This window comes from Chryseobacterium rhizosphaerae, from assembly GCF_003385455.1.
GTDB classification, from domain to species: Bacteria; Bacteroidota; Bacteroidia; order Flavobacteriales; family Weeksellaceae; genus Chryseobacterium; species Chryseobacterium rhizosphaerae.
This window is the reverse complement of the sequence record NZ_QNUF01000018.1, coordinates 1-99156: the sequence shown is the minus strand read 5'-3', so window position 1 is coordinate 99156 and position 99156 is coordinate 1. Positions and strand designations below refer to the sequence as shown.

The following is a 99156-nucleotide window of genomic DNA, read 5'->3' as shown; positions in this document are numbered from 1 at the left end:
ACGCAGGATTTTCAGCAGCTTATTTGTGTATGAGAACTATCCGGTACCTAAGGGAGGTGAGGGTAATGAGTTGGGATTTGTATTCATGGACTCTGTAGAGAAGCTTGATTATCCATTGGGAATTATGGCTTCGGAACAGGGAGATAGTGTAACCGTCAAGATCAATTATGAAGGCGTTCTTTTTGAAGAACAAACGATACAGCAGTTGATTGAAGGAATGGAAACTCTTTTAGATCAGATCCTGAAAAATAAGAAAATCACAACAGATAAGCTTTATTATGTTTCTGATAATCAGCTAAAACTCATCCAGTCCTGGAATGTGGTAGAATCTGTAGTTTCAGATAAAACCCTTTCTGATTTATTTGAATCTCAGGCATCAAGAACTCCTGAAGCGATTGCGTTGGTTTATGGAGATGTTAGATTAAGCTACAAAGAGCTTAATGAGCGTTCAAACCGCCTGGCAAATTATCTGATAAAAACATATGCCCTTGAACCGGATGATTTAGTTCCACTATGTCTGGAGCGTTCAGAACACATGCTGATTGCTATTTTAGGAGTATTAAAATCCGGGGCAGCTTATGTTCCTATGGATCCCTCTTATCCTTCAGACAGAATAGAACACATTCTTAAAGATACAGGCAGTAAAATAGTTATTGCTGAAGAAAGCACTATAGAAAAAGTGACAGGTTCAGTAACAACTATTTCTATAAACGATTCTGTTTTCCAAACGATTCTGGAATTACAGGAAGTCTCAAATCCTGTTACGGAAGTTCAATCAGATAATCTGGCCTATGTTATTTATACCAGTGGAACCACGGGACTGCCTAAAGGAGTGATGGTGGAACATAAGAATGTAGTCAACGTTGTTTCTCAGGTAAGAGAGGCTTATGGTTTCAGTGAAGGAGAGAAAATAACTGCTTATACGTCATACGTTTTTGACGTATCCGTATCCGAGTTTTTCAACAGTTTACTGTATGGAAACGAACTTCACCTGTTGGATGAAGAAACGAAGAAGGATGCCGATGCTATCAGCAGATACTTAGTTTCTAATGAAATTGCTTATACCTATTTACCACCGGTGATGCTTTCTGTTCTTCCGCGTGTGTCTTACCCATTCCTTAAAGGTTTGTTGTATGCAGGAGAGCCTTGTGATTATGAAACAGGAAAATACTGGTCAGAAGAGAAAGTGTTGTACAACCTTTACGGCCCTACCGAAGCAACGATCTATGCCACTTACAAACAGGTAGAACATGGAGATGTTCATTTGATTGGCCGTCCGGTAGGGAACAGTTCAGCTTATGTACTGGATGAGTCCCATCGTTTAGTCCCTGTAGGTGCTGTAGGTGAGCTTTATCTTGGAGGAGTGGGAATAGCAAGAGGCTATTTAAACCGTGCTGATCTGACCGAAGAGCGTTTCATTGCTAACCCTTTCCAAACGAAAGAACAGAAAGAGAATGGAGAAAATGGAAGATTGTACAGTACGGGAGACCTTGTGCGTTGGCTTCCTGATGGCAATATAGAATACATTGGAAGAAATGACTTCCAGGTGAAGATCCGGGGTTACAGAATAGAGCTTGGAGAGATCGAAAACCGATTGTCTCAGCATCCTGAAGTAAAACAGTCTGTGGTATTGGCCAAAGAGAACAATGCGGGGATGAAATACCTTGCCGGATATTATGTATCAGCCGGAGAGCTGGATAATGAACTCCTTACTGAGTATTTATCCTCCTCTTTACCGGAATATATGGTACCGAGTGTCTTTGTTCATCTCACCTCTTTACCATTGACCATCAATGGTAAGCTAGACAGAAAACAGCTTCCTGAACCCGACTTCAATGGAGATAGAGAATATGTAGCCGTAGAAAATGAGTTACAGAGAACACTATCCCGAATTTACGGTGAAGTGCTGGGACTTGCCCCTGAAAACATCAGTATCCATGATGACTTCTTCCGATTAGGAGGAAACAGTATCATGGCGATTAAGTTAGCCGGTAAGATCAAGCAGGAACTTGGTATACAGGTGAAAGTGGCTAAGGTACTTACTCATAAGACTATAGTTTCTCTGGCCAATGTATTAAGTGGAGAAGATCATAATGATGAACAGATAACCATAACCCCGATAGCAATATCATCGCCTGAAGAGCAGCGTTTATCTTTTGCACAGGAAAGACTTTGGTTTATAGAAGCGTATGAAGGAGGAAGCAGTGCGTATAATATTCCAATGACTGTTATTCTGAATCAGAAAACGGATGTTTCCGTTCTGTGTAAAGCTCTTGAAGCGGTAGTAATGCGTCATGAAGTGCTCCGCACATTGATCAAAACGAATGAAGATGGAGTAGGGTATCAGATAGTTACAGATTTTATTCCTGAATTTAAAATAACAGAAGTAGAGACGAGAGAAGAATTGGATCAGCACATAAACAAATGTGCCAATAAAGTCTTCCGTCTGGATTCAGAAATTCCTGTAGAGATCAATATCTTCAGCTTCAAGGGGCAGCAGTATCTGTCTGTTGTGATTCATCATATTGCTTTTGACGGATGGTCTACAGAGGTCTTTTTAAAGGAACTGAGCAGTCTCTATCATACATTATCATTAGGAATAGCTTCTACACTTCCTGAATTGAAGATTCAATATAAAGATTTTGCGTTATGGCAGCGTAATTATCTTTCAGGTAAACGTTTGGATAGTCAGATTGAGTATTGGAAGGTTAAATTCGATGATTATCAAAGTCTGGATTTACCAACGGATTTCCATAGACCTGCAGACATCTCTTATGAAGGAGAAACAATTAATGTTGATATATCAGGAGAAATATCCGAAGGGATCAGAGGGATCTCCAGAAACCTTGGAGTAAGTGTATACAGTGTCATGCTGAGTGGATATTATCTGATGCTTTCAGCCTATTCCGGTCAGGAAGATATTGTAGTGGGAAGCCCTATTGCCAACCGTCATTATGCCGGTCTTGAAGATATCATCGGTTTCTTTGTAAACACCCTGGCTTTAAGAGAGAAAATTGACTCAGAGCAAAAGGTAAAAGACTTTATCCTTCAGGTGGCAGGTTCGGTGACGGAAGCACAATCTCATCAGGATCTTCCATTCGAGAAGCTTGTGGAAGAATTAGGAGTAGAACAGGATACATCCAGACACCCTGTCTTCCAGGTAATGTTTGGACTGCAGAATTTTGGTGGCGGAGATTCGACTGCTAAGGAAGATGAAGACTTATTCTATTCTTTTGATGGTGAAGTTGACTATCAGGCTGCAAAGTTTGATCTGACGACAATGGTAAATGATGGTCCGGAAGCGATACAGATGACCTTCAACTATGCAACCTCTCTGTTTAGAAAAGAAACAATTGTCCGTATGGCAAATTCTTATCAATTCCTTCTGAACCAGATGGTAAAATCAGGAACAGGGAATACAAGAATTAATGAGCTTTCTCTGATCGCGGAGAAGGAAAGCAAACAGATCGTAGACGTTTGGAATAATACCCAGAAAGGATATCAGGATAAGTTTACGATTCATCAGCTTTTTGAAAATCAGGTTGAAATGACTCCTGACACTACGGCTTTAGTCTATCAGAATATAAGATTATCCTACCGTGAACTGAATGAAAGAGCCAATCGTTTGGCCAATCACCTTATCAATGAATATCATCTTCAGCCGGATGATCTGGTACCTCTATGTCTTGAGCGTTCTGAAGATATAATTATTGCAATCCTTGCTGTGATGAAAGCCGGAGCGGCATATGTTCCTATGGATCCATCATATCCGGCAGAGCGATTTAATCATATTGTAAAAGATACTGAGGCCAGAGTGGTTCTTACCCAGAAAAATGGAGTCAATACATTAATAGAATCTTCTTTAGGGAAAGCAGAGTTGATTGTACTGGATAGCGAAAAGGTTATAGAAAAGCTTGATCAGTCAAACTCTGGCAATCCTGCTGCCAAGGTAAGCCCGGCCAATCTGGCTTATGTGATTTACACCAGTGGAACGACGGGACTTCCTAAGGGAGTAATGATTGAACATTCTGGAGTGATCAACCTTATAGAATCAATGATAAAAGTTCACCGACTTGAAGAATACCAGGAAGTGGGATGTTTTTCAAATTATGTATTCGATGCCTTTGTCTATGAAGCATTTCCGGCATTATGTAACGGGAATACCTTGTGGATGTATAGCAATGACCTTAGAACATCAGTGAACGAACTTAATGACTATATCAAAGAAAATAATATAGAAGTTTCCTTTATACCACCAGCTTTATTGAGGGAGGTTATAGATTATGGAACCCACTTGAAGCTGATTTTTGCCGGAGGGGAAAGTTTCCCTGCCCTGGATAAAAATATTGAGGATATCATCTTGGTAAATGAGTACGGGCCAACCGAAGGAACAGTCTGTACAACACTTCATTATTATAAAGAAGATCGCAATCCATTAAATATCGGGGATCCTATCAACAACATGACGGTTTATGTATTGGATGCCCATTTCCGTCCTGTTCCTGTAGGGGCAGTAGGAGAGCTTTATATAGGGGGAGCAGGTGTTGCCAGAGGTTATTTAAACCAACCTGAGTTGACAGAAGAACGCTTCCTGAACAATCCATTCCAGACGTTAGAACAAAAAGAAAAAGGAAAGAATGGACGGCTATATAAGACCGGTGACTTAGTACGCTGGCTGGCTAATGGTGAATTGGAATATATGGGCAGAAATGACTTCCAGGTGAAGATCCGCGGATATAGAATTGAGCTTGGAGAAATTGAAAACAGGTTACTTCAGTATCCTGGAGTGAAGCAGGCCGTTGTTCTGGCCAAAGAAAACAGAGGAGGAATGAAATATCTTGCCGGATACTATGTTTCTGATCCGGTAATAGACCCCCATATGATTTCTGAATTCTTATCAGAAACACTTCCGGATTATATGATTCCGAATGTGTATATACATCTGGAACGTCTTCCTCTCACTATCAACGGAAAAACAGACAGAAAACGCCTTCCTGAGCCTGAGTTTATCGGAATATCAGAATATGCCGCTCCTGAAAATGATCTGCAACGAAAACTTGCCGGTATCTATGGAGAAGTATTGGATCTGGATCCGGAAGGAGTTAGTATTCATGATGATTTCTTCAAATTAGGAGGAAATAGTATCATGGCTATTAAACTGATCAACAGGATACAGCAGCAGCTGGATGTTCAGCTCAAAATTGTAGAATTGTTTAAAGAGAAAACGATAAGTAAACTTTCTAAAACGATAATGAGCTACGGGAAAGAGTATAAGCCTATCGTTGCCTTTAATCAGGAGAATAGCAATCCAAAAATGTTCCTGATACATCCTGGAAACGGAGGTTGTGAAGTCTATCAGTCATTGGCAGAACAGTTAAAAGCAGAATATAACTGTTATGGAGTAGATTCCTATAACTTATACAATGAAGAGAAGATTAGTAACCTGAAAGGGCTTGCTCATTATTATCTGGATCATATTGATGACATCCGGAAAGATAATCATCAGGAAGAATATATCCTGTTAGGATGGTCTTTGGGTGGAAATATTGCACTGGAGATTGCCTCAGAGCTTGAGAACAGAGGACATCAGAAAATTACAGTTTATCTGCTGGATACTATTTTCTACGCCTCTGATCAGAAACTGGTAGAATTCCTTTCGTTTCCTACAGATGAAGAGCTGAGTGAGAAACTCAATATTCCTGTTGATGACCGCCGGTTTACAGCCACTAAAAACTTTATGTCAGCTGAGTATACGATTATTAAAGAAAATATTTCAAATAATCTTACTTCAACAAAAGTGGTTTTATTCAAGGCAATGCTTAAGGGAGAAACCTTCAATGAATCATTTAACAGCCATGTACAGGGATCAGCCTATAATAATGTAGATTCCATCATGGAAAACCGTGATTTATTATCTGTTTATCCTATTAATGCATCCCATCAAACGATGCTGGAACAGAAAGAACAGATCATTGACCTAATCCTTAAAACAGCTGCCAGTAATTAAAAAAACATGGGAGATGGTAAGAGATCTCCCATGTTCTAAACTACACACACTAAAGAAAACCTATGAACAGAACAACATCATATAAACCGCAGGTATTTTTATTGCATTACGCAGGCGGAGACAAAAATTCCTTCCGTCCGCTGATTGAAAATTTGGAACCCTTTTTTCAGGTAGTAACCCCCGAACTTCCGGGTAGAGGAGATCGTATGACAGCATCCTTTTTAAAAAATAAACAGGATGCTGTAGCAGATCTGTTGAGCCAGGTAAAAAAAGAGCGGAAAAAAGAAGTTCCATACCTCATATACGGCCATAGTATGGGAGCTATTTTAGGACATGAGATTTGTCTTGCAATGGAAGAATCTATGGATGCTCCCGCCTATTTTGTTCCAACAGGATATCCTGGCCCCAAAATAAAAAATAACCCACCTATTGCGGGACTGCCAAGAACAGAGTTCTTTATGGAGGTAAGAAAATTGGGTGGGCTTTCGGATGAAATCATGGAGTTTGAAGAATTACTGGACTTTTTTGAACCCGTGCTAAGAGCAGACTTCGGATTGCTGGAGAACAAGGAAAATATTCCGTTTTATGAAAAAATACAGACTCCCGTTTTTGCTGTAATGGGAAAAAATGAACGATATGCCCTGAACATAAGAAACTGGGCTCATTATACGGAATCCGAATGTGAATGTCAGATCGTAAACGGGAACCATTTCTTTATCAATCAAAACTTCAATTACATTGCGCAAGTCATTAAAAATCTAATGAATGCAGCGATAGCTTAATTGTAAAATATTCATACTTACTTTAAAAAAACAACCCCTACTTATGCAAAGAAAAAAAGATTACGCATTGGTTTTTATTTTTATCACCATCCTGATTGATATCATTGGAATAGGGATCGTTGCTCCCGTGCTGCCTACCCTTATTTTGAAGCTGTCAAATGGAGATTTAAGTACGACAACACAGTATATAGGGTGGTTTATATCAATATATGCCTTAATGCAGTTTATATTTGCCCCAATCCTGGGGAATCTTAGTGACCGCTTCGGACGAAGACCTGTACTTTTATGGTCTCTATTGGGACTCGGAATAGATTATCTGATTCTTGCATTTGCACCAAACCTTATGTGGTTGTTTGTGGGGCGGATAATAACAGGAATTATGGGATCCAGCATGACTACTGCTACTGCATATGTTTCAGATATCAGTACACCTGAAAAGAAAAGTCAGAATTTCGGAATGATAAGTGCCGTTGCCGGGCTTGGATTAATCATAGGACCTGTGATTGGAGGATTGCTGGGGCAGTATGGTGAACGAATCCCTTTCTATGCCGCTGCCGGGCTGAGTCTTCTTAATTTTATGTATGGCGTTTTTGTATTGCCTGAATCTCTTAAAGAAAGCAACAGAAGACCTTTTTCCTGGAAAACGGCCAATCCCATAGGAGCTATCAAAAGCATTAAAAAAGAGATATTGGCTCCTTCACTGATTGTTGCTTTTGTATTCATCGCTTTGGCGGGTCATGCTATGCAGAGCACCTGGAATGTATATGGGATGGAAAAGTTTAACTGGAAGGCGGATATGATAGGATATTCATTAGGGTTTTTTGGCGTTTTAATGGTGATATCCCAGGGGCTGTTTATTGGATTATTTATCAATAAGCTGGGGCAGAAGAAATCAATCATGATTTGCATGTTTATTTACTGCGTCAGTCTGCTATTATTTGGGTTAATAACTAAGTCATGGATGGCTTTTGCCGTCATGGTTCCTTATGCATTAGGAGGGATGGCTACCCCAATACTTCAAAGTGTAATTTCTTCCAAAGTTCCTGATAACAAGCAAGGGCTCCTTCAGGGAGGATTGTCGAGTATTGGCAGCATTACTGCTGTTTTTGGACCTTTGCTAATGACCAATGTATTCGCTTACTTTACATCTAGCCATAGCCCCGTGATTTTCAGTGGAGCTCCTTTTGTCTTAGCTTCTGTTTTGGCCTCAATTGGGAGTTTCTGTGTGTACGCTGCAATAAAAAACGAAAAATCTTAAAAACAGCAATAAAAGACAACTGCAGATTGTACTACATCAATATCTTTGCAGATCAGTACTTTTGATTTGGAAGAATATAAAAAACGGATCATAAAAGTGATCCACTATATTGACAATCATCTTGACACGGACCTCTCTTTGGAAAAAATAGCAGAGGTCAGTGCCTATTCTCCTTTCCATTTTCACAGAATATTTAAACTTATTACAGGAGAAACACTTCAGAACTATATTATCAGAAAGAAAATAGAAAAGAGTGCTTTCTACCTGGCGGTGCATAAAGAGGCTGAGATTAAAGACATTTATTTCGATCTTGGATTCTCAAGCCATTCGGTTTTTAGTAAAACATTCAAAAAATATTATGGAGTTCCTCCATCTGAATTCCGTAAGTCAGCACCTGAAACATTTCACAAGATTTTACAAACACAAAGCAAGAACGGACAAGTTGATACGGTTTTCAGCCAATACATTTGCAGTATTGAAAACCTATTAAATTGGACTACAATGAACTTAAAAATCGAAGTAAAAGAAATGCCGGAAATGAATCTGGCAGCAGTGATGAGTCTTGGGTTGGCCCAGGTGGAGCCCTCTTACAATATTCTCATAGACTGGGCAAAAAAGAAAAACCTGTTTCCGGGAGAAAATGTTAAAATGATTTCTGTGTATCATGATAGCTTTAAAATTACCCCTGCGGATAAAGTCAGAATTCATGCCTGTATGTTATTGGATGAAAAACTGGATAAGGCTCAGGGAGAGATATTTTCTGAAAGTATCGATGCCGGAAAATTTGTTATTGGAAGAGGAGAAGTAACGCTTCATGACTTTGAACAATGTTGGGTATCCTTGTTTTTATGGATGAATAAACACGGGTATTCCATGAGGAAAACATTCCCTTTTGAAATCTATCATTCCAACTTTAAAGAACATCCCGAAGGAAAAATGATTGTAGATTTCTGTATCCCTATTCACTAATTTTCCATTCAGTAACCAAACTATGCCTTTCAGTAAATTTTTTTTACAAAAAGGCATTTCTTGTAATATTTTTGACCAAGAAATTAGAACCATGAAAATACAAGGACAAAAATTACTATTCCTATTTTTCTTTTTAGCTTTTATAATGGGATATGCCCAGGTAAAAGTCTCAGGAAGGGTAGCTTTTAAAAATAAGGGAATAAGTGAGGTAAACGTTACACTCAAAGATACTTATGATGGAGCTACAACGGATGGGCAGGGAAACTTTTCTTTTGAAACCTCCGAAAAAGGAAGCCATATCCTCACCTTTACACATCCAAAATATGAAACCGTTGAAAAATCCATTGTTATTGAAAATCAATCTGTTGCTGTAAATGCAGATCTGAAGGAGCAGATCAGTGAGATTGATGCGGTAGTAGTTTCTGCAGGATCTATAGAAGCAAGTGATAAGAAAAGGGCTACCGCACTGCTTACTCCTATTGATATTTATACCACAGCAGGGGCAGATGGGCAGATATCTTCAGCATTAAACTATCTTCCGGGAGTTCAGAAAGTAGGTGAATCCGGAGGCCTTTTTATCAGGGGAGGGACAGGAACAGAATCCAGGATTTTTATGGATGGAAGCCTGATCAATAATTATTTCTCTAATTCTATCCCCGGAATTGCAGGAAGAGACCAGTTCAATACCTCTCTTTTTAAAGGGAATATATTTTCAAGTGGCGGATATTCTGCTCTTTATGGCCAGGCCCTTTCCGGTGTGCTGATGTTGGAAAGTGTTGACCTTCCGGATCAGAGTTCTTATGATATTGGGATTTCTCCCATTTTTTTGAGTGCCGGATTTCAAAAATTAGGCGCTAAAAAAGACTATTCCTTTGGCGCTTCTGTAGGATATTCAATTTTAAGCCTGATGCAGAAAGCCCTTAATTTCAATACAAATTTTATTGATGCTCCGCATGGACTTAACGGTGACCTGAATTTTAGAGTTAAAACAAAATCAGGAGGCTTTTTTAAGTATTACGGAATGTACAATTCCAATACAATGGGAGTGAGGTCAGAAAGTCTTGAGCCGGAATACGACTTTGGACTGGTAAGACTCAAAGGGAAAAATACCTACCATAACCTATCGTTCAGACAGAAATTTGGAAAATACCTGCTAAATGTAGGAGGCTCGTATTCCTATAATGAATCAGATCTTAATTTTTCTACAGAAACTCAGGAAAGAGAATCAGATAGAACAAAACTGCTGACAGATGGAAATTATATCAATTTTAAAGCAGTACTCGAGAGAAAGATTAATAAGATCAGTGCGGTAAGAGGAGGTTTTGAACTGAATAACACCAATGAAAAACTCAATTTTGAAGAGGTGCAGAAGAATTATAAAGACTTAATTTCTTCAGCTTTTGTAGAAACAGACCTTGGATTCAGTAATGCATTATCTGCAAAAATAGGGGTGAGGGCTGAGCATTCTTCTTTTCTGGGAAAAAGTAATATTGCACCCCGTTTTGCATTAGCCTATCGTCTTGCAAGAGACTGGACAACCTCTTTGGCTTACGGACTTTTTTATCAGAATCCTGAAAGCAAATATATCAATGGCCCGGCAGAATTAGGTTTTCAGAACTCACAACATTTTGTTTTCCAGGTGCAAAGAAGTTCAGAAGGAAGAAGTTTACGCCTTGAAGCTTTCTATAAAAAATATGATCAGCTGATTAAAACATTTAATGTTATCCCGGGAAAAGAACAAAATCAACAGATTCAGACGGCTCTGAATAACGATGGTTACGGATATGCAAAAGGACTGGAACTGTTTTGGAGAGACAACAAAAAGACATTCAAGAATATTGATTACTGGGTTACCTATTCATTCCTGGATTCAAAAAGAGATTTCCTTAATTATCCGGTGAGTTTAAAACCAAATTTTGCAGCAGAACATACCCTTTCAGCCGTTGTTAAAAGATTTATTCCGGAGTGGAAAATGGGAGTGAACCTTTCTTATACCTATGCTAAAGGCCGTCCCTATTACGATATTGCTTCTACGTTTGATAACGGAAAAGCCATTAATTATACCAGAAATGAGGGAAGACTGAAAGATTATAATGCCCTTAATTTCAGCATCAATTACCTTCCGAATCTTGGAAAAAAAGACGCAAAAGCATTTACGGTGCTGGTATTAAGTGTTTCCAATGTTTTAGGATCAAAAAATGTATATGGGTACAATTTTTCTGTGGATGGCTCACGAAGCTCAGCAGTTGTTCCCCCTGTCAATACCTTTGTATTTGTTGGAGCATTTATCAGCTTTGGAGTCGATAAAACAGAAGATGCTATTAATAATAACCTATAAAAGTCTACCTTAGACCAACCATTTAACTAACTTTTAAAAAATAATATAATGAAAAAATACCTTTTAAGCTTTGCTTTAGCTTGTATGAGTTTAACTGCTTTTGCACAGACAGATTATGAAAAAATCATGACTGAAAAAATAGCTAAAATAGAAACCTGTAAAACACCGGAGGATTTTCAGACCCTGGCCAACGATTTTGAGAGAATAGGAAGTAAAGAAAGCTCACAGTGGCTGCCTCCCTATTATGCCGCTTTTTCTCAGATTCAAAAAGGAAGGGTGATGATGAGAAACGGGAATATGCAGGAGCTTGATGGCGTGGCATCACAGGCAGAAAAATTTCTTGGGCTGGCTCAAAGTCTTGCAGGAGCTGATAATGCTGAAATTCATCTGTTGAAGAAAATGGCTAATTCACTAAGAATGATGGTCAACCCTGCGCAACGTTTTATGACCGATGGGGCAAGAGCTTCAGAAGAACTTAATATTGCCGAAAAACTGGATGCTGCTAATCCCAGAATTGCCCTGATTAAAGCCGAAGACATTTATTTTACGCCTGAACAGTATGGCGGAAGCAAAACAAAAGGGCTGGAATTGTTTAAAGAAGCATTGGTCAAATATAATAACTACAAGCTTAAGACCGCACTGGATCCCAATTGGGGAAGATCCGAAGCAGAATACTTTATCAGCCTTCCTGTTGAGAAAACCAAATAAAAACACCAGCAGAAGAGCAGGAAAAGGATGTCTCTAAGGCTTAAAACCGATTAACTCAAAAAACCTTCATCCCATGAAGGTTTTTTTATACCATTCAGGATTAAAAACCAGCCTTTCGGTAAGAAATAATTTTTGATACCTTTAATAAAAACTAATTTTGAGCTAAGAAAACGATCATGAAGCGTAATAATTTTATAACCTTGTTTTGGGTCTCTCTGGCCGTATCCATGTTTTTCTTTTTTGCCTTTACATCAGAAAAGACCATCGAGAATTTCCTGTATACAATCCTTATTTCCATGCTGTATTCTTTCGTGTTGGGAGGGGGAAATGGAATGCTTAACAGCTTTCTGAATAAAAGAATTCCCTGGGCAGAAGCAACAACGAAAAGAGCAATTTTAAGTATTGCCTCTATTCTTATCCTGAATTTTGTGCTGGTTTATTTTTGTAATTATGTCAATTTTGTACTGATCCAGAAAGCGGTGACTACAGAAACATTTTTTTCGGAAAAATATAATTTTATCAATTGGTTTACCATAAATGTAGCATTGCTTATCTCTGCCTTTCTCCATGCAAAAGGATTCATGGAGGAACTGAAGAAAACATCCCGGAAAGAAGTGGTGGAGCAGAAGCTTATTGCAAAGTCTGCCAATGCACAGTTTGAAAGTTTAAAGAACCAGCTTGACCCTCATTTTCTTTTTAATTCATTGAATGTTCTCAGCTCTCTGATTGATGAAAACCCACAGCAGGCCCAGAAATTTACCGCCTCAATGTCTAAGATTTACCGCTATGTACTTGAACAGAAAGACAAAGAACTGGTGACGGTAGAAGATGAAATAGAATTTGCAAAAACCTATTGTAACCTTTTAAAGACAAGATTTGAAGACAGTGTAGATTTTGTCTTCGATGTTGCCAAAGAAGACTATCAGAAATATGTGGTTCCACTCTCGCTCCAGCTATTATTGGAAAACTGTATCAAACATAATTTTGCTACTTCCTCAAAACCTTTGGTCATCAGAATATTTTCAGATGGAGGAACCCTCTGCATCGAAAATAACCTTCAGGTCAGGGAGCAGATCAAAGAAAGCTCAGGGATAGGACTTTCCAATATCGTACAGCGCTATGCTCTCCTTACCAAAAGGAATGTTTTTATTGAAAAATCAGAAGATTATTTTAAAGTAAAACTTCCGATGCTTTCAGCTAAACCCAATATTGTCAGTGTAAAACCTGATGATGAAATAAAAGCATACAAAAGAGCACAAAAAAGAGTAAAAGAAATCAAAGGATTTTATACCAACCTGATTTCTTATTGCATTATTATTCCCTTTTTAATTTTTATCAATCTCTTTACGGGAAGCCGCAGTCACTGGTTTTGGTTTCCGGCACTGGGATGGGGAATTGGCCTGGCTTCCCATGCGTTTCAGGTCTTTGGCATTGGGGAGTCCTGGCAGGAAAAGAAGATTAGAGAAATTATGAATCAACAAAAGAACAGAAATAATGGAAACATTTGACGAAAATGATATTCAATACCAGCTCGCTAAAAAACAGGTAGACAGATTGAGAGGCTTTTATGGACATCTATTTGCTTATATTGCTGTAAATGCGATGATTGTTGTGTACAATTGTGCCAATCTGAAACCTGGAGAAAGTTATTTTCAGTTTAAAAACTTCTTTACAGCGACATTCTGGGGAATTGGTCTCCTTGCCCATGCGGTAACGGTTTTTATACCCAAGACCAATTTTATGAAAAAATGGGAAGATAAAAAGATCAGAGAACTGATGGAAAAACAAAACTCTAAAGAAGACTGATAAAGGAAAAAATAATATATATCTTTACTTTTAAAAGTGTTTATGTCTAAAAATATAGCTTATCTTGAAACAGGATCTTGAAAAAAATAGGGCTGAGATACTGTTTCTTGTCAATGATAAATCTTTGGGTAAAGTATGCTTGAATATATGGAAATAATCTCGATAATTAAATTAAATCCAAATAACGTATGAAAACAACATTTTTTTTATTTTTCGCCATTTTTTCTTTGAATTTAAAAGCACAAAATGTTTATAAATTTTCAAATGATATTGAAAAGGAAATCAATAATGATAAAAGTAAGGATGATTCTTATAAATATCAAATTGGAGCAATGAGGTATTCTATATCAAATTATTATTTTAAGGGATTACAAACCTGGGATAAACTAAGGCAGAAGGAAAAAAAAACACCTAAAGATTATAGTTTGAAATTCATAAATCATAAAGTTGAAAATGCTAAAGATTATATCATAAATAAATCAAAAAAAGAGGAAATAGTGATTCTCAATGAAGCACACCATTATGCAAGTCATAGAATGTTTGCGGCATCTTTATTAAAAGGACTTTATGAAAATGGCTATCGTTATTTAGGTATTGAAGCTTTAGGTGATGATTCAATAAATATTAGAAAATTTCCAACAACACAAAGTGGCTTTTACACTTCAGAACCACAATTTGGTAATTTCATTAAAATTGCTTTGGATTTAGGTTTTACATTATTTAAATATGAGGCAGAACAAGGGAAAAATGGGAAAGAAAGAGAGATGGAACAAGCAGAAAATATCTATCAATTTATGCAGAAAAATAAAAATGGAAAATATTTTATTTACTGTGGATATGAGCATGCATATGAAGGAAAACACCAGACTTGGGAAAAAACAATGGCAGGAAGACTTTCTGATCTAACAAAGATAAATCCTCTTACAATTGATCAAACGCAATTTTCTGAAAGAAGCAACCCTGAGGAGAATGATCCATTATTAAGCACTATAAATGGGAATTATCCTGTTGTTTTATTAGCAGAAAATAAAATGGTACTTACAGGAATTCAAAAGGAATCTTTTACCGACATAAAAATTATACATCCAATTACCACCTATATTAAAGCAAGACCTAATTGGATGCTTAATAAAAGTCGCAAATTTTATGAAATACCAACCTCTTACATTAAAAGTTACCCCTCTTTGATTTTTGCCTACAGAAGGAGTGAATTTGAAAATAAGGGTGTTCCGGCAGATATTATAGAATTACTAAGTGTAAAAGACTCAAGATATCTTATTTTAGACCAAGGCAATTATGATATTGTAATAAAAGATAGAGAATATAATATTACTAATAAATTTGAAAAAAACATAGAATAACTGTTGATTTATAGTTTATAGAAAACAAAATCTCTCCTGAAGCTGATCAGGAGGGAAACCATCAAAAAAGATCAAGTGAGTGCATAGCCTTACTGGCTTAGCACCTATTATCATTCAATTTTTCGTAAATCGCTTAAAAGTTGATTCATTCTTTCCTCTCTTTCTTTCCTCTCTTTTCTCTCCTTAGCTTCTCCATTTTTATCACCCCAATAATCAAGATATACCGATTCTCTACTAAATGCAGCTTCTGCCCACTTTTTTACTTCAGGTTCAATACGGCCTTCCAAAAACAATTGAGAAAATGCCAATGCAATTACTTCGTTATCAATTGCATTTAAATCGATATATTGGTTGTGCATGGTATTGACTATCCTCCTAAGCCTCTCTGGATCTTTGCCATCCAAATAAAGATCAAATCCGGGATATCCTAAACTAACAAGCTCCTCTTCCATAAACTTTTTTACATTTTCTTTTGGATGCTCCCGCTTCCAATCACAATACAAATAGTATGTATCATTTCCAGTATCATTTCCAAAGGGGGACCATGCATCTAGTACATCATAATAAAAGTTGCTTTTCATTATTTTCTTTGCCGCCTCACTTCCATTCTTCCATTCAATCTCTATATACTTTGGAGAAGATTGAGCCATGCATACCTCACAATATAGTAGACAGCTAAAAATTGCTAGGGTGTTAATAATTTTTTTCATAGGTGTATATTAAGCTATTTGAAAAGAAGCAAAGTAGGAAATCTTCCTACTTTGTCTCATAATGTATTTAATTAATTATTTCCTTCAAATTGAAAATTTCAGGTGCTGTAAAAAGGGTGTTAAAAACACTGCTGTAGCTAAATGCCAAAATATCACCATCTAGCTTAAAATTTTTGAAGTTGGCGTCTGTCATTATCTTCCAAGTTTCAAAATCTTTGAGTTTAATCCACTTTTCGTCAGAATCTCTGACTAAAGCCAGTTGTGCTCGTTCAGTTGAAAGGTCTATTACAACGGTATAAACTTCCTTGTTATATTTCAATTTCTTCTTAATCGGTGAAGTAGTTACCTTCCAATCTTTATTTTTTAGTTCATCCAAAGACTTTATTACTTCAGATTTATCGATTAAAAAGTAATCGTCCGAAAGATTACTGAAAAGAACCTTCCATTTTTCAATTAGGAAATCTTTCCTCTTTCGTTCAGAAAGATTATTCCAATCTGTTTCTTTAATTGCAATTGAAATATTTATAATTCCAGTACTTGGCTTCTTATTATAATACAGCCCTTTAAAATATTCTATGTCGTCATTTTCCAAATCGGAATAAAACATTAGCATTATTTTTTGTACTTTTTTGTCTCTATTAATTTTATCCTGAATTGCAGGTATAAGTAATATTTCAAGTAATGTGCGATAATTAGCAATTCCTGAATATTCCTCAATTGAACCTGTATAGATTGTAAACCAAATATTTCTCATTATTTCAAATTAAGATATTTTATTAGATATTCTGTTAACTTATCTGCTTTTGGATACTTTTGGGCATATGGCATCGCCCCAGTATTTTGAACATATTGCCATACATAATACTTTTCGTATAAAAAAGCTTCGTTCACTGAGACTCCTTGGTGCAGATACATCCAATTATGTGGCCCCTCCTTGGCATAATCTCTATTTAGTCCTGAAATCTGCCTTGAAGGCCTGCTGTCTGGATCTTGTGCCCTGGTTATTCCAAATTTTGCAACTTTTTCTCTACCCATTATAGTATAAACATACGCTTTAGGTGGGCCCGAACTATCACCTCTTACAGATAATAATAGGCCTAAAGCAAATGTTCTTGCCAATATAGTATTACCTGTACTTGCTACCGACGACCAGGTAAGGCCACCACCTGCTCCAATAACACCTGCTCCGGCTACTTCCGCGCCAATTGCTCCTATCAATATCCTTGCAGTCACTGCCGAGATTATTCCCGCAGAAGCTAATTGTCCTATTTCCATTTTATCAAACGGCGGCTTTATACCTCCACTTGCGCCATACTGAGCGAAGCCTGCCATTTGGAAATATTGTTCAGTTTCACCCGTTTCATTATAATCAGGAGAAACGATATATTTATATCCTGCATCAACTCCAGTAGAGGTCATACTATTCCCCGCTAAATTAAATGAATAATTTATTCCAGAGAATCCTGTTAATGCACTTTTAAAAATGTTTTGCCCATTGGTGAGTCCATTAAATATACTTCCAACAGCTCCCACTACGGAATTTTGAATAAATTTTGTTCCGTATACACTAATATTGCTTATCCCCTGACCAAGAGCGGCCCCGGCGAATGCTCCCCCCACTACAGAAGTCCAGGTGTTTTTCCAATCCCATTTTAAAGGATTCCAATTTCCATGATTGGCCTGAACTCCACTGAAATAACTCCCTACCATAGCCCCAAAAAGCCATGCTAAGAACTCTCCACTTGGATCATTATACATCAGCGGATTATTCATCACATACCCATACTTGTTATAGTTTTGGGTATTCATAGGATTCTGTATATTTTCATCAGCATTTAAGAACCTTCTTAAGAGCGGATCATACAACCTGCCATTCATGTGGATAATCCCTACCTCTGCAAAATGTTCATGGCTGGTATAGCCCCTATCTATTAATAAAGCAGAATTATCAATGATGTTTTTATCCGTGATCACTGCTCCGTCATTTCCAAATGACAGGGCTACCAAGCTGCCCCATGCATCATAATGCCTTTGCTCCAGCTTATTTCCCGCTTCATCGCTGATGGCAAGAATGCTTCCTATATAGTCTTTATGAAGAAATTTATAAGAACCGACAATCTGACCAAAGTCTTTCAAATATACAATATTGGATTCATAAGGACTGCCACCAATGTATAAAATATGTTTCTCTTTGCCTATGCTATTGTCTTTTACTACTTCAAAGCTACCGTCTTCACTATAGAATTTCGTGAATTTTCCTTCTCCCTTAGGATCAAAATTACCGCCATAACTAACCTTCTGTCTCATACCTGAAACCCCATACTGAAAGGCCACATCCCCTTTCATCCCATCAATAAATACCGGGTCATTATTCTCATTATACACAACACTTTGGATTAAATCTCCATTATAGTTCTGTATTCCGGCGGCATTCAGGGTCATTCCTGTAGGCTGGTAAATTTTAGCAGAATTTTCATATTTAATGATCCCTACCTGGTCATTTTCCATGATTCTTCCTTTAACATCATAAATATTTTGAGAATTCTGTCCTGTTACCGGATTGGTCCAGTTGATCAGTCGGTTATTATCGTCATAATCAAAAGATTCTGTAATACCGAAATCTCCTCCGGTCCCTCTTGTCTTCAGCTCATTCTTTATGGCATCGAATGAGTAAGTGAGTTCAAGAATACCTGCCATTACCGGTGAGGAATGATTGACATTTGTAAGGAAACCATTAACATCATAGGTATTACTGACAGCTGTTGTACCCAGACTGGCTTTTACTAACTGTCCTTTGGTATTGGCTTCTTTCAGTTCCCAGAGAATTTTTCCAGAGCTTTTATCTTTCATCTGATAAAGATCACCGTTCCATGGGCTGTATACATTTTCTACCATAACTTTAGTGTAAGCTCCCGAAGACTGTAATTCTTTTTCATAAGAAACTATTCTTCCTTTATCGTCGTAGGTGATACCTTTCTGCGAATAAGTTTTCCCATTACTATTTTCTACAGAAGATAATAACCTTCCCTGAGGGTCATAGGTGAATTTATAAGTAAGTATCTGACCTTTTGCTACACATAATTTTCCTAAAAGCAACCCTTTATTATTATAGGTAAAACCAATTGTTTTATTAGTTGCCTGCCCACCATCAGTAGTAGAAAGCTCTTTCTGGGAAATAAGCTGTCCTAAATTATTATATTTGTATTCTTTTGTTCCTTTCGGGCTAATAGTCTTATTAGGTTGCCCGAGTCCATTATATTCATATTTATAGATCCCGTTAGAAGGGTCATTAAATTCTGATTTCCTTCCCCATGCATCATATTTAGTACTCACTGTATTTTCTTCATAAGCAGCTATTGTTTGTTGCCCGGCAGCATTATATTTGAATTTGACAATTCCTCCCTTATCTGTTGAAGAGATCATATTTCCTAAAGCATCAGCAGTTTTGGAAGTTGTTCTTCCATACCCGTTAGTTTCCTTAACGGTCGTTGTCAATCCTGAAACAGTAGTTTCCGTTTGCTTACCACTAAATGCGGTAGTTGTTACTTTGGCAGGGTATACAGAGTCATCGTAAGCAATAGTATTAAATTGACCCGGGCTCTGCCCCTCAAAATAAGGCTCAGATTCCCTGATTTTTCTACCTAATATATCATAGTAGGTTTCTTTAGATACAAATTGTCCCTGTCCAAAGGCTTTAGTGGTTGTTTTATATTCCTGCCCCAATTTATTGGTGAAGACTTTTGATATATTACCATCAGGGTCATTTTGAGTAACTGTTACGTTGGCATTAGAGTCTCTTTCATAGGTATAGCTGGTTGTTCCCTGTAAATTGGTTGTGGAAGTGAGCAATTTGCCCCAGCCGTCATAGGTGTTGGTTAGGGTATTTCCCAATGGGTCTGTCTGGGTTAATATCTGCCCCTGATCATTATAGGTAATCTGGGTTTCTAATCCTAAATTATCGGTTTGTTTAATGGCAAACCTTCCTTTGCTTTCATATTCTGTCTTCGTGGTCTGGGTCCCGGAATCTGTACTATTGCTTATCATTTTCTGGGTGAGATTTCCAAAACCGTCATAGCTGTAGGTATCCAATATATGGGCAGTATTATTTTCATTCCATTTTTTTATGGTTTTTATACGGTTGCTTTCATAGGTATACTCCTCTTTACCTGACTTGGTATCATTATATGCCTTAATAACCTCAGTTTTGGATGTTGGGCGTCCTATATAGTAATCAGCACCAACACCAGAAGGATTGTTATTATATTCATAGGTGGTGGTCGTTTCAGCAAGACTGGAGTTGATCTTCGAGATGCTTTGTACCGGAAGATAATATGCTCCATACGTAATGGTGCTCTCGGCAGTAGCGTTTGTTAAGAAATCCTTTCCTTTGCTTGTTTTAGGGAGAATCACGGTAACGACATTAGCTTTGTCTGCACTAGGGGCATTTGTTATTACCTGATCGTTTAAAAGCTTGTCAGTTTGATAGGTTGTAGATTTAAAACTCAGTAGTTGGGTATTATTTTCAGAAATATCTGCCGGGAATATTTTAGTCTCATCGTTGGTTCTGATGGACCATTCTTTAACTGGTACCCCTTCATTAAGAGGATCTACTTCAGTTCCGGACCATATGATTGTATTCTCAAAACCAGCCCCATACCATGAAGAGCTTGCCAGCTGTCTGAAACCAATAGTCTTCTTATTATGCAGATTTATCATAAGCCCACGATAGCGGAATTTTTTAAATCTACTATTGGTTGTAATCATTGAAACTATTTGTGAATTTATTTCTCCCAGTTCCATTAATGGATATTGTTCATTTTTTATTGGCTTATAGTATCCTCTGACTGAATCTGAGCCATCATAAGTAATTGAATTTGTTACTTCCCCCTGTACAATTCTGTTAATGGATGAATTTGGAAGATTAGAATAATGAAGAAAACTAGTTATTCTGCCAAGATTTGGATTTGATGTAGGCGTATAAACATATAATTCATTCTGCTTTAATCCTAAAATATCTCTAAAAATATAGGGTGCATTATAATTAGTAGTAACAGGCTGGTTGGCACCAAATTGAATTCTCCCATTTAAATACCCTTGATTTTCATGAACTTTTATTGTAAGTGAGGTATTTGCAGAAGTAGATGACGTAATACTATAGCTGGTACCAAAATCTATAATATCAGACTTCCCATCTGCGTTAATGTCTAAAACTTTGGCTGTGTAATAATAACCATTTTTATTACCTGTATTGCTTTCAGTTGTATTAAAATCATTGAAATAAGGAGTTTTTAAGAAGCTTTTCCCCGTATTTAGATTGACAATATAATGATTATTACTATTTGTACGAACAAATAAATCTGATATCCCGTCCCCATTGAAATCACCCATCTGTACCTGGGAAGAAAGTCCGGAATAATTCGCAGAAAATACTTCTGATAAGCTATAATTTCCCTGGCTATTTTTTTTCAGATTATAGGCCCGTAATATATTTTCAGGTACAGACTCTCCATTTATAGTAGTATTCGAGTCAAGATCAGATCTCCCAATATCATCAATTCCATCCCCATTAAAATCTCCAAAAAGAAGATTTTCATTTTTATAAAAATCAAATTGGAAAAAAGGGAAGGAATTGTCTTGTTGTTTGACCACAATGTATTTGTTCTCCTCATAAGTTGTTGTATCACAATCTCCCTCTTGTGGTAATTGACCGTCCAAATGTGGACATGTTTTAGTTCTAACAGAGTTATTTTTTGCTATCAGGACTTCCGGTATGCCATCCCCTTCGATATCATAGGGAATAAGCTTCACTATATTACTTACTTTTGAATATGAATAGTAAATATCGGGAGGGTAATTACTTTCACTTTCATCCCATTGATTACGGGCAATAACTTTTGTTCCTGCTAAATATAAGGCATTAGGATAGGACTGAGTTGAAACATTGATACGTTTTGTTAAATCAATAAGATAATAGTTAAGGGTTAAGTCTCTTGTTGTTGGATTTATCGAATAAGAAACAAATCCCTGTTTACTGCTGACAAAATTATTAGCATCTTTGATATTTAATGGAGCCGCGCCCTTATAAACATTCTCCGGACCTAAATAATATTTGGGTAAGTCATCCCCATAATGTAAATAATAACCTCCTGGCGTACCTGCTGATGCATTTTGATATATAATAAAATCCGTAGCATGAGTTCCGCGAAAATCACCACCCAAAGTAAGCTCATAAAAATTTTTCCAACTTCCGGTATTAACATGGGTGTTATTGGGGTTATTCTCAGTTCTAAAAAATTCAATTGGGTTTGCAGGCTGATTTTCTGAATTATATTCTTGTATTTTGTCTACAAATTGATATTTTGTATTGTCAGACTTGTAGATTATATCATACTTTTTATACTGGGAGGTATTGGTATTTACCACAATATTGTTTAGCAGCTTATCCTGAATAAAGGATATACCATTCATATAAGACTGTTCTATGAGCCCTCGTGTCACGTTTACATTATAATTGAACACAATTTCATTAAAATGGGTCTTCCCTAAAGTTTCATTTCCTCCCCATTTAATGGAAGAAATTACCGCGACATGAGTTCCTGTGTCTTGTGTATAATTATATGTGATATAATTTCCCTGCGCATCCTTCCATTTCACAATATTATATTCCAAAGGAGTCCTGGCGCTACTATCACCTGAACCTGTTGCTCCATACCAGGTCTGGGATCCGTCAGGGGAAGTAATTTCCCAATATTCAGGACCCTGCCACAGCTGTCCTGAAACTGCCCCCACAGATTTAATCCTTACATTAGAATACTTCTCCGTTATATATTCTGCACCATCTTTGCCGTATTCTCCCGATTTTAAAATGAGCCTTTGTCCGTTGAAGCTGTAATAATCGGTATAATCTAACTGAACACCTTTCACTTCTCTGTCTCTTTCAATATTCTTTCCGATCCTTGAAATTGAGCTAGTACCCGCGATATTCCATCCATAGCCAGAAATTCCATTGGATGCGCCGTTGTTATAGACAAGATTTACCTGCGGGGCTGCATTTTTTATACCCGGCGGTAGAGCGATGGGTAATGTAAACTGAAGCTGTCCGGCTCCATTAACCTCAATATTTCCTTTGGTATCATGAAATTTCTGTGTCGGAGTCGTTTGTGCAAAATACATCATGGAGATGAAAAACAGCACAAAGGACGAAAGTAATTTTCTTTTATTGTTATTGTATTTCATGGCATTATCTTTTAGTGATGTTTTTACTGAAAGCTCTTCCGTCCTTTAGCGTAAAGCGCAGTACATATACGCCCCAGTCATAGCCTGTCATGTTAATCTTCAGCTGCCTGTTAAGGTCAGGTAAATTCTGTTGCTGGAATTTCCAGTGTACGGTGCTGTGCTGGTATAAAGAGACGGATTCTATGAGTCCGTCTGCTTTTTCTGTCCAGTCGATCGTTAAAACATCATTAACCGGAACAGGATACAGGCGAATCTGTTCCCAGAATGTTTTTTCATCCATCAGCTGTGATCCCGCTAAAGAAGATGTTTTGGATTGTTCAGAAGCCTGTCTGGCTGCGGAGTCAGGACCCCGGTACCGTTGATTCCCGGCTTCGTCATACTTAAAGTAAACTTCTGTTACCTGGGCATACGATAGTCCCAGGGAAGCGCATAAGAGTGATGCGCTCAAATAGATTTTTTTCATTTGTTGATTTTTTTGTGAAGATAAAAATTAGAAATAATTCCCAATTGAGGGAATTGTGTTTTGTGCAGTTTTGTCGACAGGATTTGTTATCCTGAATGATAGAATACTTTCATACAAATTTATTTTGAAAAATGGTGTGTAGCCTGATCAAAAATCAGGTTTTGCAATCGATAGTCTTTAGAGACCTTAAGGCTTTTAAAGCCCTGCACATAATAAACAAGGAGACTCCTTACATTGTGCATACAAGAAATTAAGCGTAATAACCGAACTTCTTTTCACTCATTTGTTATTGTTTTTTCTTCAGGTGAACTTACACATTGTATAAGAACTCTGAAATACGTAAAATTACCGTCTTTTACATCCGGATTTTTACGGTAATAAAGTCGAAATTGTATTCCTATTTTTTCATTTCGTGTCTTTTATTTTTCAATTTTTTTTCTTAAAAACAAAGCTACTAAGCGATAGCGACAGAACTAGTCGTATTTTATTATACTTGAAAAAAAAATTAAATACCCACATTCAACAAGATCATTAATGAGCCTATCGAAGAGCTATTTATCTATGAATTTTTATACACTTTTATACTACTATTTGCATGGTTGGAATTCTTATAAAAAAGCATTTCGCAAAACTTTTCTTAAAAATGTTAAATAATTTTCTAAGCCACAATTCCAATATGAATAAAATACTATTCCGTTTGGAATAAAAACTTTCAGTAAAAAGATTACCTTTACATTTTAAAATTATGGAATATGAATAACGGTATAGGTTTCAAAATAAAAAAATTAAGGGAGCAGAAAGAAATTTCTCAGGAAGATCTGGCGTACCATTTAAACATTTCCCAAAGCTATCTTAGCAAGATCGAAAATGGATTGATAGAAAAGATAGATTTTCTTTTTATGCAAAAAATAGCGGATTTTTTTAAAATAGAACCGCAATATTTTCTGGATGATCAAATAGTTCAAAACAATACCGATAATAATCATAATTCTGCTGTTGGAAATATTTATAGTACTGTTACCATCCATAATACAATTTCTGAAAGTGTTTTAGAAAATTTGATTCAAAACCAAGAGCAGCTTACGAAGCAACAGGAACAAATAGCTCAACTAATGGCGATACAAAATAAATTGATTGAAAATTTATTAAAGAATTAGACTAAATTTATTTAAATGCTTCTGATAAGAAATCATAAAAACAATTTGTATAAATATTTTTACAACTGTTTATGAAGAAAACAGTCAAAGCAGCTAAAAAATAAGGGATTAAAAAACCATACCGGATGTATATATGATTTTCTTCATAAGAATTAACTTTCAGGGGCTGAGATATTGCTATTATCAATAAGACTTGGAAGAAGATCTTTTTTGTTTTTAATGCCCAGAGATTTAAGTTTTTGAGTCTGAATGATAAGGTTGTCATTACCTGTGTGAAGCTGTTTGTAGGCATCGTTATACACATTTTTAGCCTGATCAAGATTCCTATCACTTCCCCAAGGTTTTTATTTAATCCAAATTTCAATCCTGGATCTTTCTAAAGTATAGTCATTTACAAATCAGTTTCCACACATCAGGGCTTTAGCGTTATGTCATTTTATGGCAGATAAAATCTTTATGTCTTTACAACAGCAGAATAGGTGGAAATCCTTTACTGTCTTGCATTTTCTGAAAACAATATTTCTGTTAATTCCCGGACTTTTACCATTCGGATAGCATATTCTACCATTCGGTAATATAAAGTTGATACAGGGCTGTTTTCCTTCATACATTTGAATCAGCAAAAACAAATTACTAACCTTAAAAACAACGTATTATGGAAATTTTATCATCAAGTAAAGAAACACTAGCCTACCAAAAAGCTTCCAAAAGAGTAAAAGAATTAAAAGAATTCTACGGGAACCTTACCTCGTTCTGCCTGGTTATTCCTTTTTTAGCAGCACTGAATCTTTTGACGGCTCCCGGATATTTATGGTTTTTATGGCCAATGCTTGGCTGGGGGATTGGAATTGCCTTCCATGCGGTTAATGTCTTCGGAATCGGAAAAAATTGGGAAGAGAAAAAGATCAGAGAATTAATGGCTGAGGAGAAAGGAAAAACAAAAACATTATAATCATTTTTAAAACAGATAACAATCATGGATTACAATACAGCATACGAAAGAGTGAATAAGATCAAAAAGTTCTATAAAAGTCTTTTATGGTTTGGTATCATAGCAGGAATCATTCTTCTTAATGACTTTTTGAAAGATCATTTTGCAGGAATTAACATATTCAGCGGACATCTTTTTCTGATAATTTGGGCGATAATTCTTACGATAAAAGCAGTAAAACTATTTGTTTTTGATGCCGAATGGGAGAAAGAGCTGATCGAGAAAGAGCTTGGAAAAAACAAAAAGCCAATAGATTTTTAAAACTGTCTGCTTTTATTTAACTTTATTTCCTAAAAACTGAAATTAAAACGAATAACCTGATGATCAGAACTGTCATTATCGAAGACGAAAAACCAGCTTCCAGAAAACTGGAAAGAATGTTAAGCAATTTTCCTGAAATTGAGGTCGTTGCCAAAATAGAATCTGTGGATGAAGGAGTAGAATGGTTCACGGAAAATGAACATCCCCAGCTGATATTTTCAGACATTGTTTTAGGTGACGGATTGTCTTTCGATATATTTGAAAAAATACCTACCAAAGGTTTTATCATTTATACCACAGCTTTTGATCAGTATACCCTGAAAGCATTTAAATTAAACAGTATAGACTATCTTTTAAAACCTATATTGGAAGAAGACCTTTCGGGAGCTGTGGAGAAATTTAAATCATTTATTCCGGCAGACAATACAACAGGCTCTCAGGATATCAAGCAGCTGATCAAAAAGGAAAAATCTACTCTTTCCAGGGTATTGGTAAAGATTGGATATAACCTGAAGATTGTGCAGACAGAGGAAATCAGCTGTTTTTTCAGTGAAAACAAAATCGTCTACCTTCAGACACAGGAACGCACTTATCCTTCAGATTTTACATTGGATGAACTGGAAGATATTCTGGAAGAGAAAAAGTTTTTCAGAGTAAACAGGCAGTTTATTATCAATTCTGATTTTATTAAAAACATTCATACCTCACCTTATTACAAAGTGGACCTTGCATTTCAGCCGGACGAAGAAATTACAGTAAGCAGAGATCGCGTCAAAGACTTTAAAGATTGGCTGGTAAGTTAGGATTGGGAAGCCAATGCTTTTAATGTGAGGGAAGCTTATGTTTTTAAAGTGTAATGGAAATAATTTCAAGTGATTACATGAGTTATTCTCACGTAAATATTTAACCTATTAAAACATAATCATGGACCTTATTATTCTATTTTTTAAGTTTTTTCTTGAGATCTTTTATCCTCAAAGCTGAACTCTTTTATCGGCTCCAAACTATGGATTAAGAGGAGCTTATTGCCCGTAAAAATCACTGGCTGATTTTATAAACTCATGAAAACCAGTGGTAACTTCTTTCTTATTTTTATGGGTGAGGGGGAAGGGCACCATATGAGAATACTCAAAAGGAAAATCCTTGATCTCAACTTCCACATCAATATCTCTGTAGCCTCCCTGTAACGTGTTCAAAGCTTCAATAGGAGGGGCAACATGATCCTGTTCCAGTACATATACCTTTATCTGTGACTGAAGCTCCCGGATTCTGTCTTCCCTTTCTTTTTGAAAATAATTATATCTGAGCATCTTTTTAAACCAGCTTTCCTGTGGATGTAACGCCTCATTTTGGTAGTGCTTTAACCGTTTGTCTGTTTTAAAATCTGAAATTAATAACTCAGTAAAGGCAGACTGGACTTTAATAGCAGACTGAGCATCCATAATATATTTTGAGATCGGAAACATCCTGTCAATCGTCATTCCTCCACAAAAACAAAAAAGTCTGGACTGTGAAAAATAGCCTCCCGGATCAGCCATTTTGATAATCATGGAAAGGAAAGACCCAATAGAATACCCAAATAGGTCTAAGCTGGCATCTGCAGAAATACTATTTATTTTATTGTTTTTAATGTCTTTGATCACTTCGATCATATCAGAATAAGTCTGTAATCCTGACCAGAAAATTCTTTGCGGATGGGCTTCCAGTCTGGAACTTATTGCCGCATTGACAAAAGAATAATTAGTGTTTTCAGGATATCTTTCTTTCCTGAAGTTGACAATATCTGTCATATGCTGACGGTCACTCCAGATGGGATCAGCACGATTCATATGGAAGGCGATGGGAAACAGAATAATAGCCTTATGCGTTCGTTGAGCAAGCTCGTAGGCCCAGGGTAGATATTTATCCCACTTCTTTTCATTCAGCCCATGGAAAAAAATAATACTTCCTTTCGCTGTTTTCACATCAGCTCTTTTAAGAATATAATATTCAAAATTTTTGTTGCAGTCTATGTCAAAGTCCTTTGTATCTATCGAAGGCTGATCATACACCAAATACGCTTTCTCATTGATTTCCGGTTGGTGATGGTGTCTTATGCATTCGGAATTGGAAGATCCATACAATAATCCTGAGGCTTTTGATAAGAAAGGAATAGATTCTATGGTCACATTTAAATCCCTTATTTCTGTATACCTTTTTTGGGAATCAAAATGACTTTTCAAAACTTCATATAATTCATAATATTCCATAATAAGATAATTAAGGGTTTATAATTAGAACTATTAATGTATGTAATTATTACTGTAATGCACAGATTTTAAGCATTTAAATGTATTCTTGGCATAGGAGAGACACCTTGTATCAACTTGAATTTTTGAAGGCGGGAAGAGCGTAGTTTTTAAAGATAAAAATGTGGTCATAGTTCAGTTTCAGAAGTGAATAAAAAGACAAGTTCTTCCTGTTTTCCTCTTTGCACCTCGGGATCTAATCACTTATCCCGAATTTTGAAAGCCACAATATTTTATTCAATTACCTGTAATCTATTCTGTTAGCTTCAGTGTCTTCAAGCTGTTTTAATATGGACTCGGGGATCTCATCACTGTCTATCGGAAAACTGATGGAATCTGAAATAAAATTTTTTCGGTCTGCTTTCCGGAAGATTTCAAATAAGGCTATAGGCTCCTGATTAAAACTGATACAGGTGCTGATGAAATGAAGTTCGTGCAGCTTATAGTCCGGATTTTTAAGCTTTTCTTTGATATCTTTTATTCTGGAAACAAAATGCCTCTGACGGATAAAAGTATTGCTGTTCATGATAATAAAAACATAATCCGAATAAGCGGTCACTTTCCCGAAATATTTATGATGGTCACCTCCGCTTCTTTCAATAAAGTATTCTCCCGTGGTTTCGGATTTGTAGATCTCCATGGCGGAGCGCCAGATCCTGTCTTCTTTGGCCAGTAAGGGGTTTTCCGGAAGATTTCTGTTATAAGAATACCAACAGCCCACCAATCGGTCTAAAAGAGCGGTATTCGGGGCTGCATTATTCATATCAATTTTAAGATCATTAAAATTAAAAGCTTCCGTATTGGAATTAATAAAATCTATATAATTTGAGTAGCCTAAAACCCTGACAATCAAACTTATCTTTGCCAGATTGGGGCGGCTTAGAACAGCGTTTTCGTTGTGGTGATATTTCTTTAATTTATTGATAATCAAGTGTTCATAAAGGTAATTCAACCCTAAGAGATCCGGATCTTTTTTTATCTCTTTTTCAGAATAATCACTGATAATAAGGTCATTAATTTCTGCACTAATGTAAGACCATTCCGTTTTGGTAACGTCTTGCCAATGGTTTTTCTTTAAAAATTGCCGGCTTAAGAAGTTCATGAGCTTCTCAAGGTGTAAAATATCTTCTTTTTTCATCTGTTTATTTTCTTTTTAGGTTTCAGATGGAGTTCGGAATTCTGTAAGACTAATTTAAGATTTTTATCGATCCAAATGAGACTATTGGAAGACTTTTATATTTTAAAATCAATAGATATTTGAGTAGAAAAATTAAAATCAAAACAATGGAAACAAAAATGGTATTACAAGACGAGTCTCTTTGGAGCAGGATCCAGGGATTTTCCTTAGACGCCCCTGATGCCGATTTTCCTTTTTCCAAAAAACTGGCAAAAGAAGAAAACTGGACGGTAGATTTTGCCCGGAAAGCAATTGAAGAATATAAAAAATTTGTATATCTCTGCTGTATACTTCCGAATGGGGCTTCCCCAAGCAAAATAGTAGATAAAGTATGGCATATGCATTTGATTTACACTCAAAATTACTGGGAAGAATTTTGTCCTGATATTTTAAAAAGAAATCTTCATCATCACCCTTCAAAAGGAGGAACAAAGGAGATTACAAAACATCGGGATTGGTTTTCAGAAACCCTGAAAAGCTACAAAGAGATTTTCCAACTGGAGGCCCCCTCCGATATCTGGCTTCAGCAAGGAGAAAAGCAAAATTGGAGGAGTTGGTGGAAAAAGCTTCGCTTCATACCGTTACTGGTTATGCTTTCAACATTGTCATCCTGTCTCGGTGAGATTGTCATAACCCTGGGATCCGTGATACTTTCAATCGCTGTCATTTTTATCATCAGCCTCATTGCTACCACATTTCAGGAAAATAAAGCTAAAAACGGCAATGATTCCGGAACCGGTTGTGGAGGAAGCAGTTGTGGAGGAGGAGGTTGCGGAGGCGGTTGTGGTGGCTGCGGAGGATGTGGTGGGTAAGAAATACCAATTAAAACAAGAATTATGAAAAAATACATCATCCATTTAGCTCCGTTTATCATCAGTTTGATATGGCTTGTGGCAGAATGTCAGACTTTTAATCCCATTTTTCTAAAAGGCCCCGAATTTCTAACATTCTACTTAATTCTTTTACTGGGCTTTTATGCTTCCGTTTTTGGACTGAGAGTATTTCAGGAAACAGTTTCAAAAACCACTTTTTATGGCCTGGCTTTCATTTTTGGTTTAGGGATTTTAAAACTGATCAGGGGAATAATGCTGGATAAGCCGATTGGTTTTTTAGTGATGATCCTGGTTCTTGAATGCATTGCAGGAGCAGTATTTATTCCATCTTATTTCAAGAATACACGCAAGTAATTGGCTTAATCCAAAAATAAACCCGAAACAAAATAGCTTCGGGCTTATCTATATTTAGATATTATATATCTTTCTGTTTTTCCTTTGTAGGTTTGTTGCCGTATTTTCGGACCATAATAGAAGTAAGAACCACTAAAATGAGACTTAATGCAATATTTGAATGATCAGGATGTACAATAGCCTGGTATAGATTATAACCAAAAACGGCAGATACTAAAGCGATCAGAATATTGTTTGCATAAGCATACTGGTTTTTTGTAGTCGTTTTCATAGGAATATTTTTTATTGTTATGTACTCAGTAAGTACAACAACTTGATAAACGTTACAGAAAACTTTCAAAAAAAAATCTTTTTCAAAGAATATGACAATATAGTATACATACAGCCACTCATCTCCCTGAAATTTAGATTCCCGATCTCTGCTATGCAATTACGCCACTTCCGATAAGTTCGTCATCAATATACCAGGAGGCAAACTGTCCTTCAGCAATAGCAGACTGAGCTTCCTCAAATTCAATATAAAAAGCATCTTCAAACTGATATAAAGTAGCTTTCTGCAAAGACTGTCTGTATCTGAATCTCGACATAACTTCCATGGATTCCCCATTTTTCAGCTTCATATCTTCACGTACCCAGTGCAGTTCAGCATTATCAACTTTTAAAGCCTTTTTGTATAGTCCCGGAAAATGACTTCCTTCGCCTACAAAAATGATATTGTTTTCCATATCTCTCGATACAATAAAACAGCTTTCTTTATGACCACCTATTCCTAGACCTTTACTTTGTCCAATGGTGAAAAACTGTGCTCCCTGATGCTTCCCGATTACTTTTCCGTCAGCTTTTTTATAATCAATCTTTCTCGATAAAAATATAAGCTCTTCCTCTTTGGAAGAAAATTCTGGTATTTCTTCAGAAAACAGAGGTGAATCTTTGAAGATCTCTACGATTTCCCCCTCTTTAGGTTTCAATTGTTGCTGTAAAAACTGAGGAAGACTTACTTTTCCAATAAAACATAATCCCTGAGAATCTTTTTTATCAGCTGTTACCAACCCTATTTCTTTTGCAATCTCTCTTACCTGAGGCTTTGTAAGCTCTCCAATAGGGAACAATGCTTTTGACAGTTGATCCTGGCTCAGCTGACAAAGAAAATAAGACTGATCCTTATTATTGTCTTTTCCTGCTAAAAGATGGAAAATTTCTTTACCGTTTTCGTCAAAAGTGGAATTTACTCTTGCATAATGTCCTGTAGCTACTTTATCAGCACCTAAAGACATTGCTGTTTTCATAAAAACATCGAACTTTACTTCTCTGTTACACAAAACATCAGGATTCGGAGTTCTTCCTTTCTCATATTCCGCAAACATATAATCCACAATACGTTCCTTATACAGCTCGCTCATATCAATCACCTGGAAAGGAATCCCAAGCTTCTGAGCGACCATTAAGGCATCGTTGCTGTCCTCAATCCAGGGACATTCATCTTCTAACGTTACGGAAGCATCATTCCAGTTTCTCATAAATAAAGCCACTACCTCGTGACCTTGTTGTTGTAGCAAATATGCTGTAACACTAGAATCTACACCTCCGGAGAGGCCTACTACTATTTTCATTTTATTTCAATTTTACGAAACTCTTAACGGGAGTTCTTAGTTTGATGCGGCAAAAATACAACTAAAAAAATTCGTAAAAAAACCATAATTTTAAACATTGATAAAAACGATGTTAATATAGAAAACAGTATTAACGAAGTTTCGAACAGCTATATGAAGATGAAAGTGATGCTGTTGTTATATATGACCTTAGACAAAATAAATAGATACATATGAAAAAGTTTATTATTCCATTGATGCTGATATGCTCAGGATCAGTTTTTTCCCAGATTTCAGTCGGGACACCCACTCAGGAAACCAACAGATGGACTTTCGGAGGAGGAATTGGGGTGGGTTTTGGAAGCAACAGTTCTTTTTACCTGCAGGCATCACCAAGAGTAGGGTACAGGCTTACTGAAGATCTTGAAGGGGGAGTTGTAGGGAGTGTTTCATGGCAGACTTCAGATTATTATAAGTCTACGATGTTTGGAGTAGGCCCGTTTGTCAATTACTACTTTGCAAGATCATTTTATCTGGGCGCCAATTTTCAGCATTATTTTATTAATTATAAAGACAAGTACTATGATTATAAATACAATGAAGAAGAAAATGCGCTCTATCTTGGTGGAGGATATATGCAGAGAATAGGCAATAATTCTTTTATGCAGATCGGGCTGATGTATAACGTGCTTTATAAAGAAAACTCGAGTGTATTTTCAAGCGGACTGATTCCTAATATAGGATTTGTGGTGGGGTTATAATACGGTTTGTCCGTCCATATAAGATCCATGGGATATTGGTTATTAAAATAATTTCTAAATCGTACCGAAAATAATCACATCAAAAAAGGGGTAATGAACCCCCATAAAAAAATAAAAGCATCGGGAAATTCCCGATGCTTTTTATTGGTATTAAATTATTTATTTAAGATTGAGGAGAAGACTTTTCAGCCGCTGATTTCTTAGGCTTTGGAGTTTTTCCTACTAATCCGTCTTTCGCTTCGTTAAGTTCAAGAACCACGGTTTCTCCTTCGTTCAATTGCTTATTCACAAGCATTTCTGCCAGTAAATCTTCAATATATTTCTGAATAGCACGCTTCAATGGTCTTGCACCGAAATCTTTATCCCATCCTTTTTCAGAAATAAAGTCTTTAGCCTCTTCAGTTAATTCTACTTTATAACCTAATTTTTCAAGTCTGCCATAAAGCTTGTTAAGCTCAATATCAATAATTTTCTTGATATCGTCCTGTACAAGAGAGTTGAAGATAACAATATCATCAATTCTGTTTAAGAATTCCGGAGCAAATGCTTTTTTAAGGGCATTTTCAATGGTACTTCTTGCTCTTGAGTCTGTATTGGTCTTTTTCGCTGAAGTTCCGAATCCCACACCGTCTCCGAAATCTTTAAGATCTCTGGTTCCGATATTGGAAGTAAGGATGATGATCGTATTTCTAAAGTCGATTTTTCTGCCCAAACTATCGGTCACGTGACCCTCATCAAGGATCTGTAACAGAATATTGAATACATCAGGGTGAGCTTTTTCAATCTCATCCAGAAGAACCACAGCATAAGGTTTTCTTCTTACCGCTTCCGTTAACTGACCACCTTCTTCGTATCCAACGTATCCCGGAGGAGCTCCAACCAATCTTGAAACGGCAAATTTTTCCATGTATTCACTCATGTCAATTCGGATCAGAGATTCATCAGATTCGAAAAGCTCTCTTGCCATTACCTTCGCAAGCTCTGTCTTACCAACCCCGGTGGTTCCAAGGAAGATAAAGGTACCGATTGGACGGTTAGGGTCTTTAAGCCCAGCTCTGTTTCTTTGAATAGCCTTCACTACTTTCTTCACAGCATCTTCCTGACCGATCACTTTTCCGTTCAGTTTCTCATCCATCTGAGCTAATTTATCCAGCTCATTTTTGCCCACTTTCGTTACAGGAACACCACTCATCATAGAAACTACTTCCGCTACATTTTCTTCTGTTACGGTTTCCTTCTTCTCTTTTACATCTTTGTCCCATTTTTCCTGTGCTGCATTCAGTTCCATCTGAAGACGTTCCTCCTCATCCTTAAGCTTTCTTGCCTCAAGATAATCCTGAGCTTTTACAGCTTTCTGTTTCATTTCTTTGATATCCTCAATTTTCTTTTCAAAATCAATGATCTCAGTAGGAACTTTCATGTTCTTAATATAAACACGGGAACCGGCTTCGTCCATAGCATCAATTGCTTTGTCCGGTAAAAAGCGGTCTGTAATATATCTTGATGTCAAATTGACACACGCCAAAATCGCCTCAGGAGTATAAATGACATTGTGGTGCTCTTCATACTTATCTTTGATTTGGTTTAGAATCTGAATAGTTTCATCAATAGAAGTAGGTTCCACCATTACTTTCTGGAATCTTCTCTCCAATGCTCCGTCCTTTTCAATATACTGACGGTATTCATCCAGAGTAGTCGCTCCTATGCATTGAATCTCTCCTCGTGCCAAAGCCGGTTTAAACATATTGGAGGCATCTAAACTTCCTGTAGAACTCCCTGCACCTACAATGGTGTGAAGCTCATCAATGAATAAGATGACATCTCTGTTTTTCTCCAGCTCAGTCATAATTGCCTTCATTCTTTCTTCAAACTGACCACGGTATTTTGTTCCGGCCACTAAACTTGCCAGATCCAAAGTGATCACACGTTTTCCGTAAAGAACCCTAGACACTTTTTTCTGCTGAATTCTTAAAGCCAGTCCTTCCGCAATAGCAGATTTACCAACTCCCGGCTCCCCAATAAGAAGCGGGTTGTTCTTCTTTCTTCGTGATAAGATTTGAGAAACCCTCTCAATTTCTTTTTCACGACCTATTACAGGATCTAATTTTCCATCTCTAGCCAAAGAAGTTAAGTCTCTACCAAAGTTATCCAATGTAGGCGTTTTACTTTTTGCAGAACCTAAGTTTCCTGTAGGCTTTCTCATCTGCTCAAATTCCTCTCTTTCATCATCGTCATCATAAGCACTCATCTGTGGTGACTGCCCGGAATTTTTAAGCATAGTCTGGTACTCTCTTGAAACACCCTCATAGTCGATGTCATAAGCCCCTAGAATATTTGAAGTAGGATCCTCATATTTATAAAGAATGCCTAAAAGCAGGTGAACGGTATTAATTTCATTGCTTTTATACTGTCTGCATTCTAACTCTGCACGTTTAATGGCATGATCTGCCATCTTGGTGAAAGAAATATTGGTAACCTCCTCAGAAATAGGATTTAGACTTGCTGTATTTAGAGTTTCAATTTTTCTTCTGATTTGTGTTAAATCCGCATTAAGGTTTTGAAGGATTTCTTTTGCAGAGTTTTCCGTTTTTATAATACCTAAAAGTAGATGTTCTGTATTGAGAAATTCACTTTTCAGCCTTTTAGCTTCGCTTTTGCTTTGTTTGAACACTTGGCTCAAACCTTGTGAAAACTTATAATCCATAATATATCTCATTAGAATAAAAGCAACGTTGCTTTTTATTCATTATCTAAATTACAAATATTTTACCAAAAATCAATTAATGACTTTATGGCAGAAAAAATTTTATTATCTTATTGAAAATGATTAAGTTTGTTATTCGTAAAAAATCCCCATGAATCCTGAGATTACTACTTATATTGGCTATTCTGCTTCCGTTTTTATCGTATTGAGTTTCATACTGAAAGATGTAAGAAAAATCAGAGTCGTTAATATGATTGGCTGTATTTGCTTTGTCATTTATGGTGTCTACAACGGAATGCTTTGGCCGGTAATCATTCCAAACGGACTTATTTGCTTTATTCAGGTCTATCATTTATTGCTAGGGAAGAAAAGCTGATGAGAAAAAATATCATTATATCTGCTTTCAGTAATTTATATACAGATCAGCGCATTGAAAAAGTATGCAGAACCTTGTATGAAAATGAATATCAGATAGACTTGATAGGGAATAACTGGAATGGAGCAGGGAAAATGGAACGTCCATATCCTTTCTCCAGAATTCATCTGGCTTCAAAAAGCTTAAAAACGGCTTACTTTGAATTCAACTGGAAATTGTACCATCAGCTAAAGAAAAAAGCAGATCAGAATACAATTCTTTATGCTAATGATGTTGACGCTTTACTCCCCAACTATCTTATTTCTCAGAAATTAAATATTCCATTGATTTTTGACAGTCATGAAATTTTTTCGGAAATGCCTGCCGTTCAAGGTAAAATGTCACAAAAACTATGGCGGTATTTGGAAAATACAATTATTCCAAAGCTGGAGTTCATGATGACGGCAAGCGGAAGCTACGCCCAATGGTTCCAAAAGAAATATGGGATACATCCTGTAGTGCTCCAAAATGCCCCCAGGAGAATAATGTTTGATGTTGAAATTCCTGAAAATAATCCCAAAATGCTTTTGTATCAGGGAGCACTCAATCCTTTTCGGGGAATAGATAAAGTGATTCTTGCCATGCACTATCTTGACGATGTGGTATTGAGCATTGCAGGAGACGGACCAAAGAAGATGGAATATGAAAACCTTGTCGCTACAGAAAACCTTCAGCATAAAGTACAGTTTCTTGGAAAATTAATCCCTGAGGAGCTGAGAAATATTACGGTAAAGGCAGACTGCGGAATGAGTATCGAAGAAAATGGGGGAGACAGCTACCTCTATTCACTGCCCAATAAAATTCTGGATTGCATTCAGGCTCGGGTTCCTTTAATTATGTCAGATTTTCCGGAAATGCAAAATATTAAAAATCAATTTGATATAGGGGAGATGATAAAAAGCCATCATCCTGAACATATTGCCGATGCCATAAAAAAGGTTTTAAATAAAGGCAGAATCAATTACCAGCAGGAACTTGAAAGGGCTTCAGAAGCATTGTGTTGGGAAAATGAAGAAATAAAACTACTTAACGTCATCCAAAAAGCTGCTCAATAATTTTTTTTAAATCATTGAATTTATCCTATTTAATTTTATATTTTTATCATATACAGCAATGATTTATTGATCAGATGCAATGAAAATTGAATTAGAAAATTAAAAGTCTAAAATTAATTATCTTTGCACAAAGAAATTGGATTAAAAATGACCATTAAAGAAAAACAGCAGGAAATTATCGACGAATTTGCGTTTCTTGAAGATTGGGAGCAGAAATATGAGTATATCATCGACCTTGGTAAAGAATTAAAAGGGCTTTCAGAAGATAAGAAAACAGATGACAACCTTATTAAAGGCTGTCAGAGTAAAGTGTGGATTGATGCTGAGTTTAAAGAAGGAAAACTTTTCTTTAATGCAGACTCTGACGGGATATTACCCAAAGGAATTGTTTCTCTCTTAGTCAGTATTTACAGTGGCCATTCTACCCAGGAAATTTTAGATTCAGATTTTGAATTTATTTCAGAAATAGGATTACAGGAATTCCTTTCCCCGTCAAGAGCCAACGGATTGATGGCAATGACCAAACAAATCAAATTTTACGCTGTTGCTTATCAATTGAAATCATAACCGTGACCAGAATTTTAGCATATCGTTTTTCTGCATTTGGAGATGTTGCCATGACGGCACCTGTTTTCAGAGAGTTTCTGGAGCAAAATCCTGATGTGGAAATTATTATGGTTTCCAGGAAGAGTTTTGAAGCTTTATTTGCGGGGATTCCGAATGTGATATTTAAAGGAATTGATCTGGATGATTATAAAGGTTTTTTTGGATTAAGAAGATTAAGCAATGAGCTGATCAAGGAATTTCATCCGGATTTTATTGCCAATCTTCATGATGTGATCAGGACTAAAGTCTTAGATAAATTTTATGCAAGGAGAGGACTGAAAGTCTTTAAAATAGATAAAGGAAAAGAGGAAAAAGAACACCTTACTGATGTTTGGAATCTCAATAAAGTACAGCTGAAAAAAACAGTGGAGCGGTATGCTGATGTATTCCGGGCAATGGGCTTTCAGGTGACACTTTCTCAAAAACTGAGACCTCTTTCCGAAAATAAATCGGGGATAGGCTTTGCTCCTTTCGCTCAGCATAAAGGGAAAATGCTTCCTTTGGAGAAATCATTTGAACTGGCTAGAATACTCGCAAAGAAAAATACTGTCTATTTTTTCGGGGGAGGGAAGAAGGAAACAGAGACCCTTGAAAACTGGGAAAACCAGATCCCCAATACAAAAAGCCTTTCCGGGAAGCTGAGCCTTACGGAAGAACTTCATAAAATAGCAGAGCTGGAAGTGATGATTTCCATGGATTCCGCCAATATGCACCTGGCAAGTCTTGTGGGGACAAGGTGTGTTTCTATATGGGGGGCAACGCATCCTTACGCCGGATTTTTAGGATTTGGACAGCGTGAAGAAGATGTGGTTCAGGTAAAAGATCTTACCTGCAGACCTTGTTCTGTTTTTGGCGACAAAGAATGCTACAGGGGAGACTGGGCATGTCTTGAAGAATTCAATATTCAAAAAGTGATAGAGAAAATCTGATGCCATGGAGCTTTCAATCTGTATTCCTATATTTAATTTTGATGTCCGTGAACTGATCGCTGGTTTAAAAAAAGAAATTGAGACCAATGGTATTGATGCGGAGATCATCTTGATTGATGATGCTTCAGATCTTTCATTTAACCAGATGAATGCTTCTCTTCAGGATAATGTTCAACATTTGATTTTTCTGGAAGAAAATATTGGGAGATCCAAAATCCGAAATCTTTTTCTGCAATATGCCCGTGGAAAGTACCTGTTGTTTTTAGACTGTGATGTAAAGATCGATAGCGAAAAATTTCTTCAGAACTATTTGTCCAATATAAAACAGCGGCCAGATATAGAATTAATATATGGCAATTTTAAAATTGCAACTCAGTATGCTGCTACTCTCAGAAACAGATACTCTGTAGAAAGAGAGATCTTTTCGGGAGCTCAGTCCACTGATTTTTCATTATTTAAAACCGTGAACTTTATCATCAAGAAAAATATTTTCGAGAAGTTTCCTTTTAATGAAGAGATGACAGACTATGGCTATGAAGATTTTATTTTTGCCAAACTTCTTGAGCTGAATAAAGTAAAGTTTCTGGCAATTAACAACCCTGTCATTCATTTTGATGATACCACTAATGGAGTTTTTCTGAGAAAAGCAGAAATAGGCATGAATTCTTTATTCAAGCTTTCAGAAAGTGGCCAAAATAATGTTTTTATAAAAGATATCAAGGTATATAAGGTCGCAATGAAATTAAGGCAATTAAAGCTGTCTTCTCTGTTTCTCTTTGCCTATGGAATTTTTGAAGATAGTATAAAAAAGAATCTTCTTTCGGAACACCCACATATGAAGTGTTTTGATTTTTATAAGCTGGGTGTTCTGATCAGGAAAATGAAATAATTTTTTACACTATAAAACAAAAAAAAAACTCTCAATTTCTTGAGAGTTTTCTGTATTACAATAGTTTTACTTATATTCAATATTAAGCAAGAACCCACTATCAGTAGCTCCATTTTGATCTCTACATAATATTTGCACTGTATTATTGTTTAAAATACCATAACCAAAAGAAGGTAAGGTTGTAATATTTGCATCTCCTTGCCGAGCTGTAATTTGAAGGCTTTGGATAGTATTGACATTATGAGGTAATGTAATGAGGTAGATACCCTGGTTGTATCTCATTGACGTTAATCCATTTGTTCCGTTAGAATATGTCCCATCTGCATTAATATTTAGTGTTCCGGTATTGTATTCTTTCTTTAATTTTATAATGTTTTTTAAATTTAAATTAGGTCTTAAAACTTCATTACTATAATAATTAAAATCAGTAATTTCAAAAGATTCTGAATTCCAAGGAATATGCCAGGCTGGTTTACCCGCTTCTGGAATAAAATCATTAGCAGAGAAAAAACCGTTGCCCGTCATATTTAAAACCTGGTTACCTTGAGCCTCTGCTGCTACCAGAATATTATAATAGGTATGATGGTCCTTTGATAAACGGTTAAAGGTATTCCCGGTTATATTGTGTACTCCTTCTTTAAGGTTTGTTATTTTTATATCAGCTTCTCCTTTATTACCTTCAAAATAATTGTTGATTGCATTAAGTCCTACAGCTCCATTTGCGGCATTAAATATAATATCTAGTGGATTGCCAGAATTCCCCTCAAATCCACAGCTGTCAAACTTTACATTGTGGCAGTTTTCTAAATGCACACCAGAAACAGAGTTTGAATGAAATCCACAACCGACAAAGTTTATCAAATTAGGAGGAGTAAACCCACCTGGTTGCATTGAGCCTTTCAATGCTGTTTTACACCACCTTGCATTGATTCTGGTTAACATGCCTAAGGCTACATCATTAAATTCGATTCCATTACTAAACCTAAAAACATCAATGTCTTCTAATTCAACATAAACGGCTTTTTCAAATTTAAGACCGGTTCCGCCACTGCTAATTCCTGTATCTGGCCTTACAATTGAAAACCCTTTCATTTTTACAAACTGAAATTCATTGATTCCTTTGAAGTAAATGGCGGTATTACATTCATTATTATTTTCGCTTTTTATTATTGTTACACCAATACCATCTCCTTCAATTTCATACCCTTTTAAATTGTTTGTTTGGGATATGTCTATTGAAATTTGATTAATGATTTTAATAACTCCACTTGGAAGCTTTAATTTGACTTTAAGTTTAATTGCTATATCAATTGCTTTTTGTAAAGGTAAAGTATCATCGGTTTGACCGTCGGCTTTTAATCCTATTTTTTTAATATTAAAAGAATTATTTGCAATAAATTCCGTATCAACATAGTATGTATTGCCTTTCTTTCTATATATAAAGCTATCTAACTTGGAATCGTCCATTAAACTGCCATCATACCAATGTGCAATTTTTTTAAAATTTACATTCTCAAAAGTATTGCTATCTACTAATTTTACTAAATCATCCATTGGATAACTACTTGTTGGTGAAAAAAAATCATCCGTGTAAACCATCTGTTTTTATTTTTAATTGTCAAAATATTTATTCTATTCCTTGAAATGAACCCAAAGGTAATAGAGGATAGCGTCAAAAGTTGACGTATTATTTTTACAAATTATCAGAAAGGGTATAAAATTGGAGAAAATGTAAGGGTAGGGGAAGGCCAATAGTAAATAACAAAAAAAAACTCTCAATTTCTTGAGAGTTTTTGTGGGCCCTGAGGGATTCGAACCCCCGACCCTCTGGGTGTAAACCAGATGCTCTGAACCAACTGAGCTAAGAGCCCTGAAATTTTTTGAAAGGCTTCAGTATCCTTTGTGTGGGCCCTGAGGGATTCGAACCCCCGACCCTCTGGGTGTAAACCAGATGCTCTGAACCAACTGAGCTAAGAGCCCCTATAACTTGTTTCCTCGTTTAGAGTGGTGCAAATATACGACTTATTTAGAAATCTCCAAATTTTTTTCTAAAAATTCTCCCACAACAAAGTTGCTTCCGCCGATAAAAATCATATCTTCATTTGTACATCGCTCTTTTGCAGAAAGATAGGCTTCCTGTACAGAATTAAAAATTTTATAAAAAATTTTTGCCTCACGAAGTAGATTTTCATAATCTTCGGGATGTCTTCCCCTACTGATAGATGGTTTTGCAAAATAAAACTCAGAATTTTCAGGAAGTAAATCCATCACTTCATCTATTTTTTTATCGTTCACAAACCCCAAAATAACATGCTTATGCCTGTCTATAGAATTCAATTGTGAAAAAACATACTCCAAACCTGCCTGATTATGTCCCGTATCACAAATAGTAAGCGGATTTTTTGAAAATTCAAACCAACGGCCAATGAACCCCGTATTTTGATGGACATTCAGTAGCCCTTTTTCAATGGCTTTGTCAGAAATCTCAATACTTAATTTTCTTAATTCTTCAATCATCGCTAATACCACCCGGATATTCTTCTGTTGGTAGTTTCCTTTTAAATCTGAGGTAAGGATAGTATGAAATAATGTTGAATCTATAAAAGGAGCGTTTTCTTGGGCTGCTTTTTTGCTGATGATATTTTTTACCACTTCATTTTCGTCACCGGAAATAATGGGGGTATTAGGCTTAATAATCCCTGCTTTTTCTCCTGCTATCTCTTCAATAGTATCTCCCAGTATATTTTGATGGTCCAGTTGAACATTCGTTATAGCTGAAATCAATGGACGGATAATATTGGTTGAATCCAGTCTTCCTCCTAATCCTACTTCAATAATGGCAAAATCCACCTGTTGCTGGGCAAAATATTCAAATGCCATAATGGTCGTAAACTCAAAAAATGAGGGGCGGATATCTTCAGGTAAATTTTTAAGCTTTTGTATAAAATCAAAAACAAATTCCTTATCGCAGTTTTTACCATTGATCTTGATACGTTCTGTGAAGTCGATAAGGTGAGGAGAATTGTATAATCCGATGGTATATCCTGCCTCCTGCAGTACAGAAGCCAGCATATTGCTTGAAGAGCCCTTGCCGTTTGTCCCTCCGATATGGATGCATTTTATCTTCTCCTGAGGGTTTCCAAAAAAGGCACAAAGTTTAATAATATTATCCAGTCCCGGTTTATAAGCTTTCTGCCCATCTGTCTGATAGTTGGGCATCTGTACGAAAAGCCAGTCTATAGCTTCCTGGTATTGTTCATGTGTCATGGTACAAAATTCTCAAAAGTTTTATTAAAATGAAACAATAATTTTTTCAATCTGTAACTTTTTTATATTTAGTTCGTCTAATAGGGAAAAATCTTAATATGAAATCGTTGTGATTTACAAATTACAGTTCTGATGAAGATGACACGATTCCATATGACCATTAAGAACAAATAAACATATACATATGAAAAAAGTTTGGATTATCGTTTTTGGATTAGGCTGTTTGGGATTGAACGCTCAAAAGAAATGGTCCTTAAAAGAATGTGTAAGCTATGCAGTGGAGCATAATCTTCAGGTTATCCAAAATCAATATAACAAACAATCACAGGATGCCAATCTTAAAATTGCCAAAAATGGATATTTACCATCCGTTTCAGGAAGTTTTGGAAATACCGTCAGTTTTGGACAGACATCTTTTGGTACCGGGAGTTTAAGGAATGACAGATTCAGTAATAATGCTAGTATTGGAGCTGATATTTTGGTATACAATAATGGGAGACTGGAAAAGACTGTCAGAAAAAGCCAGTTTGATGTAGAGGCAAGTCTTTATGATGTAGAGGCTATAAAAAATGATATTTCTTTACAGATAGCACAGCAGTATTTAACTACATTGCTGAATAAGGAAATTGTAAAAATTTCTGAAAGTGCTGTAATTAATGCTCAAAAACAATTCGACAGAGCAAAAATAACGACGACTGTAGGAACAACAGCACAAACCGTTCTGGCAGAAGCAGAAGCTGCGTTGGCCAGAGAAAAACAAAATTTAAAAACAGCACAGGTAAATGTAGGACGGAGCTTATTCGCTTTAGTTCAGCTTTTACAGCTGTCTGAGTATAAAGACTTTGATGTTGAAGATGTCACTGTTCCGGATCAGTTGGCCCCTGAGCTGAAATCTGTAGATGAAGTTTTATCTATAGCTTATGAGTCTCAGCCTCTTATAAAAGCAGCGGAAAGCAGGGTAAATTCTGCAGAGGCTCAAACAGAGGTTTCCAAGACTGCTTTTTGGCCTACTGTAACAGCAAACGTTGGAATAGGAACTTTCTATAATAATCTTTTGAATACGGATAATGTAGGAAACGAATTTGTTTACATTAAGGAAAAAGGATTTTTTGAACAGTATAAAGATAACTTTGGACAACAGGGAGGAGTTTCTGTAAATATTCCTATTTTTAATAAAGGAATAACAAAACTACAGGTACAGCAATCTAAAATAAATGAAAGTATTGCTAAAAATACACTGGAGCAACAAAAACAAACGATAAGACAGAATATACAGAAAGCACAGTTTGATGCCGATGCCAATTACGAAAACTATCTGGCAGCGGTAGAGGCAGAGAAAAGTTCAAAGCTGGCTCTGGATTTTGCTGATAAGAGCTATGCTGCAGGTAGATCAACCATTTATGACGTAAATGTTGCAAGAAATAATTATGCAAATGCACAGGGATCAGTAGCGCAGGCGAAATATAATTATCTTTTCAGCCTTAAACTGTTGAATTTCTATGCAGGAATTCCATTAAGTTTGTAAAATGCCAATTAAATCATTAGAAAAATATTTACCACCAAACACACTTCAGTATTTAAAAATCTGGTTTTCAGATTATTTTATTCATATAAAAGTTACTAGGAACAGGAATTCCAAACTGGGAGATTATAGAAAGCTTCCGGACGATTCCCATGAAATTACAGTAAATTCTACTCTTACTCCGCAGCTTTTTTTCTTTGTTCTGACCCATGAGCTGGCTCACTTAATTGCCTTCGAGAAATATGGAAGAAGAATTTCCCCTCACGGCAACGAATGGAAGGAAACATTTAGAAAAATGCTTATTGAAAGTCTTGAAATTTACGATGAAGATCTAAAGCCCATCATCGTTAAGTTTTCCAAGGCACCTAAAGCAAATTTTATGGCCAGCCCTGATCTTGTAAGATATTTTCATACTGAAAAACAGGATGATAGCCTACAATTTATTGAGGAGCTCCAAAAGGGAGAATTTTTTATATATCGCAACGAAAAGTATTTATTAGAAGGTCTGGTTAAAAAAAACTATCTTTGTAAGAACTTGGCTACTGGAAGGAAGTATTCTTTCAAACCTTTAGCAAGGGTAGAAAAATGTAGCTAAGAATGTTAAAATCAGATAGATACTGTGTGATAATGGCAGGTGGAATCGGTAGCCGGTTCTGGCCGATGAGTACACAGAAATTTCCAAAACAGTTTCAGGATATTTTAGGAGTTGGGCGTACTATGATTCAACAGACTTATGACAGAATCAGTAAGCTTATTCCTAAAGAACACATATTCGTGATTACGAATAAAGAATATGTTGCGCTTTCTCAGCAGCAGCTACCTGAGATTCCTGAAGAGAACATTGTAGGTGAGCCCCTGATGAAAAATACAGCGGCTTGTAACCTGTATATGGCTAATAAGATCGCTGAAATTAACCCTGATGCTACTATGATTGTCCTTCCGGCGGATCATTTGATTCTTAAAGAGGATGTATTTTTGGAAAAAGTGGAGCTTGCTTTTGACCTTGCTTCAAAACATGATTACCTGGTAACCCTGGGTATTACTCCTACAAGACCCGATACAGGATATGGATATATTCAGTTTGTAGAGAAAAAAGGCTCAGAATACTTCAAAGTAAAAACATTTACGGAAAAACCTATTCTTGAAATTGCCCAAAATTTTCTGGAAAGCGGAGATTTCCTTTGGAATGCCGGAATATTCATCTGGAATATAAAAAGTATCCATCATGCTTTTGAAATGTACCTTCCTGAGATGATGCAGCACTTTATGGCTTGTGAGTATAATTCAGAAAATGAAAACAGCTGTATTGAAACCATTTACCCTAAAGTACAGAAAATTTCTATAGACAACGGTATTCTGGAAAAAGCAAAAAACGTATATGTAATTCCTGCTATTTTAGGCTGGAGTGATCTGGGTACATGGACATCAGTATACGAAAATACGGATAAGGATGAAAACGGTAATGCTGTAAAACTAAAGCATTTGCTAACCTACAATTCCAAAGGGAATATTATCCGTCTTAAAAACAATAATAAAGCGGTCATCATTGATGGCCTTGAAAATTATATTGTTGTGGATACCGATAAGGCTCTTCTTATCTGCCCACGCGATAATGATCAGCTGATCAAGGATTATGTTCTCGATTTAAAAAGCTTCAAGAAAGGAGATAAGTTTATGTAAAAAATTGGTATATTTCTGCTGATTTTTAAATTATGATAAAAATTACCACCCAATTCACAATTCTTGTATTTGTACTTTTAGGATTCCTGGGAAATGCTCAGGAAAAGAAGAAGTTTTCAAACATTCCAAATATTCTCCAACGTATAGAACCCGATGATAAAATAGATTCATGGGTGCTGGTATACAATAGCTATGGCAAAGGTCAGGAGCTAAAAACGTCCGGAGGAAAGATAAGCTATACCCCTCAGTTTTCAGGTTTTAACCTGTTCCCAAGTGAAGACAGCTTTTATTATATAGCTTATTCTTCAGGAGGTAAGATCAGCTATATTATGGACGTGGAAGGGCTGAAAAAATTTGTAGGTAAGATAGATAATGCTGAAGAGGCAGCTATTGTTTTGGCTGCTGACGGATATCTGGTTGACGAAGAATTTAAAGATCTTGCAGGCAACTATCATGAAGACCGGACTCATTATTATTTGGATCTTGGTAAACTGACTTCAAAAGAATGTCCGTATCAAAAAACTCATTATACATTGACTGTAAGTAAATCTACAGGAGAAATAATCCAGGTGAAAGATAATGGAACCTATATTGAGCTTTATAATAAAAAATGTGCTAATAACCCCCGTCTTTTAAAGATCGAGAAAAAACAAGAACCAAAAGATGAGCCTAAAAAAACAACCCAGCGAAAATAAATTTTACGAAACGGAACGATTGATTCTCCGTCCAATGTCTTTGGAAGATAAGGAACTTATTTTTGAACTTTACAACAGACCCAAGTTTATCCAGTATATTGGTGACCGTAATATTAAAACACTTAAGGATGCTGAAGACTATATCAGAAACAGATTTATTCCGCAGATTGAAAGATTAGGGTATGGAAATTATCTTGTCATGACCAAAGAAGGCAATAACAAAATTGGTGGAGTAGGGATCTTTGAGAGAGAAGGCCTTGATGTAGTAGATATAGGATATTCTCTCTTGGAAGAGTTTGAAGGTAAGGGATATGCTTATGAAGCAGCTCAAAAGGTTAAATCCATTGGGATGGAAGAATTTGGACTGTCAAAAATATCTGCTATCATTTCAAAAGATAACGTGTCTTCTCAAAAACTGATAGAGAAACTGGGACTGAAATTTCAAAAACATCTTACCCTACCCGGTGAGGATGAAGAATTAAACTATTACGAAACAGAGTAATAATTATAAATAAAAATACAAATAGATTCACAAACATCTGTTGCGAATCTATTTGTATTACAAGACTATCCCTCCAAAATTTGCTCGGCAGCTGTTTTTGAAGTTACTTTTTCAATCACTCTTGTACAGATTCCGTTTTCATCAAAAATAAAGGTCGTTCTTACTATTCCCATATAGGTTTTTCCAAACGTTTTTTTCTCTTGCCAAACTCCGAATTTATCAATGATATTACGGGTTTCATCCGCAATAAGGTCATAAGGGAATGCAAATTTGCTGTGAAAGTTTTTCTGCTTCTTTACAGAATCTCCACTTACTCCCAATAATTGAAACCCTTCTTTTTCAAGTTTGGAATAATTATCACTCAGATTACAGGCTTCTACAGTACATGTTGGGGTACTGGCTTGCGGATAAAAGAAAACAACCAGTTTTTTTCCAATCAACTTTGAAGAGGATACTGTTTCTCCATCCTGATTTATTCCTTCAAATTCAGGTAATTTGTCTCCAACTTTCAGCATAATGATTTAATTTTGTTCAAATTTAAGGGTTACATGACAAAAAAGCAAAGAGCCGAGCTCGTTCAGATAGAACTGGATAAATTATATCCCACTACACCTATTCCATTGGATCATACCGATCCGTATACGCTAATGGTTGCTGTTGCACTTTCTGCGCAAACTACTGATAAAAAAGTAAATCAGGTTACTCCTGATCTTTTTGCCGTAGCAGGAACGCCACAAAGAATGGCGAAACTGGAAGAATATCAGATCAAAGAATTGATTAAAGAAATAGGACTGTCCAATACCAAGGCCAAAAATCTAAAAAGAATGGCAGAGCTTTTATTAGAAAGACATCAAGGAATAGTTCCTCAAACATATGAAGAACTGGAAGCACTTCCCGGAGTGGGGCATAAAACGGCTTCCGTAGTAATGAGCCAGGGATTCGGGTTCGCGGCATTTCCGGTAGATACTCATATTCATCGTTTAATGACACAGTGGAAGCTGACATCAGGAAAAAATGTGGTGGAAACTGAACGCGATGCAAAGAATTTATTTCCGGAAGAGGTGTGGAATAAGCTTCATCTTCAGATTATTTTCTATGGCAGAGAATATTCACCGGCCCGAGGAAAAGGGGAGAAAGATTTTATCACCAAAATGTTGTTTGAAAAGTAATGATTGCATTTTTAACGCAATGCTCACAAAGATTTTATAACAAATCGCATTGAAATGGCCCGCAAGGGCACTTCGTTGAGCAGTACAACCGTCTCTTTGCTGAATGAAATGCCTTTGAAAACCTAAAAATACGGATACAGAGACCCTGTGATGCTATATGGAAGCCTAAATATCTAATAGTCTTCTATGATAATTAATCTGCCCCAAATGATAATCCAGATGAGCGACCAGGTGGATCAGGAAATAATCTGTGGTCATTTTATCTTCAAAAACCACAAGAGGGTATTCTTTACCGAGATCCTCTTCAGATAGCTGGCTGAGAACAGTGTCTACCATAGATAGGGTTGCCTGAACTTTTTCAATTAGCTCAGCTTTGGGAATGTCTTTCAAGGAAAACTCAAGGTCACGATGTCTTACATACCCGGTTTTTCCCAGTTCTGTTCCGATAAAAAGGTTAAGGTTTCCTACCAGATGGAGGCAGAGATTGCCTCCGGAATTGGCGATGTTTTTATCGGTCTTCCATAGATTTTCCTCATTTTGATAGGCTTCAATTTCTGTTTTTAATTTATTTAAATCTCTACTGTAAAGAGATCTCAGACTCTCTATGATCATATCTTAATTTTAATTTTAAAATTATTGAAATTTCTTGAACGAAAAAAGGTGCTGTTTAATTCAGCACCTTTTAAATTATCTAGATCAAGAACCTATTTTTGTTTTTTAGCCCAAAGCTCCATTTTTCTGTTCAGAACCTCCAGAGGAAGGCATCCCTGGCTTAATACTTCATCGTGGAAGCTGGCCAGATTAAACTTGTTTCCCAGTTCTTTTTGATACTTCTCTCTTAATTCCCGGATTCTTAGTGATCCTATTTTATAGCCCAGAGCCTGGCCAGGCATAGCCATATATCTTTCCACTTCTGCGGTAGCAGACCCTTCATCATAAGAAATATTACTTAAGAAATATTTAATGGCTTCTTCTCTGGTCATTTTTCCGGTGTGTATACCTGTGTCCACGACCAGTCTTACTGCTCTCAGCATCTGGTCACTCAGGTATCCCATTTTCTGATATGGATCTGTATATAATCCGAATTCAGGGCCCAGGGTTTCGCAATAATGTGCCCATCCTTCTCCGTAGGCTCCAAACCATCCGAATCTCATGAATTTTGGAAGGTTTGTATTCTCCTGTTGAAGAGAAACCTGATAATGATGTCCGGGGATGGCTTCATGAAGGAAAAGGGACTCCATTCCTGAAGTAACATTGAATTTTGAAGGATCGGGAAGGGGGACATAAAAAATACCGGCTCTTTTCCCGTCCGGAGTTCCGGGAATGTATTCAGCACTGGCGCTGGCCTCTCTGAATTTTTCCGTTTGTCTGATCTCAAATTTGGTTTTTGGCGTGACATTAAACATCGTTTTCAGCTTCGGGGTAATCTTGGCTAAAATACTGTTAAAGCCATTTAAAACTTCTTTAGAGGTTTTATAAGGCATTGCTTTGGGATCAGTTTTAACAAAAGTGATGAATTCTTCCAGTGTTCCTGTAAAACCAACCTGTTTTTTCACCTTTTCCATCTCTGCACGAAGCATAGCTACCTGCTGCTGTCCGATTTTGTTGATCTCTTCCGGTGATTTTTTAGTAGTAGTCCAGCTTTTTACATAATAACCGTAAATTTCATTTCCATTGGGAAGGCTGTTGTAGCCGTCATTATCTCTTGCTTTTGGAAGGTATTCCTTTTCCAGGAAATTACCCATTTTAGTATAAGCAGGAATGATTTTTTTGGTAATGGCGTCTTTATAAAGTTCTGAAAATTTATCTTTCTGAGCCTGGGTGAAACTTTTCGGGAAGTTTTTAATAGGACCGTAGAAAATATTTTTTTCCATGTCAGGGGTGATAATTTCCTGAGAGGTCATTTGGGGAATCATTTTGACAACCAGTTTTTTAGGAAGAACAACTTTATTGTTGATCCCTTCACGGAAGTTTTCAGCTGCTGCATCCATCCATGCCGGAAATTTTTCCATTCTTTTCAGCCAGTCGCTGTAATCTTTTTCCGTTTTAAAAGGCTGGCTTCCCTCTCCACTTCCGTACAGCGGAAAATTTAAAGGAAGACCCCCAAACTGAGTAAAAGGAATATATTCCGGATGATAGGCATAAGCCTCTATTTTATCTTTTAAAGTATAATCCAGCACATCATAAACGACTTTATTTTCGTCGGAAAGGCTCTTGTAATCTACATTATCCAATTGTTTTTGTACCGAATTGTAGAAAGCCACTTCTCCTGAAATAAAATCCTTATCAATGTTAATAGGAAGTTGGTCATTGTATCTTGTATCTCCCTGGGCTGTAGCATCCAAAGGATATAGTTTAAGATACTGTTCATAATAATTGGAGGCAATGGAATCCAGATTGGTAGGAGTAACTTTGGTAAGGGGAGAATCGGTCTTTTTGCAGGATGCAAGACTTATCATCAATCCCAATCCCAAAATACTTTTCGATAAAACATTTTTCATTTTCAGAATCTTTATGAAACAAAAGTAAGTATTATTGGGTGATTCAGACTCATCATTAAACTTGAATTAAAAAATTATTTTCAAAATCCTTTTAACTTTGAATCAATTTTTTATCTTTGTCTAAAGCATTTAACAATCATATTATTACAGTTCTTTTTTAAGAAAAAATGAAAGGGATTTTAAAAATTTACCATCCGGACGAAACATTAAAGTACAATATCAGAAATACTTATTGTAAAGCAGTCTACAGCAACCAGCAACATTTTTTAGAGGTTGAAATTATAACGGATGACAGTTTGGATCACGTAGATGATGATTCATTACAGTACAACTTTCCACAGCTTTCACTCGAAGTTTTCGATTTTCCGATTGAAACATCAGAACTGGAAGGCAAAACGATAACAATCAGTGACTCTGATGAGGAAACTTATACAGAAGTAGACCTATTCGATGACGAAGATGCCTACATCTATGATAATGAGCTTCTTTTTGAGAAAAACGAAGAAGGCGAGCTTCAGGTCATCTGGAAAGGAACCATTGATGATTTCTACACGGGATCTGATACACCGATTCCTTTTAGGTTAAAGTGCGAATTCAGCCAGGATGATATTGAGGTAGACGAAGACTAAACGTCGCTACTCCTAATTTTTTTATATCAAATATCTTTTCAAAATTTCTTTTGGAAAGATATTTGCTGTTTGTCATTTGATAACAAACTTTAAGTTGTTTTTAAGCAATTTTTAAGATATCAATTCATAATATTCCACTACATTTGTCGTTAAAACTTTTATAAAATTCACATTAATGCTGTTAACGGAACTTACTCAGATTTTATTTGCGCAAATTGCTACACCCGTAGTTGCTACAGACAATTTAGAATTTTCATTTTGGAAGATCATGTTCCACGGAGGAGCTTTCGCTAAAATAGTGATGGCTATTGTACTGTTGTTGGGAGTGTTTTCTTTATATCTGTTTTTTGAAAGATTCTTCTTTATTAAAAGATTAACGTCAAAAACGGATTCCAACTTCATGAATAATATTGAAGACTTCGTGAAAGCAGGAAAGATTGAAGCGGCTGCAGATTATTGCAAAACGCAAAACTCTCCGGAGGGAAGAATTTTAGAAAAGGGAATTTCAAGATTAGGACGTCCTGTTTCTGATATTGTGAGTGCAATGGAGGCTCAGGCTCAGGTAGAAGTGGCCAATATGGAGAAAAACCTTAACCTTTTGGCGGTGGTTCCAAGTATTGCTCCGATGTTGGGACTTTTAGGAACGGTGATCGGGATGATTATTGCATTCTTTAATTTATCACATGCAACAGGATCTTTCTCCCCAAAAACACTTTCAGAAGGTATTTATACCGCTTTAGGGCAAACAGCTGTAGGTTTGGCAGTTGCTATTCCTGCCAATTTTTGCTACAATATTCTTTTAACAAGAATTGACAAGTTTGTATTGAAAGCTCAGAATATGTCTGGAGAATTTTTAGATCTTATCAACAAACCTTTATAAATCTTTCTTATGAAATCGCTACCCCAAAAACCTTTTCAGGGAATTATTAAGTGAGCGATTCCATCTGACCATTAACCTATTAGAAGAAACAGATGAAAATTCAAAGAAGAAATAAAGCGAATCCGGAATTCAGTTTAGCAGCGATGACAGATGTTATCCTGTTGATGCTGATCTTCTTTATGATAACCTCCTCTGCAGCTAACCAAAGTGCAATAGAGGTGAATCTTCCAAAGGCCGGAGCGACTGAGGATAATATTCCTAATCCTTTAACGGTAAGTATTAAACCTGATGGTTCATTTTTTGTAGATGATAATCCGGTGAATAAAGGAGAGCTGGAGCAGATTATTGTTACTAAGCTAGCTAATCAGACCAATAAGTCTTTTACCATCAGAGCAGATGAAAATACACTGCATAAGGATGTGGTTTTTGTGATGGAAATCGCTGAGAAAAACAAGCTTAATATTGCTATTGCAACCGTTAAAGATAAATAAGTAAGAATCATTGAAGATGAGAAGCTATACTGCAAACAAAAACGAAGAAAATAAAGATAGGGTAAAGAGTGCTTTGCTTACTGTCCTTATTTGGTCCGCCGTTTTGCTTTTTGTTTTTTTATATAAATTAAAACCCGAACTGGATAAAGATCCGGAGGTCATCACAACGATGCTTGTTAATTTCGGTGACAATAGGAATGGAAAGGGAATTGAAGAACCGGCCGAGCAACCGGGCAGTTTAGCGGCTGCTACGGAGGAGGTTACTCCCGAGCCGGCGGAAACACCCGTTCCTGAAACAAAGACAGTTGTAAAGCCCGAGCCTGCACCGGAACCCAAGAAAGCTGACGTGAAGGAAAAAGTGATCACAGGAAATAATTCGAAAACAACGGTTCCGAAAAAAGAGGAGGCAAAAAAAGCTGAGAAAAAAGAAGCTACCAGTACCAGTGCTTCTAAAAATACTAAAAAAGCAGGGGCTGCCACTGCTAATTCCAAAACCGGAAATGGGGATGGAAAAGGGAATGCAGCTATCGGAAACCTGATCAAAGGAAGAGGAACAAAAGCGGGAAGCCAGGGGACCGGAGATGGTATTGGAAATGCCGGAGATCCTTTAGGAGGAGATGGAAATGGAGACAGTAAGGTAGGGATAGACAGAAAACTTGTTGGCTATATTCCGGGAACAATGGGTCGAGGAGGAGCTCAGCCTGCTCATAGTTGTACCGCAAGCGGATCTATTACCATTGCTTATACCGTAGATAAAGCAGGAAATGTGGTTTCTGCAAGAAGATCAGGAGGTGTTTCAGACCCTTGTGTATCTTCTACATCCGTTTCATGGGTCAAGAAGTATGTAAAGGCAGAAAGAGCCAATACATCCTCCACAGGAAGTTACAAAATAACATTTTAAACATACAAAAGCACTTTATTCAAGTGCTTTTTTTATTTCATTAATTCTGTTGATGACAGGAAGGGCAAAAATTCCGCTGGTCTGAAGATACAGCTCATAAAATGTTTTTGCTTTATCCAGAAAATCATTGTTTTGACCTTGTTTCCCCGTGAAATAGAAAAGATTACCCAGCATTTCGTAATAATCTTTATGATCCCTTTCCTGTCTTTCGTTGACCATGTCTATCATTTCTTGTTTAGGCTTTGAAGAGATTTCGGTAAAACTCATCTTGAAAATATCCCTCATCAATGTATCAAAATCCAGTTCCTTCTGCATTAAGCTTTCTTCCGGTTTATCTAAAATAAGCTTTTCCAATGCCTGGGTCAATTGACGGATGAGGCGTAGCGTAAATTCTTTATCTGTAATCATATTTATTTTTTTTAATATTATCTATATTTTGCTAATAATTGGTCAGTTTACAACGAAAATAGAAAGGAAACCACCGATAATAAAAACTAGTATACTAAAACCAATGTCGTTTTTGTCAGATTCTCTGTTCTCTATTTTACTATATCGATGAGTTATAAATTTGCTAATCAATAAAGGAATAGGCTCCCTTTTATAAACCCATTTAAAAATTAAACGGATAATTTGTATAAATGTAAATACTAAAAGTGGCAAAATAGACATTTTAAAATCCCCTGGTATTGTTAACCATAATGTACAAATTACCAACCAAAATAAAGAAAAATAGATATTCCTAAATTTTTCTGATAATGGAGTTGAAATTGGAACCCACCAAAGAAACATAAAAGTTATTGAACCGATCACCTTTTCAATTTCTAAATGGATTTGATTAAGTTTTAAATAGTAAATAAGAATTTCTACAAGTAGAATTAAGCTAGGTAAAACTATTTCATATAAACTCAAGGATCTTAGAAAAAATCCATATTTTATATTTTTCAACTTAGAGGATTTGTTTTATTAACATACTATTATTTATGCGAAAAATAAGTACGCCAGAGCGATAGACGTAATAATACCCACCAGATCGGCGAGAAGCATGGCAATTACCGTGTATCTCGTGTTCTTTACAGCTACGGCACCAAAATAAACGGCGATCACGTAGAACGTGGTATCTGAGCTTCCCTGCAGAACAGCAGCGAGTTGTCCCTGGAAGCTGTCCGGACCAAAAGTACTCATGGTATCTACCATCATTCCTCTTGCTCCCGAACCGGATAGAGGCTTGATCAGTGCTGTGGGAAGCCCGTCAACAAATCGGGGGTCCAGGCTGGCAACATGGGCAACCCATTTCATTCCGTCAATGATTACATCAAAAACACCGGAAGTTCTTAATAACGAGATGGCTATTAACATTCCCACTAAATAAGGGATGATCTTTACACAGGTGGTAAAACCTTCCTTTGCTCCTTCTATAAAAGCATCAAAAACATTGATCTTTTTATAGACGGCACCTAATACTATTGCTAGAAATATAAAGAGAATCAGTCCGTTACTTAATACTTTACTGAAATCATCCAGCTCATCCTTGCTTAGCTGTACCAGATAAACGACCAGTAAAGCGATCACTGCAGAAATTCCTCCTACATAAGCAATAACTACCGGGCGAAGCAGATTGATCTTCTGATATAAAGAAACAATAATCATTGCAGCTAATGTGGCTGCAAAAGTGGCAATCATACAGGGAAGGAAGATATCAGTAGGCGTTTTTGAGCCCATTGATGCCCTGATAGCAATAATGGATACGGGAATCAGGGTCATTCCTCCGGCGTGAAGGCAGAGAAACATGATCTGAGAATTGCTGGCGGTATCTTTATTGGGGTTTAAGCTCTGTAAACTTTCCATGGCTTTTAACCCAAAAGGTGTTGCCGCATTATCAAGTCCCAGAAGGTTGGCGCTGAAATTCATCAGCATATGCCCGAAAGCGGGATGGTTTTTAGGGATATCGGGGAAAAGCTTTGAGAAAAAAGGCTGAATAAAACGGCTCAGAAGATTGATTCCTCCAGCTTTCTCAGCAATACTCATAAATCCCATGAAAAGGGTCATGATCCCGATAAGGCCTATACATATTTTTACAGCTGTTTCCGAAGTTCCAATGACACCATCAGCCTCCTGAACACGGTAAACTTTTACATTCTGCTTTAAAGAGTCTGTTTTATAGTGAATTCTGCTGTCTGCAAAATCATTTTTCTTCATCAGGCTGTCTCTGACGATGGGAGTGAGGGTGCTCATCTGCTGTGATGCTATCTGAACCGTATCTCCACCTTTCCCTACCACCATATCATTGAAAATGGTTTTGTAGTGACCTGATGAAATGTATTTTATACTTGCAATGGCAATGGCAATGATAATAAAAGCCGACCAAATTCTGCTGAGAACCATCCGATGTAATTAATTGTTTAAACTTATCAAAAATACTTTAAACCACAAAGGGGACAAAATAATTAAACACTTAAGTTTCTGTAAAGTAAATATCATGCAGCTGAGAAGAGCCCTTAAAGTTTTGAAAATCTTTGATTTCTGTCCTGTAAATGTTTTATACAGGTTTATTATAACGCAGAGCCGGCAAAGTTTCCTAATGAGGAATTTTACACTCGCAGAGGGCGGCGGACCTTCAACTGAAAGATATGTCTGAATGAAATGCCTTTGCGAACAAAAATATCCGGAAGGTTATATCCTCTGTGGGTTCTTTGTAGGTAGAATAGAAGAATTTACTCTTTCAGATAGACCAGGTGACCTGAAAAATCATCATCCAGATTTTTCAGGACTTTGGCATCGTCCATTTTCTTTACCAACCCATCAATGAAGAAGCTCTTTTCAAAAAACTGACGGTGAATACCCGGCAGAAGCTCCATGAAATAATCCATTCCTATTTTGTTATTATGAAGGTCCATTTTTGTTTCCAGGGGTTTATTGGGAAACAGTTCTTCATGCATATCCGTTATTCTTTTGCAAAAATCCAGTGCCTTTTTAGGGGAGGAAACCTTACAGCAGTATGAGGTGATAAAACAACACCATAATGCATGTCTGAAAGCATTTCCTATACCATTGTTGGAAGCTGTTGCGGGGAATTTCTTCTGTGCAATGGTGAAAGCCTGAACCGTAGCATGAAAGCTTAATATGGCAAAAAGAGGATGGGGGAGAACGAGCGATAAAAGACGTATAATCTTTTTAAAACTCATACTCCGAATGGTATCAAAAATTATTTTAAAAGTCCTCATAAATAAAAATCTCTCCCCAATTAGAGAGAGATTGTATTGTTTAGGTTAAAGATACTATGCTTTTACCGCTAAAAAATTAACCGTTTTAGCTACAGTATCCTGAATTTCAGTTCTTTTTACAATAAAGTCTACAAATCCTTTCTCCTGTAAGAATTCTGATGTCTGGAATCCTTCCGGTAAGTCTCTTCCGATCGTTTCACGGATAACTCTTGGTCCCGCGAATCCGATAAGAGCTCCCGGTTCAGCCATGATGATATCAGCAGTCATAGCGAAAGAAGCTGTAATTCCTCCAAAAGTAGGGTCACAAAGGTAGGCGATGTATAAAAGCCCTGCTTCTGAAAGCTGAGCAAGCTTAGCCTGAACTTTAGCCAGCTGCATCAAAGAATAAGTAGCCTCCTGCATTCTTGCTCCTCCAGACTGACAGATGATCATATAAGGAAGTTTGTGCTGAATACAGTAATCTACTGCTCTTCTGATCTTTTCACCCATTACAGAACCTAAAGATCCTCCGATAAAAGCAAAATCCATACAAGAAACTACCATTTCAGTTCCTTTTACAGTACCTACAGCATTTCTGATAGAATCTGTAAGTTTTGTTTTCGCTCTTACTTCTTTTAAACGGTCTTTATAAGGCTTTGTATCTTTGAAGTTTAAGATATCAATACTTTCAACATTAGCATCCAGTTCGGTAAATTTACCTTCGTCAAAAAGGATGTCAAAAAATTCTGCACTTCCTATTCTCACATGAAATCCGTCTTCAGGAGAAACATAGTTATTTCTCTTTAGTTCATCGTGTTCCACAACTTTTCCAGATGGAGTCTGATGCCAAAGGCCTTTTGGAACATCCTTTTTTTCATCAGTAGAAGTGGTAATGTTTTTTGCTTTTCTTTTAAACCAGTCGAATGCCATTTTTTATTTGTATTAATGTACGATGTATAATGTAAAATGTATAAAAACAGAGTGTTAGAATTGCCCTGTATTTTATACATTTTACTTTTTACAAATTTATTTTAAAGTATTTACGTTATTTAAATCTTCAAATGCTTTCACCAGTCTTGTAGAGAATGTATCCTCACCTTTTCTTACCCAAACTCTTGGGTCATAGAATTTCTTGTTAGGTTTTTCCTCTCCTTCAGGGTTTCCGATTTGAGCTCTTAAATAATCAATATTGTTTACCATATAATCTCTTACTCCTTCTGTATAAGCAAACTGAAGGTCAGTATCGATATTCATTTTGATTACTCCATAGTCGATCGCTTCTCTGATCTCTTCTAAAGTAGATCCTGAACCTCCGTGGAATACAAAGTTGATTGGCTTGGCAGCAGTTCCGAATTTTTCCTGAACATATTTCTGAGAATTGTCAAGGATTTTTGGTGTAAGAACTACGTTTCCAGGCTTGTAAACTCCGTGTACGTTACCAAATGCCGCAGCAATTGTAAAGTTGTCAGAAATAGCTTTTAGTTTTTCATACGTATAGGCTACATCTTCCGGTTGAGTATATAATTTAGAGTTATCAACGTCTGAATTGTCAACACCGTCTTCTTCTCCTCCTGTCACTCCGATTTCTACCTCAAGAGTCATCTGAAGTTTAGCCATTCTTTCGAAATATTCAGCTGAGATGTGAAGGTTTTCTTCTAAGGATTCTTCAGAAAGATCCAGCATGTGAGAAGAGTAAAGAGATTTTCCTGTCTGCTTGAAGAATTCTTCGTTAGCATCCATTAATCCGTCGATCCAAGGAAGTAATTTCTTTGCACAGTGGTCTGTGTGTAAAATTACTGTTGCTCCGTAAGCTTCTGCAAGAGTATGAATATGTTTTGCTCCTGCGATAGCTCCTAAGACTGCAGACTTTTGTCCGTCATTGTTTAATCCTTTTCCTGCATTGAAAGCAGCTCCGCCATTTGAAAACTGGATAATTACAGGAGCATTTAATTTTGCTGCTGTTTCCATAGTAGCGTTTACGTTGCTTGATCCAATTACATTGACTGCAGGTAATGCAAATTTGTTTTCTTTAGCATACTGAAAAATATCAGTAACTAACTGACCTGTGGCAACTCCTGCCGGAAAAATTCTGCTCATGTTTTACTTTTTATTATAAATTTATTAGGTGTTTTTTTATTCCTGTAAAGGTAATCATTTTTAGGAAATGACTAATTTCTTTTGTCTCTTCCCCAAAGTAGCTTCTGGCGAATGGTTTCGTAGAAACTTAAATTATTCGGCTGTACCAGAAGAAGCTGAAAACTTGCCTTCCTGATGATGATTTCCTTATCTGTTTCAATATGTATTAACCTGGAATCTAAGGAAAGAGAATATTGGGGTACGCGGCTTTCTACTTTGAATTTTATTTCTACTTTATCATTAACCACTAACGGCCTCACATTCAGGTTGTGAGGAGCGATGGGAGTGATGACGAAGTTTTCGTTGTTGGGAGAAATAATAGGTCCGCCACAGCTTAGTGAATAGGCCGTAGAGCCGGTGGGTGTTGAAATAATCACACCATCTCCCCAAAATACATTCAGAAATTCATTGTTGATGAATGAATCTACAGTAATCATTGATGTTGTTTCTTTCCTGGAAACGGTAACATCATTGAGTGCATAAGGAAAAGATCCTTCCAGCTTTGGAGAAACCACTTCTATCACAGAACGGCGGCTTGTTTTTACATCTCCTCTTAAGATAGAATCTAATTCTTTGAATGCTTCTTCTTTGGTGAAAAAAGCTAAAAATCCTAGTCTTCCGGTATTGACACCTACGACAGGGATCTCAAGATCTTCAATAAAGGTTAAAGAATTAACAATGGTCCCATCTCCACCAAAAGTGAAGAAAAGATCCACTTCTTTATCCACAAGATCCTGCTTATTGTTAAAAGTCTCGAAAATTTTCGAAAATTGAAGCGCTTCAGCCATTTCATCATACAGAACGGATTTTACACCCCTGCTTTCAAGCTCAGAGATAAACTTGCTTAAGTATAAAAAAGTATCAAGATCTTTTTTCTGAGAATATATAGCTGCCTTCATGTTATATTTCTATGAATTTTTGAAAAAAACCAAATCGGTCTTTAAACAGATCGGATTTCTCATCAGAATAATATTTTTCAACAATTCTGTAATCATACCGGTCAAAAGTTGAATCTATCGAGGCCAGGTTTTCATTACTGATCTTTATGGTGATGTGAATAACTTCATCAGACATAAAACTTATAAATCCCCCATAAAATTTTGAATTATTGCTTTCAATAATATTGGCGATCTCCGTCATCGAATACTTTCTGGCAGGAGTTTCTATGGTAAGAATAGCCCCTGTTTCTGAAAATAAAGGATATCGGGAAAGATCCTGAAAAACATCTTCACAGGTAATATACCCTAAATATTTTTCATTCTTATTGATTACCGGGATCACGTTAGAACTGAAAGTATAAAACAGACGGATGCTGTCCATGACATTGCTGTCTTCCAGAATGGCAAACCGCTCAAGCTGGTGTTCAAGATCCTTCAGTGTACCTCCATCTTCCTCATAAAGGAAGTCTTTGGCAATGGCCCCATAAAAATGGTGGGATTTTTTAATGAAAATGTGGGAATATCCAAAATCTTCTAACATATTCCTTGCTGACTCTATTGAGTCAGATAAGCTAAAACATGGGAAGTCTTTTGAGATATAGTCCTTGATAAACATTGTGCTAATTTATAAAAAATTAAATGAAACTTTTTCTGAAAACGCGACTTTTTTTGAGATCAAACAAAAAAAATGACCTCAAAATTTGTTCGTACCGAAAAAAAAAGTACCTTTGTCGCCTTTCATTTTTACTTTTTATTAGATTTATTTCAAACTGCACTGTCTATTAATGACATATGCAGTTTTTTTATTTTACGGCTTTCGCAAATTCCCACATGACAATTCCGCCACATACACTTACATTCAGAGAATGTTTTGTTCCAAGCTGTGGAATTTCCAGGAATACATCAATATTGGGTAATGCTTCATCACTGATTCCCTCTACTTCATTTCCTAAAATCAGGGCGTATTTTTTTGATCTGTCAATCGTGAAATCTGTAATAATCTGACTGTTGGTGGTCTGTTCAATCCCTATAATTTCGTAATCTTTGCTTTTCAAATCAGCAATAGCTGCATTGATATCTTTTTCATGTGCCCAGTCTACACTTTCCGTAGCACCTAACGCTGCTTTATGAATCTCACGATGTGGCGGTTGCGGAGTGATTCCACAAAGAATAATTTTTTCAATTAAAAAAGCATCTGCCGTTCTGAATGTTGCCCCTACATTGTGCATGCTTCTAAGATTATCTAGAATGATGACTAATGGAATCTTCTCTACTCTTTTAAATGTTTCAACATCTATTCTGTTAAGTTCTTCCAGCTTTAGTTTCTGTACCAATTGTATTATTTTGTTGAGATTAATTTTCCGTCTTTGTAGACCTCTGTTTTTTCAATACTTCCGTCTTCACGGTAATAAATTCTGTTGCCATTACGTTTATCGTTGGCTAATTCTGTTTCCCGCTCTAATTTTCCGGACGGATAGAATGTTTTCCATTTTCCGGTAGCAAGACCATTGTCATAATATCCGATTTGCTTTATGGATTTTCCATCTTCATGAAACACCCTGGTTTCTCCATGCAACTTTGCAAATTTATAATGGGAGATTTCTTCTACTTTTCCTGAGGGATAGTAAAAAGTACCTGTAAAGCTGTTGTCATATATATTTTTGTCTCCGTTGGTAAAAACTTCCTGAGAGGTCAGAATACCATCTTTACCATAATAAGACCATTCTTTTACCTTGAAGCCTTTTTTATATTGTCCTTTGGTTTGTATTTTTCCATTGTCATAGTAAAAAACAGCATCCCCTTCCATTTTTCCTTTTTTCCATTCCACCACATTTTTTACCTGTCCGTTCTCATAGAATTCCTTACAGCTTCCTTCCTGTAATCCGTCTTTATATCCGCAGGGTTTCTGAGCCAAAACAGCAACGGACGTGGAGAAAAATAATATAAAAAAGTATTTCATAGCTATTTTTATTTCAAAAATAGTAAAATAGTTATATTTGATTCAAAAATTAACAATGAAAAAATTACTCACTTTATTCACACTGATGCTTGCCTTCATGTATTCAAAAGCTCAGAACACATATTATCCGCAGGCTTTTTTTGACAAAAAGATGGCCAGGGAGATGCTTTCTTTTGGGAATTCTACTATTGAAGGAGTCGCTTCTACGAAACAAAAAAACAACTGGGGAATCAAGCCGCTGCTTGGCCAGAAGCACTATGCCCCCAAAGGAACTGTTGTAATGCTTTTTCCGGTAACTCCTTATTTTGAAGAGTTTTATAATATGAGAAAAAAGTATGAGAATAAAAAAACTACCGTTTATATGTCCGAAGATGCTTTTAAATATAAGCTTGAAGCTTTAACTGATGACTACGGACGTTTTAAATTCGAAAAATTAAAGCCCGGGAAATATTATCTGGAAACGATTGTTAATTTTACCGCAACAGCAAGTTACCAGCAGCAGACCGGAACTTCGGATGCTTATAACGGATATGGAGGCTATTTATATTCTACACCTATTTATCAGACTTTCTTTTATGGCTATTCAGCCGGGAACAGGGAAAGTAAATTTGTAGAAATCAAACAAGACGGAGAACTTAAAGAAATCAGCCTTTAAAAGGTTGATTTCTTATTTTTTACCCATAATCTGATGAACATTTTTTTCAATATTCTGAGCTAGCATTTCCATAGGAATGTCATTTTCATCATTATTAAAAGGATCTTCAATTTCTTCTGCGATAAGCTCTAAACTCATCAGTACATAATATACAAAGACCGTAAGCGGAATCATAAACAACCCGATAGTAATGACGTAAGCAATAGGCAGAGCAAAGACATACAGAATAATAAACTTCTTAATAAAAGAGGAATAAGAATAGGGGATAGGGGTATTTTTAATTCTTTCGCAACCTCCGCATACATCCAGAAAACCAGATAGCTGAGTGTCCAGATAAAGCATTTCAACCTCTGAAACTTTACCTTCTTTTTTTAATTGATTCAGCTTATGGCTTAAAAGAATAACAATTTCGCTTGGCCCATGGTTTTTTAATGATTGTTCAATCTCAGAATAATCCTCATCCAAAGCCAGCCTTGTAGATTCTTTGGAAAGGTGTTTGGCCAAAAAGTGAGGGAAGTATTTTAAATACCTCGCAATTTGCTCGGCATCCTGACGGTTATCAGCAAGAATTGTATTTATTTTTATGGCAAAATTTCTGGAATCATTGACGAGCTTTCCCCATAATTTTCTTCCTTCCCACCATCTGTCATAGGCTGTATTTGTCCTGAATACCAATAAGAGCGATAATACAAACCCCAGTAAAGAATGGATCATCCCTACATTACTGATCCCTGATTTTGAAGTCAGGTGAAAATATTCCACCTCTAAATATTGAATCCCCCAGGAATATAATCCTATAAGAATCATACTTGGGAAAAGTATTTTTAAAGTATCACTTTTGTGTAAACTGAAAAGGATTTTAAGGAAATGTTTGGTATTATAGGCTCTCATAAATTCGCTTGTACTACAAATATAATTTTTTTTCATTTAGTGTTCATATACGGGGACCTGTAAAGTATAAGTTAGCGTTTTTGATCTTTCCGCTCTTTTGTCCTTTGCCTTCTTTTCTTTGCTGTAATATTTCCGCAGTTTTCAAAAAATCACTATTTTTATTTCGCACAAAATACCAAAATAATGATCCTCGAAAACGTAGATGTAGTGAACGATATCAGCAAAGAAGATTTTCAAAAGAATTATTTTAAAAAACAAAAGCCTCTTTTGATTAAAAATTTTGCCAGCCGATGGGACGCTTTTGATCTGTGGAATCTGAGCTATATCCGTGAAAAGGCGGGTGAGCAGGAAGTTCCGTTATATGATAATAAGCCGGCTGATGCAGCAAAGAATTCAGATGCTCCGGTGGCGAGGATGAAAATGAAGGATTATATTGACACCATAAAAAGTAAACCCTCAGATCTGCGCATCTTTTTTTATATTATTACAGACAGGCTTCCGGAGCTGCTTAAGAATTTCACGTATCCGGATTTAGGGATAAAATTTTTTAAAAGACTGCCTACATTGTTCTTTGGAGGAAGTGAGGCACATGTTTTAATGCACTATGATGTGGATTTGGGAGACTTTATGCACATTCATTTTGAAGGGAAAAAGAGAATTTTATTATTTGATCAGAAGCAGTCTGCCTTTTTGTATAAAGTACCATTGTCTGTTCATACCATCTATGATCTGGACTATGAGAATCCGGATTATGAAAAATTTCCGGCACTAAAATATGCCAAAGGCTATGAAATTTTCATGGAACATGGTGATGCCCTTTTTATTCCGGGAGCATTCTGGCACTTCAACAGATACCTGGAGCCCGGCTTCTCATTGTCCCTAAGAGCCCTTCCCAATAAACCGAAAGTTTTTGCCAATATGCTGTATCATGTTTTCATTATGAGATATACGGATAAACTTATGCGTAAATTTTTTAAAGGTAAATGGGTGAATTACAAACAGGAATGGGCCTATAAGAAGAGTTCTGAAGCCTTGGAAAGACATCTGAAAACTGAAAAGTAATGCGTTATATTTTAAATTCACGCTATTTATTAATCAATCCAAAAAGTTTCGCATCTACGAATTTTCCTTTTTCAAAGAAATAATCTTTTAAAGTCCCTTCCTCATTAAAGTTTAAAGAAGATAATAGCTTTTCGGAAGAAATATTAGCCGGATCAATAAAAGCATCTACACGGTGTAACTGCATAGTTTCCAACCCGAATGTTAAAATGGGAAGAATAGCTTCTTTCATATAAGATTGTCTCCAGAACAAAGGATTCAGTTCATAGCCAATCTCTGCCCTGTAATGTTCAGGATACCAGTTATGATAGCCACAAGTTCCAATTACTTTATTTTCAGATTTTAGTTCTAGCGCCCATCGGAATCCTTTTCCTTTTTCAAACTCAGTGTTGAAATGGTGGATGATGTTTTCAGCATCTTCTTCTGTTTTGAATGCTTCCAGATCATAATATTTCATTACTTCCTCCAAAGAAAAATACTCAAAAAGGTCTTTTGAATCTTCAGAGGTAAGCTGGCGTAGCAGAAGTCTTTCAGTTTCTAAAACAGGAAATTCCATAGACTGTATTTTATGGTGAAAATACAATTAATTCCTGATAGGGAAAAGTGTATCAAAGATTAACCGATAAACAATTCTGTAACCATGGATTTATTTTTTTAAATTTGGGGCTCATTTTTTACTATGGCAAAATTGAAGAAGGAAACTCCGTTAATGACTCAATATAATACCATCAAGGCTAAATACCCTGATGCGCTTTTACTTTTCAGAGTAGGGGATTTTTATGAAACTTTTGGGCAGGATGCCGTGAGAACGTCTCAGATTCTGGGAATTGTCCTTACCAAAAGAGCTAACGGGGACGGAAGTATAGAATTGGCGGGATTTCCCCATCATTCAGTAGACTCTTATTTGCCAAAACTGGTAAGGGCAGGGATGAGAGTGGCCATATGTGACCAGCTGGAGGACCCTAAAATGGTAAAAGGAATTGTAAAAAGAGGAGTGACGGAATTGGTGACTCCCGGAGTTACATTCAATGATCAGGTATTAAATTCAAAAAAGAACAATTTTCTGCTTTCTTTACACAAAGAGAAAGAGAAATACGGAATAGCACTGGTAGATATTTCTACAGGAGAATTTTTAGTGAGCGAAGGAAACCTGGAGAAGCTTTTACATATTGTCAGTACCTTTGATCCCAGTGAAATCATATACCAGAGAAGTGTCCAGATTCCTGAACAGTTTAAAAACAAAAATGCTTTTAAACTTGAAGACTGGGCTTTCCAGTATAATTTTGCCTACGAGAAATTAACCAATCATTTTAAAACGTCTTCTTTAAAGGGGTTTGGTGTAGAAAACCTACCCTTAGCCATTACCGCAGCAGGGGCTATTTTTGCCTATCTGGTAGAAGATACCCATCATAATCTGCTTGCTCATATTACCAAACTCCAGGTTATTCCACAGGAAGATTACCTGATGATGGATAATTTTACTTTAAGGAATCTGGAGATTGTATATCCCAGCAACCCACAGGGAAAATCACTTTTAGATATTATAGATAAAACGTCTACTCCAATGGGAGGAAGGCTGTTGAGAAGGAGAATTATCCTTCCTTTAAAATCTGTGGATGAGATTATGAGAAGGCTTTCTCTGATCGACTTCTTGAATGAAAATGATAGCCTGAAATATGAAATCTGTCAGCTGTTAAAATCAATTTCTGACCTCGACAGATTAATGGGAAAACTGGCAGCGGAGAAAATCTCTCCGAAAGAGCTTGGATACCTTCGTCAAAGTTTAATCAATATTCATACAATAAAAGGACTCCTTCATCCGCATGCCGATGTATTGGCATGGCTGGAACCTCTGTATGACCTGGAAGAACTGATTAAGTTTTTACAGAATAATCTTAATGAAGAACTTCCGGTAAATATTGCCAAAGGAAATGTCATTAAAAATGATGTTTCTGAAGAACTTGACAGATTGAGAGGGCTTCAAAACAAAGGCCGTGGATTCCTTGATGAAATGTGCCAGCGTGAAATAGAAAGAACAGGAATTACAAGCCTTAAAATTGATTTTAACAATGTTTTCGGATATTATATTGAAGTCAGAAATACCCATAAAGATAAAGTTCCCAATGACTGGTTAAGAAAACAGACCCTTGTGAATGCGGAGCGGTATATTACGGAAGAATTAAAAGAATATGAAAGCCAGATTCTGGGTGCTGAAGAGAAAATAAGTGTCCTGGAGAATGAGCTTTACAGAAATGTTTGTGCTGAAACAATGGTTTATATTGACCAGATTCAGGAGAATTCCAATATCATTGCTCAGCTTGATGTAGCTTCCGGATTATCGGAACTGGCTGTTTCTGAAAGTTATACAAAACCTGTTTTGAATGACGGATATGCTATTGACCTGCAGGAAGCTAGGCATCCGATTATTGAAAATGCACTTCCTTTAGGGGAAAAATATATTCCGAATGATATTTTCTTAGATAAAGATTCACAGCAGATCATCATGGTTACAGGACCTAACATGGCCGGTAAATCGGCAATACTGCGTCAGACAGCCATTGTCTGTCTTTTGGCACAGATCGGAAGCTTTGTTCCTGCAAAACATGCTGAAATCGGACTATTGGATAAAATTTTTACCAGGGTAGGAGCTACAGATAATATTTCTGCCGGAGAGTCTACTTTCATGGTAGAAATGAATGAAGCGGCAAATATCCTGAACAATATTTCCGAACGAAGCCTGATTCTTTTGGATGAAATAGGACGCGGAACATCTACTTATGATGGGGTTTCTATTGCCTGGGCTATAGCAGAGTATCTTCATCAGCATCCTACACAGGCTAAAACCTTGTTTGCAACCCATTATCATGAGCTGAATGAAATGACCGTGAATTTTGAAAGGGTGAAAAACTTCCACGTTTCTATTCAGGAAAATAAAGGAAATATTATTTTCTTAAGAAAACTGATTCCGGGTGGAAGTGAACATAGTTTTGGTATCCATGTCGCAAAACTGGCCGGAATGCCTGCAAAAGTGGTCAACAGAGCCAATGAAATACTAAAAACCCTTGAAGCCAGCAGAACGCAGGGTGGAGGAACATCTGAGAACATTAAAAGAGTAACAGAAGAAAACATGCAGCTTTCTTTCTTCCAGCTGGATGATCCTGTTTTGGAGAATATCCGTGAAGAACTGACAAAAATAGATATCAATACACTGACACCTATTGAAGCTTTAATGAAACTGAATTCTATAAAAAAAATGATTGGAGGGTAATCCAATCATTTTTTTATAATTTTTATTGTTGTTAGCAGCAGTATCCATCGTTGCCTCTAGGGCCAATAATCAAAAAATGGCTTACTCCTCTCAGTTTACATAAACCTTCTGCACAGGCAGCAGCACCGCCATTGATATCTTTCAACTCATTCTTCGTGAGCTTTCTCTTTTGAATGTCTGAATTTTTCATAATGATTAAGATTAGATTTACAGATTTGAATATCTTATTTTTTGATGCTGAGACAATTAGCAGCAAGGTCCGTCCTGAATACCATAGACTCCGGACATTTCCTGTCCTGTATTCGGGTCAAAACAGCTCAATACCAATGGGCAATGTGGTCTTGCTCCACTGATTTCTTTCATTTCTTTTTTTGTGAGTTTTCTTTTTTGAAGGGTTGACTTTTTCATAATAATTTTAATTTGGTTGTATGCTAATATACAATTTTATTAATTAATTCAACTGATAGTGAGTGAAATAGCCGTTATTTTTGTAATAAAAAAGAGAGCTTAAAGCTCTCCTGTATTATAAATGATTGTATTCGTAAGTGGTGATTTCTGTACTGGTAACAGAGCTGCCTGTCTTATCATAATATTTTCGGGTATCTTTTATAGGATAGCCACTTGCATTGTATACATAAATGGAGTTGAATATAGTCCATTCGGTTCCTCCGGAAATAGAATACTGAACCACATTTTTATAGTCTGTGACATTATGCGTGGATCCGTTTTCATTTTCCTGATCCATCAGTTTCAGATATCCTGTTACATTTTTGAACGGAGCATTTTTGGTATCATAAACGATAGGCTGTAAGGTGCCGTTTCCTGTATCAAATCCTCCTGATGGGTTAGGACTTGCCACCGTTTCAGTCCAGTTTTTTAGTGAGCCATCTGCATTTAATACTGCGTTTCGGGTATACGTTTTTATCATACTGGAGCCTCCTGTAGATAAAGTAACCACCATTTTTACATTATTGGGTGCCGGATAGGTATATGTGATTTCTGTAGTGGATGAGGGGTTAGAAGACGTATGTACAGTTGTGCTTTTACTTAATCTGCTGCTGCTGTCATAAGTATAGGTCGTGGTGGAGGTAGAATTGGATCCGGTAGTAACCGACTTGGTAATCAGGTCTCCTGTATAGGTAAAGGTGGTAACAGTTCCATCCGTAAGGTTTTTAGATTCAGATAATTTGGTTCCGTTATAGGTATAGGTAGATACATCTCCATCTGCTACCATCTTGGTTACAAGAACAGGCGTGTTATTATTGTTGTTGTTATTATTATTCCCGTTATTGATTGCAGCTTCAATATCATCATTACTGCTTGAGCAGGAAGCCAAAAAGAAAATTGGCAGAAGTAAATAAGTTTTTTTCATGATCTTTATTTAATGGGTGTAAAAATATCAAAAAAATCGGGTGTGAATAAAAATAATTAATGAAAAATAGAGTTTCTCATTGATTTATGGCTTTTGTGCTGCAAATAACCACTAAGACTATTATAAAAAGAGGAGAAGGTATTACCCATAATGACAATAATCAGATGCTGGTAAAGGCCTTATTATTGTAATAGCCTTCATTGAATTTAAATATAAATTGTAGATTGTGACCTGAAAAAAACATAGCTATGAATAAAATATTTTTAGGAGTCTCATTAATTGCTTTATTCTCATGTAACAAAGAAGCAAAAGAACGAGCTGAACAAAGAATTCATGATTCTGTAGCAGTGGTATATAAAGCGTATGTGGACTCAGCGACCATTGCCCGTAGAGGTTCTGATTCCATTATAAAAGCTGAGAAAAAATCTTTTCAGCAACACCCGGGAATAATGTCTTGCGAAAATGGAACAATGAGTTATACGGGTACCAGGCCTAGATCTAAAAATAAGAGCAAGCAATAATTAGCTGCTTTTTAGTAAACTTCCTTATCTGATAGGGATTGAAATACAAAACTCTAATATTCCCTGTTAATGAAAACAATCTATTCCTGAAGTGAATGATTTGAACAGGTTTCTGGTTTACAATTATTTATTAAATTTGAATATGAAGAATTTATTAACAATCCTGATCATCTTTCTATTCGGTACCTTTTGTAAAGCTCAGCAGACGGAAGTTTCTGTTTTGAAATATGAAGATCTGGAAAAGAAAATTCAACTGGAAAAAGATAAGCTTCTGGTAGTGAATTTTTGGGCAACTACCTGTGCTCCATGCGTAAAAGAGCTGCCTCATTTTATGGAAGTGAATCATCAGTATGCAGGCAATCCGAAATTTAAGATGATTCTTGTTTCATTAGACAGACTGGTAGATAAAGAGCGGGTTTTAAAATTTATTAAAACCAAAAACCTTAGTGCTGAGGTTGTTTTGCTTGATGATATTAAAAGAATGAATACGTGGATTCCGAAATTTGAAAAAAACTGGGATGGAAATATTCCGGTTACCCTTTTTTATAAAAACGGTGAGAAAGTATATTTCAATGATGGAGAAATGAGCAAAGAAGAACTTGAAAAAATAATTACAGAAAATTTACAATAAATAATTGAGTATGAAGAATTTGAAGATTTTATTAGCAATATTCGTTATGGGTCTGGGACTTTTAAGTTTTACCACAATGAATGATGACAAGCACGCATCTCAGCATGAAAAGATCAACTCAAAAGGGTATGAGGTAGGAGACGAAGCTGCAGATTTTAAGCTGAAAAATATTGATGGGAAAATGGTCTCGTTAAGTGATTTTAAAACCGCTAAAGGTTTTATTGTAGTTTTTACCTGCAACCATTGTCCTTATGCAAAAAAGTACGAAGACCGGATTGTAGAACTGGATAAAAAGTTTAAAAACCAAGGATATCCCGTAGTTGCCATTAATCCCAATGATCCTAACGTACAGCCTGAGGATGGTTATCAGCAGATGATTGAAAGAGCCAAACAGAAAGGATTTACCTTCCCTTATTTAGTGGATGAGGGTCAGAAAATTTACCCACAGTATGGAGCAACAAAAACACCTCATGTCTTTCTCCTGCAGAAAGAAAACGGGAAAAACATTGTAAAATATATTGGGGCCATCGACAATAATTATGATAATCCGAATGATGTATCAGAATATTATGTCCAGGACGCTGTCAACGCTTTACTCAAAGGAGAGCCGGTGAAAATGTCAAAAACTGTTGCTATCGGATGTACGATCAAAGTAAAGAAATAATATATTTGCCTAGAATTATAATCGGTATTCTTTGAATGCCGATTTTTTATGTCCAATATTTTATCATAATAAAGGGCTGGATCAGTATACATAATCAATATGAAATTTAAATTAAGCCTGAAATATCTGCTTCTCAGTATTTTCATTTTCCTGATAGAGGTATTAATTGCTACTGAACTGAAGAATGTCTTTTTTATTAGGGCCTATCTTGGAGATGTTATTGTAGTACTACTTCTTTATACCCTCGTAAAGAGTTTTGTAAAGGTAAGCAATGACCGGAAGCTTATTCTCGGAATCCTGGCGTTTTCCTTTGTGATAGAGTTTGCTCAATACTTTAATATTGCAGAAAAACTAGGGTTCAAGCCCGGAAGCCTGATGTATATTGTGATTGGAAATTCTTTCTCATGGATTGATATTTTGTGCTATGCCGTAGGGTGTCTGTTTCTATATGTGCTTGTACAAATAAAGCCTCCAAAAAATTGAAGGCTTTCTATTTAGATTGATGTATTCTATTTTACAGTCTTAAAAATCAGTGGCTGTCTCATTCTGACCCTCACTTTTTCCCCATCTTTTTCTCCGGGAATCCATTTGGTATTTATTTTTTTGAGTGCTTTTATGAATTCATCCCTTATGATTACATTTTTGTAAGATTCTATTTTTATATTAGACATACTGCCATCCTTTTCTACAACAAACATTGCGGTAGCAGAGGCTTCTTGAATACCCAGGGCAAGTAATGGCTGTGTTTGGAACTGACTTACGAATTCCTTTCTAAAAGCACCTAATCCCCCTGGAAACTCAGGATTTTTATCTTTTACTTGCGTGTTGACAGGAGAAACAGAACTCGCTTTCGGACGAGTGCTAGTAAGTGGTTCCCGTTGGGCCTTGGCAGAAAATAAGCCTAAAAACACAAGGGATAAAAGCAGATGTTTTTTCATTATTTTAATTTTATCTTCCAAAACTGTCATATTTATCCTCTGCATATTTTGTAAATCGGTTTAGTAAGGCAACATTTTCTTTTTCCAGAGGAGAAAGTTCGTTATCAACGTTATTGGAAACCGGGATATACCAGTCTGTTTGTTCAAAGAAATTTCTATAGGTTTCTTTTTTGAAAGAATAACCATGTCTGGCAAATACAGAGTTTTTAATAATCTCGAGGTCCAGTTTTCTTAGGTTTTTAAGATCTTTTTCTGTCAGTTTCTGCTTAGATGCATTTAGCTTGAATATGGCTTCAGAGGCCACTCTGTTTTTAGAGGTTTTATAGCTTTCTGTTTTTCCGGTCTCCTCATCGGTGTATTTTTCTACAAATTCTTTCGGATTAGACCAGTCTACCAGATTAGAATCTTTATCCAGCATGAAATTCGGATTATAAACAAATTCTTTTTTGGTTAATTTAAGTGTTTTAACAGGTGCTTTTACAGCTGTTTTATTGAAAGCGTTCCATTTGCCTGTTAAGCTGTCACCGTTGAGTTTTACTTCAAACCGGCCATCGGTTTTATCATTTCCCGGTTCATCCAGCACAAAGGATTTTGAAGTTTCATTAAAGACCCCTCTGAAAGGACGTTGATTTCCACTTACAATACTTTGTCCATAAACGCTGTCTTTTGTTATCCTGTTGATCTTTAAGGAAATTCTCTTATAGGATCCCCCTTCATACTCGGAACCATCCGATTCGTCAATCATTTTTTCCATACCGGCAAATTCACCGGTATACACTCCATAATATTCTTTATAGATTTCTGGGATTACCACAGAATCTTTTTTTGCGGTCAAAGAATCTTTTCCTGATTCATTGGTTTTTCCATCTTTTTTACAGCTTATTAAAGAAACTGCCAATAGAGCGGTAAAGGTGTAATTTAAAATTTTCATATCTGTTTTTTGGTAATTAAGTATTCAATCAAAAGGATATTGGGAACCCAGCCCAGCCATGCAATGACCTGATAGACATCCATAGGATTGGGATGGAATAAATATACGATAATAACTTTCCACATTCGTAGGGTAATCGCAGATAAAGTAAGGGCAAAGCTCCGCCACATCCATTGCTTATGCTCTTTAAACTTTTTCTGCCTTGCAAGCTGATACGCTTTATACGTCGAAAACCACCATAAAAAGCCTAAAATAACAAATGAAACCTTTGAAAAAAGGCCTCCGTTAGCAAATAATCCCATATAAATACCAGATGGGGCAGCTGTGATGAGAATGAGAAAAATATAAACCTTTCCCATATTCCTATGAAAATTACGGAGTCCGAAATTTTTGCGGATAATAGATAAAAACCCGGAAAGAAGAACAAAAATACTGGTATAAACGTGAGCATAGAAAAAAATGAGATATTCAGGTCTCTGTACTACCTCAGTCTGTTTGATCATTAAAAAACTCACATTAGGATCGAGAGGAATATATTCCAGGGTTATTTTAAGCATCAGCCAAAAGAAATACGTAAATCCGATAATAAAAAGGATTCTAAAGAAAATTGCCGTATTTCTTCTGGTTGAAAGCATTTTAGTTAATCAAAATGGGCAATAAAAGGAACAGTAAACCAATATTTTACAAGATTTCCCTGATAAGAGGCCGGTGTCCATTTGGTTTTCAGTGATGTGATGGCTCTTTCTACTTCTTTGTTAAAAGCTTCATTGCCCCCTGTTGTTGTAAGACTTTCAATTTCTCCTTTCACATTAATGGCAAACTTTGCATAAGATGAGAGCTTACCACTTACTCCCCGGATAGACTTGATATTTATATTTTGTGCGATTTCTTTTCTAAATGCATTCATTCCTCCCGGATATTCTGCGGGTTTTTCAGCTGTTGGATCAAGATGTTCGCGGTCAGCTTGATGTACGGTCTCCTGTGTTTGAGAAAAAGCCAAGGTAGCTCCTAAACACAGTATAATTGTCATTAGTTTTTTCATCGTTATAGGGTATTTAAGTCTTGTGCAATCAGCCAGCCTTCGCTCCAGCATGCCTGGAAATTAAAACCTCCTGTTACGGCATCTATATTAAGAACTTCTCCGGCAATATAGAAATTTGGAAGGATTTTTGAAGACATATTTTTGAAGTTAATCTCTTTTAAGTCAACACCTCCGGCGGTTACAAATTCATCTTTGAAAGTTGATTTTCCGGTTACCTGCAGCTTTTTTCTGCAAAGACTTTCCAGGATTTTCTGCATTTCCTTTCCGGAAATATTGGCTACCTGCTTATTAAGGTCAATTTTTGAAACCTCCAGTATTTTTTGCCAGAACCTGTTTGTGATATCATAGATCTTAGCTTGTCCAATAGTCTTTTTAGGATTACTTTCCTTGAAACGCTGAAATATTTCCTCTGCTTCATCCATCGGTTTTGAGATGAAGTTAACTTCAATTTCAATATTGTATTTAAGCTTGGCAAGACTAATAGCTTCCCAGGCAGAAATTTTTAAAACCGCAGGTCCCGAAAGCCCCCAATGTGTAATAAGGAGAGGCCCGCTTTCCTCTGTTTTCAGTTTGGGTATTGAAATCTCTGCATTTTCAAAACTTGTTCCCGGCAAATCTTTCAGCAGTTCGTCTTTGATATTGAACGTAAAAAGAGAAGGAACGAGATCAATAATTTTATGCCCCAGAGTCTCAATAATTTTCAGTGATTTTGGAGAACTTCCGGTAGCATACACAATATAATCTGCCTCAAAATCCCCTGAACCGGTTTTTACAATGTACTTTTTATCTGTTTTTTCAATCTCTTTGACCACACATTTTGTCTTTACAGAGACATTTTTCTTTTGAGTCTCATTCAAAAAAGTATTGATAATAGTCTGTGAAGAATTGCTTTCAGGAAAGGTCCTGTTGTCGTTTTCAATTTTCAGCGGTACGTTACGCTGATCGAACCACTCCATGGTGTCACCCGGTTGAAATTTGGTGAAAACACTTAATAGCTCTTTATTTCCACGGGGATAAAACTGTACCAGTTCTCGTGGGTCAAAACAGGCGTGGGTCACATTACAGCGTCCACCTCCGGATATTTTCACTTTCTGAAGGACATCCGAGTTCTGTTCCAAAATGGTAATATTATATTTCTTTTCGTCAAGGTTCGATGCACAGAAAAAGCCTGCTGCACCACCTCCGATAATAATGATCTGTTTCATGTATATGCAATCCTATGCTGAAGATTATTTTTCCAAAAGTACAATTTTTATAAACCATCTTATTTGAGTATTTTTGAAGAATATAATTTTATGATCCTAAAAACGATTTTCAAATGATATTTTACCATAAATTCGAAGTACGTTGGAGTGATCTTGATGCCAACAAGCATTTAGCCAACTCATCATATGTACAATATTGTGCTCAGGCCAGAATGGCCTTTATGACCAAAGAGAAAATGGGAGTTACCCAACTAAGCAGATGGGGAATCGGCCCGGTTATGCTGCACGAAAGATATTCTTTCTTTAAAGAGATCTATGCAGATCAGACGGTTATCGTAAGCCTGGAAATAGACGGATGCTCAGAGGATTCCTCTATCTACCGTTTTGTTCATAAATTCTATACTCCGGATGGGGCACATTGTGCAACTTCTGAAGCTACAGGGGTATGGATTGATATGATGCTGAGAAAAATGACAACTCCTCCGGATGATGTCGTGGAGGCTATGAATAAATATAAAACCCCGGAAACCGTGGTGCTGTCAAAAGAGGATTTCAAAAAATTCCCTTTCCACCCACATAATATTGATCCGGCGGAATTTAATCAATAAATAAAAGTTCAGCGTTTAATGTCGTTAAAACGATTACTTCATTGAGCTTTGTACAAAAAAGAAATTTTATGTTTGAAGATAAATCACAGGAGCTGACTCCCATTTCAAAATTAGGAGAGTTTGGTCTTATTAAACATCTGACAGAGTATTTTCCACTATCCAATGAGTCTTCGGAACTTGGAGTAGGAGATGATGCGGCAGTTATTAATCCCGAAAATAAAAGAGTAGTCCTTACAACAGATGTTCTGGCGGAAGGAGTGCATTTCAATTTGGGCTATGTTCCGTTAAAGCATTTAGGCTATAAAGCTGTTGTAGTAAACCTCAGCGATATTGCAGCCATGAACGCGGTTCCTACTCAGATTCTTGTATCTCTGGCCGTTTCCAGCCGTTTTCCGGTGGAAGCTTTGGAAGAGCTTTATGCAGGAATTCAGGCAGCATGTGCAAGATATAAAGTCGATTTGATTGGAGGCGACACGACGAGCTCCAATTCGGGACTGGTCATGAGTATTACTGCTGTAGGGATTGAAAATGGGGAGAATATTGTCAAAAGAAGCGGTGCAAAAGCCAATGACCTTCTTGTAGTGACAGGTGATTTAGGAGGTGCTTATATGGGATTACAGATTCTGGAAAGAGAACATGCTGTTTTTCTTGCCGACCCTAATATGCAGCCGGAAATGGAAGGCTATGATTATATCCTGGAAAGACAGCTGAAACCTGAAGCAAGAACGGATGTGAAAGCTATTTTGGAACAACTGGAGATTAAACCAACCTCCATGATTGATATTTCAGACGGTCTGGCTTCTGAGATCCTGCATCTTTCAGATCAGTCAAAAGTAGGATTCAGACTTTATGAAGAAAAAATACCTATGGATAATCTTACCATTACGACTGCCGATGAAATGAATCTAAATCCGGTAATGACTGCATTAAGCGGAGGTGAAGATTACGAATTGCTGTTTACGATTTCTCCTAATGACTTTGACAAGATTAAAAATCACCCGGATTTTACGATTATAGGTCATGCTGTGGAAAAAGAAGACGGAAACTTTATGGTAGCAAGAGGATCAAACCAATTGGTGGCCCTTACAGCTCAGGGCTGGGATGCTTTTTTAGGGAACCAGCAGAACGGATAAAATTTATTTAATTGTAAATATTGTAGGAGACCGCAGCTTTTTTCGCTGTGGTTTCCGTTTATATACTCGTTGTTTCGCTATGAATTCATCAGAAAAAAATATTCCCGTTCATCATCTGACTTCTGAGAAATTTCAGTTGAGTACCTTACAGACGGGGCATCCGGAAAATTTTAATGATATCCACCGGCATAATTTTTTTGAAATTATATGGTTTAGTAAGGTTCCGGAAAATAGCCGTCTGGAATTGGATTTCGAAAGCCATCTTCTTCGTAACGGACAGATCTGTATCATTGCTCCGGGACAGGTGTTTAATATGAGGTTACAGGGTGAAAAAGGATATGTCCTGGCAGTGACAAGAGAAATATTTAAAGAAGCCTGTGCTATTGAATCCATACTGACCGGAGGAACAGCTCCTTTTTCTTTAGACCCTCAGAGCGAAAAAGCCTGTACTGCCATAATATCACTTATGGAACAGGAATATAAAGGGGCTTCAAGAATTGAACTGCTTAAAACGTATTTAAGAGCATTTTGCATTATCATTGCGGAACAGATCAATTTGCAGGATCCTTTAATGAAAGACAGGCAGCGGATCCAGAAGCTGATCAGTCTGATAGAAGAACATTACACTGTTCATAGGGATACCGGGTTCTATGCAGATAAAATAAAAATCAGTTCTCACCATCTTAATGATATTGTACGGTTGTCAAGAGCAACCACGATTAAGAAAATGGTGGCCCAGCGGCTTCTGCTGGAAGCAAAAAGAGAATTGAGCTTCGGTGCTTTAACGGTTAAGGAAATTGCTTTTAAGCTGGGATTCAGTGATGCATCTTATTTCTCACGATTTTTTAAAAAACATACGGGAGATAATCCTGACAGCTTCAGATCCGGAAAAGTCTAATCTTCAGAATGTTACTTTTTTCTTGCTTTAAAATGGCTCTAAAACACAGCGTGTTAAAAATAACCCTCAGTTTGTGCTGGTCTTTCTTCAGTTCCTGTCTTGGGTGTTTCTACTTTTTAAAGCAACTTTGCAGATAGAAAAAAACGCCTGTGAAGGCTTATACTATTTATGAAGAATTTGAATATTGTAGTGTTTATTCTGGCACTGCTGAACACCCTGGAGTCACTGAGTATAGATCTTTATCTTCCTGCTTTCCCAAGCATGGCCCAAATTTTTAACACGGATATCGGACATATACAGATCTCAATTTCTGTTTTCTTTGCCGGATTTGCCTTTGGTCAATTATTATGGGGACCCTTGTCCGATAAAAAAGGACGTAAACCCATGCTTTACTGTGGTCTTTTACTTTTTATTGTAGGCGCAACAGCTATATTTTTCACATCAGATATTTATGTGTTATGGGCAATGCGTTTTCTGCAGGCCTTTGGAGGAAGTGCCGGGATTGTTATTGGACGGGCTATCATTATTGACCTTTATGACAAGCAGAAATCCGTTACTATTTTCTCCCAACAGTCCCAGATCAGTGGTATTGCTCCCATTGTAGCCCCATTACTGGGTAGTGTATTTCTTAAATTCTGGGGATGGAACAGCTCATTTGCATTTTTAGTTATTATGGGAATCATTACCCTCTTTATGGTATATCGATATGTTCCTGAAACTAATGCTAAAATCAGCCTTCCGGATCAGATTGAGAATGAAAAAGGGTTGAAGGATCAGCTGAAAATGATCATTACAAATAAAGATTTCATCAACAGTACCATGATTGGGAGTATTGCCTTTGCTTCACTTATTATTTACATTTCTAATGCTCCATTCCTGTTTATGGAGATCCATGGATTTTCCAGCGGAGTTTTCAGTTTCATATTTGCTTTTAATTCATTAGCGTTGATTACTGCCGCTTATATTACTCCAAAGTTGATTAAAAGAATAAGTAATGCAAAGCTTTTATTGATTGCTACACTCGTGCTGTTGTGTGTCTGTGCACTCCATATTCTGATTGCTGCCGGAAACCTTTCTGTAGGATTGGAAATTGCAATGCTGTATTTATCATTATTGGCTATAGGGATTTTATTTCCTATTACCTCAGCACATGCTTTGTCTCCTTTTAAAGAAGGCAGGGGTACCGCTGCTGCTTTACTTGGATTTATGCAGTTGATGGTTACCTTTCTGATGTCAGCATTGATAGGTTTTTTAGAGGCAGATTCTATTATGCCGATGGTGATAGCGCGTACAGGAATTGCGGTGATTGCTGTTTGGTTTGGCTATCGTATTTTTAAAACTCAGAAAAGTGCTGCCTAAAACAATACAGTGATTATTATTTCTCTGCCAGGATAGGACTAAAGAAAGACATAAAATCTTTTTCCTGCTCTTTACCCAGAGAAACGGCGCCATAAGTATTAAGGTGGGAGGCATTATAATACATCAGCGTATCCTTGTAAAAGGGTATGCTTTTGAATATCTCCCCTTTAGACAGATCGTAGAGATAGACATTCTTATAAGTGGCAGCAAATTTTTCCAAAGCCAGCTTATTTTTTTCTTTACCGATGATTTTAAATGAGGCTGAAGTTCTTTTGATATAATCACGGTTTACTTTTACAGGATCCCGGTTGATAGATGGAAAAGTATTGAATACAATCAGCTTTTGATCCGGCCGTAATGATCCCGCAAGTTTTTCCAGAGATTCATAAGCAGACATAGGTTCTATAAAGGAAGAGCTGTTGATCATGATAATCCTGTTCTTTTGAATATTCTGTTGGGTAAAATCCACAAGCTGCTGGGCAGCATCATAAAACTTCACTTCATTGCTGGTGTAGTCCTCTCTTTTTACTCCTTTTAAAGCAAGAACCCCATCAGTGGTCACCGTGGAAAAAGAAAAATCATTTCGTTTTCCTATATAGTCTAAATAAGGTTTAATGCTGAGTGCATGGCTGTCACCGATAAGTAAAATGCGATTGTTTTTTGACGTTTTATCTCCAAAAACTTCAATATTTTTTTCATTATGGGAAAGTAGTCCGAAGGTCGGAGAAGTATAGGCTTCCGGAATTTGGTAAACAGCAGTAGCTTTCGGAACTAAAAAAGCCATACAGATCAATAGAACGCCTCCTGAAATAGAGTAGCGGATAAGGGTGGTATTATTCTTTTTTCTAAAGAAATTCTCAATAAACCGGTAGGAAAACCAAGCTGAGATAAAGGTCAGAATACAGGTGAAAACAACTTCACCGGGACTTAGAAAATATTCATCATGATAATATCTTATAAAAGAGATGATGGGCCAGTGCCACAAATAAAGTGAATAAGACAGCTCTCCCAAATAAACGGGGATTTTTTTTGCAAAAAAATCAGAGATAAAATTGTTGCCGGTCACCAATAAGTTTGCTGTGGCGATGGTCGGAATTAACGCGATTACTCCCGGGAAAAAAGAATCTTTACTGATAAAAACAGCAGATAATATCAATACCAAAAGGTTTAGGAAAACAAAGATTGTATTGCCCGATCTGCTGAAATTGATTTTATTTTTAAATGCAAGACTGTAAAAACTTCCGATCAGGAACTCCGGAATTCTGGATACTAATGAAAAATAAGTCGAGGTATTGCTGTTATCTATAAACATCGAAATGCTTGTATAGGTGGTAAGAACAATAATGAGTAATACTATGACCGTAGATAAGTATTTTCTTTTAACCCAAATAAGCAGTAACGGAAGTAACAGATAAAACTGCATCTCAATGGCTAATGACCATGTATGGAGAAAAGGGTTCTCATTCAATGCTGCTCCGAAATAAGAATCTCCCCTGGAAAATAACAGATTGGAAAGAAAAACAATGGAAGCTCCTGCAGACTTTTGAAGTGTCCAGATATCCCTTGCCAGATAAATAAAAGATCCTGCAAGTGTAGCCGCAATAATAAGAAAAAGATAAGCAGGAAAAATTCTTTTCAGACGCTTCCAGTAAAAATCATAAAAGCTGAAAATATTTTTATCCTTTTGATCAATAATGATAGACGTCATGAGATATCCTGATATGACAAAGAAAACATCTACCCCAATAAAACCACCCTGCAGCCAGGTGTAGTTTATATGAAAAATAAAGACCAAAAAGAAGGCCAGGGCTCTGATTCCCTGTATATCATTTCTAAACTGCATCAGATGATTTTATACTGACAAATATAACAGAATATAAAGACTTCATTTCAATGGTTTGTTGTTTTCTTGATCCTGTTATTTGATCCTCTTGTCATAGCATTCCGGCACTTAATCAAGTAATTTTTGTGAAGAATGGTCAAAGGGCTCTCTTTGTGTAAAATTTAAATTATGAAGAGAAACCTTTTGACGGTTTTCTGCTGTGTATTGCCATTAGGCTATTGGATCAATGCCCAATCCGGAATATCCGGTGAGCTTAAAACAGAATATATTGCTTCCTCCAGCTATATCCGTCCGGAAGACAGTGTAAAAACGCATTCCAAAAGTGACTTTAAAAGAGTAGACCTGAATCTTAGCATTCCTTTATCCGTAAAAAAAGACACTAATGGTAAAGTAAAGGCCTGGTCCATGCTCCTCGGTGGATCTTATGCAAAGATGACCCATAAAAATTATGAAAAACAGCTATTTCCAGATCAGATGCTGAATGCCCAGATTGGAATACAGCATTTGAGGCCATTAGGAAAAAAGTGGAGTATGATGATGACCGCGACGGTAGGCGTGTATACCGATATGGAAGACATCAGTTTTGATGATGTACTGGGGCAGGGAGGTATATTGTTTATCAGACATTTTAATCCTAATCTGGCACTGGGTGGAGGTCCTGTTCTTACCACAGCATTTGGAGTTCCTATGATTATGCCCTGGATTTATTTTGATTGGAAGACGAATGGGAAAATTAAGTTCAATATCAATTTCCCGGAAGGAATGGAAGCCGGCTATCAGTTTACCGATAAATTTGCATTAAAAGCAGTGGTTAACCTCAGCGGAATGTCTGTAGAAAGGAATAAGGATGGGAAGTCTACCTTGATGGGTTATCAGCAGATCACCGCCGGAATAAGACCTGAAATAAAACTTAATGACAAGCTGAGTCTTCGCCTTACAGGGGGAACAGCCTTATTGAGAAGTTTCAGTGAAAGTGACAGGAAAATCAAAAGCATCTTCAGGGAGAAGAAGGTTGCCGATCCCAAATTTGCAAGTACATTTTACGTCGCTCTTGCCTTACGCTGGAACTTACCATAACAAGACAGTTGAAGAGGGAAAGTATCCTATCATTCCCTCTTCTTATTTCCAAATTTTTCTATTTACTGATAAGCTTTTTATAGACAACCTGATTGAGCAGTTCTTCTTTTCGGGTACGGGAAATAGGAAGCTCTATTTTATTGATAAACAGGCGGCCTCCGGAAATCATATCAATATGTGTAATATTAATCAGAAACGATTTATGGATCCTGAAAAAATGTTCCGCAGGTAAAGATTCTTCAATGGCTTTCATCGTCTGATGAATGATCAGGGATTTATCTTTAAAATGAAGTTTGGTATAATTCTGCATACTTTCAACATATAGAATATCCACCCAGGAAACTTTGATAAAAGAATCAGACTGTCTTACATACAGAAATGGATCATCCAAAGGCGTGTTTTTTTTCAGTTTTTCACTGATGATAAACTGTTGCTGGGCTTTATTGACGGCCTGATAAAACCGGTTAAAAGCAATAGGTTTTAAAAGATAATCGGCTACCTGCAACCGGAATCCTTCCAGTGCATATTCGGAATACGCGGTGGTAAGGATACATAATGGAGGGTTTTCAAGTTGTTCCAAAAATTCAAGACCACTCAGATAGGGCATATTGATGTCCAGAAAAAGAAGGTCAATTTCACTTTCTTTTACTTTGGAATCCGCCTCTAATGCTGTTGCACAAGTGCCTTCAACGGATAAAAAATCTATCTGATCTGCCAGTGCTTTAAGATGGAATCTGGCTAAGGGTTCATCATCTATGATCAGACATTTCATTTTAGGGATATTATTGCTCATTCAGATAATTCTAAGGTTAAAGTGACTTTATAAACGTGGCCGTCAGATTCTATTTTTAAATCATGAGAATCCGGATATTGTAGTTTTAAACGTTTTTTTACATTTTGAATACCAATTCCTCCGGTTCCATCCTTCTTTTTGTACATTACCTTGTCAGAGTAGGAATTTTCTACATATAATAAAAGACTGTTGTTTTCTTCTTTACATGAAATTCTGATATATCCGGTTTGTCCGGGAAGACGGCAGACATATTTAAAGGCATTTTCAATAAAGGACACCAATAGCAGAGGAGCAATAGAGGCTTTTTTATGATCAATCTGCCAATGTGCCTCAACCTCCAGTTCATTTCCCCACCTTAATTTCTCCACTTCCACCAGGTTTTGCAAATATTCAATTTCTTTATCCAGAGGGACCAGGTTTTGATTACAGTGATAGAGCTGATACCTTAAAATATCTGAAAACTTCATCAGTAAAAAATCAGCGAGCTGAATATCTGTTTTCATCAGAATATGAATATGATTCAGGATATTGAATACCACATGCGGATTGATCTGATCCTGCAGCAGCTTGAGCTGGTTTTCCAGGTGAGCCTGCTGGAGAAGGATATGATCCCGCTCTATTCTTCCGTGTTCCTTATAAAACTTAATACCACAGGCTGATCCGTTAATCAGAAAAGAGGCGGGAAGGGCCATATAAAATCCTTGCCATAAAATAGGGAGATGTCCCCTAAAAGTAGGAGGAAGGTTCGTTTTAGGAGCAACTTCCAGATAAGTGAATATGACAGAATAAATAATACTCAAAAGAAGAATGACTATAGTGGCCTGGATCAGAAAGCTTCGCATTTTTTTCGACCGTAAAGCCTTGGGAAGGAGTTTGGTGGTTAAAAAATGAGTGAACATAAATGAACTGAAGGTAATGATCAGGGATTGAATCATAGCCAGGTATTTTTCTGTAGCAATCTGAAAATTGCACCATAATACAACGGCAAAAACAAACCAGAAAAGAAAGGTGAAAATATATTCTTTTGAAAGAAAAGATTTTGTCATGAGAAGAAACGGACTAAGTTTATAAAAAAATAGAAACTGCAGAGACACAGTTTCTAATGGTAAAGATAATTTAAGTTTTTAGAATAAGAAATAACCTATCCCAAGGCTGAAACTGTGGGGCTTGGATTTGAATTCTTTGCTGATGCTTGAAAGTCCTGTTTCATACCTAAGGTCTACGGTGAAATTCTTATAATCTACACCTACACCCCCTGTAAGCCCTATATTGGATTTGTCAAACTTTTTAAAACCCTCCTGAAAAGCCTGGGGAGCTGAAAGGTTATTGTTAAAAGCATAGCTGTACACTCCACCGGCAAATACTCTTAGATTTACATCGTCTGTTTTAATGAGCTTATATCCCACTACCACAGGAATATCAATGGCATTCCATGTCAGCTTTGCTGAGGTTCCGTCTTTGGCTTCGTAAGATGTTTTTCTTTTGTTGAATAATGCTTCTCCTTGTACATAAAGACTGCCGATATCCATTCTTGTCATGATTCCTGCCTGATATCCAAATCCGTATTTTCCTTCCAAGGATGATTCCGTTGAGGTTTTTGTAAAATTTGTACCTCCCTTGACTCCGATGTGAAAAGCCGGGGTCTGTTGCGCCTGAGTATCTATTGAGCACGTAATGCATAATAATAGCGAACCGAAGGCTAAAAGTTGCTGTTTCATAAATTGATTGTTGTTAAAAACTTGGTGCAAAACAACAAATCAGGAACGTGAGGTGAAACTTTATTTGATGAACGGTAGAAATACGGTGATAAGGCTCATCTTTTGGAAGAAGTAGAAAAGCCAGGGATAAAAAAAATCGAAAGAAAAATCTTTCGATTAAGATGGTTAATAAGGTTGTTCTTCACAAATGATTGGTGGAAAACATCCACCTCCACCACCTCCTGGATTTCCTCCTCCTACAGCGATACATTGTCCCGGGCTGCCGTCCTCATACATTTCACAGGCTTTTCCATAAGCACATTGGCAGTCACTCTGGCAATTATAAGAATCGCCACCCATATGGCAGTTGTCTATTCCGTTACCAAGAATTGTGGACAGGTCTTTTCTTAAAAGCTTTTTAATGTTTTTCATAATGTAATTTGATGTTAAATGTTAATAGTTTGTTTATGAAAGTAAATATAATGAAAAATCAGATGGGTTTTGCTTTTAAGTATCTGTCAATAAGTATAATGTGGGAATTATGTTTGATGTTTTCTGAAAATAATAATAAAAAATAAACCCACTTTGCAGTGGGTCTATATTATTTATTTTTTAAATGTTAACGTCAAAGGAATAGAGACTGTAGAAGAGACCGGTTTCCCGTTGCTTTCTGCAGGTTTCCATTTACCTTTATCTCGGATACGGTAGAATGTCGCTTCAATAAAGGCGTTTACATCCTCATTATTACCTTTCACTTGTGGATCAAGTGCATTTCCTTTAGAATCTACTACGAAGCTTATGGTCGCTTTGTAAGAACCTGAAGCAAAATTCAGAAAATCAAGATCAGTTGCATCATGCAGAAGCTGATGAAAAGCTCCTTTTCCCTTTTCATATTCCGCTTCTTTGGTGACCTTGCCTTTTGTAGGCTGATCTAAAGCAATTATTTTCTTGTCTTCCGTGGAAAGCTGATCTAAAGCATTTTTGTATGATGTTATTTTTTCCTCAGTAAGAAGCCACTCCTTCTTGGTTTTTAGATCATTAGGCTTAGGGTATTTTTTATACAAAGCCGTTTTCTTTCTGTCATAGCGAGAGTCTGCTCTCTGAAATTCAGAAATTTGGGCACTGCTGAAAACAAAAACAAAAATGAATGCTAATGCTGAGAGTCTTTTCATCAGTAATTAAGCTTTTACAATATTAATGATTACTTCAGTTGCTTTTTCCATGCTTTCTAAAGCTACGTACTCGTAAGGTCCGTGGAAGTTAATTCCTCCGGCGAAGATATTGGGACATGGAAGCCCCATATAAGAAAGCTGAGCTCCGTCTGTTCCTCCTCTGATCGCTTTGATCTTAGGTTCAATACCTGCTTCTGTCATTGCTTTTGCCGCAAGATCTACAATGTGCATTTTACCTTCAAACTGTTGCTTCATATTTCTGTATTGCTCCTTGATCTCCACTTCAGCAGTTCCTTCACCATGTTTTTGGTTGAATTCAGCTACTTTTTCTTCCATGAATTTTTTTCTGGCTTCAAATTTATCAGCATCATGATCACGGATGATATACTGAAGTTTAGCTTCAGAAATGTCAGCAGTGATATCCATTAAATGATAGAACCCATCAAAACCTTTAGTGGTAGCAGGAGTTTCATTTGCCGGAAGGCTCTGTGCAAATTCGGCAGCTAAAAGCGCTGCGTTGATCATTTTTCCGTAAGCATAACCAGGGTGTACACTTAATCCGTGGATTTTCACTACAGCTCCTGCAGCATTGAAGTTTTCATATTCAAGTTCTCCAACTTCTCCACCATCCATTGTATAAGCCCATTCTGCCCCAAATTTTGCCACATCAAATTTGTGTGCTCCTCTTCCGATTTCTTCATCAGGGGTAAATCCTACAGCAATTCTTCCGTGCTTAATCTCAGGGTGAGCAATCAGATATTCTGCAGCCGTTACAATCTCTGCACATCCTGCTTTATCATCAGCACCCAGAAGGGTATTTCCATCGGTTGTAATTAATGTCTGACCGATATATTTTTTTAAACTTTCAAACTTTGAAGGGGATAAAGTGAATCCTGTAGTCTGGTTCAGCAGAAGATCATTTCCGTCATAATTCTTCCAAACCTGAGGATTTACATTCTCTCCGCTGAAATCCGGTGAAGTATCATAATGTGAAATGAATCCAATAGTAGGTCTGTCATCGTTTTCCAGGTTAGAAGGAATATATCCCATAATATAACCATTCCCATCAATGGAAACATCTTCCAAACCTATGGTCTTCAGTTCTTCAGTAATATAATTGGCAATATCCCACTGTCGTGGAGTAGAAGGTGTTGCTTCACTCTCAGCATCACTGGTTGAATATATTTTTACATAACTAAGAAAACGGTTCAGTAATTTCTCTTTCCACAAAGGGTTGAATTCTATTGTACTCATTAGATTAATCATAAATTTTAACAAAGTTAGCAAATTTGCCGCTCAGAATAGGTTATTTGCGATTGAATATCAGTTATTGAAATTTTAAATCGGATATAAATCTTTGAAAATCAAAATAATGTTAGATTTGTATGTATCGTATACGAACTAGTTTAGTTTTATTATATTTGAGAAAATGAAAAGTACCAATGTTTCTAACTGAATGCCCAAGAGATGCCATGCAGGGATGGGGAGAGTTTATCCCTACCGAAAAAAAAATAGATTATATCAACTCTTTAATGGATGTTGGCTTTGATGTATTGGACTGCCTGAGTTTTGTTTCACCAAAAGCAATTCCACAGATGGCAGACTCTGATGAGGTTGCTGAAAATATTGATAAATCCCGTTCCAAAACTAAAGTTTCTGCAATTATCGGAAACTACAGAGGTGCTGAAAAAGCATTAAAACATGCTTCAGTAGATATCCTTGGATTTCCCTTCTCTATTTCTGAAACATTCCAGCATAGAAATACAAACAAAAGCCAGGAAGAAGCTTTTGAGGAAATTATCAGAATGCTTGAGCTGACCAGAAGTGAAGGAAAGCAGCTAAACATTTATTTCTCCATGGCCTTTGGAAATCCATATGGAGAAATGTGGAAATGGGAAGATGTAGACCACTGGGCAAAAAGATTTTCGGAAATCGGTGTGAAAGATATTCTGCTTTCTGATACAACAGGAGTAGCGACTCCCGAAACTATTGCTCTTTTATTTGAAAAAATTCCTTCAAAATATCCTGAGATCAATTTCGGAGGACATTTCCATAACCGTTACGAGGATTCTTACTCGAAATTAAAAGCGGCTTACGACCAAGGTTGCAGAAGGTTCGATAGTGCAATTAAAGGAATTGGAGGATGTCCTATGGCTAAAGATGATCTGGTGGGAAATATGCCGACTGAGCAGGTGATCAACTTTATGAGTGTTGAAAAAGCAGATCACAAGCTGAACCTCCTAAACTTTGAAAGTTCTTACAATAAGGCTAAGGATATTTTTCATTTTTAGAATGAATTAAGAACCCAATCTCTCACAGATTCTGAGAGAAGTAAAAATATCAATAGGAGCGGGCTTTAGCCCGCTTTACTATATTCAAATATCAATGGTTTTAACCAAAATCTAATTATAATTAACCCCAAAAATCAACAAAATGTCTCCAATAATTTCACCTTCTGAATTAAAAAAACTAGCCACAGATAACCTTATTATTCTTGATGCGAGAACCGGAAAAGATGTTGTTCAGAACTATCTTGAGAAACATATCAAAGGAGCATTATTCATCGATTTGGATAAAGATTTGGCGGAGATAGGAGAGAATGCTGCTTTTGGGGGAAGACACCCGCTTCCTTCCATAGAAAAATTTGCTGAGACCCTTTCAGACCTGGGAATTTCAGAAAATTCTGAGATTGTGGTATATGATGATAAAAACGCTTCCAATGCAGCAGCAAGAGCTTGGTGGATGTTAAAGTCTTTTGGGTTCGAAAAGGTACAGGTACTTGATGGTGGAATGCAGGCCGCGGAAAAGGAAGGCATGGAATTTTCGTCAGGAGAAGAAAGGGTTGAAAAGACTCCACTGATTAAAAAAGATCATTGGTTTCTACCTGTTTCAAAACTGGAAGAAGTTGAAAATGAATTGAAAAATGATTCTGCTACTGTTATTGATGTAAGGGATGCTTACCGATACAGAGGAGAATCGGAACCTATTGATCTGGTTGCCGGGCATATTCCGGGGGCAATCAATATTCCTTTTTCAGAAAATTTGGATGAAAACGGATTCTTTCTGAGCCCGGAAGTTCTTAAGGAAAAATATAAGAGGTTATTGGAAAATAAACCTGAAAACCTAATTATTCACTGTGGTTCAGGGGTTACGGCTTGTCATACGATTTTGGCATTAGACTATGCCGGATTTACAATTCCTAATCTATATGTAGGCTCGTGGAGTGAGTGGAGCAGGAGAGAAGGAAAAGAAATTGCAAAAGACCTGTAAAAACATAAACCTCAGATATTTCTGAGGTTTTATATTTTATAATAATTAAAGCATTCCCAGTTCAAACTTAGCTTCCTCGCTCATCATATCCTTGTTCCAGCTCGGTTCAAAAGTAAGCTCTAAATCAACACTTTTTACATGTTCTACTTCTCCAACTTTATCTTTTACTTCTTGTGGAAGCGTTTCGGCCACAGGGCAGTTGGGGGTAGTAAGTGTCATTACAATTTTTACGTCTACATCATCGGAGATCTGTACATCATAAATCAGCCCTAATTCGTAAATATCCACCGGTATTTCAGGGTCATATACGGATTTCAGTACTTTGATGATTTCTTCACCAATGTCAGCAATTTGATCGTCTGTAAATTTCATTTTTTAATCTAGATTGATATTCCTTTTCAACAAATCTTCCTGACGCAAGCGCCGGAAAATATTTGCCAAAGTTAAGACATCTTTTTCACAATAATCAACTATTCGCTGCAAGTCTTTTTCTATGTAGTAGATTGATGAAACCATTGACCCGTCTATATCGTCTTTTGGAGTAGGAATTCCAAAGACATGGGCAAGGAGTTCAAGGGACACAAAACTTTTATAATCTCCGAATTTCCAAAGCTCCATGGTATCGATATGAGGAATCTCCCAGGGCTTTTTTCCGAACATCTGAAACGGAGCCGGAGGCTGCATTCCGTTGATCAGATATCGTCTGGCAATCCACGGAAAATCAAATTCTTTTCCGTTGTGGGCACAGAGAATGACATCCCGGAGCCTTGGGCTGTTGAAAATCTCCCCAAACTCCTGAAGCATTTTTTTCTCATCATGTCCTGAGAAACTTTTGATCTTTAATGTTTCATTCTTTTCTACCATTCCAATGGTAATGCAGATGATTTTTCCGAACTCAGCCATAATGCCGGCTCTCTCGTAAAAGTCTTCTGCGGAAATATCTTCTTTTCTCTGAAACCTTGTTTTTTTGTCCCAGAGGTATTGGTCGGTTTCCGATAATTCATCCCAGGAACCAGCCTGTGGTACGGTCTCGATATCAAGAAACAATATTCTTTCTAAAGGTATGTTCTGTATCATGTGTGTTTTGGTTTGTTATCCTACCTGCATTCCGTTTTTGGTGGGTAAGGAAGGAGCCAGAAGAGTGACATCCTGCTTATCTTCACCATATAGCCCTAGTACAAGGCATTCGCTGAAAAAGTTGGCAATTTGTTTTTTAGGGAAATTAACCACAGCCAGAATCTGTTTTCCTATCAATTCTTCTTTCTGATAAAGACTAGTGATCTGTGCTGATGATTTTCTGATTCCCAAATCTCCAAAGTCTATTTCCAGCTGATAAGAAGGGTTTCTTGCCTTTTCAAAATCATTGACGGAAAGAATGGTTCCGCATCGGATATCTATTTTTTCAAAATCTGCCCAAGTGATGTCTGGTTTTACGGTCATGGTAATACGTTAATTAAATGTTCTACTTCAGTTTTCTGTTCTGCATATTTTTGCTGTAATTCTGAACCTTCTCCCATTCTTCTGTAATATTCAAGAGCTTTGTCTCCAAAGAATTTTTTATGAAAGTCTGAAACTTCAGGTACCTGGGGGAAAACTTTATGAAAAAGCATTTCGTAGTACGCCTGAAATTCCCGCTCATTTTTATCCTCTATTACCTGTCCTGGAGCTTTTTGTCTCACATGGAGCATTTCATGGGCTATCATATTCAAAACAAGGTTCAGATCAAAATCGAATAAATTTTTCGGGATCATGACCATCTGCGGACCTCCCAGTTCTCCTTCTGCCGTAAGAAGCATCGAAGTAGGGGAAAGCTCCTGCCTGAATCCAAACCCTGCAAAGTTCTCATGTTCCAGATGAAAAGAATGGATCAGGTATTTCGCTGCATCCAGGATCTGGTCATGTTCCTTATAAGCTTCAAGGTGGAGGTTGATCTGCTCGAAATTCATGCTGAATAGGTTTTAAACAAATGTATTAAAATATTGAGAATTAAAAAGGAAAATGCAGAAAACATATATATACATGGATACACAAAAAAGGGTTATTTAAAACCCTTTTCCATTTCTACAAAGTTGTGTTTTCCTTTCAACTATAAGAATAGCCAGAACTTTTGTTAACTATTTAATGAGCTACCAATGGTTTTTCAAGATTAAATCTTTATTAGAATCCAAAGTTCCATCCCCAGTTAATTGATCTATTCATTCCCCAGGTTCTTACTTCCACTCCTTTTTCAAACTTAGAAAAAAAGGGCAGAAATAGAATAATTGCTGCTATTATTGCGAAAATATAAAGCTTCTTTTTTTTCATAAGTTATTGCGTTTATACTATCTGTATAAGCAATAGAAATCAATCTTATAATTTTCTAATTTGATGAGTCGGTTTAATATTGAAGTATTGCTTTAAATTTCCAGTAATGATGAGAGAATAAACATTTTATTTATTTGTATTTTCTTTTGGTTGGTAGTCGGGGTGTCCCAGTTGCCATAACGCAAAAGCAAAAATATCCGAAAGGTTTGAATGTACATGAAGAGCTGTTGTATTGTTTCCATGTCCACCCTCATAATCTATTTGAAGTAATACCGAATTTTTTGAGGCGCTATTTGATTGTAGTTTTGCTGCAAATTTTGCAGGCTCCCAAACTGGAACTCTGGGATCATTTATTCCTCCGGTTATAAGTGTTGCAGGATATTTTACTCCTTTTTTGATATGTTGATAAGCATCCATTTCTAGCAAAGCTTTAAATTCTTTGGGATCTTTTAATGTTCCATATTCATCCACATTACTACCAATAGTAAGCACGTCTCTTAATGTATTGGTTGTTGGAACTTCCAAAATTACAGCTTTAAATAAATCAGGTCTTTCAGTCATAGCCCTTCCTGCTGTAATTCCTCCTGCGCTAGCCCCCCAAATCGCTACTCTATCTTTTGAGGTATATTTTTCATTAATTAAATATTCTGTACAGTCAATTAAATCTCTCCAAGTATTAGGTTTTGTTTCTTTATATCCTCCTAAACGCCATTTTTCTCCTTTTTCTCCCCCTCCTCGGACATGAGCAATACCCATTATCCCTCCTTGGCTCGCCCATAATAAATAGATTCGGGCAAAGAATGGAATCCGAGAAGATCCGTAAGCACCATACGAATCAATTAACACTGGATTCTTCCCATTTCGTTTCATGTTTTTGTTATATATGAGAGATAATGGTATTTCTTCCCCGTCTCTTGCTTTAACAACGATCTCTTCAACTACAATATCTTTAAACTCAGGATATTCTGTAATTGGAGTTATGTTTTCGGGAAGAAACGAATCGGTTTTTAGATCATATTTAAAACGCTGTTCTTCATTCGCCCATCCGGAACAGCTTATCCAAATGTCTGAAAAATCTTTTCCTTTTGCTTGTAAATTTATATTACCTGATGGAAAAGGAAGTTTAATAGGAGTATCTCTTCCTCCTTTATATAAGTATAATTTTGCCTCCACTCCATTTTTTGTGGTTGTGTAATAAATACCATCTTTAGTGAATCTATACTGCTCTATAACCTCATCATTTTTTTCTGGGATAAGGATTTCAGGGTTTTTAAAATCTGGAGTAATTATATTAGTTTTACAAAGTGTGTAATTTTGAGCGTTGTATTGAGATAAAAAATACAGATCATTATCTACAAGCTGTAGAGATCTAACCTTATCCTCTTTAGTATAAAGCGGTTTCCAAGTTTTTTTATTTTCTAATAAATCTTGTTTTGGAATTATAAATGTTTGTCTGTAATAATTATTGTCAAGCAACATTCCAACGTAATATTTATCATTAGAGTCTAAGATAATAGGGGATTTTTTTTCATCTATTTTTAGCTCGGAATTATTTTTACCAGAAAAAATATCTGTTAATACTTTCGGATTTGTCCCTATTTTGTACAAAATAGCTTGTGTGTTTTTATAGAAATTCTGAGATTTTGGATCATTGATTGGGAAATAAGTATAGAAAAATCCGGAGTTATCATCCAACCACTTTATTCCTCCTATATTAGCAGGTGTAGTATTGGTAATTGTTTCAGGGTGAATATACTTGTTTTTCACATCCATAATAATAACCTCTGCCAGTTCTTTTCCTTTTTCAGACATCGCAATAGTTACTTTATCCCCAACTAAGTCCGGGCTAATGTAATTAATGACAAATTCATGATTCTGTTCGTTACTTTTATATTTAGCAGGATCATAAAGTAGTTCCTCTTTTCCTAAAAACCCTTCCCTATAATAAAGCTTTGCTGCTTTTTCATTACCACTTTTCTTCAAATAAAAATATTTATCATTATTAGTTATATTTAAATTTGATATAGAATATCCCTGCCTTTTATCAAACTCTAATCTTTTCTCTAAATAAAATTTTCTTTTAGGAATTTGACTAAGAATAGAATTAGTGTACCCTGTTTGAGTTTCCATCCATTTCTTTGTTGATGGACTTTCTAAATTTTCTAAGTTTCTATATTCATCTACAATTTTAATCCCAAAATATTCATCTGTTACAGGAACAGATGGAGCAGGATTACTTTTTTGAGCATTTGTAGAGAATGTATAAAAAGTACAAATAATGATAAATATTGACTGTCTCATCTTAACATCTACTAGATATTCCTCCTCCTTGAGGCATAAATGTTGGTGGTTCAACACCGCCAGTTGTATTCATTAGTTGATTACTCCCACCATTGATTATTTTCATTTCACTAATCTTCATTATTTGTAATTTTTTCAGTGATAATTTTTTTTCTTGTTTGATTGTTTTTTTCATTACAAATTACATTTAAAATTCAACGGGTAAATAACGGAATATTTTTCAAAATTACAATAAAAATAGATTATGGATTTATAAATTCATAATTTTAAAAATAAAACAACATGCTGATTTTCAATAGTTTAAATATATTTATATTAGACTCCTAATTTACTGAATAAAAATGTAAATTTATAGTGTATTTGCAAAATGATGAAACATATATTCCTAATTAAAATAATTATAATACTATTGTTTGGTAATTTGGTGTATGCTCAAAGGAGTAAAATTGATAGTTTACATGAATTTGAGTATCCGGAACTGAAAAATAAGTTTTATGATTATTGTGATCATAATAAAGTTCCACAGGCTAAACAGATTGCCAAATATTATCTACAAAAGGCTAAAAAAGAAAATAATATACTTGAAATAGCAGAGGGCTATAACCTTATACATTTTAATGAAAAATTCCCAACAGCCTTAAAGTACATTGATAGTTTAGCTACAATTACAAAAGACATCAAAGGAAACTTATATCCTGCCAGAAGTTATTTGCTCAAAGGAAATCTGTATTACAAGCATGATAATTTAAAAGCAGCATTGGATAATTATATTCTTGCATTGAAATATGCAAAAGAACAAAACGATAAAAAACAAACTGCCTACGCCAATATGAATATTGCTTATATCAATAGCTACATAGGTAAAAATGCAGAAGCAGCAAAAATATTCAGATACTATCTTTACAACGGTAATAATATCACAGACGATTACCAACACAATCAAATGCGTATAGCACTTATAAGCTGTTATCTTGAAATTAACAAATTAGACTCAGCTAATATTTTAATTAAAGAAGGGGAAAAATATGCTCTTGTAGGTAAAAATAAATATGATCTTAACTCCTACTCTTATTTGTCTGGAACTTATGATCTTAAATTAAAAAAATATAGTACTGCAATTATAAAGCTATCGAATGCTTATACTTATTTTACAAATTCCAATGAAAATAACAATGCTAATTATTCCCTTTTTAATTTAGGTAAAGCCTATCAAGGAGCAAAGAATAAAGAAAAAGTTGCAGAAACCTACATTAAGCTAGATTCCAATATTCAAAAATCTAATATTACGTTCCCTGAGCTTCGTGAAGCATACACTTATCTCATAGACTATTATAAAGAAAAAAACGATAAGGAAAAACAGTTGTATTATATTGATCGCTTTTTAAAAGTTGATAAAAAGCTTGATGAACAGCTCCAATATGCCTTCACAGAGTTACCAAAAAAATATGACACTCCGAAGCTTTTAGAAGAAAAGGAAGATATAATTAATGATTTAAAAAAAAGAAAAACAATTCTTTATGTAGCTATAAGTGCACTGTTATTAATTCTTTTATTACTTACTTATTTATATTATAAATCACGGAGAGCAGAAAGAAAACATCACAAAATTGCTCAAGATCTTATTCATTCTGTTGAAAAACGTCATAAAATAGACCCGGAAACAGAAGTAACAGAAGCTTTGATTGAAGAACTGGTACAGAAAGAACAAAAAACAATCAAAAATGTCCCTGAGGAAGTTGTACAAGCAATTCTAAAAGAACTTCAACATTTTGAAAAAAAGGAACATTTCCTTAAAAAAGGAATAACATTATCCAGTCTTGCACAATCTATAAACACCAACACCACTTATTTATCTGAAGTAATTAACAGCCATAAAGAAAAGAGTTTCACAGCTTACCTTAACGATTTACGTGTTGATTATGCCTTGGAACGATTGATAGAAGATAAAAGGTTCAGATCTTATAAACTGGCGATTATTGCTGATGAGCTTGGATATAACAATGCTCAGGCATTTACGGCAGCATTCAAGAAAAAGACACACACCACCCTTTCTACATATCTCAAAGAAATTGAAAATACAATGACTATTAAGTAAAATACAATTGCTTAATTTTTAACACATTAGCATTGTTGATTTATAAATTAATGATTATGGATTTATAAATCCATAATCCATTTCCTTTTTTGTGTTGTGTTCTTACAGCATCTTTGCTCTGATAATAACACAATGATGAAAAGTTTAGGGTAAAATATAACACGACAAGATCTGTCGCTTTGCAGATATATCTTTACTACATGCCAATAAATGATGGCTAAAAATAGTTTAAAAATAATTCAATAGATGTTGAAAATTATATTAGACTCGCAAAAATTTTAAAAACAAGATAAATATGAAAAAACTTTATCTCAGTGCATTTACCTTATGCACCATTCTGAGCCTCTCTGCCCAGGAAGTCATCTGGCAGAAAGACATCAAATCTTCCACCCAGGATTTTCTCAATCAGGTGATCACAACCATTGACCAGCAATATCTTATCACGGGAAGCAGCATTCAGGCTAAAAGCCAATCTTTAGCTGCCAATAGCCAAAAGCTCAATAACGGTTACGATTTTCATTTGGTAAAACTCAACCAGCAGGGAGAACAGGTTTGGGAGAAATATTTTGCCGGGCAAAACCACGATTATTTATCCGCAACTGTGACCACTCAGGATGGAGGATTTCTGGTTTCCGGTACTTCCTATTCCGGAAAGGGACTGGATAAAAAAGATGATTCCAAAGGGGGATCGGATATCTGGCTGATCAGGCTGAATGAATTTGGGGATGAACTGTGGCAGAAAACCCTGGGAACTTCCTCAGATGAAGAAGCCAAAGCCGTGATTCAAACCACCGACTTAGGCTTTTTTGTGGCCGGAAATATTCAAAACTCATCCAAAGGTTACGGTTCAAAAGATGTCTGGATTACTAGACTGGATAAAGATGGAAAAGAACTGTCTCAGCTTATTCTGGGAGGAAGAGGCTTGGATGAAGTAGAAAAAATGATACCCACGAAAGACGGCGGAGCATTATTAGGAATCTATTCAAGGAGTTCTGAGGTTCTGGGTTCCGGGGTTGGAAATTCTGAGACTAAACCTTCGACTGAAAGACCCGCTTCCTCAATAGCCATTAGCCAAATGCCAAAAGCCAGCAGCAATTTCGGTGAAGGCGACTACTGGATCGTAAAGCTGGATAAAAACGGAAAAGTAGAATGGGAAAAGAACTTTGGCGGAAAAGGCGATGATCATATCAGAACCCTGGCTTTAACTTCAAACGGTTTTATCATCGGTGGAGAATCCAGATCCGAGAGATCCGGAAACAAATCAGTAGGAATTGAAGAAGGAACAGACCTTTGGTTGATCTCACTGAATGAAAGAGGGGATGAACAATGGCAGAAATCCTACAATTTCAAGAACAGGGATATTTTGATGGGAATGAATGTGATACAGAGTCAAGAGTCAGGATCCAGGAACCAAGATGCCACGAAAGGAATATTGCTGGGAGGGTATACCCAGGCGGAAGGAAGAATAGAGAAGGATGATGAGACTTTCTGGATGTTGTATCTGGATGGCAACGGCAATGAGCAATGGAGAAAACATGTGAGTGGAGACTCGAGAAAAAGAGAGGAGAGACTTTCGGATTTGAGACTTAACGGAGACGGTTCTATTATTCTGGCCGGAACCAGTACTGAGGAATTAGGAAAAGAAAACTGGAAGATTGTAAAGCTGGGAGACAAACAGGTGGATCAGTTAATAGAAAAGCATGATATCAAAATCTATCCGAATCCGGTTTCAGATTATGCTTATATAGAAATCGGCTTTAGTGATTTCAAGGAAGCTGATATTTCAGTTTATGATATGAGTGGAAAGCTTTTACAGCAGATGAAAACAAAGAATAATGTTACCAAATTGGGTACACAGGCTTTGGTTCAGGGTGTTTATCTGGTGACCATAAAAACAGATACGAACAAAACGGCAAATGCTAAACTGATTAAAAAATAAAAAAAAACAGATCATGAAAAAAATATATACGCCAATTTGTATGCTTCTGGCATTTCAATTATACAGTGGTCAGGCATCATCCGAGCCCAATAATAATTATGGAATACCCAAAATAGTAGCTCCATCCCAGGAAACCTTTGCCAGTAGCAGGATTAGTTTTGAACAACCTTCCAATGGTGATTTCACCCATCAGATTCCTATTTATAGCCAGCTTAGAACGCCAATATCTTTAAGCTATTCCAGTGGAGTAAGAGCAGATGATATTGGGACGAGTACAGGAATGTCCTGGATGCTGACCGCTCCGGGTGTTATATCAAGAGTGGTAAAAGATGAAACAGACGAAAATAATACCAACTGGAAACCTGACACGATTAATGAAACTGCGGATTTACTCCAAATAAAAGAAGCTGCAAGAACAGGAAATGCAATAGATACTGAATATGACTGGTTTAATTTTTCTGTGGCCAATGGATTATCCGGTAGTTTCTATATTAACAGTAATTTACAGGTTTTTACGGAGTCAAAAGATAAAGTTAAAATTGAGATTTTTGACCTGAATGCACCAGTCATGGGATACGGAAAACTTTTCCGTTTTAAGTTGACCGATAAAACCGGGACAGAATATTATTTCGGAGGGTCGGTAGAGAATATTGAAAGGTCCACCACTCAAAGCGCAGGACCTGACAGGAGTGCCATTACAGGCTGGTACTTATATAAAATCATAGACCCTGACAAACAGGAAACCAATTTTACCTACATCACGGAAAATCTCAATTATTATTCTTCATTGAATGCAGGGTTTAATCTACTTCAAAAATGCCAGAATGATCCAGCGGGAGCTCCCTATACTTACAGTGATATTGTTAAAAACAAACTAAGCCAGCAATCCTATAAACCAAGACTTATTAGTATTTCAGAAGATAATAAAAATGTGTCTTTCATTTATGGAAAAGCACGAAATGATTTATTTATCAGCAATGCTGAAAATAATCTCCTGACCTCTATTGAAATAAAAAACGGGAATTCACTGGTAGAAAAATATAACCTGGAATACCAGGACGTACAAGCCCAAAGTGTAGCTACTTATTATGGGATTCCTTCTAACGAAACCTCTACCAGAAACAGGCACTTTCTAAAATCATTGAAAAATGTCACTAAGAATACAAGTACAGATTTCAGCTATTATAACCTGGAAAAGCTTCCGGCAAGATTTAGTCTGAATGTTGATTACTATGGATATCCCAATAATGCCAGTAATGTTTCCCCTTTTCCTGCTCCCCGTCCTACCAATAATTTTGGTATTTTCCAGGGGCTGGGAGCTTATATGCCCTTAACGATACTCTCTGCAAATAAAGAAGTGCTGCCATCATGG

At 36.5% G+C, this 99156-nt stretch carries 97 protein-coding genes and 2 tRNA genes; 48 read left to right on the top strand and 51 right to left on the bottom strand.

Annotated features, from left to right (window positions below; all coding sequences use genetic code 11):
• Nucleotides 1-7: 7 nt before the first annotated feature.
• The 9 genes from DRF57_RS15290 to DRF57_RS15250 all read left to right on the top strand — a co-directional run bounded on the left by DRF57_RS15290 (nt 8) and on the right by DRF57_RS15250 (nt 15229).
• The gene (locus DRF57_RS15290; protein WP_262511488.1) at nt 8-6007 is read left to right on the top strand and encodes a non-ribosomal peptide synthetase; all 6000 of its coding nucleotides are present in this window, start codon (nt 8-10) and stop codon (nt 6005-6007) included.
• Nucleotides 6008-6069: 62 nt separating this feature from the next.
• Nucleotides 6070-6789, top strand: a complete 720-nt coding sequence (locus DRF57_RS15285) for a thioesterase II family protein (protein ID WP_115919434.1) — start codon at nt 6070-6072, stop codon at nt 6787-6789.
• A gap of 43 nt (nt 6790-6832) precedes the next feature.
• The gene (locus DRF57_RS15280; RefSeq protein ID WP_084086316.1) at nt 6833-8047 is read left to right on the top strand and encodes a TCR/Tet family MFS transporter; all 1215 of its coding nucleotides are present in this window, start codon (nt 6833-6835) and stop codon (nt 8045-8047) included.
• 45 nt (nt 8048-8092) lie between these two features.
• Nucleotides 8093-9016: an AraC family transcriptional regulator gene (locus DRF57_RS15275; protein ID WP_115919432.1), complete on the top strand. Its 924-nt coding sequence runs from the start codon at nt 8093-8095 to the stop codon at nt 9014-9016.
• Nucleotides 9017-9107: 91 nt separating this feature from the next.
• Nucleotides 9108-11354 (top strand): TonB-dependent receptor, encoded by a 2247-nt coding sequence (locus tag DRF57_RS15270; protein ID WP_115919444.1) that lies wholly within the window; start codon nt 9108-9110, stop codon nt 11352-11354.
• A 48-nt stretch (nt 11355-11402) separates the two neighbouring features.
• Nucleotides 11403-12062: a hypothetical protein gene (locus DRF57_RS15265; protein WP_047484396.1), complete on the top strand. Its 660-nt coding sequence runs from the start codon at nt 11403-11405 to the stop codon at nt 12060-12062.
• Between the two features lie 176 nt (nt 12063-12238).
• Nucleotides 12239-13570, top strand: a complete 1332-nt coding sequence (locus DRF57_RS15260; RefSeq protein WP_084086318.1) for a 2TM domain-containing protein — start codon at nt 12239-12241, stop codon at nt 13568-13570.
• Nucleotides 13557-13868, top strand: coding sequence for a 2TM domain-containing protein (locus DRF57_RS15255; RefSeq protein ID WP_115919430.1), 312 nt, complete (start codon nt 13557-13559; stop codon nt 13866-13868). Before DRF57_RS15260 ends, DRF57_RS15255 begins: the two co-directional genes overlap by 14 nt.
• Nucleotides 13869-14056: 188 nt before the next feature.
• Complete coding sequence (locus tag DRF57_RS15250; protein WP_115919428.1) at nt 14057-15229, top strand: hypothetical protein; 1173 nt, start codon at nt 14057-14059, stop codon at nt 15227-15229.
• A 110-nt stretch (nt 15230-15339) separates the two neighbouring features.
• Here DRF57_RS15250 and DRF57_RS15245 read toward each other — a convergent pair whose 3' ends face one another.
• The 4 genes from DRF57_RS15245 to DRF57_RS15230 form a co-directional block, all read right to left on the bottom strand.
• Nucleotides 15340-15939, bottom strand: coding sequence for a hypothetical protein (locus tag DRF57_RS15245; RefSeq protein WP_123863330.1), 600 nt, complete (start codon nt 15937-15939; stop codon nt 15340-15342).
• A gap of 67 nt (nt 15940-16006) precedes the next feature.
• The gene (locus tag DRF57_RS15240; protein ID WP_115919424.1) at nt 16007-16693 is read right to left on the bottom strand and encodes a hypothetical protein; all 687 of its coding nucleotides are present in this window, start codon (nt 16691-16693) and stop codon (nt 16007-16009) included.
• Nucleotides 16693-23175: an RHS repeat-associated core domain-containing protein gene (locus tag DRF57_RS15235; RefSeq protein WP_115919422.1), complete on the bottom strand. Its 6483-nt coding sequence runs from the start codon at nt 23173-23175 to the stop codon at nt 16693-16695. The genes DRF57_RS15240 and DRF57_RS15235 overlap by 1 nt, the downstream gene beginning before the upstream one ends.
• A 4-nt stretch (nt 23176-23179) precedes the next feature.
• Nucleotides 23180-23638 (bottom strand): hypothetical protein, encoded by a 459-nt coding sequence (locus DRF57_RS15230; RefSeq protein ID WP_241508029.1) that lies wholly within the window; start codon nt 23636-23638, stop codon nt 23180-23182.
• Nucleotides 23639-24390: 752 nt separating this feature from the next.
• Between DRF57_RS15230 and DRF57_RS15225 the strand changes: the two genes are divergently transcribed.
• Nucleotides 24391-24795: a helix-turn-helix domain-containing protein gene (locus tag DRF57_RS15225; protein WP_115919420.1), complete on the top strand. Its 405-nt coding sequence runs from the start codon at nt 24391-24393 to the stop codon at nt 24793-24795.
• 152 nt (nt 24796-24947) lie between these two features.
• On the opposite strand, the gene DRF57_RS15220 is transcribed toward DRF57_RS15225, so the two are convergent.
• Complete coding sequence (locus DRF57_RS15220; protein ID WP_228450408.1) at nt 24948-25097, bottom strand: hypothetical protein; 150 nt, start codon at nt 25095-25097, stop codon at nt 24948-24950.
• 353 nt (nt 25098-25450) lie between these two features.
• Here DRF57_RS15220 and DRF57_RS15215 point away from each other — a divergent pair, with 353 nt between their 5' ends.
• From DRF57_RS15215 to DRF57_RS15205, 3 genes are read left to right on the top strand one after another with little or no spacing between them, the layout of a single operon-like run.
• Nucleotides 25451-25747 (top strand): 2TM domain-containing protein, encoded by a 297-nt coding sequence (locus DRF57_RS15215; RefSeq protein WP_047484404.1) that lies wholly within the window; start codon nt 25451-25453, stop codon nt 25745-25747.
• A 24-nt stretch (nt 25748-25771) separates the two neighbouring features.
• Entirely contained in the window at nt 25772-26047 is a 276-nt protein-coding gene (locus DRF57_RS15210; RefSeq protein ID WP_084086322.1) for a 2TM domain-containing protein, read from the top strand.
• Nucleotides 26048-26106: 59 nt separating this feature from the next.
• A complete protein-coding gene (locus DRF57_RS15205) occupies nt 26107-26850 on the top strand; it encodes a LytR/AlgR family response regulator transcription factor (protein ID WP_081988886.1) in 744 nt (247 codons plus the stop codon).
• Nucleotides 26851-27069: 219 nt separating this feature from the next.
• Here the strand turns inward: DRF57_RS15205 and DRF57_RS15200 are convergent, their stop codons facing one another.
• Both DRF57_RS15200 and DRF57_RS15195 read right to left on the bottom strand, forming a co-directional pair.
• Nucleotides 27070-28296: a DUF6051 family protein gene (locus tag DRF57_RS15200; RefSeq protein ID WP_115919418.1), complete on the bottom strand. Its 1227-nt coding sequence runs from the start codon at nt 28294-28296 to the stop codon at nt 27070-27072.
• 280 nt (nt 28297-28576) lie between these two features.
• Nucleotides 28577-29473 (bottom strand): hypothetical protein, encoded by an 897-nt coding sequence (locus tag DRF57_RS15195; protein WP_115919416.1) that lies wholly within the window; start codon nt 29471-29473, stop codon nt 28577-28579.
• A gap of 146 nt (nt 29474-29619) precedes the next feature.
• On the opposite strand from DRF57_RS15195, the gene DRF57_RS15190 reads away from it, so the two are divergent.
• On the top strand, nt 29620-30324 hold the full coding sequence (locus tag DRF57_RS15190) for a glycine-rich domain-containing protein (RefSeq protein ID WP_115919414.1): 705 nt from the start codon (nt 29620-29622) through the stop codon (nt 30322-30324).
• A 24-nt stretch (nt 30325-30348) separates the two neighbouring features.
• A complete protein-coding gene (locus tag DRF57_RS15185) occupies nt 30349-30699 on the top strand; it encodes a hypothetical protein (RefSeq protein ID WP_115919412.1) in 351 nt (116 codons plus the stop codon).
• Between the two features lie 61 nt (nt 30700-30760).
• Here the strand turns inward: DRF57_RS15185 and DRF57_RS15180 are convergent, their stop codons facing one another.
• Complete coding sequence (locus DRF57_RS15180) at nt 30761-30970, bottom strand: hypothetical protein (RefSeq protein ID WP_084086617.1); 210 nt, start codon at nt 30968-30970, stop codon at nt 30761-30763.
• Nucleotides 30971-31121: 151 nt separating this feature from the next.
• Complete coding sequence (mnmA, locus tag DRF57_RS15175) at nt 31122-32309, bottom strand: tRNA 2-thiouridine(34) synthase MnmA (RefSeq protein ID WP_047484415.1); 1188 nt, start codon at nt 32307-32309, stop codon at nt 31122-31124.
• A 212-nt stretch (nt 32310-32521) separates the two neighbouring features.
• Here mnmA and DRF57_RS15170 point away from each other — a divergent pair, with 212 nt between their 5' ends.
• Nucleotides 32522-33049 (top strand): hypothetical protein, encoded by a 528-nt coding sequence (locus DRF57_RS15170; RefSeq protein ID WP_052188446.1) that lies wholly within the window; start codon nt 32522-32524, stop codon nt 33047-33049.
• 163 nt (nt 33050-33212) lie between these two features.
• Here the strand turns inward: DRF57_RS15170 and DRF57_RS15165 are convergent, their stop codons facing one another.
• Nucleotides 33213-35753 carry an ATP-dependent Clp protease ATP-binding subunit gene (locus DRF57_RS15165; protein ID WP_047485035.1) on the bottom strand — a complete coding sequence of 847 codons (2541 nt, stop codon included), beginning with the start codon at nt 35751-35753 and terminating at the stop codon, nt 33213-33215.
• 151 nt (nt 35754-35904) lie between these two features.
• On the opposite strand from DRF57_RS15165, the gene DRF57_RS15160 reads away from it, so the two are divergent.
• The 5 genes from DRF57_RS15160 to DRF57_RS15140 all read left to right on the top strand — a co-directional run bounded on the left by DRF57_RS15160 (nt 35905) and on the right by DRF57_RS15140 (nt 39647).
• Nucleotides 35905-36129: a uroporphyrinogen decarboxylase gene (locus DRF57_RS15160; RefSeq protein ID WP_115919410.1), complete on the top strand. Its 225-nt coding sequence runs from the start codon at nt 35905-35907 to the stop codon at nt 36127-36129.
• Nucleotides 36129-37223, top strand: a complete 1095-nt coding sequence (locus tag DRF57_RS15155; protein ID WP_115919408.1) for a glycosyltransferase — start codon at nt 36129-36131, stop codon at nt 37221-37223. Before DRF57_RS15160 ends, DRF57_RS15155 begins: the two co-directional genes overlap by 1 nt.
• A 147-nt stretch (nt 37224-37370) precedes the next feature.
• Entirely contained in the window at nt 37371-37790 is a 420-nt protein-coding gene (locus DRF57_RS15150; protein ID WP_047484421.1) for a SufE family protein, read from the top strand.
• Between the two features lie 2 nt (nt 37791-37792).
• Nucleotides 37793-38758, top strand: a complete 966-nt coding sequence (locus tag DRF57_RS15145) for a glycosyltransferase family 9 protein (RefSeq protein ID WP_228450409.1) — start codon at nt 37793-37795, stop codon at nt 38756-38758.
• Nucleotides 38759-38762: 4 nt separating this feature from the next.
• Nucleotides 38763-39647 carry a glycosyltransferase family 2 protein gene (locus DRF57_RS15140; protein WP_115919406.1) on the top strand — a complete coding sequence of 295 codons (885 nt, stop codon included), beginning with the start codon at nt 38763-38765 and terminating at the stop codon, nt 39645-39647.
• Nucleotides 39648-39713: 66 nt separating this feature from the next.
• On the opposite strand, the gene DRF57_RS15135 is transcribed toward DRF57_RS15140, so the two are convergent.
• The 4 genes from DRF57_RS15135 to DRF57_RS15120 form a co-directional block, all read right to left on the bottom strand.
• Nucleotides 39714-41246 carry a hypothetical protein gene (locus DRF57_RS15135; RefSeq protein ID WP_123863329.1) on the bottom strand — a complete coding sequence of 511 codons (1533 nt, stop codon included), beginning with the start codon at nt 41244-41246 and terminating at the stop codon, nt 39714-39716.
• 197 nt (nt 41247-41443) lie between these two features.
• Nucleotides 41444-41518 (bottom strand) — tRNA-Val (locus DRF57_RS15130).
• Nucleotides 41519-41552: 34 nt separating this feature from the next.
• Nucleotides 41553-41627, bottom strand: a tRNA-Val gene (locus DRF57_RS15125).
• 42 nt (nt 41628-41669) lie between these two features.
• The gene (locus tag DRF57_RS15120) at nt 41670-42914 is read right to left on the bottom strand and encodes a bifunctional folylpolyglutamate synthase/dihydrofolate synthase (protein WP_115919402.1); all 1245 of its coding nucleotides are present in this window, start codon (nt 42912-42914) and stop codon (nt 41670-41672) included.
• Between the two features lie 184 nt (nt 42915-43098).
• On the opposite strand from DRF57_RS15120, the gene DRF57_RS15115 reads away from it, so the two are divergent.
• Genes DRF57_RS15115 through DRF57_RS15095 form a run of 5 tightly spaced genes read left to right on the top strand, consistent with a single transcriptional unit; the run spans nt 43099 to nt 47313 of the window.
• Nucleotides 43099-44439: a TolC family protein gene (locus DRF57_RS15115; RefSeq protein ID WP_115919400.1), complete on the top strand. Its 1341-nt coding sequence runs from the start codon at nt 43099-43101 to the stop codon at nt 44437-44439.
• Nucleotide 44440: 1 nt separating this feature from the next.
• On the top strand, nt 44441-45031 hold the full coding sequence (locus tag DRF57_RS15110; protein WP_047484430.1) for a SprT-like domain-containing protein: 591 nt from the start codon (nt 44441-44443) through the stop codon (nt 45029-45031).
• A gap of 2 nt (nt 45032-45033) precedes the next feature.
• Nucleotides 45034-46116: a mannose-1-phosphate guanylyltransferase gene (locus tag DRF57_RS15105; protein WP_228450410.1), complete on the top strand. Its 1083-nt coding sequence runs from the start codon at nt 45034-45036 to the stop codon at nt 46114-46116.
• 32 nt (nt 46117-46148) lie between these two features.
• The gene (locus tag DRF57_RS15100; RefSeq protein ID WP_115919398.1) at nt 46149-46811 is read left to right on the top strand and encodes a hypothetical protein; all 663 of its coding nucleotides are present in this window, start codon (nt 46149-46151) and stop codon (nt 46809-46811) included.
• The gene (locus DRF57_RS15095; protein WP_115919396.1) at nt 46780-47313 is read left to right on the top strand and encodes a GNAT family N-acetyltransferase; all 534 of its coding nucleotides are present in this window, start codon (nt 46780-46782) and stop codon (nt 47311-47313) included. Before DRF57_RS15100 ends, DRF57_RS15095 begins: the two co-directional genes overlap by 32 nt.
• Nucleotides 47314-47378: 65 nt before the next feature.
• Here DRF57_RS15095 and bcp read toward each other — a convergent pair whose 3' ends face one another.
• Nucleotides 47379-47828, bottom strand: a complete 450-nt coding sequence (gene bcp, locus DRF57_RS15090) for a thioredoxin-dependent thiol peroxidase (RefSeq protein WP_047484438.1) — start codon at nt 47826-47828, stop codon at nt 47379-47381.
• A 33-nt stretch (nt 47829-47861) separates the two neighbouring features.
• Between bcp and DRF57_RS15085 the strand changes: the two genes are divergently transcribed.
• Nucleotides 47862-48482: an endonuclease III domain-containing protein gene (locus DRF57_RS15085; RefSeq protein ID WP_047484439.1), complete on the top strand. Its 621-nt coding sequence runs from the start codon at nt 47862-47864 to the stop codon at nt 48480-48482.
• Between the two features lie 165 nt (nt 48483-48647).
• Here the strand turns inward: DRF57_RS15085 and DRF57_RS15080 are convergent, their stop codons facing one another.
• Nucleotides 48648-49094, bottom strand: coding sequence for a DinB family protein (locus tag DRF57_RS15080; protein WP_115919394.1), 447 nt, complete (start codon nt 49092-49094; stop codon nt 48648-48650).
• 92 nt (nt 49095-49186) lie between these two features.
• The gene (locus DRF57_RS15075; protein ID WP_047484443.1) at nt 49187-50983 is read right to left on the bottom strand and encodes a DUF885 domain-containing protein; all 1797 of its coding nucleotides are present in this window, start codon (nt 50981-50983) and stop codon (nt 49187-49189) included.
• 167 nt (nt 50984-51150) lie between these two features.
• Here DRF57_RS15075 and DRF57_RS15070 point away from each other — a divergent pair, with 167 nt between their 5' ends.
• From DRF57_RS15070 to DRF57_RS15055, 4 genes are all read left to right on the top strand, one after another.
• Nucleotides 51151-51612 carry a hypothetical protein gene (locus DRF57_RS15070; RefSeq protein WP_047484445.1) on the top strand — a complete coding sequence of 154 codons (462 nt, stop codon included), beginning with the start codon at nt 51151-51153 and terminating at the stop codon, nt 51610-51612.
• 175 nt (nt 51613-51787) lie between these two features.
• Nucleotides 51788-52492, top strand: a complete 705-nt coding sequence (locus DRF57_RS15065) for a MotA/TolQ/ExbB proton channel family protein (RefSeq protein ID WP_047484447.1) — start codon at nt 51788-51790, stop codon at nt 52490-52492.
• Nucleotides 52493-52584: 92 nt separating this feature from the next.
• The gene (locus tag DRF57_RS15060; protein ID WP_084086335.1) at nt 52585-52983 is read left to right on the top strand and encodes an ExbD/TolR family protein; all 399 of its coding nucleotides are present in this window, start codon (nt 52585-52587) and stop codon (nt 52981-52983) included.
• 16 nt (nt 52984-52999) lie between these two features.
• Entirely contained in the window at nt 53000-53884 is an 885-nt protein-coding gene (locus tag DRF57_RS15055) for a ferric siderophore ABC transporter substrate-binding protein (protein WP_115919392.1), read from the top strand.
• A gap of 15 nt (nt 53885-53899) precedes the next feature.
• Here DRF57_RS15055 and DRF57_RS15050 read toward each other — a convergent pair whose 3' ends face one another.
• From DRF57_RS15050 to DRF57_RS15005, 10 genes are all read right to left on the bottom strand, one after another.
• Nucleotides 53900-54292 (bottom strand): hypothetical protein, encoded by a 393-nt coding sequence (locus tag DRF57_RS15050; RefSeq protein ID WP_115919390.1) that lies wholly within the window; start codon nt 54290-54292, stop codon nt 53900-53902.
• 42 nt (nt 54293-54334) lie between these two features.
• Nucleotides 54335-54829 carry a hypothetical protein gene (locus DRF57_RS23915; RefSeq protein ID WP_123863328.1) on the bottom strand — a complete coding sequence of 165 codons (495 nt, stop codon included), beginning with the start codon at nt 54827-54829 and terminating at the stop codon, nt 54335-54337.
• A 33-nt stretch (nt 54830-54862) separates the two neighbouring features.
• Nucleotides 54863-56266, bottom strand: a complete 1404-nt coding sequence (locus DRF57_RS15040; RefSeq protein WP_115919386.1) for a nucleoside recognition domain-containing protein — start codon at nt 56264-56266, stop codon at nt 54863-54865.
• A gap of 329 nt (nt 56267-56595) precedes the next feature.
• Complete coding sequence (locus DRF57_RS15035; RefSeq protein ID WP_115919384.1) at nt 56596-57105, bottom strand: DUF6973 domain-containing protein; 510 nt, start codon at nt 57103-57105, stop codon at nt 56596-56598.
• Between the two features lie 54 nt (nt 57106-57159).
• A complete protein-coding gene (gene accD / locus DRF57_RS15030; RefSeq protein ID WP_047484461.1) occupies nt 57160-58014 on the bottom strand; it encodes an acetyl-CoA carboxylase, carboxyltransferase subunit beta in 855 nt (284 codons plus the stop codon).
• A 96-nt stretch (nt 58015-58110) separates the two neighbouring features.
• Nucleotides 58111-59181: a class II fructose-bisphosphate aldolase gene (fbaA, locus tag DRF57_RS15025; RefSeq protein ID WP_047484463.1), complete on the bottom strand. Its 1071-nt coding sequence runs from the start codon at nt 59179-59181 to the stop codon at nt 58111-58113.
• Between the two features lie 71 nt (nt 59182-59252).
• Nucleotides 59253-60119, bottom strand: coding sequence for an NAD kinase (locus DRF57_RS15020; protein WP_115919382.1), 867 nt, complete (start codon nt 60117-60119; stop codon nt 59253-59255).
• 1 nt (nt 60120) lies between these two features.
• Nucleotides 60121-60774, bottom strand: a complete 654-nt coding sequence (locus tag DRF57_RS15015; protein ID WP_115919380.1) for a CBS domain-containing protein — start codon at nt 60772-60774, stop codon at nt 60121-60123.
• A 187-nt stretch (nt 60775-60961) separates the two neighbouring features.
• Complete coding sequence (locus DRF57_RS15010) at nt 60962-61492, bottom strand: RNA methyltransferase (protein ID WP_115919378.1); 531 nt, start codon at nt 61490-61492, stop codon at nt 60962-60964.
• A gap of 5 nt (nt 61493-61497) precedes the next feature.
• Nucleotides 61498-62118 carry a toxin-antitoxin system YwqK family antitoxin gene (locus tag DRF57_RS15005; protein ID WP_052188448.1) on the bottom strand — a complete coding sequence of 207 codons (621 nt, stop codon included), beginning with the start codon at nt 62116-62118 and terminating at the stop codon, nt 61498-61500.
• Between the two features lie 55 nt (nt 62119-62173).
• On the opposite strand from DRF57_RS15005, the gene DRF57_RS15000 reads away from it, so the two are divergent.
• Nucleotides 62174-62773, top strand: coding sequence for a hypothetical protein (locus DRF57_RS15000; RefSeq protein WP_115919376.1), 600 nt, complete (start codon nt 62174-62176; stop codon nt 62771-62773).
• A 12-nt stretch (nt 62774-62785) separates the two neighbouring features.
• Here the strand turns inward: DRF57_RS15000 and DRF57_RS14995 are convergent, their stop codons facing one another.
• Nucleotides 62786-63700: a bestrophin family protein gene (locus DRF57_RS14995; RefSeq protein ID WP_241508028.1), complete on the bottom strand. Its 915-nt coding sequence runs from the start codon at nt 63698-63700 to the stop codon at nt 62786-62788.
• 147 nt (nt 63701-63847) lie between these two features.
• On the opposite strand from DRF57_RS14995, the gene DRF57_RS14990 reads away from it, so the two are divergent.
• A complete protein-coding gene (locus tag DRF57_RS14990) occupies nt 63848-64726 on the top strand; it encodes a cupin-like domain-containing protein (protein ID WP_047484473.1) in 879 nt (292 codons plus the stop codon).
• A 22-nt stretch (nt 64727-64748) separates the two neighbouring features.
• Here DRF57_RS14990 and DRF57_RS14985 read toward each other — a convergent pair whose 3' ends face one another.
• Nucleotides 64749-65279: a GNAT family N-acetyltransferase gene (locus DRF57_RS14985; RefSeq protein WP_084086340.1), complete on the bottom strand. Its 531-nt coding sequence runs from the start codon at nt 65277-65279 to the stop codon at nt 64749-64751.
• 123 nt (nt 65280-65402) lie between these two features.
• Between DRF57_RS14985 and mutS the strand changes: the two genes are divergently transcribed.
• Complete coding sequence (mutS, locus tag DRF57_RS14980; protein ID WP_115919374.1) at nt 65403-67991, top strand: DNA mismatch repair protein MutS; 2589 nt, start codon at nt 65403-65405, stop codon at nt 67989-67991.
• A 31-nt stretch (nt 67992-68022) separates the two neighbouring features.
• Here mutS and DRF57_RS23665 read toward each other — a convergent pair whose 3' ends face one another.
• From DRF57_RS23665 to DRF57_RS14975, 3 genes are all read right to left on the bottom strand, one after another.
• Nucleotides 68023-68181 carry a hypothetical protein gene (locus DRF57_RS23665; protein WP_156125990.1) on the bottom strand — a complete coding sequence of 53 codons (159 nt, stop codon included), beginning with the start codon at nt 68179-68181 and terminating at the stop codon, nt 68023-68025.
• A 56-nt stretch (nt 68182-68237) separates the two neighbouring features.
• The gene (locus DRF57_RS23660; protein ID WP_156125992.1) at nt 68238-68399 is read right to left on the bottom strand and encodes a hypothetical protein; all 162 of its coding nucleotides are present in this window, start codon (nt 68397-68399) and stop codon (nt 68238-68240) included.
• Between the two features lie 115 nt (nt 68400-68514).
• Nucleotides 68515-69363: a hypothetical protein gene (locus DRF57_RS14975; protein ID WP_115919372.1), complete on the bottom strand. Its 849-nt coding sequence runs from the start codon at nt 69361-69363 to the stop codon at nt 68515-68517.
• 248 nt (nt 69364-69611) lie between these two features.
• Here DRF57_RS14975 and DRF57_RS14970 point away from each other — a divergent pair, with 248 nt between their 5' ends.
• The 4 genes from DRF57_RS14970 (at nt 69612) to DRF57_RS14955 (ending at nt 71662) form a co-directional block, all read left to right on the top strand.
• Nucleotides 69612-69884, top strand: a complete 273-nt coding sequence (locus DRF57_RS14970; protein WP_084086341.1) for a hypothetical protein — start codon at nt 69612-69614, stop codon at nt 69882-69884.
• 142 nt (nt 69885-70026) lie between these two features.
• A complete protein-coding gene (locus DRF57_RS14965) occupies nt 70027-70515 on the top strand; it encodes a TlpA family protein disulfide reductase (protein WP_084086342.1) in 489 nt (162 codons plus the stop codon).
• A 10-nt stretch (nt 70516-70525) separates the two neighbouring features.
• The gene (locus DRF57_RS14960; protein WP_115919370.1) at nt 70526-71179 is read left to right on the top strand and encodes a thioredoxin family protein; all 654 of its coding nucleotides are present in this window, start codon (nt 70526-70528) and stop codon (nt 71177-71179) included.
• Nucleotides 71180-71278: 99 nt separating this feature from the next.
• Nucleotides 71279-71662, top strand: coding sequence for a ribosomal maturation YjgA family protein (locus tag DRF57_RS14955; RefSeq protein ID WP_115919368.1), 384 nt, complete (start codon nt 71279-71281; stop codon nt 71660-71662).
• A 26-nt stretch (nt 71663-71688) separates the two neighbouring features.
• Here the strand turns inward: DRF57_RS14955 and DRF57_RS14950 are convergent, their stop codons facing one another.
• The 5 genes from DRF57_RS14950 to DRF57_RS14930 are packed head-to-tail and all read right to left on the bottom strand — an operon-like array spanning nt 71689 to nt 75295.
• Nucleotides 71689-72138: an energy transducer TonB gene (locus DRF57_RS14950; protein WP_123863327.1), complete on the bottom strand. Its 450-nt coding sequence runs from the start codon at nt 72136-72138 to the stop codon at nt 71689-71691.
• A complete protein-coding gene (locus DRF57_RS14945; RefSeq protein ID WP_115919364.1) occupies nt 72128-73048 on the bottom strand; it encodes a YARHG domain-containing protein in 921 nt (306 codons plus the stop codon). Before DRF57_RS14945 ends, DRF57_RS14950 begins: the two co-directional genes overlap by 11 nt.
• Entirely contained in the window at nt 73045-73683 is a 639-nt protein-coding gene (locus DRF57_RS14940; RefSeq protein WP_115919362.1) for a DUF2306 domain-containing protein, read from the bottom strand. Before DRF57_RS14940 ends, DRF57_RS14945 begins: the two co-directional genes overlap by 4 nt.
• 5 nt (nt 73684-73688) lie before the next feature.
• Nucleotides 73689-74090, bottom strand: a complete 402-nt coding sequence (locus DRF57_RS14935; RefSeq protein WP_047484492.1) for a TonB C-terminal domain-containing protein — start codon at nt 74088-74090, stop codon at nt 73689-73691.
• Between the two features lie 2 nt (nt 74091-74092).
• Nucleotides 74093-75295: a BaiN/RdsA family NAD(P)/FAD-dependent oxidoreductase gene (locus DRF57_RS14930; protein ID WP_115919360.1), complete on the bottom strand. Its 1203-nt coding sequence runs from the start codon at nt 75293-75295 to the stop codon at nt 74093-74095.
• Nucleotides 75296-75408: 113 nt separating this feature from the next.
• On the opposite strand from DRF57_RS14930, the gene DRF57_RS14925 reads away from it, so the two are divergent.
• From DRF57_RS14925 to DRF57_RS14910, 4 genes are all read left to right on the top strand, one after another.
• A complete protein-coding gene (locus tag DRF57_RS14925; protein WP_047484497.1) occupies nt 75409-75903 on the top strand; it encodes an acyl-CoA thioesterase in 495 nt (164 codons plus the stop codon).
• Nucleotides 75904-75971: 68 nt separating this feature from the next.
• On the top strand, nt 75972-77036 hold the full coding sequence (gene thiL / locus DRF57_RS14920; protein WP_115919358.1) for a thiamine-phosphate kinase: 1065 nt from the start codon (nt 75972-75974) through the stop codon (nt 77034-77036).
• A gap of 79 nt (nt 77037-77115) precedes the next feature.
• The gene (locus DRF57_RS14915) at nt 77116-77934 is read left to right on the top strand and encodes a helix-turn-helix domain-containing protein (RefSeq protein ID WP_115919356.1); all 819 of its coding nucleotides are present in this window, start codon (nt 77116-77118) and stop codon (nt 77932-77934) included.
• A gap of 168 nt (nt 77935-78102) precedes the next feature.
• Complete coding sequence (locus DRF57_RS14910) at nt 78103-79293, top strand: multidrug effflux MFS transporter (RefSeq protein WP_084086350.1); 1191 nt, start codon at nt 78103-78105, stop codon at nt 79291-79293.
• 16 nt (nt 79294-79309) lie between these two features.
• On the opposite strand, the gene DRF57_RS14905 is transcribed toward DRF57_RS14910, so the two are convergent.
• Nucleotides 79310-81136: an acyltransferase family protein gene (locus DRF57_RS14905; protein ID WP_115919354.1), complete on the bottom strand. Its 1827-nt coding sequence runs from the start codon at nt 81134-81136 to the stop codon at nt 79310-79312.
• A 168-nt stretch (nt 81137-81304) separates the two neighbouring features.
• Here DRF57_RS14905 and DRF57_RS14900 point away from each other — a divergent pair, with 168 nt between their 5' ends.
• Nucleotides 81305-82213 carry a DUF6268 family outer membrane beta-barrel protein gene (locus DRF57_RS14900; RefSeq protein WP_115919352.1) on the top strand — a complete coding sequence of 303 codons (909 nt, stop codon included), beginning with the start codon at nt 81305-81307 and terminating at the stop codon, nt 82211-82213.
• Nucleotides 82214-82271: 58 nt separating this feature from the next.
• Here the strand turns inward: DRF57_RS14900 and DRF57_RS14895 are convergent, their stop codons facing one another.
• From DRF57_RS14895 to pepT, 6 genes are all read right to left on the bottom strand, one after another.
• Nucleotides 82272-83006, bottom strand: a complete 735-nt coding sequence (locus DRF57_RS14895) for a LytR/AlgR family response regulator transcription factor (RefSeq protein ID WP_047484509.1) — start codon at nt 83004-83006, stop codon at nt 82272-82274.
• Nucleotides 83003-84052: a sensor histidine kinase gene (locus tag DRF57_RS14890; RefSeq protein ID WP_047484511.1), complete on the bottom strand. Its 1050-nt coding sequence runs from the start codon at nt 84050-84052 to the stop codon at nt 83003-83005. Before DRF57_RS14890 ends, DRF57_RS14895 begins: the two co-directional genes overlap by 4 nt.
• A gap of 78 nt (nt 84053-84130) precedes the next feature.
• Entirely contained in the window at nt 84131-84724 is a 594-nt protein-coding gene (locus tag DRF57_RS14885; RefSeq protein ID WP_047484512.1) for a porin family protein, read from the bottom strand.
• Between the two features lie 165 nt (nt 84725-84889).
• Nucleotides 84890-85135 carry a hypothetical protein gene (locus DRF57_RS14880; RefSeq protein ID WP_047484514.1) on the bottom strand — a complete coding sequence of 82 codons (246 nt, stop codon included), beginning with the start codon at nt 85133-85135 and terminating at the stop codon, nt 84890-84892.
• A 173-nt stretch (nt 85136-85308) separates the two neighbouring features.
• Entirely contained in the window at nt 85309-85875 is a 567-nt protein-coding gene (locus DRF57_RS14875) for an energy transducer TonB (protein ID WP_115919350.1), read from the bottom strand.
• A 6-nt stretch (nt 85876-85881) separates the two neighbouring features.
• Nucleotides 85882-87129, bottom strand: a complete 1248-nt coding sequence (pepT, locus tag DRF57_RS14870) for a peptidase T (RefSeq protein ID WP_047484518.1) — start codon at nt 87127-87129, stop codon at nt 85882-85884.
• Nucleotides 87130-87317: 188 nt separating this feature from the next.
• Between pepT and DRF57_RS14865 the strand changes: the two genes are divergently transcribed.
• Nucleotides 87318-88166 (top strand): hydroxymethylglutaryl-CoA lyase, encoded by an 849-nt coding sequence (locus DRF57_RS14865; protein WP_047484519.1) that lies wholly within the window; start codon nt 87318-87320, stop codon nt 88164-88166.
• Between the two features lie 142 nt (nt 88167-88308).
• Nucleotides 88309-89145, top strand: a complete 837-nt coding sequence (locus DRF57_RS14860) for a sulfurtransferase (protein WP_115919348.1) — start codon at nt 88309-88311, stop codon at nt 89143-89145.
• Between the two features lie 45 nt (nt 89146-89190).
• On the opposite strand, the gene DRF57_RS14855 is transcribed toward DRF57_RS14860, so the two are convergent.
• From DRF57_RS14855 to DRF57_RS23650, 7 genes are all read right to left on the bottom strand, one after another.
• Nucleotides 89191-89517, bottom strand: a complete 327-nt coding sequence (locus tag DRF57_RS14855; RefSeq protein ID WP_047484523.1) for an SUF system Fe-S cluster assembly protein — start codon at nt 89515-89517, stop codon at nt 89191-89193.
• A 3-nt stretch (nt 89518-89520) separates the two neighbouring features.
• Entirely contained in the window at nt 89521-90222 is a 702-nt protein-coding gene (locus DRF57_RS14850) for a 3'-5' exonuclease (RefSeq protein WP_084086356.1), read from the bottom strand.
• Nucleotides 90223-90237: 15 nt separating this feature from the next.
• Nucleotides 90238-90585: a tRNA-binding protein gene (locus DRF57_RS14845; protein WP_084086357.1), complete on the bottom strand. Its 348-nt coding sequence runs from the start codon at nt 90583-90585 to the stop codon at nt 90238-90240.
• The gene (locus tag DRF57_RS14840) at nt 90582-91091 is read right to left on the bottom strand and encodes a hypothetical protein (protein WP_084086358.1); all 510 of its coding nucleotides are present in this window, start codon (nt 91089-91091) and stop codon (nt 90582-90584) included. Before DRF57_RS14840 ends, DRF57_RS14845 begins: the two co-directional genes overlap by 4 nt.
• A 211-nt stretch (nt 91092-91302) precedes the next feature.
• Nucleotides 91303-91449, bottom strand: a complete 147-nt coding sequence (locus DRF57_RS23655; RefSeq protein ID WP_157969900.1) for a hypothetical protein — start codon at nt 91447-91449, stop codon at nt 91303-91305.
• Nucleotides 91450-91575: 126 nt separating this feature from the next.
• Nucleotides 91576-93750: a prolyl oligopeptidase family serine peptidase gene (locus DRF57_RS14835; RefSeq protein ID WP_115919346.1), complete on the bottom strand. Its 2175-nt coding sequence runs from the start codon at nt 93748-93750 to the stop codon at nt 91576-91578.
• 1 nt (nt 93751) lies between these two features.
• The gene (locus tag DRF57_RS23650) at nt 93752-93925 is read right to left on the bottom strand and encodes a hypothetical protein (protein ID WP_157969899.1); all 174 of its coding nucleotides are present in this window, start codon (nt 93923-93925) and stop codon (nt 93752-93754) included.
• Between the two features lie 195 nt (nt 93926-94120).
• Between DRF57_RS23650 and DRF57_RS14830 the strand changes: the two genes are divergently transcribed.
• The 3 genes from DRF57_RS14830 to DRF57_RS14820 form a co-directional block, all read left to right on the top strand.
• Nucleotides 94121-95845, top strand: a complete 1725-nt coding sequence (locus tag DRF57_RS14830; protein WP_170245784.1) for a helix-turn-helix domain-containing protein — start codon at nt 94121-94123, stop codon at nt 95843-95845.
• Between the two features lie 295 nt (nt 95846-96140).
• Nucleotides 96141-97784: a T9SS type A sorting domain-containing protein gene (locus DRF57_RS14825; RefSeq protein WP_115919342.1), complete on the top strand. Its 1644-nt coding sequence runs from the start codon at nt 96141-96143 to the stop codon at nt 97782-97784.
• A 13-nt stretch (nt 97785-97797) separates the two neighbouring features.
• Nucleotides 97798-99156, top strand: a 1359-nt coding sequence (locus DRF57_RS14820) for a hypothetical protein (protein WP_206607195.1), incomplete at its 3' end; no start/stop codon positions are given.

Excerpts from the sequence above, each read along its gene's own strand:
- DRF57_RS14990 (WP_047484473.1), top strand. The coding sequence starts at position 63,848 with ATGATCCTCGAAAACGTAGATGTAGTGAACGATATCAGCAAAGAAGAT.
- DRF57_RS15180 (WP_084086617.1), bottom strand. The coding sequence starts at position 30,970 with ATGAAAACGACTACAAAAAACCAGTATGCTTATGCAAACAATATTCTG.
- DRF57_RS15000 (WP_115919376.1), top strand. The coding sequence starts at position 62,174 with ATGAAAAAATTACTCACTTTATTCACACTGATGCTTGCCTTCATGTAT.
- DRF57_RS14885 (WP_047484512.1), bottom strand. The coding sequence starts at position 84,724 with ATGAAACAGCAACTTTTAGCCTTCGGTTCGCTATTATTATGCATTACG.
- accD (WP_047484461.1), bottom strand. The coding sequence starts at position 58,014 with ATGGCATTCGACTGGTTTAAAAGAAAAGCAAAAAACATTACCACTTCT.
- DRF57_RS14995 (WP_241508028.1), bottom strand. The coding sequence starts at position 63,700 with ATGAAAAAAAATTATATTTGTAGTACAAGCGAATTTATGAGAGCCTAT.
- DRF57_RS14975 (WP_115919372.1), bottom strand. The coding sequence starts at position 69,363 with ATGAAAAAAACTTATTTACTTCTGCCAATTTTCTTTTTGGCTTCCTGC.
- DRF57_RS23665 (WP_156125990.1), bottom strand. The coding sequence starts at position 68,181 with ATGAAAAATTCAGACATTCAAAAGAGAAAGCTCACGAAGAATGAGTTG.
- DRF57_RS23655 (WP_157969900.1), bottom strand. The coding sequence starts at position 91,449 with ATGAAAAAAAAGAAGCTTTATATTTTCGCAATAATAGCAGCAATTATT.
- DRF57_RS23660 (WP_156125992.1), bottom strand. The coding sequence starts at position 68,399 with ATGAAAAAGTCAACCCTTCAAAAAAGAAAACTCACAAAAAAAGAAATG.
- DRF57_RS15135 (WP_123863329.1), bottom strand. The coding sequence starts at position 41,246 with ATGGTTTACACGGATGATTTTTTTTCACCAACAAGTAGTTATCCAATG.
- DRF57_RS14915 (WP_115919356.1), top strand. The coding sequence starts at position 77,116 with ATGAATTCATCAGAAAAAAATATTCCCGTTCATCATCTGACTTCTGAG.
- DRF57_RS15050 (WP_115919390.1), bottom strand. The coding sequence starts at position 54,292 with ATGATTACAGATAAAGAATTTACGCTACGCCTCATCCGTCAATTGACC.
- DRF57_RS15155 (WP_115919408.1), top strand. The coding sequence starts at position 36,129 with ATGAGAAAAAATATCATTATATCTGCTTTCAGTAATTTATATACAGAT.
- DRF57_RS15190 (WP_115919414.1), top strand. The coding sequence starts at position 29,620 with ATGGAAACAAAAATGGTATTACAAGACGAGTCTCTTTGGAGCAGGATC.
- DRF57_RS15255 (WP_115919430.1), top strand. The coding sequence starts at position 13,557 with ATGGAAACATTTGACGAAAATGATATTCAATACCAGCTCGCTAAAAAA.
- DRF57_RS14890 (WP_047484511.1), bottom strand. The coding sequence starts at position 84,052 with ATGACAAAATCTTTTCTTTCAAAAGAATATATTTTCACCTTTCTTTTC.
- DRF57_RS15200 (WP_115919418.1), bottom strand. The coding sequence starts at position 28,296 with ATGGAATATTATGAATTATATGAAGTTTTGAAAAGTCATTTTGATTCC.
- DRF57_RS15085 (WP_047484439.1), top strand. The coding sequence starts at position 47,862 with ATGACAAAAAAGCAAAGAGCCGAGCTCGTTCAGATAGAACTGGATAAA.
- DRF57_RS15150 (WP_047484421.1), top strand. The coding sequence starts at position 37,371 with ATGACCATTAAAGAAAAACAGCAGGAAATTATCGACGAATTTGCGTTT.
- DRF57_RS15060 (WP_084086335.1), top strand. The coding sequence starts at position 52,585 with ATGAAAATTCAAAGAAGAAATAAAGCGAATCCGGAATTCAGTTTAGCA.
- DRF57_RS14875 (WP_115919350.1), bottom strand. The coding sequence starts at position 85,875 with ATGAAAAGACTCTCAGCATTAGCATTCATTTTTGTTTTTGTTTTCAGC.
- DRF57_RS14840 (WP_084086358.1), bottom strand. The coding sequence starts at position 91,091 with ATGAATTTCGAGCAGATCAACCTCCACCTTGAAGCTTATAAGGAACAT.
- DRF57_RS15170 (WP_052188446.1), top strand. The coding sequence starts at position 32,522 with ATGAAAAAGTTTATTATTCCATTGATGCTGATATGCTCAGGATCAGTT.
- DRF57_RS14905 (WP_115919354.1), bottom strand. The coding sequence starts at position 81,136 with ATGCAGTTTAGAAATGATATACAGGGAATCAGAGCCCTGGCCTTCTTT.
- DRF57_RS14970 (WP_084086341.1), top strand. The coding sequence starts at position 69,612 with ATGAATAAAATATTTTTAGGAGTCTCATTAATTGCTTTATTCTCATGT.
- DRF57_RS15265 (WP_047484396.1), top strand. The coding sequence starts at position 11,403 with ATGAAAAAATACCTTTTAAGCTTTGCTTTAGCTTGTATGAGTTTAACT.
- DRF57_RS14835 (WP_115919346.1), bottom strand. The coding sequence starts at position 93,750 with ATGAGACAGTCAATATTTATCATTATTTGTACTTTTTATACATTCTCT.
- DRF57_RS14855 (WP_047484523.1), bottom strand. The coding sequence starts at position 89,517 with ATGAAATTTACAGACGATCAAATTGCTGACATTGGTGAAGAAATCATC.
- DRF57_RS15215 (WP_047484404.1), top strand. The coding sequence starts at position 25,451 with ATGGAAATTTTATCATCAAGTAAAGAAACACTAGCCTACCAAAAAGCT.
- DRF57_RS15210 (WP_084086322.1), top strand. The coding sequence starts at position 25,772 with ATGGATTACAATACAGCATACGAAAGAGTGAATAAGATCAAAAAGTTC.
- thiL (WP_115919358.1), top strand. The coding sequence starts at position 75,972 with ATGTTTGAAGATAAATCACAGGAGCTGACTCCCATTTCAAAATTAGGA.
- DRF57_RS14830 (WP_170245784.1), top strand. The coding sequence starts at position 94,121 with ATGAAACATATATTCCTAATTAAAATAATTATAATACTATTGTTTGGT.
- DRF57_RS15065 (WP_047484447.1), top strand. The coding sequence starts at position 51,788 with ATGCTGTTAACGGAACTTACTCAGATTTTATTTGCGCAAATTGCTACA.
- DRF57_RS15225 (WP_115919420.1), top strand. The coding sequence starts at position 24,391 with ATGAATAACGGTATAGGTTTCAAAATAAAAAAATTAAGGGAGCAGAAA.
- DRF57_RS15205 (WP_081988886.1), top strand. The coding sequence starts at position 26,107 with ATGATCAGAACTGTCATTATCGAAGACGAAAAACCAGCTTCCAGAAAA.
- DRF57_RS15015 (WP_115919380.1), bottom strand. The coding sequence starts at position 60,774 with ATGTTTATCAAGGACTATATCTCAAAAGACTTCCCATGTTTTAGCTTA.
- DRF57_RS15285 (WP_115919434.1), top strand. The coding sequence starts at position 6,070 with ATGAACAGAACAACATCATATAAACCGCAGGTATTTTTATTGCATTAC.
- DRF57_RS14845 (WP_084086357.1), bottom strand. The coding sequence starts at position 90,585 with ATGACCGTAAAACCAGACATCACTTGGGCAGATTTTGAAAAAATAGAT.
- DRF57_RS14945 (WP_115919364.1), bottom strand. The coding sequence starts at position 73,048 with ATGAAAATTTTAAATTACACCTTTACCGCTCTATTGGCAGTTTCTTTA.
- DRF57_RS15280 (WP_084086316.1), top strand. The coding sequence starts at position 6,833 with ATGCAAAGAAAAAAAGATTACGCATTGGTTTTTATTTTTATCACCATC.
- DRF57_RS14895 (WP_047484509.1), bottom strand. The coding sequence starts at position 83,006 with ATGAGCAATAATATCCCTAAAATGAAATGTCTGATCATAGATGATGAA.
- DRF57_RS15230 (WP_241508029.1), bottom strand. The coding sequence starts at position 23,638 with ATGAAAAAAATCTATTTGAGCGCATCACTCTTATGCGCTTCCCTGGGA.
- DRF57_RS14955 (WP_115919368.1), top strand. The coding sequence starts at position 71,279 with ATGAAATTTAAATTAAGCCTGAAATATCTGCTTCTCAGTATTTTCATT.
- DRF57_RS15040 (WP_115919386.1), bottom strand. The coding sequence starts at position 56,266 with ATGGTTCTCAGCAGAATTTGGTCGGCTTTTATTATCATTGCCATTGCC.
- DRF57_RS15035 (WP_115919384.1), bottom strand. The coding sequence starts at position 57,105 with ATGAGGACTTTTAAAATAATTTTTGATACCATTCGGAGTATGAGTTTT.
- DRF57_RS14900 (WP_115919352.1), top strand. The coding sequence starts at position 81,305 with ATGAAGAGAAACCTTTTGACGGTTTTCTGCTGTGTATTGCCATTAGGC.
- DRF57_RS15055 (WP_115919392.1), top strand. The coding sequence starts at position 53,000 with ATGAGAAGCTATACTGCAAACAAAAACGAAGAAAATAAAGATAGGGTA.
- DRF57_RS14860 (WP_115919348.1), top strand. The coding sequence starts at position 88,309 with ATGTCTCCAATAATTTCACCTTCTGAATTAAAAAAACTAGCCACAGAT.
- DRF57_RS15250 (WP_115919428.1), top strand. The coding sequence starts at position 14,057 with ATGAAAACAACATTTTTTTTATTTTTCGCCATTTTTTCTTTGAATTTA.
- pepT (WP_047484518.1), bottom strand. The coding sequence starts at position 87,129 with ATGAGTACAATAGAATTCAACCCTTTGTGGAAAGAGAAATTACTGAAC.
- DRF57_RS15260 (WP_084086318.1), top strand. The coding sequence starts at position 12,239 with ATGAAGCGTAATAATTTTATAACCTTGTTTTGGGTCTCTCTGGCCGTA.
- DRF57_RS15160 (WP_115919410.1), top strand. The coding sequence starts at position 35,905 with ATGAATCCTGAGATTACTACTTATATTGGCTATTCTGCTTCCGTTTTT.
- DRF57_RS15270 (WP_115919444.1), top strand. The coding sequence starts at position 9,108 with ATGAAAATACAAGGACAAAAATTACTATTCCTATTTTTCTTTTTAGCT.
- DRF57_RS14940 (WP_115919362.1), bottom strand. The coding sequence starts at position 73,683 with ATGCTTTCAACCAGAAGAAATACGGCAATTTTCTTTAGAATCCTTTTT.
- DRF57_RS14960 (WP_115919370.1), top strand. The coding sequence starts at position 70,526 with ATGAAGAATTTGAAGATTTTATTAGCAATATTCGTTATGGGTCTGGGA.
- mnmA (WP_047484415.1), bottom strand. The coding sequence starts at position 32,309 with ATGAAAATAGTAGTAGGCCTCTCCGGAGGTGTAGATTCTAGTGTTACA.
- DRF57_RS15235 (WP_115919422.1), bottom strand. The coding sequence starts at position 23,175 with ATGAAATACAATAACAATAAAAGAAAATTACTTTCGTCCTTTGTGCTG.
- bcp (WP_047484438.1), bottom strand. The coding sequence starts at position 47,828 with ATGCTGAAAGTTGGAGACAAATTACCTGAATTTGAAGGAATAAATCAG.
- DRF57_RS15075 (WP_047484443.1), bottom strand. The coding sequence starts at position 50,983 with ATGAAAAATGTTTTATCGAAAAGTATTTTGGGATTGGGATTGATGATA.
- DRF57_RS15195 (WP_115919416.1), bottom strand. The coding sequence starts at position 29,473 with ATGAAAAAAGAAGATATTTTACACCTTGAGAAGCTCATGAACTTCTTA.
- DRF57_RS14880 (WP_047484514.1), bottom strand. The coding sequence starts at position 85,135 with ATGAAAAACATTAAAAAGCTTTTAAGAAAAGACCTGTCCACAATTCTT.
- mutS (WP_115919374.1), top strand. The coding sequence starts at position 65,403 with ATGGCAAAATTGAAGAAGGAAACTCCGTTAATGACTCAATATAATACC.
- DRF57_RS15110 (WP_047484430.1), top strand. The coding sequence starts at position 44,441 with ATGCCAATTAAATCATTAGAAAAATATTTACCACCAAACACACTTCAG.
- DRF57_RS14985 (WP_084086340.1), bottom strand. The coding sequence starts at position 65,279 with ATGGAATTTCCTGTTTTAGAAACTGAAAGACTTCTGCTACGCCAGCTT.
- DRF57_RS15185 (WP_115919412.1), top strand. The coding sequence starts at position 30,349 with ATGAAAAAATACATCATCCATTTAGCTCCGTTTATCATCAGTTTGATA.
- DRF57_RS15140 (WP_115919406.1), top strand. The coding sequence starts at position 38,763 with ATGGAGCTTTCAATCTGTATTCCTATATTTAATTTTGATGTCCGTGAA.
- DRF57_RS15070 (WP_047484445.1), top strand. The coding sequence starts at position 51,151 with ATGAAAGGGATTTTAAAAATTTACCATCCGGACGAAACATTAAAGTAC.
- DRF57_RS15100 (WP_115919398.1), top strand. The coding sequence starts at position 46,149 with ATGATAAAAATTACCACCCAATTCACAATTCTTGTATTTGTACTTTTA.
- DRF57_RS14850 (WP_084086356.1), bottom strand. The coding sequence starts at position 90,222 with ATGATACAGAACATACCTTTAGAAAGAATATTGTTTCTTGATATCGAG.
- DRF57_RS14935 (WP_047484492.1), bottom strand. The coding sequence starts at position 74,090 with ATGAAAAAACTAATGACAATTATACTGTGTTTAGGAGCTACCTTGGCT.
- DRF57_RS15080 (WP_115919394.1), bottom strand. The coding sequence starts at position 49,094 with ATGATCATAGAGAGTCTGAGATCTCTTTACAGTAGAGATTTAAATAAA.
- DRF57_RS15165 (WP_047485035.1), bottom strand. The coding sequence starts at position 35,753 with ATGGATTATAAGTTTTCACAAGGTTTGAGCCAAGTGTTCAAACAAAGC.
- DRF57_RS14825 (WP_115919342.1), top strand. The coding sequence starts at position 96,141 with ATGAAAAAACTTTATCTCAGTGCATTTACCTTATGCACCATTCTGAGC.
- DRF57_RS14965 (WP_084086342.1), top strand. The coding sequence starts at position 70,027 with ATGAAGAATTTATTAACAATCCTGATCATCTTTCTATTCGGTACCTTT.
- DRF57_RS15005 (WP_052188448.1), bottom strand. The coding sequence starts at position 62,118 with ATGAAATACTTTTTTATATTATTTTTCTCCACGTCCGTTGCTGTTTTG.
- DRF57_RS23650 (WP_157969899.1), bottom strand. The coding sequence starts at position 93,925 with ATGAAAAAAACAATCAAACAAGAAAAAAAATTATCACTGAAAAAATTA.
- DRF57_RS15245 (WP_123863330.1), bottom strand. The coding sequence starts at position 15,939 with ATGAAAAAAATTATTAACACCCTAGCAATTTTTAGCTGTCTACTATAT.
- DRF57_RS15120 (WP_115919402.1), bottom strand. The coding sequence starts at position 42,914 with ATGACACATGAACAATACCAGGAAGCTATAGACTGGCTTTTCGTACAG.
- DRF57_RS15115 (WP_115919400.1), top strand. The coding sequence starts at position 43,099 with ATGAAAAAAGTTTGGATTATCGTTTTTGGATTAGGCTGTTTGGGATTG.
- DRF57_RS15020 (WP_115919382.1), bottom strand. The coding sequence starts at position 60,119 with ATGAAGGCAGCTATATATTCTCAGAAAAAAGATCTTGATACTTTTTTA.
- DRF57_RS14930 (WP_115919360.1), bottom strand. The coding sequence starts at position 75,295 with ATGAAACAGATCATTATTATCGGAGGTGGTGCAGCAGGCTTTTTCTGT.
- fbaA (WP_047484463.1), bottom strand. The coding sequence starts at position 59,181 with ATGAGCAGAATTTTTCCGGCAGGAGTTGCCACAGGTCAGTTAGTTACT.
- DRF57_RS15095 (WP_115919396.1), top strand. The coding sequence starts at position 46,780 with ATGAGCCTAAAAAAACAACCCAGCGAAAATAAATTTTACGAAACGGAA.
- DRF57_RS14910 (WP_084086350.1), top strand. The coding sequence starts at position 78,103 with ATGAAGAATTTGAATATTGTAGTGTTTATTCTGGCACTGCTGAACACC.
- DRF57_RS15105 (WP_228450410.1), top strand. The coding sequence starts at position 45,034 with ATGTTAAAATCAGATAGATACTGTGTGATAATGGCAGGTGGAATCGGT.
- DRF57_RS15240 (WP_115919424.1), bottom strand. The coding sequence starts at position 16,693 with ATGAGAAATATTTGGTTTACAATCTATACAGGTTCAATTGAGGAATAT.
- DRF57_RS14865 (WP_047484519.1), top strand. The coding sequence starts at position 87,318 with ATGTTTCTAACTGAATGCCCAAGAGATGCCATGCAGGGATGGGGAGAG.
- DRF57_RS14925 (WP_047484497.1), top strand. The coding sequence starts at position 75,409 with ATGATATTTTACCATAAATTCGAAGTACGTTGGAGTGATCTTGATGCC.